Origin of the sequence: Burkholderia sp. AU16482, from assembly GCF_002223285.1 — a bacterium.
Lineage (GTDB): Bacteria > Pseudomonadota > Gammaproteobacteria > Burkholderiales > Burkholderiaceae > Burkholderia > Burkholderia semiarida.
The window spans coordinates 110,386-210,706 of the sequence record NZ_NKEY01000002.1; the positions used below are offsets into that span (position 1 = coordinate 110,386).

General features: G+C 65.8%; 89 protein-coding genes (1 of these 89 cut by a window edge). 48 read left to right on the forward strand and 41 right to left on the reverse strand.

Translation table 11 applies throughout. The features are described 5' to 3' along the window. Positions 1–625, reverse strand: partial view of a cystine ABC transporter substrate-binding protein gene (locus tag CFB35_RS01880; protein WP_089464496.1) — the 5' portion only. The gene continues 176 nt to the left of window position 1, outside the view; the window shows 625 of its 801 coding nt (coding positions 1–625); the start codon lies at positions 623–625; its stop codon lies off the left edge, out of view. Positions 626–992: 367 nt separating this feature from the next. Here CFB35_RS01880 and tssI point away from each other — a divergent pair, with 367 nt between their 5' ends. The 3 genes from tssI to CFB35_RS01895 are packed head-to-tail and all read left to right on the forward strand — an operon-like array spanning position 993 to position 9,193. Further along, the gene (gene tssI / locus CFB35_RS01885; protein ID WP_089464497.1) at positions 993–4,172 is read left to right on the forward strand and encodes a type VI secretion system Vgr family protein; all 3,180 of its coding nucleotides are present in this window, start codon (positions 993–995) and stop codon (positions 4,170–4,172) included. Positions 4,173–4,226: 54 nt separating this feature from the next. Beyond that, the gene (locus tag CFB35_RS01890; protein ID WP_226094290.1) at positions 4,227–8,834 is read left to right on the forward strand and encodes an RHS repeat-associated core domain-containing protein; all 4,608 of its coding nucleotides are present in this window, start codon (positions 4,227–4,229) and stop codon (positions 8,832–8,834) included. Further along, the gene (locus CFB35_RS01895) at positions 8,825–9,193 is read left to right on the forward strand and encodes a hypothetical protein (protein WP_143328684.1); all 369 of its coding nucleotides are present in this window, start codon (positions 8,825–8,827) and stop codon (positions 9,191–9,193) included. The genes CFB35_RS01890 and CFB35_RS01895 overlap by 10 nt, the downstream gene beginning before the upstream one ends. A gap of 66 nt (positions 9,194–9,259) precedes the next feature. On the opposite strand, the gene CFB35_RS34050 is transcribed toward CFB35_RS01895, so the two are convergent. Further along, the gene (locus CFB35_RS34050) at positions 9,260–9,613 is read right to left on the reverse strand and encodes a hypothetical protein (RefSeq protein WP_143328685.1); all 354 of its coding nucleotides are present in this window, start codon (positions 9,611–9,613) and stop codon (positions 9,260–9,262) included. Between the two features lie 198 nt (positions 9,614–9,811). On the opposite strand from CFB35_RS34050, the gene CFB35_RS34055 reads away from it, so the two are divergent. The 5 genes from CFB35_RS34055 (at position 9,812) to CFB35_RS01915 (ending at position 12,166) form a co-directional block, all read left to right on the forward strand. Next, complete coding sequence (locus CFB35_RS34055) at positions 9,812–10,291, forward strand: hypothetical protein (RefSeq protein WP_143328686.1); 480 nt, start codon at positions 9,812–9,814, stop codon at positions 10,289–10,291. Between the two features lie 228 nt (positions 10,292–10,519). After that, entirely contained in the window at positions 10,520–10,828 is a 309-nt protein-coding gene (locus CFB35_RS01900) for a hypothetical protein (RefSeq protein ID WP_089464499.1), read from the forward strand. Positions 10,829–11,064: 236 nt separating this feature from the next. Then, the gene (locus CFB35_RS01905) at positions 11,065–11,382 is read left to right on the forward strand and encodes a hypothetical protein (RefSeq protein WP_089464500.1); all 318 of its coding nucleotides are present in this window, start codon (positions 11,065–11,067) and stop codon (positions 11,380–11,382) included. 15 nt (positions 11,383–11,397) lie between these two features. After that, positions 11,398–11,802, forward strand: coding sequence for an Imm1 family immunity protein (locus tag CFB35_RS01910; RefSeq protein WP_089464501.1), 405 nt, complete (start codon positions 11,398–11,400; stop codon positions 11,800–11,802). Beyond that, on the forward strand, positions 11,753–12,166 hold the full coding sequence (locus tag CFB35_RS01915; RefSeq protein ID WP_226094288.1) for a hypothetical protein: 414 nt from the start codon (positions 11,753–11,755) through the stop codon (positions 12,164–12,166). Before CFB35_RS01910 ends, CFB35_RS01915 begins: the two co-directional genes overlap by 50 nt. A gap of 112 nt (positions 12,167–12,278) precedes the next feature. Here CFB35_RS01915 and icmH read toward each other — a convergent pair whose 3' ends face one another. The 3 genes from icmH to tssJ form a co-directional block, all read right to left on the reverse strand. Continuing rightward, complete coding sequence (gene icmH, locus CFB35_RS01920; RefSeq protein ID WP_059577187.1) at positions 12,279–13,061, reverse strand: type IVB secretion system protein IcmH/DotU; 783 nt, start codon at positions 13,059–13,061, stop codon at positions 12,279–12,281. Then, positions 13,058–14,404: a type VI secretion system baseplate subunit TssK gene (gene tssK, locus CFB35_RS01925; protein WP_059577185.1), complete on the reverse strand. Its 1,347-nt coding sequence runs from the start codon at positions 14,402–14,404 to the stop codon at positions 13,058–13,060. The genes icmH and tssK overlap by 4 nt, the downstream gene beginning before the upstream one ends. 102 nt (positions 14,405–14,506) lie before the next feature. Beyond that, positions 14,507–15,118, reverse strand: a complete 612-nt coding sequence (gene tssJ / locus CFB35_RS01930; protein WP_059577183.1) for a type VI secretion system lipoprotein TssJ — start codon at positions 15,116–15,118, stop codon at positions 14,507–14,509. Between the two features lie 373 nt (positions 15,119–15,491). Here tssJ and CFB35_RS01935 point away from each other — a divergent pair, with 373 nt between their 5' ends. From CFB35_RS01935 to CFB35_RS02005, 15 genes are all read left to right on the forward strand, one after another. Continuing rightward, positions 15,492–16,127 (forward strand): M48 family metallopeptidase, encoded by a 636-nt coding sequence (locus tag CFB35_RS01935; protein ID WP_059577181.1) that lies wholly within the window; start codon positions 15,492–15,494, stop codon positions 16,125–16,127. Between the two features lie 46 nt (positions 16,128–16,173). Beyond that, entirely contained in the window at positions 16,174–16,689 is a 516-nt protein-coding gene (gene tssB, locus CFB35_RS01940; protein ID WP_027783377.1) for a type VI secretion system contractile sheath small subunit, read from the forward strand. 15 nt (positions 16,690–16,704) lie between these two features. Next, the gene (gene tssC, locus CFB35_RS01945) at positions 16,705–18,195 is read left to right on the forward strand and encodes a type VI secretion system contractile sheath large subunit (RefSeq protein WP_006484397.1); all 1,491 of its coding nucleotides are present in this window, start codon (positions 16,705–16,707) and stop codon (positions 18,193–18,195) included. A 70-nt stretch (positions 18,196–18,265) separates the two neighbouring features. Further along, a complete protein-coding gene (locus CFB35_RS01950) occupies positions 18,266–18,769 on the forward strand; it encodes a type VI secretion system tube protein Hcp (RefSeq protein ID WP_059449787.1) in 504 nt (167 codons plus the stop codon). A 61-nt stretch (positions 18,770–18,830) separates the two neighbouring features. Further along, positions 18,831–19,316 (forward strand): type VI secretion system baseplate subunit TssE, encoded by a 486-nt coding sequence (gene tssE / locus CFB35_RS01955; protein WP_034183677.1) that lies wholly within the window; start codon positions 18,831–18,833, stop codon positions 19,314–19,316. 76 nt (positions 19,317–19,392) lie between these two features. Further along, the gene (gene tssF, locus CFB35_RS01960) at positions 19,393–21,228 is read left to right on the forward strand and encodes a type VI secretion system baseplate subunit TssF (protein WP_089464502.1); all 1,836 of its coding nucleotides are present in this window, start codon (positions 19,393–19,395) and stop codon (positions 21,226–21,228) included. Beyond that, on the forward strand, positions 21,192–22,292 hold the full coding sequence (gene tssG / locus CFB35_RS01965) for a type VI secretion system baseplate subunit TssG (RefSeq protein WP_089464503.1): 1,101 nt from the start codon (positions 21,192–21,194) through the stop codon (positions 22,290–22,292). Before tssF ends, tssG begins: the two co-directional genes overlap by 37 nt. Positions 22,293–22,336: 44 nt before the next feature. Then, positions 22,337–25,006 carry a type VI secretion system ATPase TssH gene (tssH, locus tag CFB35_RS01970; RefSeq protein ID WP_089464504.1) on the forward strand — a complete coding sequence of 890 codons (2,670 nt, stop codon included), beginning with the start codon at positions 22,337–22,339 and terminating at the stop codon, positions 25,004–25,006. A gap of 42 nt (positions 25,007–25,048) precedes the next feature. Further along, on the forward strand, positions 25,049–26,170 hold the full coding sequence (gene tssA / locus CFB35_RS01975) for a type VI secretion system protein TssA (protein WP_059577172.1): 1,122 nt from the start codon (positions 25,049–25,051) through the stop codon (positions 26,168–26,170). A 67-nt stretch (positions 26,171–26,237) separates the two neighbouring features. Next, positions 26,238–28,799 (forward strand): type VI secretion system Vgr family protein, encoded by a 2,562-nt coding sequence (locus CFB35_RS01980; protein WP_089464505.1) that lies wholly within the window; start codon positions 26,238–26,240, stop codon positions 28,797–28,799. Further along, entirely contained in the window at positions 28,799–29,839 is a 1,041-nt protein-coding gene (locus CFB35_RS01985) for a DUF4123 domain-containing protein (protein ID WP_059577166.1), read from the forward strand. The genes CFB35_RS01980 and CFB35_RS01985 overlap by 1 nt, the downstream gene beginning before the upstream one ends. Before the next feature lie 19 nt (positions 29,840–29,858). Next, a complete protein-coding gene (locus CFB35_RS01990) occupies positions 29,859–30,656 on the forward strand; it encodes a hypothetical protein (RefSeq protein ID WP_167351602.1) in 798 nt (265 codons plus the stop codon). Positions 30,657–30,815: 159 nt separating this feature from the next. Further along, entirely contained in the window at positions 30,816–31,613 is a 798-nt protein-coding gene (locus tag CFB35_RS01995; RefSeq protein WP_059577160.1) for a DUF3304 domain-containing protein, read from the forward strand. A gap of 213 nt (positions 31,614–31,826) precedes the next feature. After that, the gene (locus tag CFB35_RS02000) at positions 31,827–32,663 is read left to right on the forward strand and encodes a DUF3304 domain-containing protein (protein WP_059577157.1); all 837 of its coding nucleotides are present in this window, start codon (positions 31,827–31,829) and stop codon (positions 32,661–32,663) included. Then, positions 32,656–34,938, forward strand: coding sequence for a DUF2235 domain-containing protein (locus CFB35_RS02005; RefSeq protein ID WP_059577154.1), 2,283 nt, complete (start codon positions 32,656–32,658; stop codon positions 34,936–34,938). Before CFB35_RS02000 ends, CFB35_RS02005 begins: the two co-directional genes overlap by 8 nt. A gap of 98 nt (positions 34,939–35,036) precedes the next feature. Here CFB35_RS02005 and CFB35_RS02010 read toward each other — a convergent pair whose 3' ends face one another. The 4 genes from CFB35_RS02010 to CFB35_RS02025 all read right to left on the reverse strand — a co-directional run bounded on the left by CFB35_RS02010 (position 35,037) and on the right by CFB35_RS02025 (position 42,069). Continuing rightward, positions 35,037–35,987 (reverse strand): OmpA family protein, encoded by a 951-nt coding sequence (locus CFB35_RS02010; RefSeq protein ID WP_089464506.1) that lies wholly within the window; start codon positions 35,985–35,987, stop codon positions 35,037–35,039. 4 nt (positions 35,988–35,991) lie between these two features. Further along, positions 35,992–36,981: a type VI secretion system-associated protein TagF gene (gene tagF, locus CFB35_RS02015; RefSeq protein WP_059577148.1), complete on the reverse strand. Its 990-nt coding sequence runs from the start codon at positions 36,979–36,981 to the stop codon at positions 35,992–35,994. Next, the gene (gene tssM / locus CFB35_RS02020) at positions 36,978–40,922 is read right to left on the reverse strand and encodes a type VI secretion system membrane subunit TssM (protein ID WP_059577145.1); all 3,945 of its coding nucleotides are present in this window, start codon (positions 40,920–40,922) and stop codon (positions 36,978–36,980) included. Before tssM ends, tagF begins: the two co-directional genes overlap by 4 nt. Positions 40,923–41,223: 301 nt before the next feature. Next, the gene (locus CFB35_RS02025) at positions 41,224–42,069 is read right to left on the reverse strand and encodes a M15 family metallopeptidase (RefSeq protein WP_059577142.1); all 846 of its coding nucleotides are present in this window, start codon (positions 42,067–42,069) and stop codon (positions 41,224–41,226) included. Positions 42,070–42,190: 121 nt separating this feature from the next. Between CFB35_RS02025 and CFB35_RS02030 the strand changes: the two genes are divergently transcribed. Further along, positions 42,191–43,153, forward strand: coding sequence for a hypothetical protein (locus CFB35_RS02030; RefSeq protein WP_059577139.1), 963 nt, complete (start codon positions 42,191–42,193; stop codon positions 43,151–43,153). A 213-nt stretch (positions 43,154–43,366) separates the two neighbouring features. Then, complete coding sequence (locus CFB35_RS02035; protein WP_059577395.1) at positions 43,367–44,395, forward strand: transporter; 1,029 nt, start codon at positions 43,367–43,369, stop codon at positions 44,393–44,395. Between the two features lie 27 nt (positions 44,396–44,422). Here CFB35_RS02035 and CFB35_RS02040 read toward each other — a convergent pair whose 3' ends face one another. Further along, positions 44,423–44,575: a DUF1427 family protein gene (locus CFB35_RS02040; protein WP_081059172.1), complete on the reverse strand. Its 153-nt coding sequence runs from the start codon at positions 44,573–44,575 to the stop codon at positions 44,423–44,425. A 24-nt stretch (positions 44,576–44,599) separates the two neighbouring features. Then, complete coding sequence (locus CFB35_RS02045; protein WP_059577136.1) at positions 44,600–45,577, reverse strand: zinc-binding alcohol dehydrogenase family protein; 978 nt, start codon at positions 45,575–45,577, stop codon at positions 44,600–44,602. Between the two features lie 159 nt (positions 45,578–45,736). Here CFB35_RS02045 and CFB35_RS02050 point away from each other — a divergent pair, with 159 nt between their 5' ends. After that, positions 45,737–46,657 carry a LysR family transcriptional regulator gene (locus CFB35_RS02050; protein ID WP_059577134.1) on the forward strand — a complete coding sequence of 307 codons (921 nt, stop codon included), beginning with the start codon at positions 45,737–45,739 and terminating at the stop codon, positions 46,655–46,657. 123 nt (positions 46,658–46,780) lie between these two features. Here CFB35_RS02050 and CFB35_RS02055 read toward each other — a convergent pair whose 3' ends face one another. Further along, complete coding sequence (locus CFB35_RS02055; protein ID WP_059577131.1) at positions 46,781–48,949, reverse strand: M1 family metallopeptidase; 2,169 nt, start codon at positions 48,947–48,949, stop codon at positions 46,781–46,783. 642 nt (positions 48,950–49,591) lie between these two features. Between CFB35_RS02055 and CFB35_RS02065 the strand changes: the two genes are divergently transcribed. The 4 genes from CFB35_RS02065 (at position 49,592) to CFB35_RS02080 (ending at position 52,823) form a co-directional block, all read left to right on the forward strand. Next, positions 49,592–50,086 carry an LEA type 2 family protein gene (locus CFB35_RS02065; protein ID WP_059577128.1) on the forward strand — a complete coding sequence of 165 codons (495 nt, stop codon included), beginning with the start codon at positions 49,592–49,594 and terminating at the stop codon, positions 50,084–50,086. A 154-nt stretch (positions 50,087–50,240) separates the two neighbouring features. Next, positions 50,241–50,573 carry a YegP family protein gene (locus tag CFB35_RS02070; protein WP_059577125.1) on the forward strand — a complete coding sequence of 111 codons (333 nt, stop codon included), beginning with the start codon at positions 50,241–50,243 and terminating at the stop codon, positions 50,571–50,573. Between the two features lie 136 nt (positions 50,574–50,709). Further along, positions 50,710–51,843, forward strand: coding sequence for a class I SAM-dependent methyltransferase (locus tag CFB35_RS02075; RefSeq protein WP_089464507.1), 1,134 nt, complete (start codon positions 50,710–50,712; stop codon positions 51,841–51,843). 89 nt (positions 51,844–51,932) lie between these two features. Beyond that, complete coding sequence (locus CFB35_RS02080) at positions 51,933–52,823, forward strand: SAM-dependent methyltransferase (protein ID WP_089464516.1); 891 nt, start codon at positions 51,933–51,935, stop codon at positions 52,821–52,823. Between the two features lie 94 nt (positions 52,824–52,917). Here the strand turns inward: CFB35_RS02080 and CFB35_RS02085 are convergent, their stop codons facing one another. Both CFB35_RS02085 and CFB35_RS02090 read right to left on the reverse strand, forming a co-directional pair. Further along, entirely contained in the window at positions 52,918–53,490 is a 573-nt protein-coding gene (locus tag CFB35_RS02085) for a DUF1415 domain-containing protein (protein ID WP_089464508.1), read from the reverse strand. Positions 53,491–53,566: 76 nt separating this feature from the next. Then, positions 53,567–54,187, reverse strand: coding sequence for a TetR/AcrR family transcriptional regulator (locus CFB35_RS02090; protein WP_059640109.1), 621 nt, complete (start codon positions 54,185–54,187; stop codon positions 53,567–53,569). Between the two features lie 217 nt (positions 54,188–54,404). On the opposite strand from CFB35_RS02090, the gene CFB35_RS02095 reads away from it, so the two are divergent. From CFB35_RS02095 to CFB35_RS02105, 3 genes are all read left to right on the forward strand, one after another. After that, a complete protein-coding gene (locus CFB35_RS02095; protein ID WP_059577114.1) occupies positions 54,405–55,688 on the forward strand; it encodes an MFS transporter in 1,284 nt (427 codons plus the stop codon). 157 nt (positions 55,689–55,845) lie between these two features. Next, complete coding sequence (locus CFB35_RS02100) at positions 55,846–56,451, forward strand: nitroreductase family protein (RefSeq protein ID WP_089464509.1); 606 nt, start codon at positions 55,846–55,848, stop codon at positions 56,449–56,451. A gap of 194 nt (positions 56,452–56,645) precedes the next feature. After that, the gene (locus tag CFB35_RS02105) at positions 56,646–57,896 is read left to right on the forward strand and encodes an Hsp70 family protein (RefSeq protein WP_089464510.1); all 1,251 of its coding nucleotides are present in this window, start codon (positions 56,646–56,648) and stop codon (positions 57,894–57,896) included. Between the two features lie 104 nt (positions 57,897–58,000). Here CFB35_RS02105 and CFB35_RS02110 read toward each other — a convergent pair whose 3' ends face one another. Continuing rightward, entirely contained in the window at positions 58,001–58,204 is a 204-nt protein-coding gene (locus CFB35_RS02110; protein WP_006477070.1) for a cold-shock protein, read from the reverse strand. 419 nt (positions 58,205–58,623) lie between these two features. Here CFB35_RS02110 and CFB35_RS02115 point away from each other — a divergent pair, with 419 nt between their 5' ends. Continuing rightward, positions 58,624–60,222 (forward strand): APC family permease, encoded by a 1,599-nt coding sequence (locus CFB35_RS02115; protein WP_059577105.1) that lies wholly within the window; start codon positions 58,624–58,626, stop codon positions 60,220–60,222. Between the two features lie 110 nt (positions 60,223–60,332). On the opposite strand, the gene CFB35_RS02120 is transcribed toward CFB35_RS02115, so the two are convergent. The 7 genes from CFB35_RS02120 to CFB35_RS02150 all read right to left on the reverse strand — a co-directional run bounded on the left by CFB35_RS02120 (position 60,333) and on the right by CFB35_RS02150 (position 66,441). After that, entirely contained in the window at positions 60,333–61,124 is a 792-nt protein-coding gene (locus tag CFB35_RS02120; RefSeq protein WP_059577102.1) for a class III extradiol ring-cleavage dioxygenase, read from the reverse strand. Between the two features lie 202 nt (positions 61,125–61,326). Next, the gene (locus CFB35_RS02125) at positions 61,327–61,923 is read right to left on the reverse strand and encodes a UbiX family flavin prenyltransferase (protein WP_059577100.1); all 597 of its coding nucleotides are present in this window, start codon (positions 61,921–61,923) and stop codon (positions 61,327–61,329) included. Positions 61,924–61,947: 24 nt separating this feature from the next. Further along, on the reverse strand, positions 61,948–62,259 hold the full coding sequence (gene grxD, locus CFB35_RS02130; protein WP_006477066.1) for a Grx4 family monothiol glutaredoxin: 312 nt from the start codon (positions 62,257–62,259) through the stop codon (positions 61,948–61,950). A gap of 67 nt (positions 62,260–62,326) precedes the next feature. Continuing rightward, positions 62,327–63,169 (reverse strand): peptide chain release factor N(5)-glutamine methyltransferase, encoded by an 843-nt coding sequence (gene prmC, locus CFB35_RS02135; protein ID WP_059577097.1) that lies wholly within the window; start codon positions 63,167–63,169, stop codon positions 62,327–62,329. A gap of 7 nt (positions 63,170–63,176) precedes the next feature. After that, a complete protein-coding gene (gene prfA / locus CFB35_RS02140) occupies positions 63,177–64,259 on the reverse strand; it encodes a peptide chain release factor 1 (protein WP_059577095.1) in 1,083 nt (360 codons plus the stop codon). A gap of 92 nt (positions 64,260–64,351) precedes the next feature. Then, positions 64,352–65,650 carry a glutamyl-tRNA reductase gene (gene hemA / locus CFB35_RS02145; RefSeq protein WP_059577092.1) on the reverse strand — a complete coding sequence of 433 codons (1,299 nt, stop codon included), beginning with the start codon at positions 65,648–65,650 and terminating at the stop codon, positions 64,352–64,354. A gap of 26 nt (positions 65,651–65,676) precedes the next feature. Further along, the gene (locus tag CFB35_RS02150; RefSeq protein WP_059577089.1) at positions 65,677–66,441 is read right to left on the reverse strand and encodes a response regulator transcription factor; all 765 of its coding nucleotides are present in this window, start codon (positions 66,439–66,441) and stop codon (positions 65,677–65,679) included. A gap of 171 nt (positions 66,442–66,612) precedes the next feature. Between CFB35_RS02150 and CFB35_RS02155 the strand changes: the two genes are divergently transcribed. From CFB35_RS02155 to CFB35_RS02170, 4 genes are all read left to right on the forward strand, one after another. Beyond that, complete coding sequence (locus tag CFB35_RS02155) at positions 66,613–66,867, forward strand: hypothetical protein (RefSeq protein WP_059577086.1); 255 nt, start codon at positions 66,613–66,615, stop codon at positions 66,865–66,867. Positions 66,868–66,885: 18 nt separating this feature from the next. After that, on the forward strand, positions 66,886–68,700 hold the full coding sequence (locus tag CFB35_RS02160; protein WP_059577083.1) for an aminopeptidase P family protein: 1,815 nt from the start codon (positions 66,886–66,888) through the stop codon (positions 68,698–68,700). Between the two features lie 77 nt (positions 68,701–68,777). Then, positions 68,778–69,329, forward strand: coding sequence for a cysteine hydrolase family protein (locus CFB35_RS02165; protein WP_059577080.1), 552 nt, complete (start codon positions 68,778–68,780; stop codon positions 69,327–69,329). Continuing rightward, the gene (locus CFB35_RS02170; protein ID WP_059577077.1) at positions 69,326–69,949 is read left to right on the forward strand and encodes an HAD family hydrolase; all 624 of its coding nucleotides are present in this window, start codon (positions 69,326–69,328) and stop codon (positions 69,947–69,949) included. The genes CFB35_RS02165 and CFB35_RS02170 overlap by 4 nt, the downstream gene beginning before the upstream one ends. A 133-nt stretch (positions 69,950–70,082) precedes the next feature. Here CFB35_RS02170 and ettA read toward each other — a convergent pair whose 3' ends face one another. The 3 genes from ettA to gcvA all read right to left on the reverse strand — a co-directional run bounded on the left by ettA (position 70,083) and on the right by gcvA (position 73,247). Further along, positions 70,083–71,750 carry an energy-dependent translational throttle protein EttA gene (ettA, locus tag CFB35_RS02175; protein WP_006494122.1) on the reverse strand — a complete coding sequence of 556 codons (1,668 nt, stop codon included), beginning with the start codon at positions 71,748–71,750 and terminating at the stop codon, positions 70,083–70,085. A gap of 171 nt (positions 71,751–71,921) precedes the next feature. After that, positions 71,922–72,230: a DUF3761 domain-containing protein gene (locus CFB35_RS02180; RefSeq protein ID WP_059577075.1), complete on the reverse strand. Its 309-nt coding sequence runs from the start codon at positions 72,228–72,230 to the stop codon at positions 71,922–71,924. 99 nt (positions 72,231–72,329) lie between these two features. After that, complete coding sequence (gene gcvA, locus CFB35_RS02185; protein ID WP_089464511.1) at positions 72,330–73,247, reverse strand: transcriptional regulator GcvA; 918 nt, start codon at positions 73,245–73,247, stop codon at positions 72,330–72,332. Positions 73,248–73,439: 192 nt separating this feature from the next. Between gcvA and CFB35_RS02190 the strand changes: the two genes are divergently transcribed. From CFB35_RS02190 to gabP, 3 genes are all read left to right on the forward strand, one after another. Beyond that, positions 73,440–74,705 carry an MFS transporter gene (locus tag CFB35_RS02190; protein WP_059577069.1) on the forward strand — a complete coding sequence of 422 codons (1,266 nt, stop codon included), beginning with the start codon at positions 73,440–73,442 and terminating at the stop codon, positions 74,703–74,705. An 81-nt stretch (positions 74,706–74,786) separates the two neighbouring features. Next, positions 74,787–75,131: an MmcQ/YjbR family DNA-binding protein gene (locus CFB35_RS02195; RefSeq protein WP_059577066.1), complete on the forward strand. Its 345-nt coding sequence runs from the start codon at positions 74,787–74,789 to the stop codon at positions 75,129–75,131. A gap of 375 nt (positions 75,132–75,506) precedes the next feature. After that, a complete protein-coding gene (gene gabP / locus CFB35_RS02200) occupies positions 75,507–76,898 on the forward strand; it encodes a GABA permease (protein WP_059577062.1) in 1,392 nt (463 codons plus the stop codon). Positions 76,899–77,178: 280 nt separating this feature from the next. Here the strand turns inward: gabP and CFB35_RS02205 are convergent, their stop codons facing one another. Both CFB35_RS02205 and ychF read right to left on the reverse strand, forming a co-directional pair. After that, positions 77,179–77,604: a lysozyme inhibitor LprI family protein gene (locus CFB35_RS02205; protein WP_059577060.1), complete on the reverse strand. Its 426-nt coding sequence runs from the start codon at positions 77,602–77,604 to the stop codon at positions 77,179–77,181. 107 nt (positions 77,605–77,711) lie between these two features. Next, positions 77,712–78,806, reverse strand: a complete 1,095-nt coding sequence (gene ychF, locus CFB35_RS02210) for a redox-regulated ATPase YchF (protein WP_006482062.1) — start codon at positions 78,804–78,806, stop codon at positions 77,712–77,714. Positions 78,807–79,053: 247 nt separating this feature from the next. Here ychF and CFB35_RS02215 point away from each other — a divergent pair, with 247 nt between their 5' ends. From CFB35_RS02215 to CFB35_RS02230, 4 genes are all read left to right on the forward strand, one after another. Further along, the gene (locus tag CFB35_RS02215; RefSeq protein ID WP_059577057.1) at positions 79,054–80,232 is read left to right on the forward strand and encodes a UbiH/UbiF family hydroxylase; all 1,179 of its coding nucleotides are present in this window, start codon (positions 79,054–79,056) and stop codon (positions 80,230–80,232) included. A 90-nt stretch (positions 80,233–80,322) separates the two neighbouring features. Further along, positions 80,323–81,051 (forward strand): DsbC family protein, encoded by a 729-nt coding sequence (locus CFB35_RS02220; protein WP_059577055.1) that lies wholly within the window; start codon positions 80,323–80,325, stop codon positions 81,049–81,051. A gap of 105 nt (positions 81,052–81,156) precedes the next feature. After that, the gene (locus CFB35_RS02225; protein WP_059577052.1) at positions 81,157–82,956 is read left to right on the forward strand and encodes a M61 family metallopeptidase; all 1,800 of its coding nucleotides are present in this window, start codon (positions 81,157–81,159) and stop codon (positions 82,954–82,956) included. Positions 82,957–83,103: 147 nt separating this feature from the next. Beyond that, positions 83,104–83,700 (forward strand): FMN-dependent NADH-azoreductase, encoded by a 597-nt coding sequence (locus CFB35_RS02230; RefSeq protein ID WP_089464512.1) that lies wholly within the window; start codon positions 83,104–83,106, stop codon positions 83,698–83,700. Positions 83,701–83,816: 116 nt separating this feature from the next. On the opposite strand, the gene CFB35_RS02235 is transcribed toward CFB35_RS02230, so the two are convergent. The 8 genes from CFB35_RS02235 to rpe all read right to left on the reverse strand — a co-directional run bounded on the left by CFB35_RS02235 (position 83,817) and on the right by rpe (position 91,164). Further along, on the reverse strand, positions 83,817–84,746 hold the full coding sequence (locus CFB35_RS02235; RefSeq protein ID WP_089464513.1) for a uracil-DNA glycosylase: 930 nt from the start codon (positions 84,744–84,746) through the stop codon (positions 83,817–83,819). A gap of 13 nt (positions 84,747–84,759) precedes the next feature. Continuing rightward, a complete protein-coding gene (locus CFB35_RS02240) occupies positions 84,760–85,386 on the reverse strand; it encodes a CYTH domain-containing protein (RefSeq protein WP_089464514.1) in 627 nt (208 codons plus the stop codon). Then, complete coding sequence (gene trpC / locus CFB35_RS02245; protein ID WP_054928329.1) at positions 85,386–86,171, reverse strand: indole-3-glycerol phosphate synthase TrpC; 786 nt, start codon at positions 86,169–86,171, stop codon at positions 85,386–85,388. Before trpC ends, CFB35_RS02240 begins: the two co-directional genes overlap by 1 nt. Positions 86,172–86,199: 28 nt before the next feature. Then, a complete protein-coding gene (gene trpD, locus CFB35_RS02250; RefSeq protein ID WP_059577389.1) occupies positions 86,200–87,231 on the reverse strand; it encodes an anthranilate phosphoribosyltransferase in 1,032 nt (343 codons plus the stop codon). A 13-nt stretch (positions 87,232–87,244) separates the two neighbouring features. Beyond that, a complete protein-coding gene (locus tag CFB35_RS02255) occupies positions 87,245–87,844 on the reverse strand; it encodes an aminodeoxychorismate/anthranilate synthase component II (protein ID WP_059640152.1) in 600 nt (199 codons plus the stop codon). Between the two features lie 13 nt (positions 87,845–87,857). Beyond that, positions 87,858–89,351, reverse strand: a complete 1,494-nt coding sequence (gene trpE / locus CFB35_RS02260; protein ID WP_089464515.1) for an anthranilate synthase component I — start codon at positions 89,349–89,351, stop codon at positions 87,858–87,860. Positions 89,352–89,708: 357 nt separating this feature from the next. Next, positions 89,709–90,473, reverse strand: coding sequence for a phosphoglycolate phosphatase (locus tag CFB35_RS02265; protein WP_059576948.1), 765 nt, complete (start codon positions 90,471–90,473; stop codon positions 89,709–89,711). A 4-nt stretch (positions 90,474–90,477) separates the two neighbouring features. Continuing rightward, on the reverse strand, positions 90,478–91,164 hold the full coding sequence (gene rpe / locus CFB35_RS02270; protein ID WP_059576943.1) for a ribulose-phosphate 3-epimerase: 687 nt from the start codon (positions 91,162–91,164) through the stop codon (positions 90,478–90,480). A 177-nt stretch (positions 91,165–91,341) separates the two neighbouring features. On the opposite strand from rpe, the gene apaG reads away from it, so the two are divergent. Continuing rightward, the gene (gene apaG, locus CFB35_RS02275) at positions 91,342–91,716 is read left to right on the forward strand and encodes a Co2+/Mg2+ efflux protein ApaG (protein ID WP_034187476.1); all 375 of its coding nucleotides are present in this window, start codon (positions 91,342–91,344) and stop codon (positions 91,714–91,716) included. Between the two features lie 14 nt (positions 91,717–91,730). Here apaG and CFB35_RS35240 read toward each other — a convergent pair whose 3' ends face one another. After that, complete coding sequence (locus CFB35_RS35240) at positions 91,731–91,874, reverse strand: hypothetical protein (protein WP_226094281.1); 144 nt, start codon at positions 91,872–91,874, stop codon at positions 91,731–91,733. 28 nt (positions 91,875–91,902) lie between these two features. Between CFB35_RS35240 and CFB35_RS02280 the strand changes: the two genes are divergently transcribed. Further along, entirely contained in the window at positions 91,903–93,027 is a 1,125-nt protein-coding gene (locus tag CFB35_RS02280) for a murein transglycosylase A (RefSeq protein WP_226094280.1), read from the forward strand. Positions 93,028–93,275: 248 nt separating this feature from the next. Here the strand turns inward: CFB35_RS02280 and paaK are convergent, their stop codons facing one another. From paaK to paaN, 5 genes are all read right to left on the reverse strand, one after another. Further along, positions 93,276–94,574: a phenylacetate--CoA ligase PaaK gene (paaK, locus tag CFB35_RS02285; RefSeq protein ID WP_059576941.1), complete on the reverse strand. Its 1,299-nt coding sequence runs from the start codon at positions 94,572–94,574 to the stop codon at positions 93,276–93,278. Between the two features lie 38 nt (positions 94,575–94,612). Then, a complete protein-coding gene (gene paaI / locus CFB35_RS02290) occupies positions 94,613–95,065 on the reverse strand; it encodes a hydroxyphenylacetyl-CoA thioesterase PaaI (RefSeq protein WP_059576938.1) in 453 nt (150 codons plus the stop codon). A 1-nt stretch (position 95,066) separates the two neighbouring features. After that, complete coding sequence (gene paaG, locus CFB35_RS02295) at positions 95,067–95,858, reverse strand: 2-(1,2-epoxy-1,2-dihydrophenyl)acetyl-CoA isomerase PaaG (RefSeq protein ID WP_059576935.1); 792 nt, start codon at positions 95,856–95,858, stop codon at positions 95,067–95,069. A 45-nt stretch (positions 95,859–95,903) separates the two neighbouring features. Continuing rightward, entirely contained in the window at positions 95,904–97,106 is a 1,203-nt protein-coding gene (gene pcaF / locus CFB35_RS02300) for a 3-oxoadipyl-CoA thiolase (protein ID WP_059576932.1), read from the reverse strand. An 87-nt stretch (positions 97,107–97,193) separates the two neighbouring features. Next, a complete protein-coding gene (gene paaN, locus CFB35_RS02305) occupies positions 97,194–98,900 on the reverse strand; it encodes a phenylacetic acid degradation protein PaaN (RefSeq protein ID WP_059576929.1) in 1,707 nt (568 codons plus the stop codon). Positions 98,901–99,029: 129 nt separating this feature from the next. Between paaN and CFB35_RS02310 the strand changes: the two genes are divergently transcribed. Next, positions 99,030–99,806: an enoyl-CoA hydratase gene (locus tag CFB35_RS02310; protein ID WP_059576928.1), complete on the forward strand. Its 777-nt coding sequence runs from the start codon at positions 99,030–99,032 to the stop codon at positions 99,804–99,806. The last annotated feature ends 515 nt before the right edge of the window (positions 99,807–100,321 follow it).

The following is a 100,321-nucleotide window of genomic DNA, read 5'->3' on the forward strand; positions in this document are numbered from 1 at the left end:
AGCGCAGCGGCAGGTTCGACGTCTTGATCATGTACGGCAGCATCAATCGGTCGTCGAGCGTCGCCTCGATCCGCCCCGCGGCGAGGTCGCGCAGTTTCTCCGGCGCGCCCGGATACGTCTGCACCTCGATGCCCGGCACGCTGCGCGCCATCTGGTCGTAGTTGGTGCCGAGCGTTACGCCGAGCTTCTTGCCCTTGAAATCCTCGAGCGACTTGAAGTTGCGCGTATCGTCCTTGCGCTGGATCAACTGCGCGGCCGAGTACGTGTACGGCTCGCTGAAGTCGAGCGCTTCCTTGCGCTGCGGCGTGATCGTGACCTGGTTGACGATCACGTCGAACTTGCCGGCCTGCAGGCCCGCGATGATGCCGCTCCATTCGGTCGGAATGAATTGCGTCTTCACGCCGAGCTTGCCGGCGACCGCGTTCGCGACGTCGACGTCGAAACCCTCGAGCTGGCCGGACGTGCCGCGCGAGTTGAACGGCGGATACGTGCCTTCGAGGCCGACGCGCAGCACGCCGGCTTTCTTCACGGAATCGAGCAGGTCTTCCGCGTGCGCGGCGACGGTCGTGAAGCCGAGGGCCGACGCGAGCAGCAGGCCCGACAGCAGGAACTTCGAACGTTTCATCGCGGATCTCCAGTGGTCAGTAGGGTGTTGTGGTGAGCGACGGGCACCGGGCGCTGGGTGGCCTCGATGGGCCGCGATACGGGCACGTAGACACTACTCGCAACCGCGCCGCACCGGAAGTCGAATTGGCCCTGATTGCAATCGATTTCAGCGGATTGAAGGCGGCAATCCAGCGCGACGGCATGGGCTGTGCACGGCGACTGCCTGGTCGAACCGTTCGCCGCGGGCATTCTGGATCCACTTAAAAATACTCTTTTAAATCAGGTCATTTTTCCGATTCGGGCCGTAATTTGTCTGTAAAATCGCGCGAGCGAAACCGCTCAGCGCGCCATCCGAGGGCGCGTCAAAAGAAGAAAAGGCCGTAGCCATGAACATGCAGAACACGATCGCCGCATTGCGCGGCGGGTTGCTTCAGCAGGACCGGTTGCTGAAGCTCGAGACGCCATTGGGAAGCAACGTCCTGACCGTGCAGCGGGCAGTCGGCCGCTCACGCGTCGGGCGCGCGTACGAATTCACGCTGGACGTGTTGTCGACCGACAGCGATCTGGAACTCAAAAAACTGATCGCGCAGCCGGTCACGTTGTGGATCCAGCAAGGCGATCGCAGCTACCGGCCGGTGAATGGCTACGTGCACACCGCGCGTCGCCTGGGCGCCGACGGCGGGCTCACGACCTATCAGCTCACGTTCGCCGATTTCACCCATTTCCTGAAGTTCCGTCGCGACCAGCGGATCTGGACCGATACGACCGTCGACCAGATCATCAGCGACGTGCTGGACCAGCATCCGCAGGCGAAGGGCCATTTCCGCTTTGCGCTGTCGAAGCCGCTGCCGAGCCGTTCGTACACGCGTCAGCACGATACCGACTGGCATTTCGTGCACCGGCTGATGGAGAGCGAAGGCCTTTACACCACGTGGCAGCAGGCCGACGACGGCAAGTCGCATACGCTCGTGATCACCGACAACCTGCAGGCGTTCGCGCCGCTGTCGCCGCAGGCCGTGCGCTTCTATCACGGCGGCGCGGCGAGCGAAACTGACGCGCTCACGCAATGGTCCGGCACGCGCACGCTGCAGAGCGTGACCCGAACGACACGCACGTTCGACTACAAGAATCCGTCGCAACCGTCGAATCCGAAAGGCACGTCGCTGCCGACGATGGCCGGCCAGGGCGAATTGCCCGACCAGCTCGAAGTGTACGAATACACCGGTGCGTACACGTATCTGGATCAGACGCGCGGCGATCATCTGACGAAGATCCGGATGGAGCAGTGGGAGTCGGAGGCGAAGCGCTTCCACGGCGCGGGCGGCGTGCGTGCAATGGATGCTGGCCGGCGCTTCACGCTGGCGGACCATCCCGAACACGATCGCGATCCGGCCGACCAGCGCGAATTCGCGGCGATCGGCGTCGAATGGTGGATCGAGAACAACCTGCCCGTTGCCAGCAGCAGCGCCGATTTCCCGTACAGCCTGCGCGAAGCATTGACGCAGGCGCAGGACGGCTATGGCGCCGACTCCGCGTTTCGCGTGCCGCATGACGACGGCTCGGTCGGCTTCTATCTCGTCGAGGTCGAAGCACAGCGCGTGAGCGTGCCGTATCGCAGCCCGTTCGAACACGAGAAGCCGAAGATGCATCTCGAGACGGCGATCGTCGTCGGGCCGCAGGGCGAGGAAGTCTATACCGACGAGCTGAACCGGATCCGCGTGCAGTTCGTGTGGGACCGCCTGAACCCGGGTAACGAGAACGCGTCGTGCTGGGTGCGCGTCGTGCAATCGGATACCGGCGGCGGCTACGGCGGCGTGCACGTGCCGCGCATCGGCGAGGAAGTGCTGATCGACCATGTGGGCGGCGACTGCGACCGGCCGCTCGCCGTCGGGCGCGTGTACAACGGCGCGAACCAGCCGCAGTGGCATAGCGACGGGATCCTGTCCGGGTATCGGTCGAAGGAGTATTCGGGCGGCGGCTACAACCAGCTCGTGATGGACGACGCGACGGGGCAGAACCGCGTGCAACTGATGAGCAGCAGCGCGAACAGCCTGCTGCATCTCGGCTACATCATCGACCAGAGCGGCAATGCGCGCGGGTCGTATCTCGGTAGCGGCTTCGACCTGCGCTCGGATGCGTACGGCGCGGTGCGGGCGAGCCAGGGCTTGTACGTGACGACCCATCCGAAGGCGGCGAACAGCCAGCCGCTCGACGTGAAGGAAGCGCAGCAGCAGCTCGTGACGGGCGAGAGCCTGGTCGAAGCGATGTCGGGCGTGAGCGAGCAGCATCAGGCGGAAAGCCTGAAGGAGGCGCACGAAACGATGCGCGCGTTCACCGACGCGACGCAGGACAGCAAGTCGGGCAACGCGTCCGGTGGACGTACGGCGGGCGGCGGCACGGGCAGTGCGAATGCGTTCAAGGAGCCGGTGATGCTGTTCGGCAGCCCGTCGGGGATCGGGATGTCGACGCAGCAGTCGCTGCACGTTGTCGCGAACGATCACGTGAACGTGGCGAGCGGACAGAGCGTGCACGTGGCCGCGGGCAAGTCGCTGATCGGGAGCATCGGGCAGAAGCTGAGCCTGTTCGTGCAGAACGCAGGGATGAAGCTGTTCGCGGGCAAGGGCAAGGTCGAGATCCAGGCGCAGTCGGACAACGTCGAGGTGACCGCGCAGAAGGCGGTGAAGGTTGTGTCCGCCACCGACCGGATCGAGATCGCGGCCGATCAGGGGATTCTGCTGACGAGCGGCGGCGGGTATATCCGCATCAAGGACGGCAACATCGAGATTCATGCGCCGGGCGCCGTCGATGTGAAGGGGGCGTCGCACACGTTCGCCGGGCCGGCGAGCATGGGGTATCCGTTGCCGAGCCCCCGGCCGGATCAGCCGGGGCAGCTCGAACTGTTTCACAAGTACGTGAACGGCGAGGCGGTGAAAGGCGGACTGTTCACGGTGAAGGACGTGAACGGAGCCGTGCTGAAGAAAGGCGCGCTCGACGACAGCGGTCATACGGTTGTGAGCGGGTTGCCGCCGGGCGCGGTGCGTGTCGAGTTCGGGAAGGATCCGCGCGAGTCGGATCAGCCAGCGAACTATTTCAAGCAGGCGAAGTGGCCGGCGGAGCCCGTGCAACCGTCGCCGGAAGCCGCGCAGGCCGCGGCGAGCGGACAGCTCGCGAGCCAGCTGCAGGGGATGGCGCCGGCCGCGACGACGGCGGCGATGGGGCTGGTGAGTGGCGGCAGCGCGGGCGCGGCCCTCGGCGGGCTCGCGAGCGCCGCATTGCCGGCCGCTGCGACCGCGTTGGGCGGAGCCGGCGTTGCGTCGGCGTTGCAGACCGCCTCGAGCTTGAGCGGTGCGGCGAAGCAGGTGGCCGGGATGGTTCAGGCCGCACGTCAGGGCGGGCTTGCCGCGCTGGCCGCGCCGGCGGCGAATGCGGCGTCCGGCGCGTTGCAGAGCGCATTGCCGGGCGTCGCCGGTATCGCGGGCAAGGGCGCCACGACCGTGGCGTCGGCCACGGGCGCGACGGGCATGAAGCTGCCGACGAGCGGGTTTGGCGGGCCGTTGAAATCCTGAGAGAGCGCGGCTTGTCAGCCGTCTTGAAAAAAAACGAATTGAACGAAGAACGACATGGCACAACAACTTCCACCGGGCGCTGAGAAGGAACAGGCTGTTACCTGGCTCAGCGATGTTTCCGCCAAGGATGTCGCCGCGGTCGGCAACCGCTTCGATGCGTGGTTGCGACGGATCAGCGGCAACCACATCACGTTCGAGGACGTGAAGACGTTTGCCGGTGCGGTGCCGATCATCGGCAACATCATGGCGATGGTCGACGCGCTCGGGGATATTGCCGAGATCATCGAGAAGCGCGGCGGCCAGGTACTCGATTACATGAGCCTCGCGATCAACCTGCTCGGCATCATTCCGATTCCGCCGACACTCGCGCCGTTCCGGATGTCGGCGCGCCCGCTGCTCGCGCTCGTCCGGCACGAATTGCTGGCGACCCGCAACAATCTCGGCGCGGCGATCATCTCCGTGCTGGTCACGCATATCAACGCGACGTGTGCGACCGAGATCGAGGATTTTCTGAACAAGCTGAAGGCTGGCCTCGTCGAGCTGCTCGACGGATGTGCATCGACATGCCAGGAAATCATGCTCGCGCTGGCGACGGGCATGGACAAGGCGCTGCACGGTCAGCTCTTCGACGCCAACGCGAATCTGAAGCGACAGCAGCAGCTCGCAGAGAAGATGGCCGACGACCGGCCGTGGTACAGCCCGAGCCGCGTCGGTGACGGCATTCAATTCGCGTACGAAGGAACCAAGGCGCTCGGAAAGAAGGTCATCAACAAGACTGCGGGCACCGTGGCGACGCTCGCGCCGGATGCATGGCTCGAGCCGTTTCGAAGCACGGTGACGTTCCTTCGGACCGAAGCGCCGAAGATTGCGTCGTCGATTCGGTCGCTTGCAGGCAGTGAAGAAGGCAAGATGATGTGGCTCGTCTTGCAACTGATCGAGGCCGTTGGACGCGTCAAGGCACGCGCAAAGCTTCATGAGCAGACTGCAGACGTCAAGGCAAGCGGGAAGAGCCAGGCGAAGAAGACGCGCGGGCAGGAGGGGCTCGAAAAAACCGACGGGCAAGCGCCGGCCGAAGGACCGGGGAAGAGCGCGTGCAAGGCATGCGGGCTCGGGGCATCACCGGCATCCATCGATTTCGCGTTCGGCGACGAAACGTTTTCGCACGTGGATTTCGACCTGCCGGGCGCCATGCCTGTCGTATGGGAGCGTACCTATCGTTCCCGGCTGTCAGCCTATGACAACGGTGAACTCGGTGCACGATGGATCACGCCGTATACGACGCGAATCGACGTCAAGGACGATCAGTGGATCTATCGCGATGCGGAAGGGCGCAGCATCGAGTACCCGGTGCTGGCGGCCGGTGCGGTGCACGACGATCTGTCCGAGAACCTGACGCTGTCGCGGCTCGACGATACCTGGGTGACGATCGCATACGGCCATGACGTGCTGCATGTGTACGAGCGCCGCGGCGACGCGTTCCGGCTTGCGATGCAGAAGGACCGCGCCGGCAACACGATCACGCTCGACTACGATGCGCTCGATCGCGTTGCGCGCCTGATCGATGCGAGTGGCAATGTGCTCGCGTTCGAACACGACAGGCACGGCCGTATCGTGCAGATCGAGCACGTGCTCAAGGACGGTGCGCGTCGCACACTGGCGAGCTACGAATACGATGCGGACGGGGACCTCGTGCGCGCGGTCGATCGTCATGGCAATGCGCGGACGTATCAATATCACCGCCACCTCGTGACGCGTTACACGGACCGAACCGGCCGCGGAATGACGCTCGAATGGGACGGCGCGGATGCTGAAGACAATGCCGACGCGAAATGCATTCGCGAATACGCCGACGACGGCAGTCTGGATCTCCGGCTCGCGTGGAATCCGAACATCCGTCTGACCTACGTGACCGACGCGCTCGGTCAGATGACGCGGTACTACTTCAACATCCACGGCTACGTGTATCGGATCGTGTATCCGGATGGTAACCAGGAGTGGTTCCGGCGCGACGCCCATCACAATCTGGTGCTGCATATCCGGCAGGACGGCAGCATCGAGCGTCGCGAATACGACACGCGCGGCAACCTGATTCGGCACGAGCGGGCGGACGGCAGCGTTGTCGAGATGGCGTATGACGACAAGGATCAGATGATCCGGCTCGTCGATCCGAATGGTCATGTATGGCAGCGCAAGTACGACGACGCGGGCAACGTCGTCGAGGAAATCGATCCGCTCGAACATTCCACGAAGTACGAATACAACGACAAGGGTTTGCCGACGCAGATCACCGATGCGAAGGGCGGCTCGAAGACGCTCGAGTACAACGATGCCGGGCAGATGACGAGGTATACGGACTGCTCCGGAAAGACGACGGAGTGGCGGTACGACGATATCGGGCGTGTGATCGAGACGAAAGATGCGGCCGGAGGCGTGGTTGCCTATCGTTACGGCCCGAACGGACAACCGACGGAAGTGCGTTCGCCTGCCGGTGTCGAGCAAGTCCAATACGACGCGGAAGGCCGTTTGCTGCGGCATACCGATCAACTCGATCGTTCGACGCGATATGGCTACGATGCGGCCGGCCGCATTGCGAGTCGCGCCGATGCGCTCGGGCAGACGGTTGCGTATCGCTATGACCGTCTCGGCCGCTTGTCCGCGCTGACCGATGCGAACTTTGCGACGTACCAGTTTCACTACGATCCTGCGGGACGGCTGATCGAGGAAGTGGGCTTCGACGGCAAGTCGACGCGCTATCAGTACGACAGCGTGAGCGGCAGTCTCGTTTCGATCGATGAAGCGGGTTGCGTGACTTCGGTCGAAGTCGATGCAAACGGCCGGCTGCTGAAGCGCGCCGCGGGGGAAAGCGAAGAGCGGTTTGCCTACGATCGGAGCGGCAGGTTGATCGACGCGGTGAATCGGTACAGCCGCGTGCAATTCTTCTTCGATCCGGTTGGCAATCTGGTGCGTGAACATCACGCCTACGATCTGTTCGGCGACCGGCGCAGCTACGTTTGGCATCACGAATACGACGAGCTCGGCAACCGGCGGCGTACCGTTCGGCCGGACGGGCATGTGGTCGACTGGTTGATGTATGGCTCCGGGCACGTGCACGGGATGCTGCTCGATGGCGAGGAGCGCGTGCAGTTCGAGCGTGACGATCTTCATCGCGAGACGGTGCGCGTGTTGTCGAGCAAGGTTGGGCAGCGCACGCACTATGATCCGGCCGGACGTGTGTTGCAGCAGACGATCCAGCGGTCGACGTCACCTGCGCCGCTTGCCGAGCGGCGGTATCGCTATGACGCGGCGGGGCAGTTGTCGCGAATCGAGGACAGCCGCAAGGGCGGGACCGACTATCGGTACGATCCGGTCGGACGGCTGATCGAGGCGATCAGTCCGGTCGCGAAGGAACGGTTTGCGTTCGATCCGGCAAGCAACATCATCGATCCGGTGCGGACTGCGGAGACGCCGGCATCGCGTCCGAGCCCGGTGCGGCCGGAAAGCACGTTGCCTGTCGAGGTGCCGAAGGTGCTCGGGAACCTGCTGAAGGCGTATGCGGGGATGCACTTCGAGTACGACGCGCGCGGGAATCTGGTGCGCAAGCGTACGCCGGCGGGTGAGCAGGAATACGAGTGGGATGAGTTCAATCGCTTGCTGTCTGCGCGGGTTGCCGAGACGTCGCGGCAGAGTCAGGCGCGGTATTTCTATGATGCGTTCGGGCGCCGTATTGCGAAGGAGGTGAACGGCGAGCGGACGGTGTTCGGGTGGGATGGTGACACGCTGGCGTATGAGAGTGACGGCGAGCGCGGCACGCACTATCTCTACGAGCCGGGGACGTTCGTGCCGCTGGCGCAGTATGTGGCTGAGCCCGTCGATGGGATCGTGACACCGGAGTGGAAGAGCACCGACCGCTATGTGCCGGAGGAGGATCCGCTGCAGAAGGTGCCGCAGCGGCGGAGTGACGCGGCGGTGTTCTATTACCACTGCGATCAGATCGGTACGCCGCAGTTGCTGACGGACGACGACGGCGACGTTGTGTGGGAAGCGTCGTACAAGGCGTGGGGCGAAGCGCGGGAGGTGATTGCGCGGGCGTCGAAGGCGGCGGGGATTGTGGCGAAGAATCCGCTGCGGTTTCAGGGGCAGCAAGTTGATGCGGAAACGGGGTTGTACTATACCCGGAATAGATACTACGACCAGAGAATCGGGCGGTTCATATCTCAAGATCCGATAGGGTTGGCAGGCGGAGAGAATTTACAGATTTATGCCCCCAATCCGATCGATTGGATTGATCCACTCGGACTCAAATACGTATCTGGTAGCCGGGCCGTCGATCTACTCGGAAAGGATAAGTCGAATAAGTCGACGCAAAATTTGTCCGAGTGGCGGCGCACTATTTGCAGGGGAGGACTAAAGGAAGAGCGTACGAAGTTTTTGGGCGATGATTTTGTGAAAGTTGGACCGGGAAAATGGCGGAGTTTGGATGGAAAGCGTCAGATGCGAGTGACGCCCTCAGACTATAGCGGCGGTCATGGAATGGGTAGTCCCACCGTGCCGGATACTCCCCATGTCCACTTTGAGTTCCTGCGGCCGACGGGTAATGGAAATCATGTTGTTACAAAGAACGTGCACGTTCCGCTTGATATTGGGAATAAGGGGTGTCAATGATGCTGGAGGTGTTGCGAGAATTTGGTGGGATCTCATTCATCTTCGATTTGAAAGAGGGTGAAGTGTTTCTCAGTGCTATCGGTGACCTTGGGGGCGGTAAAAAAGTTGAAATCGTCGCCAATGATAGGTTGACCGGCGAGGTTGTGCACTATACGTTTATGGAGGGGGAGGGTGATGGTTTTAAAAAGAAAAAATATGGGGCGGAGATCATTTTGTCGGCAGATTCGTGTGAATACGCCGGGCATAAATTGGAAGAATTGAGGTCGAGAGGGGGATTTTCGACTCCTGAATTCGTGCAATTAAGTAACCTGAAATCGACTGGGAAGGTGATGGATACCTTCTTTGTTCTGAGGAAGTAGGCTTGCAAGCATGCGATGTGAAGTAAGTCGGTTTATGCAGCCATCAATGCTTGTTGACATACTTGCTTAGTAAAGATGGTGCGTCTTTTGTGCTGAAAGATGGTATGCCACGGCAGATTCAATTGCACCGCTCTCGTCAGTAATCTGCTGCCCCGCTGTTTGAAGTAAAAACCAATACATATAGAGTTGCAAGTGGTGCGGGTCGCGAGGCGTTACGTCCGTACGGTAATCAAGAGAATGCCGATTACCGTTTATCGCGATGCCTTTTGTATTGACCGGAGACAATACTGGCAAGATTGGGGTGGAGGAGCCTTCAGCAGCCGGTTGTTGGCTATAACGGGAATGCTGGCGGAGGCGGAATACAGCATCCGGTTGTCCAAGATCTTTACGACGCCGTTCCTGAGGACCAGCGTTCTCCATTTACTCATGGCTATTGTGGGGAACCCGATGCACTTAGTAAAATTGCTGCAAGCAATAATGTCAAATCAGTTGATGAGTTGAGAGGCATTACCCAAGGTGCAACATCAACAACTATTCGGAATGACGGAAAGCATTTGAAGTTCTGTCCCTCTTGTGCTCAAGTGATGAGGAAATGGGAGTGTGTGACGGAGTGAAGGAATGATTGATCATCGGGAAGTGAGCGAAGTCGAATCGCTTGAGGCAAAGCTGCTCGAAAAGAATGCTTCATTCAGCGAAATCACGAATCATTATGCAAAATTTCTGATTGATCTTGTTCAAGGAGAGGCGCTGAGAAATTTAATTCGTGATCGTGAAAGACGGATTGCTGCGGCGTATTTAAAAATGATTTCAACCATTGATGATGTAAAGTCGCCGCGGTTAACAAGAAGGCAGGTGCTTGCGAGGCTATGGCGCCTGGAAAAGGTGGTGCGGAAATCAAATGCCACATTTTCTGCCCTGGTTCGATGTGTAATTTGCTGCTTTGGAAGTGAGGAGCAATGGTTGCAAGATGATATCGGCGATGAGACACCGCTCTATGTCTATTTGCTCTTTTTGAAAAAAGTTGAGCCGGGGTTGGCAAAATATTTTATTGAATATTTTGACCGAGTGGGAGGGCATCTGGATGGCATGCCAGTGTGACACTTGAGCGGGTGTGCCGATTTGCGACCAGATCGATACACCGCGATGACTGACGAACAATTGCGATGATGTGGTGTGGGATACGTCGTACAAAGTTTGGGTGAAGCGCGAACGGTGATTTCGCAGGCGTCGAAGGCGGCCGGGCTTGTGCCGAAGAATGTGTTCGGTTTCAGGGGCAACAAGTCGACGAGAAGACGTTACGAATGGGAAACGTCAATGAGACGAAACATGGGCACGATACTGTGTAAATCGCATGGCGCGACCGATCTGATACACGTTTCAAGCGATATCGCGGCCGACATGAAAACGGATGCGGGGCGCCTGGAAATGCTCCGTTATGACATCGACTGGCTGGGAGACGGACGCCCCGACATTTCGTACTTCGTCTCGACGGAGGTGGCGAAACAGTTCAGTCTGCCAGAGCCTGGTGATGCGTCATTTGGGCCGGATTTCGAGGAGCGGCATGCGGCTGTCTTCGGCAAGCTTGCCGCTGTTTGCGCCAAGTGTTTTGGCGAGTATCAGAGCAGAATTGCCTGACCGGTTTGGGAAATAGGTATTGCGATATTGTGAATCTCCGGCAGCCAGATATAGCTGGCATGGGCTCGTCAGACGGTTGACCCGACCGTATTTTCGATCCACATGCAGCACACACCCCCACCCGCCTGCAACGGAAGCCTGCCGATCGCGCTCGCTTGAAATTGGCATAATCACGGCCTGCCGTGAGGTTCTCGCGGCCGATGCAACGCAATCATCCGGATACCACCGCAATACCCATGTCGATCGACTCCCCGACCGAAGTGTCGCTACAACATATTCTCGAACGCCCCGGCGATTTCTCCGGGTGGCTTTACCTGCCGCCGATGCCGTGGGCGCTCGATACCGAGGGGGCGTTTTTCGAAGACGTCGATTACGCGAAAGCAGAGGTTGCGCCTGCCATGGCGGCCCAGCCCGGCTGGAAAGTCACGCTGGACAGCGCGACGATCGAGGACATCGTGATCAACGCACACGATCAGGTCGACGAGCCGAGCGTCGCGCAATTGCTCGACGCGTTTGTCTTCTACGTCGAGAACGACGCATTTATCCTGTTTTGACGCCACGCATAGCGAATGCGAACGACGACAGCGATCGAGGAAACAACCATCGGCAACCGTTCACACGTGACGGAAGCGCCGTGCGACGACCCTGCGCAAGCGATCGCGGCCGTCGAACGACTGAACGGCCGCGATCGCTCGACCGTCGCCTTCGACGCGAGCGATGCAACGGTGATGACGATTGGCGGCGGCCACGACGGCCGATACGTCGTCTTCATCGCATCGGAGATCGATGCCGCATTACTGAACCTGACGACGCCCGGAGTGCCGGCGGACGAAACGGTCGAACTCGTGGCGGGCGGCCAGCGAGGCCGCTATCCGGCGCGACAGTGCGTCGACCTCGCGACTGCGACGCAGGCGGCAGCCTATTTTGTATCGACTGGCGGCGCCGATCCGCGGTTATGCTGGCAAGCCGGCTGACCCTCCGCGCGAGGGGAAGGACATGAACATGGCGGACGATTTGGCAGCGCTGCGCGCACAACAGGACGCCGTTTGCGCACGCTACGGCCTGCATGCCGTCGAACCTGAAGACATGGTTGCCGTCGCGATGTCGACGCTCGGGCGCATGCCCGTCTACGGCACGCGCGTCGCACTGTCCGAAGGCGACAACGTCGGATGGTTCTTTCATTGCGGCGAATATTCCGACGCCGCCGACTTCTATCAGCCGTTGCATGCGGCGCACCTGTCGACCTATCTGCCATCGGTTCTACCATATCTATGGTTGCCGGCCGGCGCACGCTTCATCATCGACGATGCCGGCTATGAAGACGTGTGGATGGAGTGAGGCACCGACACGCCGCCGATCTTTTTCAGTTGTTTGGACAAAGCGGGCAGAAGCGAAAAAGGACCGCAAGCGGTCCTTTCACCATGAAGCGTTGCTGAAAAACGCGCGCCTGTTACGGCAACGAAATCGTCAAATTAGCCGATTCCGGCCCAACCTTGATGACTTGCGAATAAGGCGCCAACGCCTGCAGCGTCTTGTCCTTGAGATAAGTATTGAGCCCGAGATACCCGAGTAGCGCCACGAGCGCGAACACGGCCCCGATCGCCCAGACCGGCACCTCGCGCTTGAGTCGATGCGCGATCTGGTCGGGCAGCGGCCAATGCGGCGCGAACGGCGCGCGTTTGCCCTTCATGTGCGCGATCTCGTCGCCGAGCCGCGCGGTGAGATAAGCCAGCTTCTCCGGCCCTTCGAGCAGATACTTGCCCTGGAACCCGAGCAGCAGGCACATATGGAACACCTCGAGCGACTGCAGCCGCGCCGCGCCCTGCGCGCGACATTCCTCGAGATACTGGAAGAATTTCTCGCCGGCGAGCTGTTCGCCGAACAGCACGAGCTGCAGCGGCCGGCGCTCCCAATCCGCGCGGATCTTGAACTGCGACGACAGCACCATTTCGTCGATCGCCGCGCAGAACGCGAACTTCGCGCCGTACACGTCCTCGGCGGCGATGTTCAGCTTCTTCGCGCCGCGCTCGAAATCGGACAGGAATTCCTGGATCCGCGTGCTGAACTCGCTGGCGCTGTCCGGCTCCCGCCCGTTCTTGAGCAGGAACAGCATGAAGAACCCGTCGTACAGCAAATCGAGCAGCGAGCGGGCCTGGAACGCGGAATCCGTCGACGCCGGGCTGTGCAGGGGCGGCGGCACGTTGTCGCCGAACAGGGAAGGCGCGTAGCTCATGATGTGACCGCGATCAGTTCGAATTTCAGGTCATTGATGCCAGTCGGCGCGTAGATCATCGCGGACTGGGCCTGCAGCATGCGCTCGTACAGCGGGCTGCGCGAATCGAGCGCGAAGTAGCACGCGCCGGGGCGCACCGGAATCGCGGGCGGCACCTGCGGCGTGTACGACAGCCGCACGCCGGGCATCGCCGACAGCACGAGCTTGTCGACGTCGTCGGGCGCGCCGACCTTGAAGCGGGCCGGCACCGCATCGACGAGCTCGACGCTCGGCATGTCCGCGGACACCGCCAGATAGAACTCGGTCTTGTCGTCGATCTTGCCGGAATCGAGGCGGCCGAGGTGGAACGACGGGCGCACCTCGTCGAGCGTGATCGCGAAATAGCGCGTCGAGATCACGGTGTCGAGCAGTTCGCGCAGCATCAGGTCGAGACGCGCGAAGCTCGGGCCCGGATCGTCGTGGCGGTACACGGGCAGGTCGGCGAGCGTGTAGCCCTTCGAGAATGTCATCAGCTGGCCCGCGAGGCGCAGCAGTTCCTGGAACAGCCGCTCCGGATGCAGCGCCGCGTGCTGGTGCAGGTGCGCGAGCGTCGCGAACGCGGCATTCGCGGTGTGCAGCAGCCAGAACGATGCGATGTCGCCCGAGCGGAACTCGATGATGTTCTTCGACGGCTCGCGGTGGAAGCCGTACAGCGCGTTCACCTTCGCCTGCAGCGCGTCGACGAGCTGGCGCAGCCGCTGGTGCAGGATCGGCGACGCCTCGATCGCGAGGCACGGCGGCACGAAGCTGTCGTCGATCTCGAAGCCGGACGTCGCGGTGCGGCGCACGCGCACGAGCGGCACGGACAGCAGCTGGTCGCGCGGCTCGCTGTGCGCGATCAGCTTGACCTGCGTCTTCAGGAACGTGATGTCGGCTTCGGCGGCGTCGGTGAAATTGTCGGCGACGCTCGTCTGCTCGCTGACGAACCGCGTCATGAAGCCGGCGGCCGGATCGTCGCTGTAGTTGGTGCCGTTCTCGCGCAGCGGATGCAGCGCGAGATAGAACACGAATTCGTTGATGCCGTCGGGCAACGTATCCAGCGCGATCGGCGGCGGCAGGTCGTCGGCCTGCGGCGCGGCATACAGCGCGCCGTCCGGAAACACGAGCGCGAGGTCGGCTACCCGCAGCACGTTGCTGCCGAGCGCGTCGCGGTCGATGCGCACCGAGCGCACGCCCCAGTTGTACGGCTGGATCGCCTGGATGGACTCGAACAGGCGCGCCTCGTGGTACGCGTCCTGCCGCTGAAAGTGTTGAGGCCGGAGGAACAGCCCTTCCCCCCACAGCACCTTGGCCGAATAACTCATGTCAAATCCGGTTAATGTGGCGTTGCGATGTAATCGATTTGTTCGTGCCCGAATTAAATCGCCAATTGTTAACTCTTGTTAATTGACATTCGTGCGTCATGTTTAACCGCAGGACACCGAAGACAGCATATTCAGCGGCTGCGAAGGCGCACCCTGTTGCGGTGCGATGACCGTGCCGCCGGTGACCGTCATCGCGCAGTTATGCAGGCCGATGATTATGCCGGATTTCTCCGACTTCGCCGGATCGAACGTCAGTTTCCATCGTTGCAGCGCGGGATCGCGGAACAGCGCGACGATACCGAATGCCTGCGCTTCGCGCGACACCTTCTCGGTCGCCGTATAGCGCTGGCCCGGAATCAGCGTGATTTCGCGCACGTTCAGCAGGTCGGCGCCGAGTGCGGCTTTTTCCTTGGTCGGATCGGTAAATGCGTCGAACGGCGCTTGCTGGAACGAGGTCGGGTCTTTCAGCGCATAGAGCCGGACGACGAGCGCGAGCGGCTTGTTGTCGGTCGCGGCGTTCAGGTTCGGCGCGGCGGCCAGCGTCAGCCCGATGTTGCGCGGCGGCTTCTGCGCATCGGGCACCTCGGGCTTGCCGATGCCGGCCGCGGACATCACGGCGCTCGCGGCCGAGCCGAGCAGCGGGGCGGCCGCGCATCCGGCCAGAAGGGCGCAGGCGACCAGCGGCAGCGCGTAGCGAATCATGGACGATCTCATCGTGTTTCCGGCGTGCCGCCTTTATCCCTGTCAAAACTGCCGGGTATTACCACGTTCGCTGCGGGTCCCCGACACTGCACCGTTCAACTATTAAGCACGCTCGCGTCAAGGCGAGCGCTCGGAAATTTTTTCCGCCGCTGGGGCGGCGCGCCGTGCGACCAGTAAAACTTGCGCTTCCCGGCCCGACGAAAAACCGCCGCGAGCCCGCCGCGAGCGGTCATTCGAGGGGGTAGCGCCCGGTTTTAAAAGGAATTACTCTTCACACGACGATTGAATTATGAAAAATTGATCGGTACTATACCCGCGCGCTTCTTGCAAAGCAAAAGAACCAGATTCTCAACGATTTAAAACTCACGCGCCGGTGGATATAACGATGAAAGACCGTCTGTTCGCAAAACTGTCTGGGGTAGTGGTGGCTTGCGGCGTGATCGCCGGCTGTGCGAGCCAGCCTCCCGCGCCGCCGACTGCGGAAGTGTTCAACAAGTCGCTGGCCGATGCGGACGCCGTCGCGAAGGCGGGGGACCAGGACAAGGCGCTCGGCCTGTACCAGCAGCTCGCGAAGTCGGATCCGACGCGCGAGGAGCCGTGGTCGCGCATCGCCCAAATCCAGTTCGCGCAAAACCATTACGGCCAGGCGATCGTCGCCGCGCAGGAAGCGCTGCAGCGCGACGCGACCGATCGCCAGGCGAAGAGCGTGCTGGCCGTCGCCGGCCTGCGGATCGCCACGCAGTCGCTCGGCGAGCTGCGTCAGGATGCGTCGCTCGCGGGCGACGCGAAGTCCGACGCGCAGGCGCTCGCGAAGCAGCTGCGCGACACGCTCGGCGAGTCGGCGCTGTTCCCGCCGGAGCAGCGGGCGCAGACGAGGAAGTACAGCGGCCGCCGTACGGTGCATCGTGCGAAGGCCGGAGCCGCACCGGCCGCGGACACGGCCGCGAGCGCCGCCCCGACTCCGACGCCCCCCGCGGCGCAAAAGGGCAGCGCGGATCCGTTCGGCGCACTGCGCAACTGAAACCGCAACTGACGCGATAACCACAACTAACCTGGGAGCCGTCGAGATGGCCAAGAAAGAAAGCATTCAGAAAAGCTTGCAGAAAATACGGCCGCCGCGCGTCCAGCTGACCTACGAGGTCGAGAAGGGCGATGCGATCGAGGTGAAGGAACTGCCGTTCGTCGTCGGGGTCGTCGGCGATCTGGCGGGCCAGTCCGAAATCGAGCAGCCGAAGCTGCGCGACCGCAAGTTCGTCAATATCGACCGCGACAATTTCGACGACGTGATGAAGGCGATCGAGCCGCGCGCCGCGTTCCAGGTGGAAAACCGCCTGAGCCCGGAAGGCGGCAAGTTCGCGGTCGACCTGAAGTTCCGCTCGCTGTCGGATTTCAGCCCGGACGAAGTCGTCGAACAGGTCGAGCCGCTGCGCCGCCTGCTCGAGGCGCGCTCGAAGCTCGCCGACCTGCGCAACAAGCTCGCCGGCAACGACAAGCTCGAGGATCTGCTGTCCGAGGTGCTGAAGAACACGCAGCAGCTGCAGGAGCTCGCGAAGGGCACCGGCAGCGACAAAGACGGCGAATGACGACGGAGTGTTGAGATGAACCAGCAAACGGCTGCGGCCCAAGCGAGCGGCGCGGAATACGCCGCCGGGACTTCGCTGCTCGACGACATCGTCGAGAAGAGCAAGGTCGCGAAATCCGATTCCGAGCATGCGCGTGCGAAGGACCTGATCGGCGAACTCGTGCACCAGGTGCTCGACGGCACGGTGATCGTGTCGGACAACCTGTCGGCCACGATCGACGCGCGCGTCGCGGAACTCGACCGCCTGATTTCCACGCAGCTTTCCGCCGTGATGCACGCGCCGGAATTCCAGCGCCTCGAAAGCACGTGGCGCGGGCTGGACTATCTGGTCAAGGAAAGCAACACGGGCCAGACGATCAAGATCAAGGCGCTGCACGCGCCGAAGCGCGACCTCGTGCGCGACTTCAAGGGCGCGAGCGAGTTCGACCAGAGCGCGCTGTTCAAGAAGGTCTACGAAGAGGAATTCGGCACGTTCGGCGGCTCGCCGTTCGGTGCGCTGATCGGCGATTACGAGATCTCGCGCCAGCCGGAAGACATGTACTTCATCGAGCAGATGTCGCACGTCGCGGCGGCCGCGCATGCGCCGTTCATCGCGTCGGCGTCGCCGGAGCTGCTCGGCCTGGAGTCGTTCTCCGATCTCGGCAAGCCGCGCGACCTCGGCAAGGTGTTCGACACGGTCGAGTACGCGAAGTGGAAGTCGTTCCGCGACGCCGAGGATTCGCGCTACGTCGGCCTGACGCTGCCGCGCTTTCTCGGCCGGCTGCCGTTCAATCCGAAGGACGGCCAGACCGCGGAGAATTTCAACTTCGTCGAGGACGTCGACGGCACCGATCACGACAAGTACCTGTGGTGCAACGCGGCATGGGCCTTCGCGGCCCGCCTGACGGCCGCGTTCGACGACTTCGGCTGGTGCGCGGCGATCCGCGGCGTCGAAGGCGGCGGCCTCGTCGAGGATCTGCCGACCCACACGTTCAAGACCGACGACGGTGAAGTCGCGCTGAAGTGCCCGACAGAAATCGCGATCACCGATCGCCGCGAGAAGGAGCTGAGCGACCTCGGCTTCATCCCGCTCGTCCATTGCAAGAACTCAGATTACGCCGCGTTCTTCGCCGCGCAGTCGGTGCAAAAGCCGAAAAAGTACAGCACCGACAGCGCGAATGCGAACGCCGTCCTGTCCGCCCAGCTTCAGTACATCTTCTCGGTATCGCGCGTCGCGCATTACCTGAAGGCGATGATGCGGGACAAGATCGGCAGCTTCGCATCGGCGCAGAACGTGGAGACTTTCCTCAACCGGTGGATTTCGCAGTACGTCCTGCTCGACGACAACGCCTCGCAGGAACAGAAAGCGCAATTTCCGCTGCGCGAGGCATCCATACAAGTGTCGGAGATTCCGGGCAAGCCGGGCTCGTATCGTTCGGTCGCGTTCCTGCGCCCGCACTTTCAGCTCGACGAACTCTCGATTTCTCTGCGACTTGTCGCTGATCTGCCCAAACCGGCAAATTCATAAGCGAGTAAATCGCCCGGGCGGGCCGCCTGGGTAGGACGTTAAAACCACCTCTTTGGGGAGTCGAAGGGCCATGTTACATATGCACTTGCAGTTTGGTAGTCCCGCGGTGAAGGGCGAGTCCGCGGACAAGGACCATCAGGGCTGGATCGAACTGAAATCGTGGGATCACTCGATCGTTCAGCCGCGTTCGGCAACCGCATCGACCGCTGGCGGTCACACGATGACGCGTTGCGAGCACGGCGACATGATCTTCACGAAGGAAATCGATTCGTCGAGCCCGCTGCTGTACCAGCACGCTTCGGGCGGTACCACGTTCGACGAAGTGACGGTCCATTTCTCGCGCGCGGACGGTGAAGGCAAGCGCGTGCAGTATCTGGAAGTCAAGCTCAAGTACGTGATCATCTCGAGCATCGCCCCGAGCGTTCGCGAGGAAGGTCTGCCGATCGAGACGTTCTCGCTGAAGTACGCAGCCGTGCAGTGGAAGCAAACCCAGCAGAAGATCGGCGGCAACCAGGGCGGCAACACGCAGGGCGCCTGGAGCCTGACGAAGAACGACAAGACCTACGCGGTCTAAGGTCGGTTGCGGCAACGGGGCGCTCGCGTCCCGTTGCCGTTTTCGCTGTCAACACCGGCCGATGAAACGATTCGAACCCAGTTTTCTCGACAAGCTGTTCGACGACGAACCGCATCTGCCGGCCTCGGCCGCGATGCGGCAATTGTCGCTGGACGAGCTCAAGACCACGGTCGCCCGCGACGTCGAGGCGATCCTCAACACCCGTATCGCGCACACCGAGAACGAGCTGGCCGCGCTGCCGGAATGCCAGAAATCGGTGCTGACCTACGGGCTGAACGATTTCGCGGGGCTGAGCCTCGCGAGCCACTACGATCGCGCGTTCATCTGCAAGTCGATCCAGCAGGCGATCGCGCGCCACGAGCCGCGCCTGCAGCAGGTGCAGGTGACGTTCGAGCTGAACGAGCAGGCCACCAACGCGCTCTATTTCGCGATCCAGGCGTTGCTCGTGGTGCACCCGGCCGAGGAGCCGGTGAATTTCGACGCGATGCTGCAACCGTCGACGCTGCAGTATTCGGTCACGCGCGCACGCGCGGCACGCATGCAGTAAATCAAGCCGCCGAGCGGGCCGGACCGCCCGGTGGTGAATCAGGTCCGGCAGGAAATATTGAGGTTCGGGGTCGTCGATGGAAGAATTGCTGCCGTATTACGAACGCGAATTATCGTTTTTGCGGCGCTATTCGCGAGATTTCGCCGAACGCTATCCGAAGATCGCCGCGCGCCTCGCGCTGTCCGGCGAGCATTGCGAGGATCCGCACGTCGAGCGGATGATCGAGTCGTTCGCGCTGCTCGGCGCGCGCATCAACAAGAAGCTCGACGACGACTACCCGGAATTCACCGAAGCGCTGCTGGAAGTGCTGTATCCGCACTACCTGCGGCCGTTTCCGTCGTGCTCGATCGCGCAGTTCACGCCGGCTTCGCCCGGCCAGCAGACCGAACCGGTCGTGATCGATCGCGGCACCGAGCTGAAGAGCCGCCCGATTCGCGGCGTGCAATGTCGGTTCCGCACCGCCTACGACGTGACGCTTGCGCCGATCCGCATCTCGGAGGCGCGCTATACCCCGGTCGCGCTCGCGCCGAGCGCGACGGTGCTGCCGTCGAATGCGACGGGCGTGATCTCGATCACGTTCGAATCGCTCGCCGCGCAGCTCGATCTCGGTGCGCTGAAGCTGCCGACGCTGCGCGCGCACCTGCACGGCGAGCAGTCGTTCGTCGCCGCGCTGACCGACTGCCTGTTCATCAACGTGCTCGGTGCGTATGTCGAGCCCGAACGCAACGGCCGCTGGACCGCGCTGCGCAAACTGCCGATCGCGCAGGCCGGCTTCGCCGAGGACGACGCGCTGATCGACTATCCGGCGAAGTCGCATCCCGCGTACCGCCTGCTCACCGAGTACTTCGCATTCCCCGACAAGTTCGATTTCGTCGATTTCGACCTCGCGGCGATCGCGCGCGCGTCGGGCCGCTGCCAGCGCGCGACGCTGCATCTCGTGCTGCAGGACGTGCGCGGCGATTCGCACGTCGCGCGCCTGCTCGAGCTGCTGACGGCGAGCCATTTCCGGCTGTTCTGCACGCCGATCGTCAACCTGTTCCGCCAGCATGGCGAGCCGATCCGCATCACGCACCGCGCGGTGTCGTATCCGGTGATCGCCGAGGCGCGGCGCGCGTTCGCGTACGAGGTGTATTCGATCGACTCGGTGAAGCTCGTCCGGCAGCAGGCGCACGAGGAATCGGTGATCGAGTTCCGGCCGTTCTATTCGCTGCATCACGGCGAATCGGCGCGGATCGGCCACTACTGGTTCGCGCGCCGCAACGACTGGGTCGCGCAGAAGAGCCCCGGCTACGAAACCGAGATCTCGATCGTCGACATCGACTTCGAGCCGACGTCGCCGCAGACCGACACGCTGAGCCTCGACCTCACCTGCACGAACCGCGACCTGCCTTCGATGCTCGCGTTCGGCCTCGAAGGCGGCGATCTGTTCCAGGAGGGCGGCGCGCAGACGAGCGGCATCTCGCTGCTGCGCCGGCCGACGCAGAGCGTGCGCTTCGAGCGCGGCCGCGCCGCGCACTGGCGGCTCGTGTCGCATCTCGCGCTCAACCACGTGTCGCTCGTCGCGCACGGCCTCGCGCCGCTGAAGGAAATGCTGACGCTGTACGACCTGCGGCGCACGGCCGTGTCGATGCGCCAGATCGACGGCCTGGCCGGCGTCGAACAGCGCGGCGCGGTGCAGTGGCTGCCCGGCAAGCCGTTCACGACCTTCGTGCGCGGCATCGAGATCCGGCTGACGATCGACGAGGAGCACTTCGTCGGCGCGAGCCTCGCGTCGTTCGTGCGAGTGCTCGACAGCTTCTTCGGGCTGTACGTCCACCTCAACAGTTTCGTTCAATTGGTCGTCGTGTCGAAGCGCACCGGCGAGGAGATCATCCGATGCAAGCCCCGAACCGGCGAATCGATCCTGGCGTAGTCGACGCGCTGCTCGACGAGCCGCACCGCTTCGAGTTCTTCCAGGCGGTGCGCGTGCTCGAAGGGCTGTTCGCGCGGCAGGCGTCGGATGCCCCCGGCGCGTGGCGGCAGGGCGACGTGGTCGCGCAGCGCATCGAATTCCGCAACACGCTGTCGCTCGGCTTCCCGCCGAGCGAGATCGAAGGCGCGCGCTCGTTCGACGACGGCGGCGCGCCGCTGAACTCGGGCGAGCAGCGCGGCGCCGCGCTGGCCGCCGGCGAGCTCGGCCGCGTCGAGCTGACGCCCGCGTTCTTCGGGCTGCTCGGCGGGCAGGGCGCGCTGCCGCTGCACTACACCGAGCAGATCGTCGCGCGCGAGCATCTGCGGCGCGACCACGCGGCGCGCGCGTTCTTCGACGTGTTCTCGAACCGCGCGGCCGCGCTGTTCTACGCGGCGTGGAAGAAATACCGGCTGCCGTTCCATTACGAACTCGACCGCGACGAGCGCTATCTGCCGCTGTTGCTCGCGATCGCGGGCGTGCCGAGCGACGAGGTGCGCGACAGCCTCGCGGCCGGCCCGGGCGGCGTGCTCGACGAGGCCGTGGCCGGCTACGCGCTCGCCGCGCGGCACCGGCCGATGTCGGCCGCCTATCTGCAGCGCACGCTGTCCGACTACTTCCGCGTGCCGGTGAAGATCGACCAGTTCGTCGGCAAGTGGTACGACGTGCCGCCCGATCAGCTGAGCGTGCTCGGCGAAGTCAACGCGGTGCTCGGCGCGACGGCGCTCGTCGGCGAGCGCGTGTGGCAGCGCGACATGCGCGCGCGGATCGTCGTCGGCCCGCTGTCCAAGCGCGACTACGAGGCGTTCCTGCCCGGCGGCGCGCACGCCGTCGCGCTCGAGCGAATGCTGACGCTGCTCGCCGGCGTCACGCTCGAGTACGAGGTGAAGCTCGTGCTGAAACGCACGGAAGTCGGCGCGAGCGTGCTCGGCGCGGGCTCGCGGCTCGGCTGGGACGCGTTCCTCTGCACGCGCGACGCGGCCGAGGACCGGTCCGATGCCCGCTACGAACTGCACGTGATTCACTGATCCCGAACGACAACAAACACGCAAACGAACCTGAGACCGACGCCATGAGCACGCCTCTGAAGACCCTGATCACGAAACTGAACCCGCTGTGCCGGCACGCGACCGAGCGCGCGGCGAGCGCGTGCCTGGCACGCGGCCACTACGAGGTCGATCTGGAGCACCTGTTCCTCGCGCTGCTCGACGAGGCGACGGGCGATCTGCCGCTCGCGCTGCGCGCGAGCCGCGTCGATCCGCACGCGCTGCACGCCGATCTCGAACGCGAACTCACGCGCCTGAAGACGGGCAACACGCGCACGCCGGTGTTCTCCGTCCATCTGATCGCGCTGTTCGAGCAGGCATGGCTGATCGCGTCGCTCGATTCGCAGCTCGGCCGCATCCGCTCGGGGCACCTGTTGCTCGCGCTGCTGACCGCGCCAGATCTCGCGCAGTTCGCGCAACGGATGTCGTCGCGGTTCGCGGAAATGAACGTGACGGACCTGAAGCACAAGTTCGACGAAATCATGGCCGGCTCGAGCGAAGCCGAGCCGCGCCAGGCGGACGACGACGGCAGCGACGTCGCGCCGGCCGCCGACGGCATGGCGCCCGCGGCCGGCCCGTCGAAGACGCCCGCGCTCGACACGTACACGACCAACCTCACGCAGCGCGCGCGCGACGGCAAGATCGATCCGGTGATCGGCCGCGAAGCGGAGATCCGCCAGGCGATCGACATCCTGATGCGCCGCCGCCAGAACAACCCGATCATGACCGGCGAGGCTGGCGTCGGCAAAACGGCGGTCGTCGAAGGGCTCGCGCTGCGCATCGCGGCCGACGACGTGCCGCCGCCGTTGCGCGGCGTCGCGCTGCACGTGCTCGACATGGGGCTGCTGCAGGCCGGCGCGAGCGTGAAGGGCGAGTTCGAGAACCGGCTGAAGAGCGTGATCGACGAGGTGAAGAAGAGCGCGCACCCGATCATCCTGTTCATCGACGAGGCGCACACGATCATCGGCGCGGGCGGCCAGGCCGGCCAGAACGATGCGGCGAACCTGCTGAAACCGGCGCTCGCGCGCGGCGAGCTGCGCACGATCGCCGCGACGACGTGGAGCGAATACAAGAAGTACTTCGAGAAGGATGCGGCGCTCGCGCGGCGATTCCAGGTGGTGAAGGTCGAGGAGCCGAGCGAGCCGCTCGCGGCCGCGATGCTGCGCGGGATGTCGGGCCTGATGGAGAAGCATTTCAACGTGCGGATCCTCGACGATGCGATCACCGAGGCCGTGCGCCTGTCGCACCGCTACATCAGCGGCCGCCAATTGCCGGACAAGGCGATCAGCGTGCTCGACACCGCATGCGCGAAGGTCGCGCTCGCGCACAGCGCGACGCCGGCCGCGATCGACGACACGAAGAAGCGCATCGAGCGCATCGATGCGGAAATCGCGTCGCTGGCGCGCGAGGCGGCGGGCGGCGCGGCGCACGACGAGCGGCTCGGCGAGTTGCGCGCCGCGCGCGACGCGGCCCTCGAACAACTGGCGAAGGATGAAGAACGCTACGAAGCCGAGCGCGTGATCGTCGCCGAGATCACCGAGCTGCGCGACACGCTCGACAAGGCGCGCGGCCCGTCGGAAGACGGCGAACCGGTCGATGTGCACGCCACGCGCGAGAAGCTGGCCGAACGCGTCGCCGCGCTGCACGCGCTGCAGGGCGGCGAGCCGATGGTGCCGCTGCAGGTGGACGGCCATGTCGTCGCCGAGATCGTCGCCGCGTGGACGGGCATCCCGCTCGGCCGGATGGTGAAGGACGAGATCGACACCGTGCTGAACCTGCAGCCGCTGCTCGCCGCGCGCGTGATCGGGCAGGACCATGCATTGGAGGCGATCGCGCAGCGCGTGCGCACCGCGACCGCGAACCTCGAGGATCCGAACAAGCCGCGCGGCGTGTTCATGTTCGTCGGGCCGTCGGGCGTCGGCAAGACCGAGACGGCGCTGGCGCTGGCAGACATCCTGTACGGCGGCGAGCGCAAGATGGTCACGATCAACATGAGCGAGTACCAGGAAGCGCACAGCGTGTCGGGCCTGAAGGGCTCGCCGCCGGGCTACGTCGGTTACGGCGAGGGCGGCGTGCTGACCGAGGCCGTGCGCCGCAACCCGTATTCCGTCGTGCTGCTCGACGAGGTCGAGAAGGCGCACCCCGACGTGCTCGAGATGTTCTTCCAGGTGTTCGACAAGGGCACGATGGACGACGCGGAAGGGCGCGAGATCGACTTCCGCAACACGCTGATCATCCTGACGTCGAACGTCGGCTCGGCCGCGGTGATGCAGGCGTGCCTGAACAAGCCGGCCGAGGAGCTGCCCGATCCGGACGCGCTCGCCGAGACGCTCCGTCCGCAGCTGTACAAGACCTTCAAGCCGGCGTTCCTCGGCCGGATGAAGGTCGTGCCGTACTATCCGATCTCCGACGACGTGCTGGCCGAGATCATCGAGCTGAAGCTCGAACGCATCCGGCGCCGGATCGACGCGAACCACAAGGCCGCGTTCGAATGGGACGAGTCGCTCGTCGACGCGGTGCTCGCGCGCTGCACCGAGGTCGATTCGGGCGCCCGCAACGTCGACCACATCCTGAACGGCACGCTGCTGCCGGAGATCGCGGGCCACGTGCTCGGCCGGATCGCCGACGGCGCGGCCATCGCGCGCATCGCGGTGCGCGCGGACGAGGCCGGCGAATTCGCGTACACCGTCGAATGAGCGCGGCCGCGCCCAGTCAAGCATTGATGAACTGACCGAACCATGCCGATCAATCTCCCCGAGCTGCTGACGCCGATCAGCGATGCGTCGCCCAGCGGCGACGACCTGCTGTTTTCGAACGAATTCGACGCGATCCAGGACGCGCGGCGCTACGACGACCCGACGCTCGACCAGGGCGAATGGGTGACCGAGATCAAGGAGGCCGACTGGGGCTTCGTCGTCGACCATGCGGGCGAACTGCTGCGCACGCGCACGAAGGACCTGCGGCTCGCCGTATGGCTGACCGAGGCGCTCGCGCTCGAGGACGGCATCACGGGCCTCACCGAAGGCTATGCGCTGCTCGAGGGCCTGTGCCGCGACTTCTGGGACACCTTCCACCCGCTGCCCGAGGACGACGACATCGAGCACCGGCTCGGCAACGTCGCGTGGCTGTCCGGCCGCACGGCCGAGCTGCTGCGCGCGGTGCCGCTGACGGACGGCGCGTCGAACGCGTTCAGCACGCTCGACTGGGAAGTCGCGCAGCACGTCGCGCAGGCGATCAGGCGCGACCCCGAACACGCGGACGACATCGCGCGCGGCAAACCGTCGATCGAGCAGATCGATGCGTCGCGGCGCGTGACGTCGATCGCGTTCTACACGGCGCTGCTGGCGAACCTGAAGGCGTTCGAATTCGCGCTCGATGCATTCGAGGAGCGGCTCGTCGAGCGTGCGGGCGATTCGGCGCCGAGCTTCCGGCAGGCGCGCGATGCGTTCGAGACCGTGTACCGGCTCGCCGAGCGCTTCGCGCGCGAACAGGGTTATACGGGCAGCGCGCCGCACACGCAGGCGGCGCCGCAGGCGCAGCCCGAACGCATCGAGCCGGTGTTCGGCCAGCCGATCCAGACCGAGGAGACTCACGTGCAGCAGCAGACCGCTTCGCGTCCTCCGGTGACGCAGACGATCGCCGGCATCCAGAACCGCGCGCAGGCCGTCGACCAGTTGCGCGCGGTGGCGCGCTATTTCCGCCAGACCGAGCCGCACAGCCCGGTCGCGTATCTCGCCGACAAGGCGGCCGAATGGGCCGACATGCCGCTGCACAAGTGGCTCGAGAGCGTCGTGAAGGACGACGGCTCGCTGTCGCATATTCGTGAGCTGCTGGGGGTGCGGCCCGACGAGCAGTCGTGAAGGACCGTTGTTTGACCTGAGAGCGCGGGCCCGGCGGGCTCGTGATGAACGAGAAGAAGGGTGACGCATGAACGTGACCGAACTGGCACAGGCGATTCGTGGTGGCCTGATCCAGCAGGATCGGCTGCTGAAGACGGACATCCCGTCGCTGCCGAACAATGCGCTCGTGCCGCGCCGGGCCGTAACCCGTTCGAAACTCGGCCGTGATTTCAGCGTAACGCTCGATTTGGTGTCCACCGCGAGCGACGTCGAGCTCAAGACGCTGATCGCGCAGCCGATCACGCTGTGGATCCAGCGGGCGGACAAGTCGTATCTGCCGATCAACGGTTATATCCACACGGCGCGGCGGCTCGGCGCCGACGGCAGCCTGTCGAGTTACCAGCTGAGCTTCGCGTCGTGGATGCACTTCCTCAAGTTCCGCAGCGACATGCGGTACTGGCAGGACCAGCCGGTCGACGCGATTCTCGCCGACGTGTTCGACATGCATCCGCAGGCCAGGGGGCGATACCAGTTCGCGTTGTCGAAACCGTTGCCGTCCCGTTCGTACTGCCGCCAGAGCGAAACCGACTGGAACTTCGTGCATCGGCTGATGGAGGACGAAGGGCTGTTTGGCTTCTGGCGGCACAGTGAAGACGGGAAGGCGCATACGTTCGTCATCACCGACGATTTGCATACGGTCGACGCGCTGTCGCCGAATACCGTCAGGTTCGATCGTTCTGGCAGCGGCACCGAGACTGCCGGTTTCACGCAATGGACCGCGTCGCGGACGTTGCAAAGCACGTTGCACACGACGCGCACGTTCGACTACAAATCGCCGTCGGCGGCGGGCAATCCGAACGGCACGTCGCTGCCGACGAAGGCTGATCAGGGCGACCTGCCGGGTCAGGCGGAAATCTACGAATACACCGGCGCGTACACGTATTCGGGCCAGGACCGCGGCGAACACTTGTCGAAGATTCGCCTCGAGGAATGGGAATCACGTGCGAAGCGTTTCTTCGGCGTGGGCGGCGTGCGTTCGATTGACGCCGGCCGGCGTTTCACCCTCGTCGATCATCCGGAGCACGACCGCGATGCGGCGAGCGACCGCGAGTTCGCGGCCATCGGCGTCACGCGTTACATCGAGAACAATCTGCCGGTCTCGGATCACGAAGCGAGCTTCCCTCATAGCTTGCAGGCCGAGCTGGCCCAGGTGAAGGCTGGTCGCGGGGAAGTGGCGGCGTTCGAGGTCGGGCATGACGACGGCTCGGCCGGTTTCTATCTCGTCGAGGTCGAGGCGCAGCGCGCGAGCGTGCCGTATCGGAGCCCGTTCGAGCATCGGAAGCCCGAGATGCAACTCGAGACGGCGATCGTCGTGGGCCCGAAGGGCGAAGAGGTCTATACGGATGAACTGAACCGGATCAAGGTCATGTTCGTGTGGGACCGGCAGAGCGAAGGCCGAGAGACGGCATCGTGCTGGATGCGCGTCGTGCAGTCGGATACCGGTGGCGGTTACGGCGGTGTGCATATTCCACGCGTCGGCGAGGAAGTGCTGATCGGCTATATCGGTGGCGACTGCGACCGGCCGATCGTCATGCATCGTGTCTACAACGGTGTTGCCAAGCCGCAATGGCATAGCGACGGGATCCTGTCGGGCTTCCGGTCGAAGGAATATGCGGGATCGGGGCACAACGAGATGGTGCTCGACGACGCGACCGGGCAGAACCGCGCGCGCCTGTTCAGCAGCAGCGGGAATTCGCTGCTTCATCTCGGCTATCTGATCGAGCAAAACGGGAATACGCGCGGTGCGTATCTTGGCTCCGGTTTCGATCTGCGCACGGATGCGTACGGTGCGATGCGTGCCGGGCAAGGCCTGTACGTGACGACGCATCCGAAGCGGGCGAACAGTCAGCCGCTGGACGTGAGTGAAGCGAAGCAGCAGCTTGCCAATGCGGAAGGATTGATCGAGTCGATGTCGCAGGTCAGCGAAATGCATCAGGCGGAGAGTCTCGGCGCGGGGCACGACGCGCTGAAGCAATTTACTGACGCGACACAGAACAGCGTGGCGGGCGCGACGACCGGCGGCGGCAGGACCGCAGGCGGCGGGACGGGCAACGCGAATGCGTTCAAGGAGCCGGTGATGCTGTTCGCGAGCCCGGCGGGGATCGGGGTGGCGTCGCAGCAGTCGGTGCATGTGGCCAGCGACCGGCAGACCAATATCGTCAGTGGGCAGAGCACGTTCATCACCAGCGGGAAATCGCTGATCGCCGGCATCCGGGATCGCATCAGCCTGTTCGCGCAGAATGCCGGGATGAAGCTGCTCGCCGGGAAGGGCAAGGTCGAAGTCCAGGCGCACATGGACAACGTCGAACTCACGGCGCAGAAGACCGTGAAGGTGATGGCGGCGACAGAGGCTGTCGACGTGGCTGCGAAGCGGGAGATATTGCTGACGTCGGGTGGCGCTTACATCCGGATCAAGGGCGGCAAAATCGAGCTTCACGCGCCAGGGAAAGTCGATTTCAAGGGGGCGCAGCACCAGTTCAGCGGACCGACGAGCATGCAGTATCCGTTGCCCGCGATGCCGGGCGGCACGTGCAAGCAATGCGTGCTGAACGCGCACAGCGGTCGTGAGTCGATGGTCGAGGCGGATTGATGGACGAAGTCAACGATACGGGCGACCGGAACGACTCGGTCGGCGCGAGCGAAGCGGCTGACGCGGAACCGAATCCACGCGAGCTGGAGTGGCCGGCGTTTCTCGAGACGCTGAAGGCTTCGGTCGCGCGTACGGACGACGCTGGGAATTCGATGCGGCTTTACGTACTCGTCGATACGCGCGGTTATCAGGAGTTGGATGTGCAGCTCGCGGCAGTGCCCCGCCTGCGCTATGCGTCGCTTTGGACGGATACCGGGCTCGATGCTTATACGGATATCGCGCCGTACCTGATCGCGTTCGATCGCGACGCGATCAACGACGAGAACGCCGAGCAGTATCGGCTGCTGCGCCAGCTGTGGTTGGAGGCGGTCGACCTGCATGCGGTGACGTGGCTGTGGTCGACGTGGTCGTTCGATGCGCTCGATCAGCATTTGCGCCAGTACGTGCAGTACAGGCTGCCCAACGGCCGCGCGTACTACCTCTTCTTTTTCGACAACCATGTACTGGGGCGACTTCGACAGGTGTGGCGCGATACGCAGGCGCAGCGGTTCGTCGCGCCGTTCGGCGAGATCCGGTATCGCGACAGGCGGCTGAGCGAAGTCGTGTGGCGCAATGACATGCACGCGAATGAAGGTGCGGTACCGGTCGGTGATGCGCCGGGTCTCGACGAGCAGCAGCATGCGCGACTGATCGAGCTCGGGTATCCGGACAAGCTCGTGCTGAAGTTCCGCGAGACGATGGGGGCGATGGTTGATCACATGTCCGATGCGGAACTGCATGATCGAGTAGCCGAGCAACTCGATCGCGCTGCCGCGCACGGGATTGCCGAAGAAGCGGGGTTGCAGTGCTACGTGATGTCGGGCGTGCTGGTTGCGCCGCGGTTCGACGAGCATCCGGTCGTGAAGTCGTGTCTCGAGGCCGCTTCGCGCGGAGAAACGAGCGTGGATGCGGCACTGGCCTCGATCGACGATGCGACGTGGGACGCGATTCGCGATGCGCACGAGCGGGGATTGCTGGAGGCGCGTAGTGACGTGGCGTAGGTTCGGGCTCGTGGCGGGTATGCTGGCAGTCGTTTGGTGCTTGAGCGCGTGCGGCAAGTCGGAGCCGGTGTATAGCGGAGTCTCGGTTATTGCCCACAACTATCTGCCGTACAACCTCGACGGATTCTCGATCACTGATGCGTATGGAAATAAGGCACTTGGGGGAAACAGCCTGCCGGGCGGCGGGGGCGGGGTGACCTGTTGCTACAAACTCGAAGGCACAGAATTCGTCGTCAAATGGAGTTATGTCGACGTCGACCAGTGGCACAAAGGTAACGAGGAAACCCTGCACGCCGAGGCAACGGTTGCGATGTTGCCGACTCGGGTTCCGGAAAAGATCGGCGATCGAATTATCGAGGTGCACTTTTACCCGGATCGTCACGTCGAGCTGCAATTTCCCGGTGCGCTGGTGGGCACGTCGCGCATTCCGATGATCGATGTGTCGCGCTGGATGTCCAGCCGCTACCAGAACGAATTGAACCGGAGGTACGACGAACGCGAAGATCAGCAGTTTCGACGCATCGTTCGTGTCGTAGCGATGGCATGGTTGAAATACCGACTCACGGATCTCGATGATCTCAAGCAGTACGCTTACTACGACTTGCTTGTGAACAGCCGGTTCGATTCGCATCCGGCGGTCCAGCACGTACTGCAGACTGCTGCCGGCAAGCCGGGGATGTTCGCGAAATCGATGCGGTCATTGCCGAAGGGGGTGTGGTCAGCGCTGGTAAGCGATAGCTTCGCGCCAGTGGCTGTTCCGGTCGTTCCGGACGGATTGTTACCGCCGCCGCGTGTGCCAGAGGTGCTGCATGGCTGAGTCGGGTGCGCTCGCTCGGGATTAAGGGTAGGCACCTACCGCGCATCGCACGCCGGACTGCAGTTGAGTTGTGCGCGAAGGCGATCAGTCGCAGATGCACAACAGGCGCTTGCTCGCCATGGAACGGCGCACGAAGTGTCATTCACAAGGGAAACATCGATGCATAGAGCAACGAAGCTGGCGCGCATGACGGGCCGTGTTCTGGCGACTTGCCTATTGTTCGCAGCGGTGACAGCCTGTGGTAAATCCGAGCCGATCTACAGCGGGATTTCGGTCATGGGTCGGAACTATCTGCCGTACAACATGAACGGCTTCACCATCACCGATGCTTACGGCAACAAGGCAAGCGGCGGTGGAGACGACCCGCCCGGCGCGGGAGGGGGCAGCGTCGCGTGCTGCTACACGCTCAAGGGCACCGAATTCACGGTCAAATGGAAGTACTACGACGCAGATCGATGGACGATGGACGACTCGCACGCGCAGCAAGTCGAGACCAAGATCGTGATGCCGAAGTCGGCCGTTCCCGATAAAGTCGGCAGCCGTATTCTCGAAGTTCATTTCTATCCGGATCGTCACGTCGAGTTTCAGTTCCCCGGCGAGCTTCTGGATGAATCACGCATTCCGGTTGTGGACGTTTCGCGATGGATGGCGACGCACTATCAGGAGCAACTGGACAAGAAATTCGACGATACGGACGGGCAGTCGCATCGGCGCATCGCTTGCGTTGTTGCCGGTGCGTGGCTGAAATACCGTCTGACCGATCGGGATGATCTTGAGCAGTATACGTATTACGCGTTGCTCGTGAATAGCCGGTTCGATGCACATCCTGAGGTTCAGCGCATCCTGCAAACGGCAGCCGGTAAGCCGGGAATGTTCGCGAAATCAATGCAATCGCTGCCGAAGCCCGTGTTGTCCTTGCTGCCGCCGCCGCGTGCAGAGGATGCGCTGCACGGGTGATCGTATCGGGTACGTGTCGGATGCGATTTGCGGTGCACACGAGCGGGATTGAGGAAACGTGGACAGCTTCGGCAGCGGGATGCGCGATGAGGAAAATAGGCGCGGCGCACTCGGTGGGCATGTCGCCGAAGGCATTCGGATGATTGCGGTTGGCCGATGTTTGCACTGGTGTACCGGCCGCGATTCAGAAGGGAAACATCAATGAGTAGAGCAATGAGATTGTCGGGTCTGGTAAGTCGTGTTGTGGCAGGGTGCCTGCTCGTGGTGACCGTGACCGCATGTGGGAAGTCGGAGCCGACCTACAGCGGGATTTCGGTCATGGCCCAGAACTACCTGCCCTATAACCTGGATAAATTCACGATCGTCGACGCATACGGCAATAAGGCGAGTGGCGGTGGCGACAGTATGCCGGGCGGTGGCGGTGGCGTGACCTGCTGCTATCAGCTCAAGGGGACCGAGTTTACGGTCAAGTGGGACTATTACGACGTTGATCAGTGGCATAAAGGTGACGAGCAGACGTTTCATGCCGAAGCAAAGGTTACGTTGCCACCATCAAAGGTGCCCGAGAAAGTCGGGACTCGAATTGTCGCGGTTCATTTTTATCCGGATCGTCACGTCGAGCTTCAGTTTCCCGCTGCACCAGCGGACGACTCACGCATTCCGATGATTGACGTGTCTCGCTGGATATCGAGTCATTACCAGACGCAACTGAACAGACGCTACGATGAGCGTGAGGACCAGCAATATCGTCGCATCGCGCGCATTGTCGCTGCGGCCTGGCTCAAATACCGGCTCAACGACCTCGACGATCTCGAACAATACGCGTATTTCGTTCTGCTCGTTAATAACAGGTTCGACGCTCATCCGGCCGTACAGCAGATCCTGAAAGCGGCCAGCGGCAAGCCCGGCGCGTTCGCGAAGTCGATGCAATCACTGCCGAACGGTGTTCTGTCCGAGCTGAAACGCAATAAATTCGAAGCAGTGGCGGTACCCGCCATTCCCACCGGTCTGTTGCCGCCGCCGCGCGTAGAGGAGAAACAGCATGGCTGAGAGAATCAAGCTCGACCCGGACGACGCGACGCCGGCGTCGGTGTATGTTGCGCTTGCTCGTCAGAATGCGGACGCGTATCCGAAGGCTGATTGCATGCCGTGCGGGGCGACGATCCGCATTGGATTTTTCTTCGATGCCTTTGGTCGCAATCGCGACATCGATGATGCCTCAAGTTCTCAGTATTCGAACATCGCGCGACTCTGGGAAGCGCATCGTGAAATGAAGGACGAGAGGCGGCCCGCGAATCAGTTCTGGTATCGCTACTACTACTCGGGGCTGGGTACGCCGTTGAACGACGACAGCAATTCCGACGCGCTCAAGAACATGGGGAAGGCTGCCATCGTGGCAGGTGCCAAAAAGGCCGCGAGTGCTGCAATATCCGTCGGCGAGTCGTTCGCGCGCGTCAATGCGCCGATCAAACAGGCGGATATGAAAAAGCGCGTCGACAATGTGACGAAGCAGATCCTTGCGGGGGATTTTTCACTTCGGCCGGTCGAGAAGGCATTCGAGGACTTACGACGGGATATCGAGCGCATTCCCGCTCAGGCCCGGCGCATCACGAACGTGCTGAATGCATCGCCTGAGCGGATTTGGGAGCGAACCAAGGCGACTGGCAGGTTGCTGTGGCGCAATACCAAGAACGACGTCAAGACCAACATCAGGGGTAATCCGATGAAGACGGCGTGGGCGGTTGCACGTGGTCTTTTCGTTGGGCTGGTGATGGAGAATGTGCCAATTGCTCGAGACAACGCCGTGATGGCCGAGGCCTTCGGAACGGGTGTCGATACTCGACTGATCGCGGCGAAAGACCAGTTCGAGGCGGCTTACCATGAAGTGAAAGGCAAGATGCAGAAGATTCGCGTCATCGAGGTGTCGGTGTTCGGCGCGGATCGAGGCTGTGTATTGGCCCGGGCTTTCGTCAACGATCTGGCGGAGAAGTACAAGCGAAGAAACGATACTGATCTTGCAATCGACGGCGTTCCGATCCAGATCAAGTTCGTCGGCCTGCTTGACGCTGTTTCTTCGATCATGTCGGAAGAGGCCGGTGAACTGATCGGCATGGTGCCGTATTTGGGCCTGATCAAAACCAGTTACAAGGATCGCAAGCTTTCCATCCCCCCAAGCGTGCAGCATTGCGTCCACTTCGCGGCCGCCCACGAAATGCGCTTTTACCAGCGCCTTGATAGTCTTGAAAAGACTCGGGGGGCCCAGTTCCTCTACCCTGGAACGAGTTGCGACGTCGTGGGGGGCGCGCCAACCGGTTCGCTTGGCGTGAATGCGGAACTGATGAGGGTGCCGCTGCAAGACATGTTGCTGCAAGCGTTGAAGGCAGGGGCGGCCATGGATACGATGGAGGACATGTACCTCCATAAGCGGAAGACCTTCGACAAGTTTTCGATTGCCAAACCCATTATCGGAAATGGCAAGCAATACCGCATCCGGCAACTCGTCAATGCGTACACGGCACTCGTTCCCTATAGAGCCGGCCTCGACCTCGTCGCACATTCGAAAATCTTCCTGCGCTGGATCGCAGTCCGCTACCAGGACCCCGCGTTCCAGCGAACGATGTCCGACCCGGTCGCCGACTGGAAGCGCAACATGGCCGACGCCGACCTGCAGCGCAAGACGACGAAGTCCCAGCTCGATTGGGAACTGCAGCGGCAGGGCATCAACATGAGCATGCTGGCCAGTCGCAGTCCGGCCGATCAGGCGACGTTACGGGGGATGAAGGCGGCCAGCGATGCGGCACAGAAGCGCTACGAGAAGTTGATCGCGGAAGCGCCGAAGGATTACACGACTGTGTGGGAGCGCCTTCACAAGGAGTCGGAAAAGATGCTACGCAGAGCGTCCTACCAGGAAGGCCTGAAGAAATCCGCGGAGCAACTCCGCAACATGCCCGATTCATGGGATTCGAACAACAAGGCAAGCGCGGAGGCCGTCGAAGCAGCCATGCTGCCTGAACCGCAGATGGAACTCGTATCGGCCTGGAAAGAAGGGATCGAGGGCAAGCATCCGTTGCCGCCGGACGTGATGGCGCTGTTCGACATGCTCGTTCACGACACGTTGCTGACGAGCTGGCAAGACCATGTGCTCGCTCCGTCGCTGTACTTCCGGACACGGGACAAAGACGAGTTCGGCTCGTCCGATCTTGCCAAGGAGGCGGCCCAGCGCAAGAAAGACGATCGCGTCGCCGCACGCATCGACCAAGCTGCCAAGCAGAGCCAGGAATGGGCGAAAAGCTATAAGGGGGGCGCGACGCCTCCCGTTCACTGACAATCGGCCGCCGCTCATGCAAAACGGGCGGTGACATGCCTGCCACCGCCCGTCGTGTGCCGCGCCGCTTCGCAACGGAGCGGCCGGCCGATCCGCTGTTACTGCCCCACCCGGAACTCGATCCGCCGATTCCTTGCCCGGCCATCCGCCGTATCGTTCGGCGCGATCGGCTGATCCGGGCCCACCCCCGTCGTCGTCATCTGCTGCGGCGGAATGCTCTTCGTGATCAGATAACCCTTCACCGCATCCGCGCGTGCCTGGCTCAGCGCGATGTTCGACGTCCGGTTCCCCGAGTTGTCGGTGTGGCCGATGATGTCGACCGTGCGGTTCTGCATCTTCGCGAGCGCGGCCGCCATCTGGTCGAGGATCAGCTTGCCCTGCGGCGTCAGCGTCGCGCTGCCGGTCTCGAACTCGATCGTCCGGTTCGCGAGCGTCTGGTCGAGCACGCCCTGTTCGGACGCCGACACGCGCAGCCCGTTCTTGATCGTGTACGTGGGGTTCAGCGTGTTCGCCATGTCGCTCGCGAGTTGCTGGCGCTGCGCCTCGTTGTGCACCTCGCCCTTCATCTCGATCTGCGTGCCGTTGATCTTCAACTGGCCCTTGCTGATCTGCTTGAGCTGCGCGCCGAGCAGCTTCTGCACGTTCGCGCTCCAGTTCGGCGGCGTCGCGACGTCGCCCACCTCGATCTGGTCGACGACGTTCGTCGCGCCGTAGGTGTCGCGCAGCTTCTGCAGCACGGCCGCCTTGGTCGCCTCGTCGGGCACCTTGCCGCCCACCACCACCTGGCCGGGCGTCGCGTTCGCGGGCGGCGGCGCGATCGTGGCGGCGGTGCCGTGCACCACCGTGCCGGACGCGCCGCCGGCGTTCGGATTGGCCTGCGGCAGCGCGGTCGTCGCGACCGTGCCGTTGCCGACCGGCGTGACGGTCGCGCCGGTGTTCTGCGCGAAGGCCGCGCCGCTCGCGACGAGGCCGGCGGCGAACAGTGCGGCGAGGGCGGGCGAGACGGCGGCTGAAAGACGCGCGCGCCGGGCCTGAATCGTGCGATGCATGCCGTCAGCCTCCGATGAACGCTTCCCGGAACGCGTCGATGGCGACGCGCAGCGAGAGTTGCGGTTGGTCGAGGTAGCTGACGAGCTTGCTGATCTGGTGATCGTTTTGCGCATGGGCGTCGATCCACTCGGGATCGTCGATGTCGATGTTGTGGGCGGCGTAGGTCTGCGGGTCGACGACGCTCAGCAGCGTCTTCGCCGACGCGCCGTTGAAGCCGATGATCAGCCGTTCGCGTTCGGCGATCGTGCCGATGAAGATCGCGAGCTCGAAGTCGGCCTGCGCGACGAACGGCGCGATCAGCTCGAGCCAGAACGCGGCGACGAGGCTGCGGTAGAACGGATCGACCGGCAGCGGCAGCGTGAGGCCGCGTTCGATGTGCGACGAGCCGCTCTGCATCACCGGCCGCAGCAGCGAGCCGAGCGCGAGCATCGCGCCGCGCAGCCGCACCGGGTGACCGCTTTCGAGCAGCATCTGCTGCAGGCCGTACAGCGACTGGTGTTCGACGAAATCGTTGAAGGTGCCGTCATGCGACGTGCCGGGCCCGCCGATGTCGATCGGCACCTGCGTGTCGCCGAGCGCCTGCAGCGCGCCGGGCGGCTCGTCCTTGCCGAGCAGCGGCGGGATCTGCGCGGCGACGCGCGACCACAGCCGCGCGAACGCGAGCGGGCTGCGCGCGAGGAACGCGAGCGGCCGGTCGACCTCCAGCGCGGTGGCGCCGAGGAACGGGAAGCGGCGCATCGACACGTCGTGGCTCGCGACCATGTGGCCCGCGATCGCGAGCTTGCTGCGCGAGCCGAGGAACGCGAAATGCATCGGCTTCGCGTCCTCGTAGACGATCTTCCAGCGCGGATCTTCCGCGAGCAGCTCCAGCGCCTGCGCGATCCAGCGATCGAGCGTCTGCAGCAACTGCGGATTGTGCGCGCTCTTCACGAAGTCGCCGCGCGACGGAATCTTGCCGAAGTAGGCGATTTGCGCCTGTACGGTTTGCGTCATTGCGCCCTCTGTGCATTCGTTGCGTTGGCGGCCGCGACGGCCGGCGCGGCGCCCGGCGTGCCGGTGCCGGCTTGCGTCGCGTTCTGCGCGGCGCCCGCGCTCGCGTCGGCGACCGACGACGGCAGCTGCAGGCCGCGCAGGCTCTGCTGCTGCGGCTGGTCGCCGCCGCCGGCCGACGGCTGCGACGTGCTGATGATGCGCATCGTCACCGACACGTTCACGCTGCCCTGCGCCCACGTCAGGTCGAACGTGCCGTCCGGACGGCGCTTGCGCTGCGCCGAGTTGATCAGCTTCTCGAGACCGTAGCGGCCCGGCTCGTTGACGAGCTGCACCGTGCGGCCGTCGAAGGTCGTCGCGGACAGCGTCGCGCCCGGCGAGCCCTGCGGGTTCGGCCACACGAAGTTGGTCCACTGCGGCGGCGTGTTGCGGTAGCGCAGTTGCTGGCCGTCGATCGCGATCGTGTATTCCGTCGTGCCCGTGCTCGGCTGCGGCAGGATCTGGAACACGGTCTGCGGCTCGGACGACGCGGCCGCGCTGCCGGCGGCGCCGCCCGCGAGCGGCGCGACCCAGCGTGCGAAGCCGTTCGTGAAGTCCGGCGTGAGCCCGATGCCCATGTCGCCCCACGTGCGGGCGGCGAGCGTGTCGCCGCGGCGCACCGCGAGCGGCCCGAGCGTCGTGCCGACGAACTTCGCGATCGAGCCGTCCGGGCCGAACACCTGCGCGATCTCGCCGGCGCCGGCCTCGACCTTCGCGTTCGCCGCGAACGGGTACTTGGTCGCGAGCGAGTTCTGGAACGGCTGGTAGACCTGTGCGTTCCACACCTTGTTGACTTCGGCGCTGGCCGGCTGGATCACCACCGCGAACGCCTGCATCAGCGGCCGCACCAGCAGCGGGCGCAGCGACTTGCGTTGCGAATCGGTCAGGCCCGTCAGCATCTGCTCGTCGACGAGCTTCAGCGAATCGGCGAGTTCCGAACCGCTGCCGTCGAGCGTCTGCTGCATCAGCTGACGCGCGCCCGGCCCCGGGTCACCCTGGTTCTTGATCACGTTGAAGCGCGTGCGGACCTTCGACAGCGACTCCATGTAGCCCTTCAGCATCGACGTGCCGTCATGCGTCGCGACGATCCGCGCGAGCCCGACGAACTCCTGGCCGATCGGGCCCATCGGCACCTCGGCCGGATTGCCGTTGATGTCGATGTTGGCCGCCGCCATCTGGCCGGCCTGCGAGCGCGTGAACAGTTGCTTGACCCAGTTCACGACGCCCGTCTGCGCCTTCTTGATCGCGACGTTCGCGAGCGACGGGTTGTCCCACGACGTCTGGTCGTACGCGGTCTCGAGGATCTTGCGGATCGGCGAATCCTGCGGGTCGCCCAGGCGGTTCATCCCGTCGACGGCCTGGCCGAAGCTGGTGAAGCCCTGGACCGCGATGCCCTGCATGAACTTCTGCCAGTGCTGCGCGTACTCGGTCTTGTACATGCCGACGAGCGTCTTCTGGATCTGTTCGGGGCTGCCCTCGAGCGTCAGGTCGTCCTGCGTCGACGTGTTGAGCACCCAGTCCTTCGCCTGCAGTTCCTTGGTCGCCGCATCGCGGATCGCCGGCTGCACGTAGTCGAACCACGCTTCGCGCGTGAACGTGCCCGGAATCGCGTAGCTGCCTGCCACGAGCCCCTGGTTGCCGTCGCCGACGATGCGCGCGATGGTCATCGGCGCGAAGCGGGTCGACGCGCGCGCCTTGATTTCCTCGTACACGCGCTGGCGGGCCGGCATGCCGCGCACGACGCGGCGCAGGTTCTCGCGGGTCTGGTCGACGAGCGCGAGGTTCGCGTCGATCATCGGCCAGTCGTTGTCGTTCACGCGCGACAGGTAGAACGAGATCATGCGCTCGGCGCTCCGGATCATCTCGTCGCGGGGCATGTTGCCGCGATTCGTCTCGAGCCAGCCGCGCCAGAAGCGGGCGAGCTGGTCGGTCAGGTGTGCCTGTTCGACGTGGCGCTTGTCGGACAGCATCAGGTACGTCTTGAGCGCGTTGTACGCGTCCTGCACGTTGGTCGGCGACGCGTCGCTGTAGAGGCCGCCCTGCGGCGCGGCCGCCTGTTGCGGGGTGGCGGCCGGCGCGGTGCCGGACGCGGCCAGCGCGGCGCCCGCCTGCGGCGCGGCACCTGCCGCATTCGTCGAGACCGGCATCGTACCGCCCTGCACGGCGCCCGATTCGGGCGGGCGCGTCATCGGCACCAGCTGCTCGGGGTGCGCGTTCACGTCCTTCATGAACGACGCGAGGTTCTGCGACACGGGGGCCAGCAGGATCTGGCGCACGCCGCCGTAGTACTCGGTCAGCAGATGCTGTTCCAGACGGTCGCCCTGGTACAGGCCGAGCGACACCGACAGCGGCTTGTCGCGGCGGAACTGTTCGAGCTGCTCGATCCGGTCCTCGAGGATGTCCATCGCCTGCAGGCGCGACTGCAGGTCGTTGCGGCCCTGCTGCAGGCGCGTGACGTTGTCGAGGTCGGCCTGCACGTTCGCGACGAGCTGCTGGTTGCCGATCGTCGACCAGGTCCAGCCGCCCAGCGCGAGCGCGAGCGCCGCGACGAAGCCGAAGAAGGTCGCGTAGCGCAGCCGCGTCTTGGTCGGGCTCGCGAACTGGCGCACCGTCTGGCGGTCGGCGAAGATCACCTTCGAGAACAGGTCGCGCAGGAAGAAGCCGTTCTTCGAGAACGCGCTGTGCGGTTTCGGCAGCGCGCTCGCGTCGAGGCCGAAGCGGTGCGCGATGCGCTGCGCGGCCGCGCTGTTGGTTTCGCCTTCCTGCAGCGCGCTGGTGAAGTAGAAGCCGCGGAAGATCGGCTTGTACTGGAACGGGTTGTTCTCGAACAGCGTCGCGAGGAACGCGCGCAGCGACGGCTTGATCGTCGAGAATTCGAGCGGGAAGCTCAACTGGCCCGGCGACAGCTGGTTGCCGCGCGACAGCGACAGCTGCGCGACGCTGATTTCCTTCAGCCCTTCGTAGAGTTCCTCGAAGTGCGTGTCGAACTGCGCGACGACGTCGCGCTTGTCGTCGGGCTCGTAGGGCAGGGTGGCGCCCCACACGCGGTCATACTCGTGCTTGTCGCTGCTGCTGAAGAATTCGGTGAAGCCGGTGATCAGGTCGGCCTTCGTGAACATCACGTAGACCGGCGCGAACACTTCCAGTTTTTCCGTCAGCTCCTGAACGCGCTGGCGGAGATTCTTCGCGAGGTTGATCGCGAATTCGGGGCGGTTGCCGGTGAGCTCGGCGATGCTGGCCGTGACGATGATGCCGTTGATCGGCGCCTTCGGGCGGTAGCGCTTGAGCAGTCCGAGGAAGCCGAGCCACTCGCTGCGGTCTTCCTCGTGCACCGAATAGCGGCCGGCCGTGTCGAGCAGGATCCCTTCGGTCGTGAAGAACCAGTCGCAGTTGCGCGTGCCGCCGATGCCGTGGATCACGGCGCTGTTCTTGTCCGCGAACGGGAATTGCAGGCCGGAATTGAGCACGGCGCTGCTCTTGCCGGCGGCCGGGTTGCCGATCACGATGTACCACGGCAGTTCGTACAGCGCGGAGCCGCCCGACACCTGGCCGATCTTCGACGTCTTGATCGTCTTCACCGCATCCGACAGGCGCGTGCGCAGCACGTCGAGGTCGGCCGTCTTCGCGTCCGGCGCGAGCGCGGCGGCGGCCGGCGCGGCGATCTTGCCGGTTTCCGCCTGCTCTTCCAGCACCTGGCCCAGCTGCTGGTTCGCGCGCTTCACGCGCCAGCGGCGCCACAGCGCGACGGCGAGCCACAGCGCGAGAACCGCCGCGAACGCGATCGCCGCCCACAGGAGCGGCAACTGCAGCATGTCGGCGACGATGAACAGGATGGCCGCTAGCGCGACGATCCCGACGATCGAGAGCGTACGCGGATGAGTCAGCACGTTGAGGATGCGTTGCATAGGACGTTCAGGTTCCGGTGCGATTCGGTGAGGCGACGCAGGCGCGTCGAGCGGCAAGGGTGGCGCCGCGATGTGTCGCCATGCTGTCAAACGGGATGAAGGAGGCTGGCATCAATACGCTCGCGGCATCGGAGAAGGCGCGCGCATTAACGAAAGGACGCTGTGAGATTTAAAACGGAAGCGGCGGCCGGAAAAAATCGCGCACCGGAATGCCCGATTGTTTGCGCCGCCCAAATCGTTTCCTGCCGGGTGATTAAAAAGCCCCATGCCGCCCTCATTATTTCTTGTCCGGCAGCCCTGACTAGCTGCCGCGTCCCAGTTTAAAACCGGGTTTATGGTATTCCACGTGCCCGAGATCCATCATTTTCCATCGGCCGCCCCAGGTCAGGCCGACTTGTTCGGCGACCTGGCCGTACAACTGGTAGCCGCGCATCGCCCACGGGTCTTTCTCGGAAATGACCAGCTTGCCGTCGCGCAGGAATGCGTTGTCCGCCGCCAGCCCGAACTGGTGATAACTCTGGAAGGCTGCCGCGTTGGTCACGTTGCTGCCCATCTGCGCCAGCCGGTTCTGCCGTTCCGGGCTCCGGTAACCTTCCAGCAGCGCCATTTCATAACCGTGCTGTTCGTGCATGATCTTGTAGACCAGCAGCAAACGCGTGCGGAAATCCGGGTCCAGCAGGTTCCAGTCGCGGCTCGCATCCTTCAGCGCCGGGCGGACCTGCTCGACTTCCTTCGTGGCGAAGACTTCCGGCGGCAGCGGCGGCGGCGGCACGAGCTGCTCGCCCTGCAGCAGCGCGGCGATTTTCTCGTCGGGCACGCGCGCCGTGTCGTCGTACTGGAACAATTGCCGGCCGCGTAACGCAATGGCGACCAATGGCGGCGTCGCAAGAATACCTGCCGATACCATAATCATCAAGCGCCGTCGAACCAGTAAATTTTGCACATCGCTTAATGCGCCGCGCGTCACGCTTGCCGATTTAACAATCTGACTGCGCGCGCGCGCGGCGCGATCGTTGGCCCGGCGCGTGAGACGGCCGTGAAACTGGGCAACGGATTCGAAAACGGTCGCCCGGATACCCGGTAAAAGCAACAGTGCCGCAACGGCGACGGCAAGGGCGAAATAGGCGACGAGTGCGACGGCAATCAAAGAAATCCCCGGAAATTGGAATTGATTGTGTTTTGCAATGCTTGCTCTTAGAATCAGGCTGCTTCGAGAGGCCAGGCTATATTATCGCGGTGAATTAAACCAGGATTCAATGAGACGCTGAATGAGTGCGCCGGAAAATTCAAATTCGAAAACTCCGCCCAGCCTGCTGTCCGATACCAAACCGGCAGGCGAGGGAGGACCTCGGCAGTCGCGCATTCTCGCGGATCTGGAAGGGCGTGTCACGCCGCCCGCCGAGCCGCCGCGCCGTTCGCTGAAGGGGCCGATCGCCGCCGTCGTGGCGCTGGTCGTGGCCGTCGGCGGCTGGGGCGCGTGGCGCATGCAGCAGTCGTCGGGCGAACAGCCCGCGGCGGTGGTGGCCGCCACGGCACCCGCGGCGGCGCCAGGCAAGGCCGCCCCGGCCAGCGGCGCCGCCGCGCAGGTCGCGCAGAACGGCGCGTCCGCCGCGCCGGCCGCGCAACCGGCCACGATCGTCAACGACGATTCGGCGTCCCAGGCCGTTGCATCCGCGTCCGCCGCGGACAACAGCCGCCTGTCGCGCGCGCTCGCCAACGGCGCCGACGACGCATCGGGCGCGGCCACGGCCGGCGCAGCCGCAACCGCCGCGGCCGCCACGGCGGCGACGGCCAGGTCCGCGAAGGCCGACGCGTCGAAGAGCGCGAAGGTCGCGGCCCACGGCAAGACCGACACGAAGGCGGACACGAAGGCCGACGCCCGCAAGCATCGCAAGGAACAGCAGGCCGAACTCGCGCAGGCGAAGAAGCGCCGCGACGCGACGGCGGCCCGTACCGCGAAGGCCGGCGCGAAGGACGATCCGGATGCCGATCTGCTCGCCGCGCTCGTCGCGCGTACGAAGCCGGCCGACAAGACGCTCGCCGCGCAGAAGGCGCAGGCCGTGTCGACCAAGACGGCGGCGGCGACCGGCGGCTCGCTGGCGTCGCGCGTGAAGGCGTGTTCGGAGCGCGGTTTCTTCGAGGATCAGCTGTGCCGCTGGCGCGTGTGCGACGGCCACTGGGGCAAGGACCCGGCGTGCCCGAGCGCCGCGCAGTCGGAGACGCGCCAGTAGCGCGCGCCGCGCCCGCCGCGACGTGTTGCGTGTCCGCGCCGCCCCGATGGGCGGCGCGTTTGTTTTCGGGGAACGGAAAGCTGCCGGCATGATGCCGCGTGACACTGTCACGCGCGTGTCATGGCCGTCGGGCATACGTCTTCTTTCTTTTCCCGGCGCGGGCCCGCGACCCGCGATGTGCGGCGCGCCGCGCGCCGCACGACCTTCGACACGATGGACCTGATCGTACAGACTTACGGCGCCGATACGTCCGGCATGGTGTGCGGATTCCGCTTCGTTCCGGGCGGCGCCGGCGCGACGCTCGATGCCGACGCGGCCGCCGCATGGCTGCGCACGTGCCGCGAACAGGGCGCGGCCGCACCGGGCGATTTCGTCTGGCTGCACTTCAATCTCGCGCACGGCGCGAGCGAGCGCTGGATGCGCACGCATCTCGGATTGTCGGACAGCTTCTTCGAATTCCTGCACGAAGGCTCGCGCTCGACGCGCATCGAGCAGGAGGACGGCGCGTTGCGCGCGATCGTCAACGACGTGATGTTCAACCTCGAACTGACGCCGTCGGAGATCGCGACGCTGTTCGTCCACGTCGAGCGGCGCATCATGGTGACCGCGCGGCTCAAGCCGCTGCGCTCGGTCGACACGCTGCGCGCGTGCGTGCGCGACGGCGAGTCGTTCCGGTCGCCCGCGGAGCTGCTCGTGCATCTGCTGCGCGACCAGGCCGACCTGCTGATCCAGATCATGCGGCGCACGAGCGTCGACGTCGACCGCATCGAGGATCGCTTCCTGTCGCAGCGGCTCACGTCGAGCCGCATCGAGCTCGGCGCGATGCGCCGTACGCTGACGCGCCTGCAGCGCATGCTCGCGCCGGAGCCCGGCTCGATCTTCCGGCTGCTCGCGAAGCCGCCCGCGTGGCTGCATACGGAAGACGTGCAGGAACTGCGCGAGTCGACCGAGGAATTCTCGCTGGTGCTCGCCGATCTGGCGGGGCTCAACGAGCGCATCAAGCTGCTGCAGGAAGAGATCGGCTCGCGCCTGGACGAGCAGAACAACCGGACGCTGTTCACGCTGACGCTCGTCACCGTGATCGCGCTGCCGATCAACATCGTCGCCGGGTTCTTCGGGATGAACGTCGGCGGCGTGCCGTTCGCGGAGAACAAGCACGGCTTCTGGCTGATGGTGCTGCTCGTCGCGGGCTTCACCGCGCTGGCCGCGTGGTGGGCGTTCCGGCGCCGCGACGATCGCTAGCGCGGCACCGGGCGTCGCATCGACGCGTCACCGCAGCAGCGCGATCGCGCGTTCGCCGATCACCATCCCGAGCAGGCCGACGAGCGCAACGAGCGGCGGGGCCGGCGAGCGCACGTGCAGTAGTGCGTACAACACGCCGACACCGACGCCCACCGCGAGCGAAATCACGTAGTCCATCATGGCGGTCTCCCGTGTGGTCCGGTATCAGGGTTTGAGGATCACGCGTTCGCGCGCACCGGCCAGCACCGCGCGATACGCATCGTGCGCACGCTCGAGCGGGTACACGTAGCCGTCGCCGATCGGAAACGGGCGCAGCGTGCCGTTGCCGAAGCCGGGCGCGAGCGTGTCGAGGATCCGCGCGACCGCGGCCGCGCCGAGCTGCAGCGAATCGATGCCCACGAACGTGTGTTGGCCGCGATAGAACGCGAAGATGTCGAACGGCACGCTGCGCTCGATCGTCGAGATGAAGATCTGCCGCGCGCCGATTGCCATCGATGCGTTCGCGGCTTCGAAATACGGGCTGCCGACCGTGTTGTAGACGAGGTCCGCGCCGTGGCCGCCGGTCATCTCGCGCACCGCGTCGGCCACCGTCCGGCTCGATGCGTCGATCATGCGGACCTCGCCCGATGCGTGGCCGCGATAGCCGCCCGGGCCGCGCTCGACGCCGATCACGGTCGCGCCGCGCGCGGTGGCGAGCTGGATCGCGGCCTGGCCGACCTTGCCGTTCGCGCCGAACACGAGCACGACGTCGTCGGCCGTCGGCATGCCGGCGCGGCGCAAGCCTTCGTACGCGGTGACGAACGGCACGCCCACGCCGGCCGCTTCGTCGAGCGTCAGCACGGCCGGCTTGCGGCGCACGTGCGCGGCATCCAGCACGAGCCATTGCGCATGCGAGCCGTCGCGGCCGACGCCGAGATCGCCGCCCGATCCCCACACCGGCGCACCGACCCAGTCGTCCGGGCCGCCGCGTACGATGCCGGCCCAGTCGCGCCCCGGCGTGCGCGGCCACACCGCATGCGGCATGCGGCCGAGCGCGGCCTTCACGTCGCTCGGGTTCACGCCGGCCGCGCGCACCTCGATCAGCATCTGGCCGTCGGCCGGCACGGGCGGCGGAATGTCCCGGACCCGCGCGTCGAGCGACTCGATGTCGGCGGCGGGGGTGTCGAAGCGGATGCTGCGCATGAGATTCTCCATGAACGAGGGCCGCCGCGGCCCGGCGGGCCGGCGCGTGCGGCGGATGAAAGCGATGAAGGCAGTCTAGTGGGCCCGATTTGACGCGGAAACGTGCAAAGGCGGATGATTGCTTTGCGTTTTTCGCACAGCCAGACCCCAGGCCCCTGAATGGACGACTTCCTTTCCCCGCACCTCGCGCTGTTCGTCGACGTGGTCGATCAGCAGAGCTTCTCGGCAGCCGCGCGCCGGCTCGGCGTCGCCGCGTCGTCGGTCACGCGGCGCATCGACCGGCTCGAGACGCAGCTCGGTATCCGCCTCCTGCATCGCACCACGCACGCGCTCCGGCCGACCGAGGCCGGGCAGTTGCTGTACGGTCGCGCGACACGGATGCTGGCCGAGTTGCGCGGACTGCAGGAAGACCTGCACAGCCAGCACGACGAACCGGGCGGGCTGCTGCGCATCGACTGTCCGGCGCCGTTCGGCCGGCGGCATCTGATGGGCGCGCTGGCCGCGTTCATGCAGCATCATCCGGCGTTGCAGGTCGATCTCGTGCTGACCGACAGCATGGTCGATCTGCAGGGTGCGCGACTCGGTTCCGACGTCGATCTCGCGGTGCGCATCGGGCCGCTGGAGGACACGCGTTTCGTCGCGACCGTGCTGGCGCCGCAACGGCGCGTGCTGTGCGCGAGCGCGGCCTACCTCGCACGGCGCGGCGAGCCTGAATCGCCCGACGCGCTGGCCGGCCACGACTGTCTCGCGTGGCATGGCGCGCCGCCGCCGGGCGCATGGCGTTTCGGCGAGCGCCGTCACGCGCCCGCGCAGCCGCGGTTTCGCAGCAATCATTCGGAAGCGTTGCGCGAGGCGGCCATCGACGGGCTCGGTCTCGCGCACCTGCCGACCTGGCTCGTGGCGGACGCGCTGCGCGACGGACGGTTGCGCGCGGTGCTGCCGCAGTACGCGGCGGCGCCCGAGCCGGCGACGATCCACGTGTTGCGCCAGCAGGCGCGCGGCAGTGCGCGCACGTCGCGGCTCGTGGCGTTCCTCGCCTCATGGTTCGCGCAGCCGGCGTGGGATGCCGCGTGGGCGTGATCGCGAACGGGCGCCGCGCGGCATGAAAAAAAGGGCCTCGCATGCGAGGCCCGTCAACAGGTCGGAGAAACCGGTACGCCGGCCGGCGCCGCGGGTCGCGCGGCACCGGCCGGGTGCGCACCGTTACTGCGTTACTACCTTGCGCGGCTTGAAGATGCCCTGGTAATGCAGCGCCGGGCGTTCCTTCGTCACCGCTTCGATGCCGCCGAAGCTCGGCGTCTGGCGCAGCTTCATCGCGGCCGGCGAAGCGACCGAGCCGATCGACGTCGAGCGCGAGGCCGGCGCCAGGTTGTTCGCGACGAGCAGCGCCGCTTCGCTCTTCAGGTTCGCCAGCAGCACCGGATCGGTCGAGCCGTTGACCTGCGTGAGCACGCCGCTCCAGGCCGCGTCGCTGTAGTTCACGACGTAGTAGTCGAGACCGCTCGGGTCGGCCACCACGCCCGTGCAGCCGTCGATCCGCGTCTGCGCCTGCGTATCCTTCAGCGCGAGCGTCGTGCGTTTCGCGAGACCCTGGCCGTACGCGAGCGTGATCGGCACCGTCCACTGCAGGCCCGGATACGCGTTCTTGTTCGGGAACGGCTGCTGTTTCAGCGTGACGACGGTCTGGTTCTTCGTCAGGTCGCACTGCGTGTCGAGCGAGATCAGCGGCACGCCGGTCTGACGCACGTAGCTGTCGCCGATCGGGCCGACCGCCTGGCCGCTTTCCTTCGACAGCGCATCCCACAGACGCTTCGGCGTCCCGTTGCCGAACGAGTAGTCGACCAGGTACTGCTGCAGCCCCTTGCGAAGCGTCTGCTCGCCGAGATAGTTCTCGAGCGTCTTCAGCACGTGGCCGCCCTTGTCGTACGTGAACGCGCTGGCGCTCAGCACGAAGTCGTTCGACGCCCAGTCGTTGAAGTTCGGCGCGACCGGGAACGCGTTCGGGCCGATGTCACGATTGATCACGCGGTACTTGTTCTTCACCTGGTCGAGCCAGCTGAACTCGTCGGGGAAGAACTGGATCGTCGTCTTGTTCTCGAAGAACGTCGCGAACGACTCGTTGAGCCACACGTTGTCCCACCAGTCGGTCGTCACGAGATCGCCGAACCACTGGTGCGCCACTTCGTGCGTCAGCACTTCATTGCCGTAGCGCGACATCGGCTGGCCCGGCTGCGGCAGGATGTCGTCGGCGAACTCGAGGATCGAGCCCCAGTTCTCCATCCCGCCGAAGTTCAAGTCCTTCTGCTCCTTGAACGCGTCGTTCGCGGCGACCGTGTCGAACTTCGTCAGCGGCAGCGGGATACCCGTGTAGCGGTAGTAGTAGTCGAGCGCCTGCTTGGTGCGGTCCATCGCCGGCTTCGCCCACTCGCTCATGCCCGGCGGCGTGAACACGCGCAGGTGCAGGCTGCCCTTGGCGCCCGGCAGCGGGCTCGTGAAGTCGTCCTCGTAGGTGTCGAACATGCCGCCGCCGAAGAACAGCAGGTACGACGGCATCGGCGGGGTCTTCTCGAACTGCACGAGCTTGTAGCCGCCGCCGACGTTGGTCGACGGCTTCTCGGCCGCGTTCGACACGACGCGCCAGCTTTGCGGCACTTCGGCCGTCACTTCATAGGTCGGGCGGAACGCCGGCTCGTCCCAGCCGGGGAACCACTGGCGCGACAGGTTGGTTTCGCCCTGCGTCAGGATCGCGCCGCTCGTCTTGCCGTCGGTGCCCTTCAGGTCGACGCGGAACACGCCTTCCGCGGCCGAGCAGCCCGGATACGGATCGTCGCCGCAACTGCCGCCGGTCTGGTTGACCGGATCGTCATACGACTTGAAGTTGATGATGCCCGACCACTCCATGTGCAGCGAATAGTTGCCCGGTGCGATCGTGCCGGCGACGGGGCGCAACTGGTAGAAGTCGCCCTTGTCCTGCGGCGTCGCGATCAGCTGGATGTTGCCCGGCTGCAGTGTGATGCGGCCGTTCGTGAACTTGATCCGGTGGCCGGCGACCACGATGTTGTTGACCGGCTTGAGCACCTTGATCTCGACGTCGGCGCGGCCGTCGAACGCGTTCAGCGCGTCGTTCGGGCGGAACCACAGCCGGTAGTTCACGGGCACCACGGTGTCCGGCAATTCGACAGGCGAGACGCTCTTGTCGACGTTGGATGCGCTCGGGGGCGCGGTGACGGCGGGCGACGAGCCCGTGTGCGGCGCGCCGGCGGAGCTCAGCGCGGAAGCGGAGCCCGCACCGCCGTCGTCGCCGCCGCAACCGGCGAGCGCGAGTGCGGCGACGAGCGGCAGATAACGCATCTTGCGAATATGAATCGACATGACTGAAACCTCGATCGTTGAAAGAATCGTTCAGTGCTGCGAAAACGCCGGCAAAAGCAATCCCCTCGCCGTTTAATCAACGGCGAAAAAATGGCAATGACGGATTATTCGAAAAGACGGCGGCCGACTACGTGAAGGTAATCATGGTTTACTGCCCCCTCTGAATTTCCGGATGTCGGTTAACTGGCCGGTTCAAAATGGCCGTGCGCGTGTTGTACTGAATTGATTTCGCGCGCACGACACGGGGCCGCACGCCCGGCGCGGGCGCGCAATCCCTTTGAACCGACGACCTACGGGGCTGGCCGGGCCAGGCCGCAGGACGGAAGGACAGCGTGTCGCCGTCCCGGAAATACGCCGTCATGCGGCTTCAAGGTGTGTCGGCTTGCTCCAAGGATGCGTAAATATACTTGATGGTTTTGGGTAAAGGAAACGAAAAATTTAGAAAGAACGTCTATTGAATTTCCGGCGCTTCATTGAACGCTGGAAGTCATTAATGCGCTATCCGTTTGTCTGGCGATTTCGTAGTTTTAATCTATTAACGATCTGGTGGCGCTCCCGAAACTACGAAATCCGGTGAAGGATGGCGCGGTCGGTACAATGCATTGACGACCCGTTCACCGATCACCGCGAGGAGGCCCTTCCATGTCACGCGCCCTGTTCCGTATCGCGCCGCTGCGCGCCGTGCTGCTGCTGTTCGCGGCCGTGTTCCTGCTGGGCGGTTGCGCGGGGTTCACGCGCGAGCCCGTGCGCGTGTCGGTCGCCGGGCTCGACCCGCTCGTCGGGCAGGGCCTCGAGATGCGCTTCAGCCTGAAGTTGCGCGTGCAGAATCCGAACGATGCGCCGATCGACTACGACGGGATCTCGGTCGCGCTCGACCTGAACGGTGCGCCGTTCGCGAGCGGCGTCAGCGATCGGGCGGGCACCGTGCCGCGGTTCGGCGAGGCCGTGCTCGACGTGCCCGTATCGGTATCGGCCTTCGCCGCCGCGCGGCAGGCGTGGAACCTGCCGGGCGCGGCCGCGAACGGCGAGTTGCCGTATGCGCTGCGCGGCCGGCTCGCCGGCAGCGGGCTGGGCGCCGTGCACTTCAACGACGCGGGCACGCTCCGTCTGCCCGCCATGCCGGGGTGGGGCGGCTAGGTCGCCGGGATGCATTCAACGTCGGCTAAATGTGTCGAAAAATTCACCATTTGACAGTCTTTAATGCTTATCCGCGCGAGATCTCGATTTTTGTCGACGCGACCCCTTACACTTGCCGATGTCCGAGGGTCGGACATTCTTTTAGGGGAAATTCATGGCGGCAAAATTCGAGCTCAAGAAGGCCACGAACGGCCAGTACTACTTCCACCTGAAGTCGGCGAACGGCGAGATCATCCTCGCGAGCGAGCGGTACGAGGAGAAAGGCGGCGCGAAAAACGGGATCGCGTCCGTGCGGGAAAATGCGCCGCTGGACGAGCGCTACGAGCGCAAGCTGGCCCACAACGGCGAGCCGATGTTCAATCTGAAAGCAGCGAACCACCAGGTCATCGGTACGAGCGAAACGTACAGCAGCGTGCAGGCACGCGAGAACGGCATCGCGGCCGTCAAGCGCGATGCGCCCGGTGCGGAAACCCACGATCTCGCCTGATCGACGGTTGCGCCGCGACGAATGCCTTCGGGCGGCCGTCGCGGCGCCTGTTTTGCCGGGTCGGGCAAAGCGCGGTATGGTGTGGTCCGCGCGGTGAATTCTCGCCGCCGTTGAAGCCAACCGTAACCGAGTTCGCGTGACCGATTCCCCCGTTTTCCACTGGACCGACGCCGACGGCGTCGATCATGCCGTGCGCTGGCGCTCCGAGGCCGGCGTGCAACCGCCGAAGCGCGCGGTGCCCGCCGACGACCGCCTCACCGCCGACGCGGCCTACCGCCTCGCATGCGAGGGCACCGCGCTCGTCTGGCAGGGCGACTTCCAGAATGCGCGCCAGCTCGTGCAGGCGATGGCGCGCCGCGTCGAACGCAAGCCGAAGAAGGCGAAAGCCGCGGCCGGCGTCGACGCCTTCAATCTGCATCGCCTCGCGCAATCGCAGCGTGCCCGCACGCTCGGCATGTTGCTGATCCCGCTCGACGCCGATTACACGATCCCGCTGCGCCGCGCGCCCGACGTGCGTGCCGCCTGCGAGGAAGCGTACGGCCCCGGCGGCGCGCCGTCGGTCGTGTCGCTGCGCGAACTGCTCGGCCTCGTCGGCGCGCACGAGTGGCGCAAGAAGGGCGTGCCGATTCCGGCGCTCGGCGGCGCGCCGATCCATCCGCACTACGGCGTGTTCTCGCCGGTGCGCGGCGAATACGTCGAGCTCGTCGCGCGCGCGCCGCTGCCGGCGACGTCGCTCGCGTTCGATATCGGCACGGGCACCGGCGTGCTGGCGGCGGTGCTTGCGTCACGCGGTGTCGAGCGCGTCGTCGCGACCGACCAGGATCCGCGCGCGCTCGCCTGCGCGCGCGAGAACGTCGCGCGGCTCGGTCATGCGGGCCACGTCGAGATCGTCGAGGCCGATCTGTTTCCGGCCGGCCGGGCGCCGCTCGTGGTCTGCAATCCGCCGTGGGTGCCGGCCCGGCCGAGCGCGCCGATCGAATACGCGGTCTACGATCCTGACAGCCGCATGCTGCGCGGTTTCCTCGCGGGGCTGGCCGCGCATCTGGAGCGGGGCGGCGAGGGTTGGCTGATCCTGTCCGATTTCGCCGAGCATCTCGGCCTGCGGCCGCGCGAAACCTTGCTGCAATGGATCGACGAGGCCGGCCTCGTCGTGCTCGGCCGCGACGACATCCGCCCCGCGCACCCGAAGTCGACGGACGCCGACGATCCGCTGCACGCGGCGCGCCGCGCCGAGGTCACGTCGCTCTGGCGCCTCGGCGCGCGGGCCTGACCGCGTATTTTCGGTAAACTGTCGCCATTCCTCACGAATTTTCGCCGCCGGGCCGTGGTCGACCGACCGTGGCCCGGCGCCGCTTCACGATGTCGAACAAGACCCACGAAATCCGCCCGGAGCAGTCCGTCGAGCTGCTGAAGGAGCTGCACATCCTCACCCGCGACGGGAAGCTGAACCAGGACAGCCGCCGCAAGCTGAAGCAGGTCTATCACCTGTTCCAGTTCATCGAGCCGCTGCTCGCCGGCGTGCAGGCCGACAAGGGCCACGTGACGCTCGTCGATCACGGCGCCGGCAAGTCGTATCTCGGCTTCATCCTGTACGACCTGTTCTTCAAGCAGCAGCCCGGGCACGGCACGCCGGCGTTCGCGTCGCACGTGTACGGCATCGAGACGCGCGAGGAACTCGTCACGCGTTCGACCGAGCTCGCCGCGCGGCTCGGGTTCGGCGGCATGTCGTTCCTGAACCTGTCGGTTGCCGATTCCATCACGTCGCCGCAACTGCCCGATATGGTCGACGTCGTCACCGCGCTGCACGCGTGCGACACCGCGACCGACGACGCGATCCGCTTCGCGCTCGCGAAGCGCGCGCAGCACATCGTGCTGGTGCCGTGCTGCCAGGCGGAAGTCGCGGGCGTACTGCGCAAGAACAAGGGCAAGTCGCTCGCGAATGCGCTGACCGAGGTGTGGCGCCATCCGCTCCATACGCGAGAATTCGGCAGCCAGATCACCAACGTGCTGCGCTGCCTGCAGCTCGAAGCGCACGGCTACCAGGTCAGCGTGACCGAGCTGGTCGGCTGGGAGCATTCGATGAAGAACGAGCTGATCATCGCGCAGTACAAGAACCTGCCGCGCCGCAGGCCCGGCGAGCGGCTGAACGAGATCCTCGGGATGTTCGGGCTCGCCGAACTGAACGAGCGTTTCTTCGTCGCGCAGGCCGCGGCGGCGGGCGACGCCGCGGCCGAGCCGGCCGAAGGCTGACGGGCGAACGCGCGGCCGGGCGGCCGGGCGGGCATGGCGCCCGCGCCGCGCGCGTTGCACGCCGCACGTTGCACGCCGCGCGTTGCACGCCGCGTCACACGTCATCGCCCGGGCGGCGCATCCATTCGCGCCAGCCTTCGTGGCCGAGGCGGCGCAGCGTTTCCTGATTCTTTTCGTAGATCGCGGACGCGTCCGGGAACGCATCGACCGCGCGCGCGATGCTGTCCTCGCGCAGCAGGTGCAGGATCGGGTAGGGCGCGCGGTTCGTGTAGTTCTCGATGTCGTCGGGTTCGGTGCCGTCGAACCGGTATTGCGGATGGAAGCTCGCGATCTGCAGCACGCCGTCGAGTCGCAACTGCTGCACGAGCCGCTCGGCGAAGAACAACGCATCGTTGTAGTCGACGAAATCGGCGAACGCGTGCGGGTAGATCACGAGCGTCGTGTCGACCTGCTGCGGATCCGCCGCTTCCAGCGCGCGCAGCTCGGTTTCGAGTTCGGCGAGCGCGTCTTCCAGCGTCGTCGCTTCGCTGATCGCGTAGCGCACCTGTTCCTTCACGTAGACGCTTTTCGCGAACGGGCACAGGTTGAGCCCGATCACCGCGCGTGCGAGCCAGTGCCGCGTGGCGGCGAGGATGTCGTCGTGCGAGTCGGGGCGGGTGTCGGTCATCGTGATACCGGTCGGGCGCAAGGGCGAAGAGGGCCGCATTGTAGCGGGCGCGCCGGCGACGAATGCATGCGATCCGTCACGCGCAGGCCGCTTCGATCAACTGCGTGACGAGCGCGGGCGCGGTGCCGATCGGCGTTTCGCCGTGCCGGTAGGTCTGGCTCGCCGCGTAGATGCCTTCGACCACCAGCGCGAGCGCATCGGCCAGCGCCTTCGGTTGCCGCGCGCCGGCGCCTTCGCACAGCGCGACGAGCCGTTTCATCAGCTGCTCCTTGTTCTGCGCGACGCGTTCGCGCGCCGGGTGCGATGCATCCGGGAATTCGGCGGCCACGTTGACGAACGGGCAGCCGCGATAGTCCTTTTGCGTCGCCCGCTCGGCGAGGTCGACGAAATACTGGATCAACTGCGCCTTCGGTTGCCCCGGATGCTTCGCGGCGCTCGTATCGAGCCGCTCGAAGAAGCACGCGTCCATCCGTTCCAGATACGCGAGGATCAGCTCGTCCTTCGACGCGAACTGGCGGTACAGGCTCATCTTGTTGACCCCGGCGCGCTCCACCACCGCCTCGACGCCGACCGTCCGCACGCCTTCCTTGTAAAACAATTCCTCGGCGGCACGCAGCAGGTGTTCCTGCGCGGTGGCGCCGTCGATCGGCCGGCGCGTGCGCCGCGCCGGCGGTTTGGCGACCTCGATGCCCGACATGATGACCCTCGACGACATAATGGATTGCTTGACATGTTACCGACTGGTAACTACGATCGCAACACAGTTGTGACCGGTCGGTAACAATCGCATCCGGATCAACAGACGAATGCCGAGCGTCGGCCTGGGTCAGCCGATGTTGGAATGCGTGGCGGAGGTGGCCTGGTCGGGCGGCGCGGGTGCGATGGCGCCGGCGCCCGCCAACTGGAGAGCGAAGATGAATTGGGCAGTGACACGAATCGGCGGGCGCTTCCATTACGGATGGCTCGCGGCGGCGGTGGTATTCCTGATCCTGCTGGCGGCGGCCGGCACACGCGCGACGCCGAGCGTGCTGATGGTACCGCTCGAACGCGAGCTCGGCTGGAGCCGCGCGGCGATTTCGCTGGCGATCTCGGTGAACATCGCGCTGTATGGCCTGACGGGCCCGTTCGCGGCCGCCGCGATGCAGCGCTTCGGGCTGCGCCCGACGATCCTCACCGCGCTCGTGACGATGGGCGCGGGCGTCGCGCTGTCGTCGATGATGACGCAGAGCTGGCAGATGGTCGTGATCTGGGGGCTGATGGTCGGCTGCTCGACGGGCGTCGTCGCGCTGACGCTGTCCGCGACCTTCGTCACGCGCTGGTTTCATGCGCGGCGTGGCCTCGTGATGGGGATCCTGACCGCGAGCACGGCCACCGGCCAGCTCGTATTCCTGCCGATGCTCGCGGCGATCGCGCAGCGCCATGGCTGGCGGCCGGTCGTGCTGGTCGTCGCGGTGGCGGCCGCGATCGTGATTCCGCTCGTCGCGTTCCTGCTCCCCGAGCGGCCTGCCGACGTGCAACTGCGCCCGTACGGCGAGCCCGCCGATGCGCCGCCCGCGGCCGACACGACGAAGGAGAACCCGCTCGCGGTCGCGTTCCGCACGCTGCTGACGGCGAGCCGCTCGCGCGACTTCTGGCTGCTGTTCTTCAGTTTCTTCATCTGCGGCGCGAGCACCAACGGCTACGTCGGCACGCACCTGATCGCGATGTGCAGCGACTACGGGATGACCGAAGTACAGGGCGCGTCGCTGCTCGCGGCGATGGGCATATTCGACCTGTTCGGCACGACGCTGTCGGGCTGGCTGTCCGACCGTTACGACAACCGCGTGCTGCTGTTCTGGTACTACGGGCTGCGCGGGCTGTCGCTGATCTATCTGCCGCACGCGTTCGGGATCGATTTCTTCGGGCTGCCGCTGTTCGCGATGTTCTACGGGCTCGACTGGATCGCGACCGTGCCGCCTACCGTGCGACTCGCGACCGACGTGTTCGGCAAGGCGGCGGCACCGGTCGTGTTCGGCTGGATCGTCGCCGGCCACCAGCTCGGCGCGGCATTCGCGGCGCTCGGCGCCGGGCTGCTGCGCGCGAGCCTCGGCACCTACACGATCGCGTCGATGATCTCGGGCGGGCTGTGCATCGTCGGGGCGCTGATCGTGTTGCGGATCAACCGCGGTCCGTCGCGCGCGGCCGCGCAGGCAGCCTGATCGCGGTGGATCGACCGGCCGCCTGCACCGCGGCCGGCCATTGCACGCAAGGAGATTTGCATAGCGCGGCAGGATCGGGCGCGCAACCGTTCAAGCAGGTATGCTTGCTGTTCGCCGGGGCGTTCGCGCCCCTTCATCGATGTCAGCGAGGAACCGCATGTCCGTCAAACCTGCTCCCACCACTGTTTCGATTCACGATCTGATCGCGGGCCGCTGGAGCCCGCGCGCGTATTCGGATGAACCCGTCAGCGCCGGCGATCTCCACGCGGTGCTCGAAGCGGCACGCTGGGCCCCGTCCGCGTACAACGCGCAACCGTGGCGTTTCATCGTATTCGATCGCACCCAGGACGAAGACGCGTTCAAGCGCGCGTTCGCGACGCTGGTGCCGTTCAACCAGGGCTGGAATGCGCCGGCGCCAGTGCTCATCGCCGTGACCGCGCACACGCTCACGCCGAAGGGCGAGCCGGCGCCGACCGCGCTGTACGACGCCGGCGCCGCCGCGATGTCGCTGGTGCTGCAGGCGCACGCGCTCGGCCTCGCCGCGCATCAGATGAGCGGTTTCGACGCGAAGGCATTCCGCGACGCGTTCGCGATTCCGGCGGACGTCGCGATCGCGTCGATCATCTCGCTCGGCCACTACGGCAACGTCGACAAGCTCGATCCCGTGCTGCGCGATCGCGAGAAGGCGCCGCGCACGCGCCATGCGATCGGCGAAGTCGTCTACGCGGGTGCTTGGAAGAAGAGCTTCGACGCGGCAGCCTGACCGCGCGGGCGGGCAGGGTGCGTCGCCGCGCATCCTGCCCCGCGCAGGTTCCCCCGGCGCGCCACGCGGCGCGCCGTGGCCGCCGGCGACCGTTGCGCGGCGCCGGCGGCCGGCCCCGGTTGTGATCCCGCGGGCTTCATGTTAAAAAGCCCGTCCTTTCCGTTTTCGCGCCGGCCCTGCTGCGGCAATTTCCCATGACTTACTGCGCGATCGATTTCGGCACGTCCAATTCCGCCGTGGCGCTGCCCGACGGCGATGGCATGCGCCTCGCGCCCGTCGAGGGCGACCACCTGACGCTGCCCACCGCGATCTTCTTCAACAACGACGAAGAGACGGTCGAATACGGCCGGGCGGCGCTGGCCTCCTATATCGACGGTTTCGACGGCCGGCTGATGCGCTCGATGAAGAGCATCCTCGGCTCCCCGCTCGCGGAAACGACGACCGATCTCGGCGACGGCAGCGCGATCGCGTACACCGAAATCATCGCGCGCTTCCTGATGCACCTGAAGCGCAAGGCCGAAGCGTGCGCGGGCGCGCCGGTCGGCCGCGCGGTGCTCGGCCGACCGGTGTTCTTCGTCGACGACGATCCGCGCGCCGACCGCCTCGCCCAGGATCAGCTCGAGGCGGCCGCGCGATCGGTCGGCTTCGCGCACGTTCACTTCCAGTACGAACCGATCGCCGCCGCGTTCGACTACGAGTCGCGCCAGTCGGCGGAGCGCCTCGTGCTCGTGGCCGACATCGGCGGCGGCACGTCCGACTTCTCGCTCGTGCGTGTCGGTCCGGAGCGGATGGCGCGGCTGGAGCGCAAGGACGACGTGCTGGCGCACCACGGCGTGCACGTCGCGGGCACCGACTACGACCGGCGCGTCGAGCTCGCGGCGATCCTGCCCGCATTCGGCTATCGTTCGCTCGACCCGGAAGGGCGCGAGCTGCCGAACAAGATCTACTTCGATCTCGCGACCTGGCACCTGATCAACACCGTCTACACGCCGAAGCGAATCGGCGAGCTGAAGCTGATGAAGCACCTGTATCAGGACGTGCGGCAGTACGACCGGCTCACGAGCGTGGTCGAGCAGCGGCTCGGGCACGCGCTGATGGCGCGGGCGGAAGAAGCAAAGATCGGCGTCGCGGCGGGCGGGGAGACGATGATCGACCTGAACGACGTGGAAGAGGATCTGCAGATCGCGTTCGACGCCGATCGCCTCGTCGAGGCGAGCCGCGACGACACCGCGCGCATCGTCGACGCCGCGCGCGAGACGGTGCGGCTCGCGGGCGTGGCGCCGCGCGATGTCGGTGCGCTGTATTTCACCGGCGGTTCGACGGGGCTCGCGTTCCTGTCGGGCGCGCTCGCCGGCGCGTTCCCGGATGCGCAGCCGGTGTTCGGCGATCGCCTCGCGAGTGTCGCGACGGGCCTCGGCATTCACGCGCAGCGATTGTTCGGCTGAAGGGCGGGCGGCCAAAAGGTCGCCACGCCGGCCGGACGATCGGCGCCCAAAAACAAAAAGCCCCGCCGAAGCGGGGCTTTTTTACACGAATGATCGCGCCAAGCTTAGACCGGACGGATGTTCGCAGCTTGCAGACCCTTCGGGCCCGTCTTCACTTCGAATTCAACCTTCTGGTTTTCTTGCAGCGTCTTGAAGCCTTCGACGCGGATTTCCGAGAAGTGCGCGAACAGATCGTCGCCGCCGCCTTCCGGGGTGATGAAGCCGAAGCCCTTTGCGTCATTGAACCACTTGACGGTACCGGTTGCCATGTTACTTGTTCCTAAAAAGATAAAACGGGGCCGAAGCCCATGGGGTGCGGAAAATCAAGGAAGGGGTAATAGGACCAACCGGAGTACCGTTGATGGGCGAACTACGAAAGAACCAATTCACTCGCCACTTGAAATCCTGCGAAGTCCTTTATACGGCTAATCCGTCTGACGGTCAACCGTATTCCCATGCTATCAGGGTTATTGCGGAGATCAGGTTTACAAAGCTTGCAAGCGATGCGAATTTTTTGTAGGGGCCGATCGATTTTGGCGCCACGTTTAAGGTGCAACCGTTAAACTACGCGCCGCGTGGACGGGTTGCCCCGATCGGGCAACCGTCCCCCCAAGAATGCGTGCGCGGTGCAGTCCGAGCCGATCCCGGACAGCAGGCCGACCATGCTTTTTGAGACACAGGAGAGGATGTGAAGAGTTCTATTCAACGGAACATCGGCCCGTTTGCATTGATGCTGACGGGGCTGGGTTCGATTATCGGCTCGGGCTGGCTGTTCGGTGCCTGGAAAGCCGCGAAGATCGCCGGTCCGGCGGCGATCTGCGCCTGGATCATCGGCGCTGTCGTCATTCTCGCGATTGCGCTGACGTATGCGGAACTGGGCGCGATGTTCCCCGAGTCGGGCGGCATGGTGCGTTACGCGCGCTACTCGCACGGTTCGCTGGTGGGTTTCATCAGTGCATGGGCCAACTGGATCGCGATCGTATCCGTGATCCCGATCGAGGCCGAAGCGTCGATCCAGTACATGAGCACGTGGCCGTATCCATGGGCGCACGCGCTGTTCGTGAACGGCGAGTTGACGACCCCAGGCCTGCTGCTGTCGGCCGTGCTGGTCGTCATCTACTTCATGCTCAACTATTGGGGCGTCAAGGCGTTCGCGCGGGCGAACACCGCGATCACGATCTTCAAGTTCCTGATCCCCGGCCTCACGATCCTCGGCCTGATGCTGACGAGCTTCCATTCGGAGAACCTCGGTACCGCCTCCAACGCGAGCTTCGCGCCGTACGGCTGGTCGGCCGTGCTGACCGCGGTCGCGACGAGCGGCATCGTGTTCGCGTTCAACGGCTTCCAGAGCCCGGTGAACCTGGCAGGTGAAGCGCGCAATCCGTCGCGCAGCGTGCCGTTCGCGGTGATCACGTCGATCCTGCTCGCGCTCGTGATCTACGTGCTGCTGCAGATGGCCTACATCGGCTCGGTGAACCCGGCCGACGTCGCGAAGGGCTGGGCGCACTTCGACTTCTCGTCGCCGTTCGCGGAACTCGCGATCGCGCTGAACCTGAACTGGCTCGCGATCCTGCTGTACGTCGACGCGTTCATCAGCCCGAGCGGCACCGGTACGACCTACATGGCGACGACGACCCGCATGATCTACGCGATGGAGCGCAACAACACGATGCCGAAGATGTTCGGCAACGTGCACCCGATCTACGGCGTGCCGCGTCAGGCGATGTGGTTCAACCTGCTCGTGTCGTTCATCTTCCTGTTCTTCTTCCGCGGCTGGAGTTCGCTCGCGGCGGTGATCTCGGTCGCGACGGTGATCTCGTACCTGACGGGCCCGATCAGCCTGATGGCGCTGCGCCGCGCGGCGACCGACATCGAGCGTCCGCTGTCGATTCCGCTGATGAAGCTGATCGCCCCGTTCGCGTTCGTGTGCGCGTCGCTGATCCTGTACTGGGCGAAGTGGCCGCTGACGGGCGAAATCATTCTGCTGATGATCGTCGCGCTGCCGGTGTACTTCTACTTCCAGGCGAAGTCGGGCTGGACCGGCTGGGGTGCCGACCTGAAGGCCGCGTGGTGGCTGGTCGCGTACCTGCCGACGATGGCCGTGCTGTCGCTGATCGGCAGCAAGGAATTCGGCGGCTACGGCTACCTGCCGTACGGTTGGGACATGCTGATCGTCGCGGCGATCTCGCTGGTGTTCTACTTCTGGGGCGTGAATACCGGTTACCGGACCCAGTATCTCGACGAGCGCGAGTCGCACGACGAGATTCTCGAAGGCGTCGGTGTCTGACGCCCGGCCTGCCGCCGGATTCGGCGGCGGCAGGACGCAGTGAAAAAAGCCCGTCCGAGCGATGCTCGGACGGGCTTTTTGCTGGCCGGCGGTCGCGCCGCCGTCCAGGTTCAGGCGCCGGCGTTCGCGAACACGTAGTTCGTCATCGCGAGCACGCGCTGGTAGGTGCCGAGCGACTGGATGCCGAGCCGGTAGTCGTCGTCCGCCGCACCGAGTGCCGTGAAGACCGGCAGCAGGTGCTCGTCGGTCGGATGCATCAGCGCCGCGTGCGGTGCCTGCCGGCGGTAGTCGAGCAGCGCGTCGACGTCGCGCGACGCAAGTTTCGCCTCGAACCAGTCGGTGAATTCCGCGACGCGCGGGTCCGCGTCCTCGGGCGCCGCGCCGAAGTCGGCGGCGCGCAGGTTGTGCGTGATCTGGCCCGAGCCGATCACCATCACGCCTTCGTCGCGCAGCGGCCGCAGCGCGCGGCCGAGCGCGAAGTGATGCGCGGCGTTCGCGCGCGGCTGGATCGACAACTGCGCGACCGGCACGTCGGCTTCCGGAAACATCAACAGCATCGGCACCCACGCGCCGTGATCGAGGCCGTGCTCGGTCGTCGCGGTCGCGATGCCGGCCGCGTTCAGCAGGGCGGCCGCGTGCTCGGCGACGTCGGGGGCGCCCGGCGCCGGATAGCGGATGTCGTACAGCGCCTGCGGGAATCCGTAGAAGTCGTGAATCGTGTCGGGACGCGCGGCGACGCTCGCGACCGGCTGTTGCGTGCCCCAGTGCGCGGACAGCATCAGCACCGCACGCGGGCGCGGCAATTCGGCGCCGAGGTGCGTGAACGCGCCGGACGGCAGCGTCGGGTCGATCGGCAGCGTCGGGGCGCCGTGAGACAGGTACAGCGAAGGCAAGCGGTTCATGATGGTAACCTGCAAAAGGGTTTGCCGCTGACTATAGGCGCGTACCGTGCATTGATAAATTGGTGTTCCGGAATTTGATTGACGCCTGAGCGTTGATAATTGCGTCGAGGTCCGGCTTTCGGGTGCCAGTTCGCATCGGATCGCGTGAAATAGAAGGCGTTGCGGTGTGGATCGGCGGAAATGCGCGCTGAAGAGGCGTAACTTACTGCGCGTGCCGGATGCCGGCCCACGGCGTCGTTTGCGGAGCGCTGAGCGCGAACAGGTCGAGGACACGCGTGACGGTCTGGTCGACGAGTTCCTCGATCGTCTTGGGCATCGCGTAGAACGCGGGCAGCGGGGGAAACACGATGCCGCCCATTTCGGTGACGGCGGTCATGTTGCGCAGATGGGCGAGGTTGAACGGCGTTTCGCGCACCATCAGCACGAGACGGCGGCGCTCCTTCAGCGTGACGTCCGCCGCGCGCGTGATCAGGTTGTCGGACAGCCCGTGCGCGACGCTCGCGAGCGTCTTCATCGAACAGGGCGCGATTACCATGCCGTCGGTCGCGAACGAGCCCGACGCGATCGTCGCGCCGACGTCGCGCACCGAATGCACGACGTCCGCACGGCCTTCGACGTCGGCCTTCGGCAGCTTCAGTTCATGCTGGATGTTGAGCCAGCCGGCGTTCGAAATCAGCAGGTGCGTTTCGACGCCGCCGGCGGCGCGCAGCAGGTCGAGCAGCCGCACACCGTAGATCGCGCCGGTGGCGCCGGTGATCGCGATGATCAGCCGGCGTGGCGGCGCGCTGGGAGATGCCATCGAAAAGGGGGCGGGTGCCGCGCGTCAGGCGGCGGCGAACAGTTGCTGCAGTTCGCCCGACTGGTACATCTCCATCATGATGTCCGAGCCGCCGATGAATTCGCCCTTCACGTAGAGCTGCGGGATGGTCGGCCAGTTCGAGAATGCCTTGATGCCCTGGCGGATTTCGTCGTCCTCGAGCACGTTGACCGTCTTGAACTGGTCGACGCCGCAGGCCTTCAGCACCTGCACGGCGCGGCCCGAGAAGCCGCACATCGGGAATTGCGCGTTGCCCTTCATGAAGAGCACGACCTGGTTTTCGTCGACGATTTGCTTGATACGTTGTTGGGTGTCCATGACTGACCTTGCGTTTGCGGGGCGTTAGATCGAAATGATAGCGGATTTCAACCGGGCGGGCCGGCCATCAGCCCGGCCGGCGGCCGCCGGTCGTGCGTTCGATGGCGGCGAGATCGGCGCGCGATTCCACCGCGACGAAGCCGTGCGACGCCAGGATCGCGCGGACGGCTTCGGCCTGGTCGTAGCCGTGCTCGATCCACAGCGTGCCGCCCGGTTTCAGACAGGCGCCGGCGCCCGCGACGATCGTGCGGATCGCGCTGAGGCCGTCGGCATCGTCGGTGAGCGCGCCGCGCGGCTCGAAACGCAGGTCGCCCTGCGCGAGGTGCGGATCGTGCTGCGCGATGTACGGCGGGTTGCTGACGATCGTATCGAACGCGAGCGCCGGATCGAGCGCCGCGTACCAGTCGCTCTGCAGCCAGTGCAGCGGGCCGCCGGGGCGGTGCGCGCCGAGCAGCTTGTCGGCGTTGCGTTGCGCGACCGCGAGCGCGGCCGGCGAACGGTCGAGCGCCCACACGCGCGCGTCGGGGCGCTCGGCCGCGATCGACACGGCGATCGCGCCGCTGCCGGTACCGAGATCGAGCACGGCCGCATGCGGCAGCCCGTCGATCGCATCGAGCGCCGCTTCGACGAGCAGCTCGGTCTCGGGGCGCGGGATCAGCACGTCGGGCGTCACGTCGAACGCGCGGCCGAAGAACTCGCGCATCCCGACCAGTTGCGCGACGGGCTCGCCGGCGACGCGGCGCGCTTCGAGCGCGCGGTAGCGTTCGACCGCGGCCGCGTCGAGCGGCGCGTCGCCGCGCGTGATCAGTTGCGTGCGGGTCCAGCCGAGCGCGTGCGCGAGCAGCACGCGTGCATCGACCGGGTCGAGCGGCGAGGCGCGCAGCAGGGCGTCGGCGGTGGCGTCGGACATCGCGGCCTCAGTCGGCGTCGCCGAGCGACGCGAGCAGCTCGGCCTGATGCTCGGTGACGAGCGCGCCGATCAGTTCGTCGAGATCGCCGTCCATGATCGCCTCGAGCCGGTACAGCGTCAGGTTGATCCGGTGGTCGGTCATCCGGCCCTGCGGGAAGTTGTACGTGCGGATTCGCTCCGAGCGGTCGCCGGAGCCGATCAGGCTCTTGCGCGTCGCGGCTTCCTTCGCGTGCTGCTCGTGATACTGCTTGTCCTTGATGCGCGCGGCGAGGACCTTCAGCGCGCGATCCTTGTTCTTGTGCTGCGACCGGTCGTCCTGGCACTCGACGACGATCCCGGTCGGGATGTGCGTGACGCGCACCGCCGAATCGGTCTTGTTGATGTGCTGGCCGCCCGCGCCGGACGCGCGGAACGTGTCGATGCGCAGGTCGGCCGGATTGATCTCGACCTCGCCGATCTCGTCGGCTTCCGGCATCACGGCGACCGTGCACGCGGATGTATGGATGCGCCCCTGCGTCTCGGTGGCCGGCACGCGCTGCACGCGATGGCCGCCCGATTCGAACTTCAGACGCGAATACGCGCCCTGGCCGGCAATGCGTACGATCACTTCCTTGTAGCCGCCGAGATCCGACGGGCTTTCCGACATCATCTCGACCTGCCAGCGCTGGCGTTCCGCGAAGCGCAGGTACATGCGCAGCAGGTCGCCCGCGAACAGCGCCGATTCGTCGCCGCCCGTGCCCGCGCGGATTTCGAGGAAGATGTTGCGGTCGTCGTTCGGATCCTTCGGCAGCAGCATCTTCTGCAGCTCGGTCTCGAGGCGCGCCATGCCCTCGCGCGCGCTGCGGATTTCGTCTTCCGCGAAATCGCGCATCGACGGATCGGCGAGCAGTTCCTGCGCGGCCGTTTCGTCGCTGCGCGACTGGCGCCATAACGCGTATTGCTCGACGACCGGGCCGAGTTCCGCATGTTCGCGCGTCAGCTTGCGGTACTGGTCGAGGTCGGCCGTGACGTTCTCGCGGCTCAGCAGGTCGTTGAGTTCGGCCAGCCTGGTGGAAAGCTGGTCGAGCTTGCGTTGCATGCTCGTCTTCATGGTGTGGAGCGGCGCTCCCGGGCAAGGGGTATTCGGAAAGGATAGGCCGGCGGCGGGACAACGGCCGACGGCGGCAGGGCGACCGGGCGGCGCTAGTGGCCGGACTGGTCGTTCGAGCGCGGCGCGTGCTGGTAGAAGCCGCGCATCAGGTCGATCAGCGAATCGCGATCGGCGCCGTTGACGCGGTTGAGCGCGCTCGTCGGACCGTGGATCAGCTTGTTGGTCAGCGCCTGCGACAGTGCTTCGAGCACGGCGGCCGGATCGTCCCCGCGCGCGAGCAGCTTCTGTGCCTTCTCGACTTCGGCCCGGCGCAGCGCGTCGGCCTGCGTATGCATGTGACGGATCACCGGCACGACGCTGCGCGTGTCGAGCCATTGCATGAAATTCTGCACGCGCGTCTCGATGATCGCCTCGGCTTGAGCGACCGCGGCCTGGCGCGACGCGTTGCCTTCGCGCACGATCGCGCCGAGATCGTCGACGGTGTAAAGGAACACGTCCTTCAGCTTGCCGACTTCGGGCTCGATGTCGCGCGGCACCGCGAGGTCGACCATGAAGATCGGCCGGTGGCGGCGCGCCTTCACCGCGCGCTCGACCGCGCCGAGGCCGATGATCGGCAGCGTCGATGCGGTGCACGACACGATGATGTCGAATTCGTGCATGCGGGTAGGCAGATCCGCCAGCGGCATCGCGCGGCCGTTGAAGCGTTCGGCGAGCCGCTGGCCGCGTTCGGCCGTGCGGTTCGCGACGACGAGCTCGCGCGGACCCTGCGCGGCGAAGTGCGTCGCGCACAGCTCGATCATCTCGCCGGCGCCGATGAACAGCACGCGCTGATCCGACACCTTTTCGAAGATCCGTTGCGCGAGGCGAACCGCGGCGGCGGCCATCGACACCGACTGCGTGCCGATTTCGGTCGTGCCGCGCACTTCCTTGGCCACCGCGAACGTGCGCTGGAACAGCTGGTTCAGATAGGTGCCGAGCGCGCCGGCTTCCGTCGCGGTGCGAACGGCGTCCTTCATCTGGCCCAGAATCTGGGTTTCGCCCAGCACCATCGAGTCCAGGCCGGACGCGACGCGGAACGCGTGCCGGACCGCTTCCGACTGCGGCAGCGCATAGACGTGCGGCGCGAGCTCGTCGACCGGGATCCGGTGATACTCCGACAGCCAGCGGACCGCGCCTTCGCGGGCCGCGCGATCGTCGGTCGCGCAATACAGTTCGGTGCGGTTGCAGGTGGAGAGGATCGCCGCTTCGGGCGTATTGGGCGCCTGCGGGCCGAGAAACACGTTCTTGAACGTGGCGAGAGCCGGCTTGATTTGCTCGAGCGGAAACGCCACGCGTTCGCGCAGGGCGACAGGCGCAGTGTGGTGGTTGATTCCGATCGTGAGGAGTTGCATATCGAGGGCTATCGTTTAGCCCCATATTATAGCGTTTCGGTGATTTCCTCACTCGCTGCGTACCGGCCATCGGCGTGGCGGGGCCGTGAATTTGGGGGTTCGATCGGCACGCGGTCGAGCTGATAGCCGAAGCCGTAGAGCGGCAACAGCCGGTAGCCGCGCTCCGGAAGCAGTTGCAATTTGCTGCGCAGCCGGGACGCGTGCGTGTCGAGCGTGCGCGACTTCATGTCGCGGCGGCGCCCCCACACCGTTTCGAGGATATGGGCGCGCGACACGGGCCGCGACACGTTCGTGAGCAGCAACTGCGCGAAACGGAACTCCTTCGGCGTCAGTGAAACGATTGCGTCGCCGAAACGCACGAGGCAATGCGTGGCGTCGAATGCGTATTCGCCATACATTTCGCGCGAGCGGGCGGGTGCGCGGCGTACGCCGGCGCGCCGGCTCAGCGCGTTGACGCGCGCGAGCAACTCGGGCCCGCTCACGGGGCGCACGAGACAATCGTCGGCGCCCGCGTGCAGGCACGAGACGATTTCGCTCTCGCGCGCCGACGGCATCACGGCGATGGCCGGCAACCCGGGCAGGACCGCTTGCGCGCGCGGAATGACTTCCTGCGCCGGCTGGTCGCCGGCCCAGTGGCCCGTGACCAGCATGTCGCAGGTGTTGTCGGCGGCGAGCCACGCGAAGAATGTGGCGCTGGACGCAAATGCGTGACACACGTGACCGCCCGCGAAGAGCAGGCGGTTCAGGAGTGCGGCATGGCGCGACTCGGGATCGATCAGAGCGATTCGCATGAGAATTTCTTCAATACGGCAGCAGGCGCGCGCTTGCCATAACGTCGAGTCGGCCCCTACACTCGAACGTTCGCGGCGCCCGGTTGGTCTCGGGTTCGATGAATGAATCGATGCTAGCCGCTGGCAACGTTCACGCCTATGGGACGAATCTGAATTTATAGAAGGCGTCGAATGAACTGGTTTGGAATCCTTGTCCTGGGAGCGGCCGTCGGGCTGTTCGGCCGCTGGCTGCACCCGATGCGGCGCACGGCCCGGCCGGCGTGGTGGATCGCGGTGCTCGTCGGCATCGTGGGCGCGGCCGCCGCCCGCATGGTCGGCAATCTCTCGGGACTGTTTTACGATGGCGAGACGCTCGAATGGCCGGTCTGCACCGGCGTCGCGTTCGTCGCCGTAGCCGTGACGGTCGCGTTGTCGGCCCGTCGCTGAATGCTCTCAGGTGAAATCATGAATGCCCGTCTCCCCGAAGTCTCGCCGGTGCCGGCCCGCCTCGCGCTGCTGCGCGGCGCCATGGCCCGCGAGAATCTGGCCGCCTATCTCGTGCCGTCCGCCGATCCCCATCTGTCCGAATACCTGCCCGAACGCTGGCAGGCGCGCCGCTGGCTGTCCGGCTTCACGGGTTCGGTCGGCACGCTGGTCGTGACCGCGGATTTCGCGGGGTTGTGGGTCGACAGCCGCTACTGGGTGCAGGCCGACGCCGAGCTGGCGGGCACCGGCGTGCAGCTGATGAAGATGACGGGCGGGCAGCAGAGCGCGCCGCACGTCGACTGGCTCGCGCAGAACGTGGCGGCGGGCGCGACGGTCGGCGTCGACGGCGCCGTGCTCGGCGTCGCGGCCGCGCGCGCGCTGACGGCCGCGCTGAGCGCGCGCGGCATCGCGCTGCGTACCGACGTCGACCTGCTCGACGCGATCTGGCCCGAGCGGCCCGGGCTGCCCGGCGATGCGGTTTTCGAGCACGTGGCGCCGCAGGCGGACACGACGCGCGCGAGCAAGCTTGCCGAAGTGCGCCGCGCGATGCACGCGCAGGGCGCGCAATGGCACTTCGTGTCGACGCTCGACGATCTCGCGTGGCTGTTCAACCTGCGCGGCGCCGACGTCAACTTCAATCCGGTGTTCGTTGCGCACGCAATGATCGGCGCCGATCGCGCGACGCTGTTCGTCGCCGACGGCAAGGTGTCGCCGGCGCTGGCCGCGTCGCTCGCGCAGGATGGCGTCGACGTCCGCGCCTACGACGCCGCGCGCGCGGCGCTCGCGGCGCTGCCCGACGGCGCGACGCTGCTGATCGATCCGCGCCGCGTGACGTTCGGCACGCTCCAGGCCGTGCCGGCCGGCGTGAAGCTCGTCGAGGCCGTGAATCCGTCGACGTTCGCGAAGTCGCGCAAGACGTCCGCCGAGATCGAGCACGTACGCGTGACGATGGAGCACGACGGCGCCGCGCTTGCCGAATTCTTCGCGTGGTTCGAACAGGCGGTCAATCGCGAGACGATCACCGAGCTGACGATCGAGGAGAAGCTCACGGCCGCGCGCGCCCGGCGCCCCGGCTATGTGTCGGCGAGCTTCGCGACGATCGCCGGCTTCAACGCGAACGGCGCGATGCCGCACTACCATGCGACGCGCGAGTCGCACGCGACGATCGCCGGCGACGGCCTGCTGCTGATCGATTCGGGCGGCCAGTACGTGACGGGCACGACCGACATCACGCGCGTCGTGCCGGTCGGCACCGTCAGCGACCTGCAGCGGCGCGATTTCACGATCGTGCTGAAATCGATGATGGCGCTGTCGCGCGCCCGCTTCCCGCGCGGCATCCGCTCGCCGATGCTCGACGCGATCGCGCGCGCGCCGATGTGGGCGGCCGGCCTCGACTACGGCCACGGCACCGGGCATGGCGTCGGTTACTTCCTGAACGTGCACGAGGGCCCGCAGGTCATTTCGCACTATGCGCCCGCCGAGCCGTACACGGCGATGGAAGAGGGGATGATCACGTCGATCGAGCCGGGCGTGTACCGTCCGGGCCAGTGGGGCATCCGGATCGAGAACCTGGTCGTGAACCGGGCGGCCGGGCAGACGGAATTCGGCGATTTCCTCGCGTTCGAGACGTTGACGCTGTGCCCGATCGACACGCGCTGCGTGCTGATCGAGATGCTGCACGACGAAGAGCGCGCGTGGCTGAACACGTATCACGCGACGGTGCGCGAGCGCGTCGGCCGGCACCTGAGCGGCGACGCGAAGGCGTGGCTCGACGCGCGCACGCAGCCGATCTGACGCAACGTGCGGCAACGGCCGGATCGCGATTCGGCAACGATCGAACGACGGCCGGACGATAACAGCGAGGGAAGGCAATGACGGACACCGCGGTGATCGTAATCGACATGCAGCGCGGGCTGGTGGAGCGGGCGCAGCCCGCGTACCGGCTCGACGACGTGGTGTCGGGCATCAACCGGTTGACGGCGGCGGCGCGCGCGGCGAACGCGCCGGTGTGCTTCGTGCAGCACGACGGCGACGCGGACGACGACATCGTGCCCGGCACGCCGGGCTGGGAACTGCATGCGGGGCTGGTCGTCGGTCGAGCCGACTGGCGCGTGCGCAAGCAGGCAAGCGATGCGTTTCACGATACGCCGCTCGCGGCGCAGCTCGATCGCCACGGCATCCGTTCGGTGCTGATCTGCGGCTATGCGACCGAGTTCTGCGTCGATTCCGCCGCGCGCCGTGCCGCGCTGCTCGGCTACCGGACGACCGTCGTGTCCGACCTGCACACGACGAACGAGCGCGCCCATCTGTCGGCGGCGCAGATCGTCGCGCACCACCACTTCATCTGGAACAACAATTCGCTGTCCGGCAGCGCGGTGACGCCGCGGCCGCTCGCGGACGTGCTCGCCACGGAGTTCGCATGACGATCAAGGCAGTGGTGTTCGATTTCGGTGGCGTGCTGATCGACTGGAGCCCCGAGTACCTTTACCGTGAGCTGATTCCCGACGATGCCGAGCGCCGCTGGTTCCTCACGCACGTGTGCGCGATGGACTGGGTGGTCCGCCAGGACGGCGGGCAGACGATCGAGGAAGGCACGGCCGAACTCGTCGCGAAGTTTCCGGAGCACGAGGCGCTGATCCGCGCGTTCTACGCGCGCTGGCACGAGATGATCGGCGGCGTGCTGGAGGAGGGCGCGGCGCTCGTCGACCGGCTGGACGCGCAGCGGATGCCGCTGTTCGGGCTGACCAACTGGTCCGCGCAGACGTTTCCGTATGCCTGGGACAACTTCCCGGTGCTGCGCCGGTTCAAGGACATCGTCGTGTCGGGCCGCGTGAAGCTCGTGAAACCCGATCCGGCGATCTACCGCGAGATGCAGGCACGGATCGAACCGCACCTGCCCGGCATCGCACCGCACGAGCTCGTGTTCATCGACGACAACGCGCACAACGCGGCGGCCGCGACGGCGCTCGGCTGGCATGGCATTCATCACACGAGCGCGGCGGCGACCGAGGCGCGGCTGCGCGAACTGGGCGCGCTCGCGTAAGCGTCGGGGCGAGCGCCGGGCGGGATAAAGAAAGCGGGCCATGAGCCCGCTTCTTCGTTGTGCCGTGCCGGTTGCGGCCCGCTTCGGCGCCGGCCCCGCGTGAGCGCGGCGCCGGTTGCCTGGGCCGCGCCGCTCAGCGGCTGATCGGCTTGTAGCGCAGACGCTTCGGCTTCGCGGCTTCCTCGCCGAGGCGCGCACGCTTGTCGGCTTCGTACTCCTGGTAGTTGCCGTCGAAGAACGTGACCTGCGAATCGCCTTCGAACGCGAGGATGTGCGTCGCGATCCGGTCGAGGAACCAGCGATCGTGCGAGATCACCATCACCGAACCCGCGAATTCGAGCAGCGCGTCTTCCAGCGCGCGCAGCGTTTCGACGTCGAGGTCGTTCGACGGTTCGTCCAGCAGCAGCACGTTGCCGCCCGAGATCAGCGTCTTCGCGAGATGCAGGCGGCCGCGCTCGCCGCCGGACAGGTTGCCGACGATCTTCTGCTGGTCGCCGCCCTTGAAGTTGAAGCGGCCGATGTACGCACGCGACGGCGTTTCGTACTTGCCGACCGTCAGCACGTCGGCGCCGCCCGAGATTTCCTCGAACACCGTCTTCGACCCGTCGAGCGCGTCGCGGCTCTGGTCGACGTACGCGAGCTTCACCGTCGGGCCCATCACGACTTCGCCCGAATCCGGCTGTTCCTTGCCGGTCAGCATCTTGAACAGCGTCGACTTGCCGGCGCCGTTCGGCCCGATGATGCCGACGATCGCGCCGGCCGGAATCTTGAAGCTCAGGTTGTCGATCAGCAGGCGGTCGCCGAACGACTTGCTGACGTTCTTGAACTCGATCACTTCATTGCCGAGGCGTTCGCCGGCCGGAATGAAGATTTCCTGCGTTTCGTTGCGCTTCTGGTATTCCTGGCTGCTCAGTTCCTCGAAGCGGGCGATACGCGCCTTCGACTTCGCCTGACGGCCCTTCGGGTTCTGGCGCACCCACTCCAGTTCCTTCTTGATCGCCTTCTGGCGTGCCGATTCCGACGCTTCTTCCTGCTTCAGGCGCTCTTCCTTCTGGTCGAGCCAGCTGCTGTAGTTGCCCTTCCACGGAATGCCGTGGCCGCGGTCGAGTTCGAGAATCCATTCGGCCGCGTTGTCGAGGAAGTAGCGATCGTGCGTGACCGCGACGACGGTGCCCGGGAAGCGCACCAGGAACTGCTCGAGCCAGTCGACCGATTCGGCGTCGAGGTGGTTGGTCGGTTCGTCGAGCAGCAGCATGTCGGGCTTTTCGAGCAGCAGCTTGCACAGCGCGACGCGGCGCTTTTCACCGCCGGACAGGTGCTCGATCTTCGCGTCCCACGGCGGCAGGCGCAGCGCGTCGGCCGCCACTTCGAGCTGCTGCTCGGGGCTGCCGCCGTCGCTCGACGCGAGGATCGCCTCGTACTTCGCCTGCTCGGCCGCGAGCGCGTCGAAGTCGGCGTCCGGTTCGGCGTAGGCCGCGTAGATTTCTTCCAGCTTCTTGTTGGCCTGGAACAGGTCGCCGAGGCCTTCCTCGACGGCTTCGCGCACGGTCTTCGTCGGATCGAGCTGCGGTTCCTGCGGCAGGTAGCCGATGTTCAGGTTCGGCATCGGCGTGGCTTCGCCCTCGATGTCCTTGTCGACGCCCGCCATGATGCGGATCAGCGTCGACTTGCCCGAGCCGTTCAGGCCGAGCACGCCGATCTTCGCGCCGGGAAAGAACGACAGCGAGATGTCCTTCAGGATCTGGCGCTTGGGCGGCACGATCTTGCCGACCCGGTTCATCGTGAAAACGTATTGGGCCATTTCGGTGTGAAAGTCAGAAGTGGTTGAGACGGCCGCGCAGCGCGCGCGGGCGTGGCGGCGTCGGGTGATTCGGTACGGAGCGTGCCGCGCGGGGCGCGGCGGTGCGAGCGCGTATTGTACTTCGCTGCGGGCTGCCGCTGGCACGGCGCAGGCCATTCGGCCGACCCGCGCTCACAGCCACGCGGCGACGCCGCCGTGCCCCGAGCACGTGCCGCGCCGGTGGCGGCTGAAGCTGTACGTGCCGTCGCGGCAGCGTGCGCTCGCGCCGTCCGGCACGCGGCCCGATTTCGAATGCGCGGGCGCATGCACGGTTTCGCCGTCGCGGTTGCGATACGTGTCGTGACGGTCGAGATCGGCTTCGTTGCCGTGGCCGGGCGACGCGCGATAGGCATGTGCCGGCGTGGGTAACGCGGCGCCCGCGGCGAAGAGCGCGGCGGACAGGGTCGCGACGTGTGTCGCGCGGCGGAGCAGGGCACGCATGGTCTCTCTCGTTCCGTTCGTTGTTATCGATACCGGGCGATGTCGAGCCGACCGCCCGCGCCGCATGTTAGCGGATCGGCGCCGTGGCGCCGCGCGACGCTACGCCGCGCCGGACATCGACGCCGCGCCGTCGGTCTGCGCGGCATCGAGAATCCACCGGCGGAACGCCGCAACCTTCGGCCGTTCCGCATGATGCGGCGGATAGACGAGGTAGTACGCGAAATCGTCGAGCCATGCGGTATCGGCAAGCTGCACGAGCCGGCCGCTCGCCAGCTCGCCGCGCACCATCGCGGCCGGCAGCAGCCCGGCGCCCTGGCCCGCGACGAGCGCCTGCAGCAGCAGGCCCGAATCGTCGAACGCGGGGCCGCGCGGCGGGCCGAAATCGTCGATCCGCTGCGCGCCGAACCAGATGTGCCAACCCTTGCGTTCGGCGTCGTGCAACTGCGGCCAGCCGACGAGCGCGGCCGGTGTCGCCGGCATGCCGAGCCGCGCGACGAGTTCGGGCGACGCGAGCGCGACGATTTCCACCGTCAGCAGGCGTTCGCTGCACAGCCCGATGTAACGCCCGAGGCCGTGGCGGATCGCGACGTCGACGCCGTCGCGCGCGAAATCCGCGAGCGCGTGGCTCGTGACGACCTGAAGGTCGACGTCCGGGCAAGCCTGCCGGAACTGCGCGAGGCGCGGGACGAGCCACGCGGACGCGAAGAACGGCGTGACGCTCACCGTCAGCACGCCGCTGTCGGCGGCGCCCGACACGCGCTGCGACGCATCGGCGATCTGCCGGAACGCGTTGCGCACGGGCGGCAGGTAGTCGCGGCCGGCGGCCGTCAGCAGGATGCCGCGGTTCACGCGCTCGAACAGTTGCACGCCGAGATGCGTCTCGAGCACGCGGATCATCTGGCTCACCGCGCCCGGCGTGACCGACAGCTCCTCGGCCGCCGACTTCACCGACAGGTGGCGGGCCGCGGCTTCGAAGGCGCGCAGTGCGTTGAGCGGCGGCAGGCGGGAACGATTCATTCAGTTTTTCTAAAGCGAAAGGTCGACGAAATATCGTTTGAGGCGGCGCGTGCGCGCGAGTACCGTTGATGCATCGGATCGCTGTTTTGCGGCTGCCTGTCGACAGTCGATGCGGTCAACATAGTTCAACTATATCCATGGGGCAACCCGGCTGCCGCGCGGCGGCCGGTCGAATCTCAGAGGAGCATCGTCATGAACCGCCCGGGCGCGTCGCGCCTTTTCTACGGCTGGTACGTGGTGGCGGCCGCGTTCGCCGTCACGTTCGTCGGATTCGGCAGCGCGTATACGTTCAGTGCGTTCGTCGAGTCGTTGCAGCGGGATTTCGCCGCGTCGCGCGGCCAGATCTCGCTCGTGTTCTCGCTCGCCGGCTTCCTGTACTTCGGCTTCGGCATCGTCAGCGGGCCGCTGGCCGATCGTTTCGGCTCGCGACGGCTCGCCGTCGCCGGGATGCTGCTGACCGGCGCGGGGCTCGCGGCCGCCGGCGCGGCGCATACGCTGCTGCAAGTCTATGTCGCGTACGGGCTCGGTGTCGGGTTCGGCGTGGGCAGCGCGTACGTGCCGGCCGTCGGTGCGGTGCAGCGCTGGTTCGTGCGCCGGCGCGGGTTCGCGTCGGGGCTCGCGGTCGCCGGGATCGGCGTCGGCACGCTGGTGATGCCGCCGCTCGCGTCCGCGCTGATCGCGCAGGTCGGCTGGCGCGGCGCGTACTTCACGCTGGCCGCGCTCGTGATCGTCCTGGGAGCCGGCATGTCGCTGCTGATCGAGAACGATCCGCGCAGGCGGGGATTGCTGCCGGACGGCGACGCACCCGGCGGCGGCAGTCGGGATGCCGCTGCTGCGTCGACCGGTGCGAACGTGCATGCCGGCGCGACGGTCCGCGAAGCCGTCACGTCGCGGCCGTTCGCGAGCCTGTACGCGGCCTGCCTCGTCTGCTCGTTCGGCGTGTTCGTCCCGTTCGTTCACCTCGTGCCGTACGCGCTCGATCATGGCGTCGCGCCGTCGACGGCCGTGCTGCTGCTCGGCGCGATCGGCGTGGGCAGCACGGCCGGCCGCTTCTTCCTCGGCGGCCTCGCCGATCGCTTCGGCCGCCGCGCATCGCTGCTCGCGATGTTCGCCGGCATGGCCGTCGCGCTCGTCGCATGGGCGGGCGCCGGCACCGTCGCGACGCTGGCCGCGTTCGCACTCGTGTTCGGCGTGTTCTACGGCGGCTGGGTCGCCGTGCTGCCGGCCGTCGTGATGGACTATTTCGGCGGGCGCAACGTGAGCGCGATCATCGGCATTCTGTACACGAGCGTCGCGTTCGGCACGCTGATCGGGCCGGCCGCCGCCGGCTTCATCTACGACGCGGGCGGCGGCTATCTCGTGCCGATCCTCGCGAGCGCCGCCGCGAATGCGATTGCGTTCGCGATCGTCGCAACCACTGGGCGTGCGCCGGCCGCCGCGCGTGCGACCGGCGCATAGCGCCGCGCGGCTGGGCGTGTCGCGCGGTTTCCGGTAGGGTAGCCGGACCGTCAACCATCGGCGTACGGTCGGGGAGGCATCGTGACATTCGACGAAGTCCGGCAGATCGCACTGGCATGGCGCGGCGTCGAGGAAGGCACGTCGTACGGCACGCCCGCGCTCAAGGTGAAGGGCAAGCTGCTCGCGCGGCTGCGCGAGGACGGCGACACGCTCGTCGTGAAGGGCGTCGGCCCCGACGAGCGTGCATGGCTGATCGAGTCGGCGCCCGACGTGTACTACGTGACCGATCACTATGTCGGCTGGCCGATCGTGCTGGTGCGCCTGTCGGCCGCGCGCCCCGACGCCGTGAAAAAACTGCTTCTGCGCGAATGGCTCGCGATCGTGCCGGCGAAGTGGCGGGACGAAGCTGCCCGCGACGCGAACTGAATGGCGCGCCCCGCGCTCGAGCCGGCGCCGGAACCAATCAAACCTTGCATCGGTGCGTATCGATGCAATGAGTGGTTCCATCGAAATTCCTCAATTGGTTCTTAGTGAAGAACCGTTTGGTGCTTACACTCCTTCGCTTCGAAGGCGGCTGACGACAGCCGACGGAACGGGCGTACGCGATGCGCCGGCGCTTGGCGCGCCGCATCGCACCCGCAGCTTCGCAGACTGCGCGGACGACCCCACCGGAGCGGCCCCATCCGGCCCATGCCCACGTGCGACGCACGCGCGGCCGCGGCCGGACCCAAGAACGACAACTCCCCGCGCCGCCTTCACGCGACACCGGTCGTACCGGAACCGTTTTTTGGAGAGAGACAGATGAGTGGAAGCAACACGGGCCTCGGCACGGGCCTGAAGCAGCGTCACGTAACGATGATGTCGATTGCCGGCGTGATCGGCGCGGGCTTGTTCGTCGGCTCCGGGCACGCGATCGCGGAAGCCGGGCCGGCATCGATACTCGCGTATGCGATCGCGGGCGTGCTGGTCGTGCTGGTGATGCGCATGCTCGGCGAGATGGCCGTCGCGCATCCGGACAGCGGGTCGTTCTCGACCTATGCCGATCGCGCGATCGGCCACTGGGCCGGCTTCACGATCGGCTGGCTGTACTGGTGGTTCTGGGTGCTGGTGATCCCGATCGAGGCGACCGCCGCCGCGACCATCCTCAATGCGTGGTTCCCGGACATCGCGACGTGGATTTTCGCGCTCGGCATCACGCTGCTGCTCACCGTCACCAATCTCTTTTCCGTCAAGAACTACGGCGAATTCGAATTCTGGTTCGCGCTGATCAAGGTCGTCGCGATCATCGTGTTCCTGTGCATCGGCGGCGCGGCGATCGTCGGCATCATTCCGGCACCGGCCGTGTCGGGCGTGTCGAACCTGTTCGTGCATGACGGCTTCATGCCGCACGGCGCGAGCGCGGTGCTGGCGGCGATGCTGACGACGATGTTCTCGTTCCTCGGCACCGAGATCGTGACGATCGCGGCCGCCGAATCGGACAACCCGCAACGCCAGATCGTGCGCGCGACGAATTCCGTCATCTGGCGTATCACGCTGTTCTATCTTGGCTCGATCCTCGTCGTCGCGGCCATCGTGCCGTGGAACGACCCGCTGCTGCCGAAGCACGGTTCGTATCAGCGCGCGATGGAACTGATCGGCGTCCCGAACGCGAAGGCGATCATCGACGTGATCGTGCTCGTATCGGTCGCGAGCTGCCTGAATTCGGCGCTGTACACGGCGTCGCGGATGCTGTTCTCGCTGTCCCGGCGCAAGGACGCGCCCGCGTTCCTGCATCGCACCGATTCGACCGGCACGCCGCGTGCGGCCGTGCTCGCGTCGACCGCGTTCGGTTTCCTGACCGTGATCGCGAACTACCTGATGCCGGAGCAGGTGTTCGGGTTCCTGCTCGCGACGTCGGGCGCGATCGCGCTACTCGTGTATCTCGTGATCGCGGTCTCGCAACTGCGGATGCGCAAGACGCTCGAATCGGGCGGCGCCGACCTGACGCTGCGGATGTGGCTGTTCCCGTGGCTCACGTGGGCCGTGATCCTGTTCATCTGCGGCACGCTGACCGTGATGTTCGTCAGCGAGGATCATCGGATGGAAGTGGGCGCGACGGCCGTGCTGGCGTTGCTCGTGCTGCTTGCGTCGTGGTTGAACAAGCGGGGGCGCGATGCGCGGGCGGGTGAAGGGCGGCGCGTGTCGGCGACGTGATGGCGTGACGTGATGGCGGGCGGAAAGCCCGCGCCGTGAAACTTGGCCCGATCGGTGTTTGCCGGTCGGGCCGTTTTTATTCCGCGATTGGCAGGATGTCGTTGCGGGATCAACGATCGGGCAACGCTACTGAAGCGCGCCGGATCAAATCCGATTCGTCGCGCCCGTCGCGGTAATTGAAGCGGCCGACGGGCTATGCTCTGCGTCGGCCGGTATCGAAGCGCGGCTGCTGTGCCGGTGCGCAGTAGCGACCACGTTCGCGTGTGTTCGCATCTTTACATCAGGATGGGGCCTGATCCCGCGTCGAGGACAGTGTCTTCGTCATCTTCTTCGTCGATGCCGTCGCACAGATCGCTACCGCCGCAGGAAGCATGGATCCTCCACCCCATTCCTTGCGTGCGGACCTTTCGCATGAGGCGTCTCGCGCCTTCTTCCATTTTGAGATCCGCGCCTCGAGCGACGTTTTGCGCTCCGGGTGCGCGCGGACCTCTTCGTCGATAACGTGCTGCAATTCGCGTTCGGCAACGATCTGATCGCGCCAGGCGCAGAAATTCATGCCGGTTTGGCTCGAGTCGCAGTGGTTCAACAGCGCGGTGACTTCACTGGCCGGCAAACCGCTGCGCGCGGATATCTCGTCGGCCGGTGTCGGGTCGGCGAGTGCGGCAGCCGAAACCGCCATGAACAGCCATAGGCAGTGCTTCGTCATCGTGGCCTGCTAGCGGAATGATGCTGGGAGCATTAAGCGGAAAACCCCTTGCGGCACTATGGCCGCAAGGGGTTTTCCGTGAATTGCCTTACGCCTGGGAGATTCGCTCAAACGTTGAACAGGAAGTTCATCACATCCCCGTCGTGCACGACATATTCCTTCCCTTCCGCGCGCATCTTGCCGGCTTCCTTCGCGCCTTGCTCGCCCTTGTACGTGACGAAGTCGTCGAACGCGATCGTCTGCGCGCGGATGAAGCCGCGCTCGAAGTCGGTGTGGATCACGCCGGCCGCCTGCGGAGCGGTATCGCCGATGTGGATCGTCCACGCGCGCACTTCCTTCACGCCCGCCGTGAAGTAGGTCTGCAGGCCGAGCAGCTTGAAGCCCGCGCGGATCACACGGTCGAGGCCCGGCTCTTCCATGCCCATGTCGGCGAGGAATGCCTCCTTGTCCGCGTCGTCGAGATCGGCGATTTCCGCCTCGATCGCCGCGCACACGGCGACCACCGGCGCATTTTCGCTTTCCGCGTACTTGCGCACCGCCTCGAGGTGCGGATTGTTCTCGAAGCCGTCGTCCTTCACGTTCGCGACATACATCGCCGGCTTCGCGGTGATCAGGCAGAACGGCTTGATCAGCGCCTGTTCGTCGTCCGACAGCGCGAGGCCGCGCACGGCCTTGCCCTGGTCGAGTTGCGCGCGCACCTTCTCGAGCACCGCGACGAGCTTCGCCGCTTCCTTGTCGTTGCCCGACTTCGCCGCCTTCGAATAACGCGTGAGCGCCTTCTCGATGGTGCCGAGGTCGGCGAGCGCGAGTTCGGTGTTGATCACTTCGATGTCGTCGATCGGGCTGACCTTGCCGGCGACGTGAATGACGTTCTCGTCCTCGAAGCAGCGCACGACGTGCGTGATCGCGTCGGTTTCGCGGATGTTCGCGAGGAACTGGTTGCCGAGGCCTTCACCCTTGCTCGCGCCCGCGACGAGGCCCGCGATGTCGACGAACTCGACGACGGCCGGCACGACACGCTCCGGCTTGACGATTTCGGAGAGCGCCTTCAGGCGCGTATCCGGCACTTCGACGATGCCGACGTTCGGCTCGATCGTGCAGAACGGGTAGTTCTCGGCGGCGATGCCGGCCTTGGTCAGCGCGTTGAACAGGGTGGACTTGCCGACGTTGGGCAAGCCGACGATGCCGCATTTGAGACTCATGGAATCCTTCGGACGGGTGAGGCGGCGCGGCCGGACAGGGCACGGCGGCGCGGGAAAAAAGGGCGGCCGGCGCGTGGAGCGCGGCGGGCCGACGGTCAAAGACGCTATTGTACCGTGCCGGCGCCCCGGATTCCGGGCTGGCGCCGAACGGCCGATGCGGCGCGCCGCCGCGCCCGCGCACCGCGCCTGCGATTCTGCTGATTTCCCGCAAAGTCCGGCCGCGTAAGGGTTTGGCCCCGCGGCTATAATGCCCGCCATGACTGCCCACCACACCTTCGACGTCGCCGTGGTCGGCGGCGGGCTCGTCGGCAAGACGGCCGCGCTCGCGCTGACCCAGTCCGGCTACAAGACAGCCTTGCTCGCCCAGCCGGCCACGCCGCGCCCCGCCGATCTCGCGTTCGACACGCGCGTCTACGCGCTGTCGTCCAGTTCACAGGCGTTGCTCGAGCGGCTGCGGGTGTGGCAGGCGCTCGACCACGGCCGGCTCGCGCCGGTCTACGACATGCGCGTGTATGGCGACGCGCATGCCGAGCTGCATTTCTCCGCCTACCAGGCGTCCGTGCCGCAGCTCGCATGGATCGCCGAGTCGTCGCTGGTCGAGGCGTCGCTCGACGCCGCGCTGCGGTTCCAGCCGAACCTCACGTGGTTCGAGGCGCGCGCGCAGGGTTTCGACGTGCGCGACGACGCGGCCGTGCTCACGCTGTCGTCGGGGCAGGTGCTCGAGGCCGATCTCGTCGTCGGCGCCGACGGCGCGCATTCGTGGGTGCGCTCCCAAATGGGGGCCAGGGTGGAGCGGCGCGACTACCGGCAGACGGGCGTCGTCGCGAACTTCAAGGCGTCGTGGCCGCACCGCGAGACGGCTTGGCAGTGGTTCCACGAAGGCGAGATCGTCGCGCTGCTGCCGCTGCCGGACGGCCACGTGTCGCTCGTGTGGTCCGCGCACACCGCGCATGCGGATGAATTGCTGGCGCTCGATCCGGCGCAGCTCGCGGCCGAGGTCGAGCGCGTGTCGCACGGCCAGCTCGGCACGCTCGAATGCGTGACGCCGGCCGCCGGCTTCCCGCTGGCGCTGCAGACGGTCGACAAGCTGATCGCGCCGCGCGTCGCGCTGGTCGGCGATGCCGCGCACCTGATCCACCCGCTCGCGGGGCAGGGGATGAACCTCGGCCTGCGCGACGTCGCCGCGCTCGCCGACGCGATCGCGGGCAAGGAAAGCTTCCGGAATCTCGGCGATACGGTGCTGCTGCGCCGCTACGAGCGTTCGCGCCGCGAGGACATCCGCGCGCTGATGGTCGCCACCGACGGCCTGCAGCGGCTGTTCGCGGTGCCCGGCTCGCTCGCGAAGGCGGTGCGCAATGCGGGCATGGCGTTCGTCGGCGCGCAGCCGCTCGTCAAGCGCTGGCTCGTGTCGGCCGCGCTCGGCTGATCGAACCTTCTGCCGCTGCACGGGTCGGAGACGGTTCCATAACGGCGTACACTGTGCCGAGCACTCCGATTGAGCTGAAGGAAGATTTCGATGAAAAAAACGATCCGCATCGCATCGCTGGCGCTGGCCGTCGCGATGGCGACGCTGGGCTGCACCGCGCAGGCCGACCAGACCACCGACAAGCTGAAGGCCACGCTGCAAGCCCGTCTCGGCAACGACGCGCCGATCAAGAGCGTGTCGAAATCGCCGGTTGCAGGGCTTTACGAAGTGAACCTCGGCTCGCAGATCATCTATAGCGACGCGGCGGGTGACTACGTGCTGCTCGGCGATCTCGTCGACGCCAAGACGCACAAGAACCTGACCGACGCCCGCCTGTCCGAAATCAACAAGATCGATTTCGCGAGCCTGCCGTTCGCGAATGCGATCAAGGTCGTCAAGGGCAACGGCGCCCGCAAGATCGCGGTGTTCTCCGATCCGAACTGCCCGTACTGCAAGAAGCTCGAGACGACGCTGCAGTCGGTCGACAACGTGACCGTCTACACGTTCCTGTACCCGGTGCTGTCGCCGGATTCGACCGCGAAGTCGAAGGCTATCTGGTGCGCGACCGACCGTGCGAAGACGTGGGCGAGCTGGATGCTCGACCACCGCGCGCCGTCCGGCCCCGGTACCTGCGATACCAGCGCGCTCGACAAGAACCTCGCGCTGGGCCGCGGGATGAACGTCACGGGCACGCCGACGATCTTCCTGCCGGACGGCCGCCGCCTGCCGGGCGCGGTATCGGCCGACCAGCTCAACCAGGCGCTCGCCTCGAGCAAGTAACCGACTGCACGCCGGGCGCATGGCCCGGCCAGCGAGGGGCGCCCGCACGATCTGCCGGCGCCTCTCTTCGTTTTCGCCGCCGTATTCGACCGACCGATTGCCACGATGACCCAGCCGATCCGCTATTCGATTGTCCCGAAAGATCTTGCCGCGCACCTGTTCGAAGTGACGGTGACGGTTGCCGATCCCGATCCCGAAGGCCAGCGTTTCTCGCTGCCGGTATGGATTCCGGGCAGCTATCTCGTGCGCGAGTTCGCGCGCAACATCGTGACGCTCGGCGCGTTCAACGACGCGGGCCGCAAGGTGCGCATCGCGAAGACCGACAAGCATACGTGGCAGGCCGCGCCCGTCACCGGCACGCTGACGCTGCGTTACGACGTGTATGCGTGGGACCTGTCGGTGCGCTCCGCGTATCTCGACGAATCGGGCGGCTTCTTCAACGCGACGGCCGTGTTCCTGAGCGTCGCGGGCCGCGAGGAGGCGCCCTGCGAAGTCGACATCGCGAAACCGGCCGGCGCGGCGTTCCGCACATGGCGTGTCGGCACCGCGCTGCCCGAGGCGCGCGGCACGAAGCGCTACGGTTTCGGCGCGTATCGCGCGGCGAACTACGACGAACTGTCCGACCATCCGGTGACGATCGGCGAATTCGCGCTCGCGACGTTCGACGCGCACTGCGTGCCGCATGACATCGTGATCGCCGGACGCGTGACCCAGCTCGACCTGGAGCGGCTGCGTACCGATCTGAAGCGCGTGTGCGAAGCGCAGATCGCGCTGTTCGAGCCGAAATCGAAGAAGGCGCCGATGGACCGCTACGTGTTCATGACGCTTGCAGTCAGCGACGGCTACGGCGGCCTCGAGCATCGCGCGTCGACCGCGCTGATCTGCAACCGGACCGACCTGCCGGTGAAAGGGCGCCCCGAAACGACGGAAGGCTATCGCACGTATCTCGGGCTTTGCAGCCACGAGTATTTCCACACGTGGAACGTGAAGCGCATCAAGCCGGCGGCGTTCGTGCCGTACGACCTCACGCGCGAGAACTACACGTCGCTGTTGTGGCTGTTCGAGGGCTTCACGTCGTATTACGACGACCTGATGCTGGTCCGCAGCGGGCTGATGTCGCAGGACGAATATTTCGCGGCGCTGGGCCGCACCATCGGCGGCGTGCTGCGCGGCACGGGCCGGCTCAAGCAGAGCGTCGCGGAAAGCTCGTTCGACGCGTGGATCAAGTACTACCGCCAGGACGAGAACGCGACCAACGCGATCGTCAGCTATTACACGAAGGGCTCGCTCGTTGCGCTGGCATTCGATCTCGCGATCCGTGCGCGGACGCGCAACCGGAAGTCGCTCGACGACGTGATGCGCCTGCTGTGGCAACGCTACGGCCGCGATTTCTATCGCGGCAAGCAGGCGGGCGTCGAGGAAAACGAAGTCGAGGTGCTGATCGAGGAAGCGACGGGCGTCGCGCTCGGCCGCCTGTTCGCCGACGCCGTGCACGGCACGCGCGATCTGCCGCTTGCCGAACTGCTTGCGCCGTTCGGCGTAACGCTGGCGCCCGACGTCGCGACCGGCGCGGCCGCGAAGCCGACGATCGGCGCGCGTTTGCGCGGCGGCGCGGACTGCACGCTCGCGGCGGTCTACGAAGGCGGCGCCGCGCATCGCGCGGGGTTGTCGGCCGGCGACACGCTGATCGCGGTCGACGGGCTGCGCGTGACGGGCACGAACCTCGATGCGCTGCTCGCGCGCTACCGGCCGGGCGACAAGGTCGAGGTTCACGCGTTTCGCCGCGACGAGCTGCGCACCGCGAAACTGAAGCTCGACGGCCCGGACGTCACGCGCTACCGGCTGACGGCGGCCGCGAAGCCGGCTGCGGCCACGAAGGCCCGCGAAGCCTGGCTGAAGGGGTAATCGTCCGAAAGCGGGTATCGGGGCGCGATCAAGGATTGTTCTGCTGCTGCAACAATCCGTCGCCCTGGGCCCGCTTTTTCGCGGTCATGCGGCCACGCACAATGGCGTCACTCGCGCTACCGAAGCGCAACCCTACCGGAGCCTGACATGACGACCATTCTGCAAATCAATTCCGCTGCGCGTTCGCAAGGCGCGCAATCCACGCTGCTGGCCAACGAACTGACGGCAAAGCTGCAACAATCGAACCCCGGCGCGAACGTCGTGGTTCGCGATCTGCTGGCCGACGCGCTGCCGCACCTCGACGAATCGGTGCTCGGCGCATTCTTCACGCCGGCCGACAAGCGCACCGCGGAACAGAATGCGATCGTCGCGAAGAGCGATGCGCTGATCGCCGAGTTGCAGGCTGCCGACATCATCGTGATCGGCGCACCGATGTACAACTTCGGCATCTCGTCGCAATTGAAGACGTATTTCGACTGGATCGCCCGCGCGGGCGTCACGTTCCGCTACACCGAGAACGGTCCGGAAGGCCTGATCAAGGGCAAGAAGGTTCACATGGTGACGGCCCGCGGCGGCAAGTACGCCGGCACGCCGAACGACAGCCAGACGCCGTACCTGCGCACGTTCCTCGGCTTCATCGGCCTGACCGACGTGAGCTTCATCTTCGCGGAAGGCCTGAACCTCGGCCCGGATGCGCAAAGCGCCGCGCTCGCCAGCGCGCGCGAGGCGATCGCCGCCGCGTAACGCGTGAGGTCGACGCGGGTGCGACGCACCGGCTGCGTCACCCGATAAAAAACGCCGCGCCCCGAAAGGGGCGCGGCGTTGTTGCATTCGGGCCGGCGAACCCGCCGCCTGGGCCGTTACGCGAGCGTTTCGGCCACGTCCGGCAGGCGCCAGTCGATCGGTTCGCGGCCTGCTTCGACCAGATAGTCGTTCGCGAGCGCGAAATGGCGGCAGCCGAGGAAGCCGCGATGCGCGGACAGCGGCGACGGATGCGGCGCCTCGAGTACGCAATGCGCGTTCGCGTCGAACAGTGCGCGCTTGGCCTGCGCGTGCGCGCCCCACAGCATGAACACGAGCCCGCGATGACGGCCGGCGAGCTCGCGGATCAGCGTGTCCGTGCATTGCTCCCAGCCGCGCTTAGCATGGCTCGCGGCCGCGCCGCGCTCGACTGTCAGCACGGTGTTGAGCAGCAGCACGCCCTGGCGTGCCCACGTGTCGAGGCAGCCGTGCCGCGGCGTGTCGTGACCGAAGTTCGCGGCGATTTCCTTGAAGATGTTGCGCAGCGACGGCGGCGTGCGGACGGCCGGCGGCACCGAGAACGCGAGGCCGTGCGCCTGCGGCGTGCCGCGATCGTCGCCGTGGTACGGATCCTGGCCGAGGATCACGACCTTCACGTCGTCCGGGCTCGTCAGGCGCAGCGCGCGGAACACGTCGGTCGGGTAGACCGTCTTGCCGGCCGCACGCTCCTCATCGACGAAGCGGCACAGCGGCGCGTACGCGTCGCTGTCGGTGAACGGTTTCAGCACGTCGCGCCAGACAGCCGGCAGCGCGTCGAATTGCGCGGCGAGATGCGGTACGTCGGCGGCGGCGGGTCGCGGCGCCGCGGCGGCCGAGGCCGGCTCGGGCATGGGCGCGGGTGCGGGTGCTGCGGTTTTCTTCGCTGCTTTGCGCCGAGCGGCAGGCGGCTCGGAAGCCGGGGACGGAATATCGTCCGGTGCCGTTTCCGGCACGGGATCGTCGAACAGCGACGCCTGTTGCGGCGCGCGGGAAGTCTTGCGGGTTGCCATGCGTGATGCGGGTTTATTGCGCGCGCAGCCGGTAGCCGCGCTGCGCCTTGCTGATGTTTTCGGGGGCGAGGCCCGGCAGCGCCTGCTGCAATTCGGCGGCGAGCGTCGCGAGCGCCGTTTCCGGGCCGTCGATCAGTTCGAGTTCGATTTCGCTGATCGGTTCGCGGCGCGTTTCGTGTTCCGCCTGGACGACGATCTCGCCGAGGTCCACCGCGGCCTCGACCGTCGCGCCGCCGATGGCGATGCGCCACAGCGTACGCGAAAAATCCGTGCGGAACAGCGCATGCAGCGCGCCGGCCGCGTCATTCAGCGCGGCGGCGGCTTCAGGCACGTCGCAGGCCGCGACGAGCGCGTCGATTTCGAGCGCGTCGCCCGCGACCGGCAGCTCCCATTCGTGGCGGCTATGCAGGCCGCCTTCCGCGCTGCCGACCGTCTTGAACGTCTGCAGCCAGCCGTCCGGCGTGCGGCGCACGCGCACCGCGCTCTTCGAGCGCGCCAGCGCGAGGTCGGGCGTGTCGTAATAGACGTTCGCGAGCGTGATCGCGTGACCGGGTTCGCCGGTCAGCGTCTCGAAGAAGCGGCGCGCGGCATCGGCCTGGCCGGCCGGCAGCGCGAGCTTGATTTCCTTTTCGATCGCCATCAGAAGAACATCCGTGCGAGTTCCTCGCCCGGCTGATCGGCGCGCATGAACGCCTCGCCGACGAGGAACGTGTTCACGTTCGCCGCGCGCATCGTGTCGACGTCGGTGCGCGACAGGATGCCCGATTCGGTCACGACGATGCGGTCCGCCGGAATCATGTCCAGCATGTCGAGCGTGGTCTGGATCGACGTCTCGAACGTGCGCAGGTTGCGGTTGTTGATGCCGAGCAGCGGCGTCTTGAGCGTCAGCGCCTGTTCCATCTCGTGGCGGTCGTGCACTTCGACGAGCACCGCGAGGCCGAGCGAATGCGCATAGGCCTCGAGATCCTGCATCAGCGGCGTGTCGAGCGCGGCGGCGATCAGCAGGATCGCGTCGGCGCCCATCGCGCGGGCTTCGACGATCTGGTACGCGTCGACGATGAAGTCCTTGCGCAGCACCGGCAGCGTGCAGGCCGCGCGCGCTTCCTCGAGGTAGCGGACGCCGCCCTGGAAGAACTGCTCGTCGGTCAGCACCGACAGGCACGCGGCGCCGTGCGCCGCATACGAGCGCGCGATGTCGGCCGGCACGAAATGCTCGCGCAGCACGCCTTTCGACGGGCTCGCCTTCTTGATTTCGGCGATCACGGCAGCGTTGCCGGCCGCGTGCTTCGCGCGCAGCGCGCCGACGAAGTCGCGCAGGTCGCGCGCGGATGCTTCGAGTTTCAGTGCCTCGAGCGGCGTGCTGCGCAGGGCCGCCGCGATTTCTTCGCGCTTGACGGCGATGATTCGGTCGAGAATGTCGCTCATGTGGGTTCCTGCTGGATTCGTAAGAGGGTCAGCGCTTGAACTGCTGCGTGAAGCGCACGAGTTCGTCGACTTTCGCGCGGGCCTTGCCGCTTGCGATCGCTTCGCGGGCGAGCTGGATGCCGTCCGCGATCGACTCGGCGATATTGGCCGCATAGAGCGCGGTGCCCGCGTTCAGCGTGACGATCTCGCGCGCGACGCCCGGCTGGTTGTCCAGCGCGCCGAGCAGCATCGTGCGCGATTCGTCCGCATTTTCCACCTTCAGCGTGCGGTTCGACACCATCTGCAGGCCGAAATCCTCCGGATGGATCTCGTACTCGTGCACCTTGCCGTCGCGCAACTCGCCGACGAGCGTCGCGGCGCCGAGCGACACCTCGTCCATCCCGTCCTTGCCGTACACGACGAGCACGTGCTGCGCGCCGAGGCGCTGCATCACGCGCACCTGGATGCCGACGAGGTCGGGGTGAAACACGCCCATCAGCTGGTTCGGCGCGCCGGCCGGATTGGTCAGCGGGCCGAGGATGTTGAAGATCGTGCGCACGCCGAGCTCGCGGCGCACGGCCGCGATGTTCTTCATCGCCGGATGATGGTTCGGCGCGAACATGAAGCCCATGCCGGTTTCGGCGATCGACGCGGCGACCTGGTCCGATTGCAGATCGATGTTCACGCCGAGCGCTTCGAGCACGTCGGCGCTGCCGGATTTGCTCGACACGCCGCGGTTGCCGTGCTTCGCGACCTTCGCGCCCGCAGCCGCCGTGACGAACATCGACGCGGTCGAGATGTTGAACGTGTGCGAGCCGTCGCCGCCGGTGCCGACGATGTCGACGAAATTCGAGTTGTCCTGCACCTCGACGTGGTTCGCGAATTCGCGCATCACGGTCGCGGCGGCGGCGATCTCGCCGATCGTCTCCTTCTTCACGCGCAGCCCGGTGATGATCGCGGCCGCCATCACGGGCGACATGTCGCCGCGCATGATCAGCCGCATCAGGTGCAGCATCTCGTCGTGGAAGATTTCGCGGTGCTCGATCGTGCGCTGCAGCGCTTCCTGCGGGGTAATCGTCATCGTGCGTCTCCCGTCAAGCAGTCGGTGCGGCGGCATGCGCCGCTGCGCGATGCTGCTTCAGGAAATTCTCGAGCAGCGCGTGGCCATGCTCCGAGAGAATCGATTCCGGGTGGAACTGCACGCCTTCGACCGGTAGCGTCTTGTGGCGCACGCCCATGATCTCGCCGTCGTCGGTCCACGCGGACACCTCGAGGCAGTCGGGCAGCGATTCGCGCTCGATCGCGAGGGAGTGATAGCGCGTGACGTCGAAATGCTTCGGCAGATCGGCGAATACGCCGCGGCAATCGGTTTCGATCCGGCTCACCTTGCCGTGCATGATGGTCTTCGCGCGCACGACGCGGCCGCCGAATGCTTCGCCGATCGCCTGGTGGCCGAGGCAGACGCCGAGGATCGGCTTCCTGCCCGCGAATTCGCGCAGCACGTCGAGCGTGATGCCCGCGTGCTGCGGATTGCTCGGGCCGGGCGACAGGCAGATGGTGTCGGGGTTCAGGCGCGCGATGTCGTCGAGCGTGATTTCGTCGTTGCGGCAGGTACGCACGTCCTCGCCGAGTTCGCCGAAGTACTGGACCAGGTTGTAGGTAAACGAGTCGTAGTTGTCGATCATGAGCAGCATGGTCAGTCTCCGGTCAGAAGTCGCTATCGAGGCCGTCCTGGACCTGTTCGGCCGCGCGCAGCACCGCGCGCGCCTTGTTCTCGGTCTCTTGCCATTCGGATTCGGGCACCGAATCCGCGACGACGCCGGCCGCCGCTTGCACGTACAGGTTGCCGTTGTGGATCAGGCCCGTGCGGATCGCGATCGCGAGATCCATCTCGCCCGAGAACGACAGGTAGCCGACCGCACCGCCGTACAGCCCGCGCTTGACTGGCTCGAGCTCGTCGATCAGTTCCATCGCGCGCACCTTCGGCGCGCCGGACAGCGTGCCGGCCGGGAACGTCGCGCGCAGCACGTCGTAGTTCGTCATGCCGGGTTTCAGCTTGCCCTCGACCGAGCTGACGATGTGCTGGACGTGCGAGTACTTCTCGATCACCATCTTGTCGGTCACCTGCACCGAGCCGATTTCCGCGATGCGGCCCACGTCGTTGCGCGCGAGGTCGATCAGCATCACGTGCTCGGCGATCTCCTTCGGATCGTTGAGCAGCTCGGTCGCGAGTTCCGCGTCCCGCTCGGGCGTGTTGCCGCGCGGGCGCGTGCCGGCCAGCGGCCGGATCGTGACGATCTGGTCGTCGCCGCGCTTTTCCTGGCGCACCAGGATTTCCGGCGACGCGCCGACCACGTGGGAATCGCCGAAGTTGTAGTAATACATGTACGGCGACGGGTTCAGCGAGCGCAGCGCGCGGTACAGCGACAGCGGATTGTCGCGGTACGGCTTCGTCAGCCGCTGGCCGACCTGGATCTGCATCAGCTCGCCGGCCGCGATGTATTCCTTCGCCTGGCGCACGGCGGCCAGATAGTCGTCCTTCTTGAATTCGCGGAACGTCTCGGTGCGCACGCTCGCCGACGTGACGGGCGGCTGCACGGTCGTGCGCAGGCGCTGCTTCAGTTCGCGCAGGCGCTGTTTCGCCTTCGCGTACGCTTCGGGCTGGCCAGGATCCGCGTAGATGATCAGGTAGAGCTTGCCGGCGAGGTTGTCGATCACCGCGACTTCCTCGGTCAGCAGCAACTGGATGTCGGGCAGGCCGAGATCGTCGCGCGGCGCGGTGTTCGCGAGCTTCTTCTCGATGTAGCGCACCGCGTCGTAGCCGAAGTAACCGGCGAGGCCGCCGCAGAAACGCGGCAGGCCCGGGCGCTGCGCGACCTTGAAGCGGGCCTGGAACGATTCGATGAACTGGAACGGGTCGCCGTCGTGCGTCTCGACGACCTGGCCGTCGCGCACGACCTCCGACACGCCGTTGCGGGTGCGTACGAGCGTGCGGGCGGGCAGGCCGATGAACGAGTAGCGGCCGAAGCGTTCGCCGCCGACCACCGATTCGAGCAGGAACGAGTTGGCGCCCGCGCGTTCGGGCTGGGCCAGCTTCAGGTAGAGGGACAGCGGCGTTTCGAGATCGGCAAGGGCTTCCGCGATCAGCGGGATGCGGTTGTAGCCTTCGTTCGCGAGCGATTGGAATTCGAGTTCGGTCATGTTCCGGTCCTGTTCGGGACGAGCGGCGCGTGCGCCAGGGATCACTTGACGCTGCGCGGGTGGCCGTCGGCGAAAGGGCGGTCGATCGAGAAGTGCCTGTTGCCGGCCGGCACTCCGGGCGTGAACGTCGCGAGCCTGCGGCCGATCCTGAACGCGAGCGTTCGGACGCGGTGGAACTCGAGGTAGTGCGACGGTCGGCGCGCGGATGCGCAGCGAGATAAAAAACGGCGCTGAAGACGTGCTTCAGCGTACCTCATCGAAGAGGTTAGCGCGACCAGCGACGCCAGGGCCAGGCTCCCCGGTCGATGCTGCTCAGACTCCGTTTTTTATTCAGAAACATGCGGATGGAAGAAATAATCAGACGGTTGGCCGGCCGGCATTGTGCGCGGAAATTGCGCGAGCCGCGACCAGCAACGAATCGACTATACCATCCGAATTTATCGTTTGTATAGCTTTGCCGTGGTTGTAGCCGTACGGCACCGTCAGCGTCGCCATCCCGGCCGCGCGGCCTGCCAGCGCGTCGTTTTCCGAGTCGCCGATCGCGACCGCGGCGCCTGGCGCGACGCCGAGCGCGTCGCAGGCTGTCAGCATCGGCAGCGGATCGGGCTTCTTGCGCGCGACGCTGTCGCCGCCCAGCACGATGCCGAAGCAGCCGGCCAGCCCGTATTGTTCGAGCAGCTCGACCGCGAAGCGGTGCGGCTTGTTCGTCACGCACGCGAGCCGGATGCCGGCCGCGCGCAATGCGTCGAGGCCGGCTGCCACGTCCGGATAGAGACGCGTGTGGCGGCCGTTGATCTTCGCGTATTCGGTCTGGTAGATCGCCAGTGCGTCGTCGAAGCGCGCGTGCGCTTCGTCGGCCGGCAAGCGCGGCTTCAGCACGCTCTGGATCAGGTGTTCGGAGCCCTTGCCGACGTAGCCGATGACTTCGTCGCGCGACGTGGCCGGCGCGCCAAGCTGCGCGAGCATCCCGTTCAGGCCGGCCGTGAAATCGTCGGCCGTGTCGACCATCGTGCCGTCGAGGTCGATCAGCGCGGCATCGATGCGCGGTGCGGCAAAGCGGATCGGGGCCGCGTCCGTGGCGGCCCCGGCCGGCGCGTGGCCGGCGAACGACGAGTCGGCCACGGTGTCAGCTCCGCTCGACGGTGGCGAGCGCCGCGCGCATCTCGTCGATCACCTTGCGGTAGTCGGGCTTGCCGAAGATCGCCGAACCGGCGACGAACGTGTCGGCGCCGGCCGCCGCGATTTCCGCGATGTTGTCGGCCTTCACGCCGCCGTCGACCTCGAGCAGAATCTCGCGGCCGGTGCGCTCCGTGTACGCGTCGAGGCGCGCGCGCGCTTCGCGCAGCTTGTTCAGCGTTTCCGGAATGAACGACTGACCGCCGAAGCCGGGGTTCACCGACATCAGCAGCACGAAGTCGAGGCGGTCCATCACGTGGTCGAGGTAGTTCAGCGGCGTGGCCGGATTGAACACGAGACCGGCCTTGCAGCCGTGGTCGCGGATCAGCGACAGCGTGCGGTCGATGTGGTCGGAGCCTTCCGGGTGGAAACTGATCAGGTTCGCGCCGGCCTTCGCGAAATCGGGCACGATCCGGTCGACCGGGCGCACCATCAGGTGCACGTCGATCGGCACCTGCACGTGCGGGCGGATCGCCTCGCAGACGAGCGGGCCGATCGTGAGGTTCGGCACATAATGGTTGTCCATCACGTCGAAGTGGATCCAGTCGGCGCCGGCGGCGACCACGTTGCGGACTTCTTCGCCGAGCCGGGCAAAGTCGGCCGAGAGGATGCTGGGAGCGATGCGGAATTGAGTCATGGCAGGGGAGCGGGGACGTTGCGGCGCAAAACCGTCATTCTACCGTCCGGCGACCCGGTGCGCGGCGGCAGGCTGTGCGGTTGCCGCCCGATTGCGCATAGAATGCCGAACCAATGCGGCGCGCCCGCGGCCCGGCCGCTCGAATCGGCGCGCGCGGTTACCTACAGCGGACACACCATGAGTCAGTATCAGTTCACCGTTTCGGTGAAAACCAGCTACTTGCCGGAACAATCCGACCCCGATCACCGTCAATACGCATTCGCGTACACGCTGACGATCCGCAACACCGGACAGGTCGCGGCGCAGCTGATCGCCCGTCACTGGATCATCACGGACAGCGAGAACCACGTGCAGGAAGTGAAGGGGCTCGGCGTCGTCGGGCACCAGCCGCTGCTGCAGCCGGGCGAGCATTTCGAATACACGAGCTGGGCCGTGATCGCGACGCCGGTCGGGACGATGCGCGGCGCGTACTTCTGCGTGGCCGAGGACGGCGAGCGTTTTGAGGCGCCGGTCGACGAGTTTGCCCTGCACATGCCGCGCACGCTGCATTGAGCGTGCGGCGCGCGTCAGCGCGGCTGGCGGTCGTTGTGGCGGGCCGGCTTCTTTCTGCCCGACGACGTCCAGACGACGATGAAGATCAGCAGGGCAAGCGCTACGAAGGCTTCGAGCGCGAAGATGAGCATCGGATATTGGTCGAGAAAATCTGACATGGCGGTTTCCATCAAGAACGGACATTGTATGTGGTTTGGGCCCCGGCTGGCCGGGTGGATGGCCGCAGCCGCGGCGGCGGCGCTGCTCGCCGCGTGCGGCGGCGCGCCGACGCGGACCTCCGCGCTGAAGCCGCCGACCGGCGCGGCGATCGTGCCGGGGCAGGTCGCCGCGAAGCGGCTCACGCCGGTCGCGTGGCAGCAGGTGCCGGGCTGGCAGGACGATTCGCTGATCGGCGCGACGGCCGCGTTGCGGCAGAACTGCGCGCGGCTCGCACGCCAGCCGGCCTGGACGCGCGCTTGCGCGGCCGCCGACCGGCTAGACGAACTCGACGTCAGCAGCGCACGCGCCTTCTTCGAAACGTATTTCACGCCGTTCCAGTTCGCGAATACCGACGGTACGCTCGACGGGCTCGTGACTGGCTATTACGAGCCGCTGCTGCACGGTTCGCGCGTGCGCCGCGGCCCGTATCAGTACGCGCTCTATCGCTGGCCGGCCGGCTATCGCGCGGGCGCCGCGCTGCCCGCACGCGCGCAGCTCGAGCGCGCCGGCATCCTGAACGGCAACGAACTCGTATGGGTCGACGATCCGATCGAGGCGTTCTTCCTGCAGGTGCAGGGCTCGGGGCGCGTGCTGCTCGACGACGGTTCGGTGATGCGGGTCGGCTTTGCCGGTACCAACAACCAGCCGTACCGTTCGATCGGCAAGTGGCTGCTCGATCGCGGCGAGCTGACGCCCGCACAGGCGACGATGCAGGGCATCAAGGCCTGGGCGAAGGCGAACCCCACGCGCGTCGACGCGCTGCTCGACACGAATCCGCGCTTCGTGTTCTTCCGCGACATGCCGACCAAGGAGGATGCGCCGCACGGCGGCGCGGACGGTCCGATCGGCGCGCTCGGCGTGCCGCTGACGCCGGAGCGCTCGATCGCGGTCGATCCGTCGTCGATTCCGCTCGGCACGCCGGTGTTCCTGCAGACCACGCGTCCGCTGACGAATACGCCGATGAACCGGCTCGTGTTCGCGCAGGATACGGGCTCGGCGATCAAGGGCGGCGTGCGGGCAGACTATTTCTGGGGGCTCGGCGACGACGCCGGTGACCAGGCTGGCCGGATGAAGCAGGTCGGCCGGATGTGGCTGCTGTTCCCGAATTCGTGATTTGGGGCAGGGCGGGCTGCCCGGATGGTGGCCCGCGCATGAGACGCGGCATTCGCGGTGCGTCTCCTGCGCGTGGCGCGTGCCGGCCTGATCGCCGGTGTGACCACGTGATTTCAGTTCGCGTGATCCGGTGAGTGTCACGTCGAACGACGCTTGGAGTAAAGCAGCCCGATCGGCGTTGGCCGACCGGGCTGTTTCGTTTGCAGGCACGCGCTCGCCGCCGCGCGCCGTACGTGCGTCGCGCGACTTTAGCCCTTGCGTTTGTCGACGACGCGGCGCGCCTTGCCGACCGAGCGCTCGATGCCGTTCACCGGCAGCACGTTGATCACGGCCGTCACGCCGATCAGCGACTTGATGTCGTACGCGAGCGCCTGTTTGGCCGCCTGGATCGCCGCGGTATCGGGCGCGGTTTCCGGGCACGGCTCGACGTTGAGCGTCAGCACGTCGAGCGGGCCTTCCTTCGTCAGCACGATCTGATAGTGCGGCGCGAGCGCGCGCTGCTTGAGCAACTGTTCCTCGATTTGCGTCGGGAACACGTTGACGCCGCGCACGATCATCATGTCGTCCGACCGGCCGGTGATCTTCTCCATCCGGCGCATCGTCCGGGCGGTGCCCGGCAACAGGCGCGTGAGATCGCGCGTGCGGTAGCGGATGATCGGCAGCGCTTCCTTCGTCAACGACGTGAACACGAGCTCGCCGAGCTCCCCATCGGGCAGCACTTCGCCGGTTTCCGGGTCGATGACTTCCGGATAGAAGTGGTCTTCCCAGATGGTCGGACCATCCTTGGTCTCGACGCATTCGGACGCCACGCCGGGGCCCATCACTTCGGACAGCCCGTAGATGTCGACCGCGTCGATGCCCATCCGCTGTTCGATTGCGACGCGCATGTCGTTGGTCCACGGCTCCGCGCCGAAGATGCCGATGCGCAGCGAACTCTTGACGGGATCGAGGCCCTGGCGCTCGATCTCGTCGGCGATCGACAGCATGTAGCTCGGCGTGACCATGATGATGTCGGGCCGGAAATCCTGGATCAGCTGTACCTGCTTTTCGGTCTGGCCGCCGCCGAACGGGATCACGGTGAGGCCTGCGCGCTCGGCGCCGTAGTGCGCGCCGAGCCCGCCCGTGAAGAGCCCATAGCCGTAGCTGACGTGCACCTTGTCGCCGCGGCGCGCACCGGCGGCGCGGATCGACCGGGCGACGAGGTTTGCCCACGTGTCGATGTCGGCGGCCGTATAGCCGACGACCGTCGGCTTGCCGGTCGTGCCGGACGACGCGTGGATGCGCGAGATCTGGTCTTGCGGCACCGCGAACATCCCGAACGGATAGCTGTCGCGCAGGTCGCCCTTGGTCGTAAACGGAAAGCGCGACAGGTCGGCGAGCGTCTTCAGGTCGTCCGGATGCACGCCCGCTTCGTCGAACTTGCGGCGATAGACGGGCGAGTTGTCATACGCATGCCGGAGCGACCACTTGAGGCGTTCCAGCTGCAGCGCGGTCAGCTCGTCGCGCGAGGCGGTCTCGATCGGCTCGAGCGGTAGCGGGGTAGTCATGCATGTCTCCAGTGTTTGTTATGGGCGAGCCGTCGACGTCAGCGGTCTTCCGGGATGACCGTGCCCTTGATCTGGGCGGATTTGCCGCGAAACATCGCAACCGTGTCGCCTGTCTGGTTCGTGACGCGGATGTCGTAGATGCCGTGGCGGCCGGCGCGCGCCTGTTCGACCGCCTCGGCCGTCAGCACGTCGCCGCCGTGCACGGGGCGCAGGAATTCGATCGAGCAGCCGGCCGCGACCGCATTCACGTTGTACGAGTTGCATGCAAACGCGAACGTCGAATCGGCGAGCGTGAAGATGATCCCGCCGTGGCAGGTCTGGTGACCGTTCAGGAATTCGGGCCGCACGCGCATCTGCAGACGGGCGTAGCCGGCGCGTACTTCGGCGATTTCCATGCCGAACGCGCGACTGCACGCATCGGCGTCGTACATGGCCCGCGCGGTGGCGCGGGCGAGCGAGTCGGGGTCGAGCGTGGCGGTCGCGTTCGTCATGTCAGCGCCCCTCGAAGCGCGGTGCACGCTTCTCGATGAAGGCCTTCACACCTTCCGCGTAGTCATGCGACTGGCCGAGCTTGCGCTGCAGGTCGCGTTCCAGATCGAGCTGCTGATCGAGCGTGTTCGTGATGCCGTCTCGCATCGACTGCTTGATCGATGCGATGGCGAGCGTCGGCTGCTGCGCGAGTTGGGTGGCGAGCTGGCGGGCCGTCGCGACGAGTGCGTCGTCGTCGACTGCGCGCCAGATCAGGCCCCATTGTTCGGCCTGTTCCGCGCCGAGCTTGTCGCCGGTCAGCGCGAGCCCCAGCGCGCGAGCCATGCCGATGCGTTGCGGCAGGAACCAGGTGCCGCCCGAATCGGGTACGAGCCCGATCTTGACGAAGGCTTGAATGAAACTGCTCGAGCGCGCGGCGAACACGAGATCGCACGCCAGTGCGAGATTCGCGCCGGCGCCGGCGGCCGTACCGTTGACGGCGGCGATCACCGGAATCGGCAGACGCTGCAGGCGGCGGATCAACGGATTGAAATGCTCGTCGATCAGTGTGCCCAGATCGCTGGACGCGCCCGGTGTGAAGTCGAGGTCGGCCAGGTCCTGGCCCGCGCAAAAGCCGCGCCCCGCACCCGTCAGAATCAGCGCGCGTGCACCGGCCGCCTCGACTTCATCGAGCGCCGACTGCAGTTCGCGATGCATCGCCCGCGTGAAGCTGTTTAGCTTGTCGGGGCGGTTGAGCGTGATCGTGGCCACGCGCGCGGCCTGATCGATATCCAGCTGGATCGCCTGATAGGACATGCAGTATCTCCGTCATGACTTCGTTATAGGCGCGCGGCGCGTCGGTTACACGCGTTCGATCGCGAGCGCGATGCCCTGGCCGACGCCGATGCACATCGTACAGAGCGCGAAGCGGCCGCCGGTGCGCTCGAGTTGATGGAGCGCCGTGGTGACGAGCCGGGCGCCCGATGCGCCGAGCGGGTGGCCGAGCGCGATCGCACCGCCGTTCGGGTTCACGCGTGGATCGTCGTCGGCGACGCCGAGCATGCGCAGCACGGCGAGACCTTGCGACGCGAACGCCTCGTTCAGTTCGATCACGTCGAACTGGTCGATACGCATGCCGAGCTGGTGCAGCAGTTTCTGCGTGGCCGGCGCGGGACCGATGCCCATCACGCGCGGCTCGACGCCGGCGGTCGCCATGCCGACGACGCGCGCGCGGCGACGCAGGCCATACTGGTCGGCTGCCTGCGCATTGGCGAGCAGCAGCGCGCAGGCGCCGTCGTTGACGCCCGATGCGTTGCCGGCCGTCACGGAGCCGTCGGGGCGTACCACGCCCTTCAGCTTCGCGAGCGCTTCGAGGGATGTTTCGCGCGGATGCTCGTCGCGCGACACGACGACGGGCTCGCCTTTCTTCTGTGGAATCGTGACCGCGACGATTTCCTCAGCGAGCGTGCCGTCCTGCTGGGCCCGTGCGGCCTTCTGCTGGCTGCGCAGCGCGAAGAGGTCCTGATCGGCGCGGCTGATGTGGTAGTCGACCGCGACGTTCTCGGCCGTCTCCGGCATCGAATCGACGCCATACAGCTGCTTCATCAGCGGATTGACGAAGCGCCAGCCGATCGTCGTATCGAAGATGTCGGCCTGGCGCGCGAACGCGCTCGCGGCCTTGCCCATCACGAACGGTGCGCGGGTCATGCTCTCGACGCCACCTGCGATCATGAGGCGCGCTTCACCCGCCTTGATCGCGCGCGCGGCCGTGCCGACCGCGTCCATCCCGGAGCCGCAGAGCCGGTTCAGCGTCGCGCCGGGCACGGCGGTGGGCAGGCCCGCCAGCAGCGCCGACATGCGTGCGACGTTGCGGTTGTCCTCGCCGGCCTGATTCGCGCAACCGTAGATCACATCGTCGATCGCCGCCCAGTCGACGTCGCGATTGCGCTCGATCAGCGCCTTGAGCGGCACCGCGCCGAGGTCGTCGGCACGAACATCTTTCAGTGCGCCGCCGTAGCGGCCGATGGGGGTGCGAATCGCGTCGCAGATGTAGGCGTCTGTCATGGGCGTATCGATGAGTGACGAACCCGCCGGGTGGCGGATTCGTTCATGGTAGAGAACATGGCGGCGTTTGCACGTCGGCCATTAGGGCTATGCCGTCTGGCCAGCTTCCGCAGGTACCGCCTTCGGGGCAACATGGACCCGGCTTTGCACCACGCGGAACCGGTTGGCGACGAACGCGGGGTCGGCCAGCGCCGCGTTGGCCGCCGGGTTCGCGCCCGTTCCGTGGAAGTCGGAGAACGCGGCCGACTGGTTCACGAATACGCCGCCCGTCAGGTTGATCGACAGCGCGACGCCGCCACGCACCGCCGCGTCGTGTGCGGCGTCGAGGATTGCGTCATCGGTGCTGTAGACGGAAAGGGTCAGCGCGCCGTGTTCGGCGGCGATTTCACCGGCCAGATCGAGCGATTGCGCGGTCGAGTCGGTCGCGATCACGAACGAGATCGGGCCGAACCATTCCTGCGTGAATTTTTCGCGGTCGGCCACGTCGAGCTGCAGCACGAGCGGCGTGCGCACACGCGCATCGGGGAAGGCGGGATGCTGGAGAGCCACGCTATCCGCAAGCACGCGGCCGAGCTTGCGCGCGTCGTCGATGCGCGCGGTCACGCCTTCGTTCTGGATTGCGCCGGTCAGTTCGACCGAGCGTGCCGGGTCGCCAGTGAGTTTTTGCACGGCAACCGCGATTGCTTGCGCGACTTCGTCGAAGCTCGCATGGCCGTCGTCGGTCCGGATGCCGTCGCGCGGCACGTAGATATTCTGCGGGGCCGTGCACATCTGGCCGGAGTACAGCGCCAGCGAGAACGCGATGTTTTTCGCGGCGGCTTTGAGGTCGTCGGTCGAGTCGATCACGATCTGGTTGACGCCCGCTTTCTCGGTATAGACCTGGGCCTGATGGGCATGGTGTTCGAGCCACGTGCCGTTTTGCGTGCTGCCGGTGAAGTCGATCAGCTTGATCTCGGGGCGCAGCGCGAGATCCTGGACGAGGGCGCCGTCGTTGGGCTCGGTCGCGAGGAGCGTGACGACGTTCGGATCGAATCCGGCTTCGCGCAGCACGTCGCGGGCGATTCGGACCGTGATGGCAAGCGGCAGGATCGCGCCAGGGTGCGGTTTGACGATCACGGTATTACCGGTTGCCAGATCGGCGAACAGGCCCGGGTAGCCGTTCCAGGTCGGGAACGTGCAGCAGCCGAGCACGAGGCCGGTGCCGCGCGGCACGATCGTATAGCGCTTGTGCATCGCAAGGGGAGGGTTCTTGCCTTGCGGCTTTTCCCAGTGTGCATCGGCCGGAATGCGGCGCAGTTCGTCCCATGCATAGGCGACGGCTTCGAGCGCGCGGTCCTGTGCGTGCGGGCCGCCGGCCTGAAACGCCATCATGAAGGCTTGCCCGGTGGTGTGCATCACGCTGTAGGCAATTTCGAAGCTTGCGCGGTTCAGGCGCGCAAGGATTTCGAGGCTAACGCCGATCCACGCGCTCGGGCCGGCTTCGCGCCACGTACGTTGAGCGGCGGCTGCGGCAGCGATCAGTGCGTCCGGCGTGGATTTCGGATACCGGATGCCCAGCGCGATGCCGTATGGCGAGCGCTCGGCGCCGACCGTTTCACCGGATGCGGGCTGGTCAAGCACGAAGGTCTTGTGGAGGTGCGACTTGAACGCCGCCTCGCCGTCTGCGCTTGCGCTTTCCCCGTACACTTTGGGGCTCGGCATTTCGGCGAACGGGCTCCAGTACCCGCGGCTCTCGATGGCGGCGAGTGCGTGTTTCAGCGTGTCTTCGTGCTTCGTGAGCAGGGCATGGGTCATGACGGCGGCCTGATGAACGTTGAGAGGGATCGGATCGATTAATTAACCGACCGGTTGGTCGGAGAATGGTAGCATCAAACTATTCGCATGTGCGAGGCGTTTCTCATTTCATTGATCGAGGAGAAATAGATGGCTTACGAAAACATCCTGGTGGAGACCCGGGGGCGCGTTGGTCTGGTGACGCTCAACCGCCCGAAGGCGCTGAATGCGCTGAACGATGCATTGATGGACGAGTTGGGTGCCGCGCTGAAGGCGTTCGATGCGGACGACGACATCGGCGCGATCGTCGTGACGGGCAGCGAGAAGGCGTTCGCGGCCGGCGCGGACATCGGCATGATGGCAACCTACTCCTATATGGATGTTTATCGGGGTGACTACATCACGCGCAACTGGGAGGCGGTCCGCGAGATCCGCAAACCGATCATTGCTGCGGTTTCGGGCTTTGCGCTGGGCGGCGGCTGCGAACTCGCGATGATGTGCGACATCATCTTCGCGGCGGACACGGCCAAGTTCGGCCAGCCGGAAATCAAGCTGGGCGTCATGCCGGGGGCGGGTGGCACGCAGCGCCTGCCGCGCGCGGTGTCGAAGGCGAAGGCAATGGACATGTGCCTGACCGCGCGGTTCATGGACGCCGTCGAGGCCGAACGTGCCGGGCTCGTCTCGCGCGTGCTGCCGGCCGACAAGTTGCTCGACGAGGCGATTGCCGCCGCGACGACGATCGCCGAGTTCTCGCTGCCGGCGGTCATGATGGTCAAGGAGTCGGTGAACCGCGCGTACGAGACGACGCTGGCTGAAGGCGTCCACTTCGAGCGCCGGTTGTTCCACTCGTTGTTCGCAACGGAAGACCAGAAGGAAGGGATGGCGGCATTCGTCGAGAAGCGGAAGCCTGTTTTCAAGCACCGCTGATCGGACTGCGTCGGGGCGGGTGTCCGATGGCTGGCCTGTATCGGTTGCGGGCGGGATCGCCTTGTCCGGTTCATCAAAAAAGGCCTCCGTGCGCGACAGCGCACGGAGGCCTTTTCAAACTTTCTTCACAAAGAGCTTGCCTGGATGGGGGCGGGTGCTTAGAATCACGCCTCTTTCGCGCTAACGGAAACGCGGCGCGGGAGGAAGGGAAGCGGTGCTGTTGAGGTTCGGTGGTAACGAGCCTCGGCGGCGCAGGAAGATGGGCCCCGCAGTCGCAACGAAGTCGTTCAGAAAGTTGTTGACGAGCTGCGAAACACGGTTCATAATCTCGCTTCTCTGCTGCTGAAAACGCAGCGCTGCTGGGAAACGCGGAGTTTCTCGCAGACATGCTCTTTAAAAATTAACAGCCGATAAGTGTGGGCGCTTGATGAAAGCGAGCTGATCCTCGGATCAGATAGCGAAAGTATCAAGAGTCTCACACTAAAGTAAGTCAGGTTTATGAAGTGATTCATATT

Excerpts from the sequence above, each read along its gene's own strand:
- tssI (WP_089464497.1), top strand. The coding sequence starts at position 993 with ATGAACATGCAGAACACGATCGCCGCATTGCGCGGCGGGTTGCTTCAG.
- CFB35_RS01890 (WP_226094290.1), top strand. The coding sequence starts at position 4,227 with ATGGCACAACAACTTCCACCGGGCGCTGAGAAGGAACAGGCTGTTACC.
- CFB35_RS34050 (WP_143328685.1), bottom strand. The coding sequence starts at position 9,613 with ATGGAGAACGCTGGTCCTCAGGAACGGCGTCGTAAAGATCTTGGACAA.
- CFB35_RS34055 (WP_143328686.1), top strand. The coding sequence starts at position 9,812 with ATGATTGATCATCGGGAAGTGAGCGAAGTCGAATCGCTTGAGGCAAAG.
- CFB35_RS01900 (WP_089464499.1), top strand. The coding sequence starts at position 10,520 with ATGGGCACGATACTGTGTAAATCGCATGGCGCGACCGATCTGATACAC.
- CFB35_RS01905 (WP_089464500.1), top strand. The coding sequence starts at position 11,065 with ATGTCGATCGACTCCCCGACCGAAGTGTCGCTACAACATATTCTCGAA.
- CFB35_RS01910 (WP_089464501.1), top strand. The coding sequence starts at position 11,398 with ATGCGAACGACGACAGCGATCGAGGAAACAACCATCGGCAACCGTTCA.
- icmH (WP_059577187.1), bottom strand. The coding sequence starts at position 13,061 with ATGAGCTACGCGCCTTCCCTGTTCGGCGACAACGTGCCGCCGCCCCTG.
- tssK (WP_059577185.1), bottom strand. The coding sequence starts at position 14,404 with ATGAGTTATTCGGCCAAGGTGCTGTGGGGGGAAGGGCTGTTCCTCCGG.
- tssJ (WP_059577183.1), bottom strand. The coding sequence starts at position 15,118 with ATGAGATCGTCCATGATTCGCTACGCGCTGCCGCTGGTCGCCTGCGCC.
- CFB35_RS01935 (WP_059577181.1), top strand. The coding sequence starts at position 15,492 with ATGAAAGACCGTCTGTTCGCAAAACTGTCTGGGGTAGTGGTGGCTTGC.
- tssB (WP_027783377.1), top strand. The coding sequence starts at position 16,174 with ATGGCCAAGAAAGAAAGCATTCAGAAAAGCTTGCAGAAAATACGGCCG.
- tssC (WP_006484397.1), top strand. The coding sequence starts at position 16,705 with ATGAACCAGCAAACGGCTGCGGCCCAAGCGAGCGGCGCGGAATACGCC.
- CFB35_RS01950 (WP_059449787.1), top strand. The coding sequence starts at position 18,266 with ATGTTACATATGCACTTGCAGTTTGGTAGTCCCGCGGTGAAGGGCGAG.
- tssE (WP_034183677.1), top strand. The coding sequence starts at position 18,831 with ATGAAACGATTCGAACCCAGTTTTCTCGACAAGCTGTTCGACGACGAA.
- tssF (WP_089464502.1), top strand. The coding sequence starts at position 19,393 with ATGGAAGAATTGCTGCCGTATTACGAACGCGAATTATCGTTTTTGCGG.
- tssG (WP_089464503.1), top strand. The coding sequence starts at position 21,192 with ATGCAAGCCCCGAACCGGCGAATCGATCCTGGCGTAGTCGACGCGCTG.
- tssH (WP_089464504.1), top strand. The coding sequence starts at position 22,337 with ATGAGCACGCCTCTGAAGACCCTGATCACGAAACTGAACCCGCTGTGC.
- tssA (WP_059577172.1), top strand. The coding sequence starts at position 25,049 with ATGCCGATCAATCTCCCCGAGCTGCTGACGCCGATCAGCGATGCGTCG.
- CFB35_RS01980 (WP_089464505.1), top strand. The coding sequence starts at position 26,238 with ATGAACGTGACCGAACTGGCACAGGCGATTCGTGGTGGCCTGATCCAG.
- CFB35_RS01985 (WP_059577166.1), top strand. The coding sequence starts at position 28,799 with ATGGACGAAGTCAACGATACGGGCGACCGGAACGACTCGGTCGGCGCG.
- CFB35_RS01990 (WP_167351602.1), top strand. The coding sequence starts at position 29,859 with ATGCTGGCAGTCGTTTGGTGCTTGAGCGCGTGCGGCAAGTCGGAGCCG.
- CFB35_RS01995 (WP_059577160.1), top strand. The coding sequence starts at position 30,816 with ATGCATAGAGCAACGAAGCTGGCGCGCATGACGGGCCGTGTTCTGGCG.
- CFB35_RS02000 (WP_059577157.1), top strand. The coding sequence starts at position 31,827 with ATGAGATTGTCGGGTCTGGTAAGTCGTGTTGTGGCAGGGTGCCTGCTC.
- CFB35_RS02005 (WP_059577154.1), top strand. The coding sequence starts at position 32,656 with ATGGCTGAGAGAATCAAGCTCGACCCGGACGACGCGACGCCGGCGTCG.
- CFB35_RS02010 (WP_089464506.1), bottom strand. The coding sequence starts at position 35,987 with ATGCATCGCACGATTCAGGCCCGGCGCGCGCGTCTTTCAGCCGCCGTC.
- tagF (WP_059577148.1), bottom strand. The coding sequence starts at position 36,981 with ATGACGCAAACCGTACAGGCGCAAATCGCCTACTTCGGCAAGATTCCG.
- tssM (WP_059577145.1), bottom strand. The coding sequence starts at position 40,922 with ATGCAACGCATCCTCAACGTGCTGACTCATCCGCGTACGCTCTCGATC.
- CFB35_RS02030 (WP_059577139.1), top strand. The coding sequence starts at position 42,191 with ATGAGTGCGCCGGAAAATTCAAATTCGAAAACTCCGCCCAGCCTGCTG.
- CFB35_RS02035 (WP_059577395.1), top strand. The coding sequence starts at position 43,367 with ATGGACCTGATCGTACAGACTTACGGCGCCGATACGTCCGGCATGGTG.
- CFB35_RS02040 (WP_081059172.1), bottom strand. The coding sequence starts at position 44,575 with ATGATGGACTACGTGATTTCGCTCGCGGTGGGCGTCGGTGTCGGCGTG.
- CFB35_RS02045 (WP_059577136.1), bottom strand. The coding sequence starts at position 45,577 with ATGCGCAGCATCCGCTTCGACACCCCCGCCGCCGACATCGAGTCGCTC.
- CFB35_RS02050 (WP_059577134.1), top strand. The coding sequence starts at position 45,737 with ATGGACGACTTCCTTTCCCCGCACCTCGCGCTGTTCGTCGACGTGGTC.
- CFB35_RS02055 (WP_059577131.1), bottom strand. The coding sequence starts at position 48,949 with ATGTCGATTCATATTCGCAAGATGCGTTATCTGCCGCTCGTCGCCGCA.
- CFB35_RS02065 (WP_059577128.1), top strand. The coding sequence starts at position 49,592 with ATGTCACGCGCCCTGTTCCGTATCGCGCCGCTGCGCGCCGTGCTGCTG.
- CFB35_RS02070 (WP_059577125.1), top strand. The coding sequence starts at position 50,241 with ATGGCGGCAAAATTCGAGCTCAAGAAGGCCACGAACGGCCAGTACTAC.
- CFB35_RS02080 (WP_089464516.1), top strand. The coding sequence starts at position 51,933 with ATGTCGAACAAGACCCACGAAATCCGCCCGGAGCAGTCCGTCGAGCTG.
- CFB35_RS02085 (WP_089464508.1), bottom strand. The coding sequence starts at position 53,490 with ATGACCGACACCCGCCCCGACTCGCACGACGACATCCTCGCCGCCACG.
- CFB35_RS02090 (WP_059640109.1), bottom strand. The coding sequence starts at position 54,187 with ATGTCGGGCATCGAGGTCGCCAAACCGCCGGCGCGGCGCACGCGCCGG.
- CFB35_RS02095 (WP_059577114.1), top strand. The coding sequence starts at position 54,405 with ATGAATTGGGCAGTGACACGAATCGGCGGGCGCTTCCATTACGGATGG.
- CFB35_RS02100 (WP_089464509.1), top strand. The coding sequence starts at position 55,846 with ATGTCCGTCAAACCTGCTCCCACCACTGTTTCGATTCACGATCTGATC.
- CFB35_RS02105 (WP_089464510.1), top strand. The coding sequence starts at position 56,646 with ATGACTTACTGCGCGATCGATTTCGGCACGTCCAATTCCGCCGTGGCG.
- CFB35_RS02110 (WP_006477070.1), bottom strand. The coding sequence starts at position 58,204 with ATGGCAACCGGTACCGTCAAGTGGTTCAATGACGCAAAGGGCTTCGGC.
- CFB35_RS02120 (WP_059577102.1), bottom strand. The coding sequence starts at position 61,124 with ATGAACCGCTTGCCTTCGCTGTACCTGTCTCACGGCGCCCCGACGCTG.
- CFB35_RS02125 (WP_059577100.1), bottom strand. The coding sequence starts at position 61,923 with ATGGCATCTCCCAGCGCGCCGCCACGCCGGCTGATCATCGCGATCACC.
- grxD (WP_006477066.1), bottom strand. The coding sequence starts at position 62,259 with ATGGACACCCAACAACGTATCAAGCAAATCGTCGACGAAAACCAGGTC.
- prmC (WP_059577097.1), bottom strand. The coding sequence starts at position 63,169 with ATGTCCGACGCCACCGCCGACGCCCTGCTGCGCGCCTCGCCGCTCGAC.
- prfA (WP_059577095.1), bottom strand. The coding sequence starts at position 64,259 with ATGAAGACGAGCATGCAACGCAAGCTCGACCAGCTTTCCACCAGGCTG.
- hemA (WP_059577092.1), bottom strand. The coding sequence starts at position 65,650 with ATGCAACTCCTCACGATCGGAATCAACCACCACACTGCGCCTGTCGCC.
- CFB35_RS02150 (WP_059577089.1), bottom strand. The coding sequence starts at position 66,441 with ATGCGAATCGCTCTGATCGATCCCGAGTCGCGCCATGCCGCACTCCTG.
- CFB35_RS02155 (WP_059577086.1), top strand. The coding sequence starts at position 66,613 with ATGAACTGGTTTGGAATCCTTGTCCTGGGAGCGGCCGTCGGGCTGTTC.
- CFB35_RS02160 (WP_059577083.1), top strand. The coding sequence starts at position 66,886 with ATGAATGCCCGTCTCCCCGAAGTCTCGCCGGTGCCGGCCCGCCTCGCG.
- CFB35_RS02165 (WP_059577080.1), top strand. The coding sequence starts at position 68,778 with ATGACGGACACCGCGGTGATCGTAATCGACATGCAGCGCGGGCTGGTG.
- CFB35_RS02170 (WP_059577077.1), top strand. The coding sequence starts at position 69,326 with ATGACGATCAAGGCAGTGGTGTTCGATTTCGGTGGCGTGCTGATCGAC.
- ettA (WP_006494122.1), bottom strand. The coding sequence starts at position 71,750 with ATGGCCCAATACGTTTTCACGATGAACCGGGTCGGCAAGATCGTGCCG.
- CFB35_RS02180 (WP_059577075.1), bottom strand. The coding sequence starts at position 72,230 with ATGCGTGCCCTGCTCCGCCGCGCGACACACGTCGCGACCCTGTCCGCC.
- gcvA (WP_089464511.1), bottom strand. The coding sequence starts at position 73,247 with ATGAATCGTTCCCGCCTGCCGCCGCTCAACGCACTGCGCGCCTTCGAA.
- CFB35_RS02190 (WP_059577069.1), top strand. The coding sequence starts at position 73,440 with ATGAACCGCCCGGGCGCGTCGCGCCTTTTCTACGGCTGGTACGTGGTG.
- gabP (WP_059577062.1), top strand. The coding sequence starts at position 75,507 with ATGAGTGGAAGCAACACGGGCCTCGGCACGGGCCTGAAGCAGCGTCAC.
- CFB35_RS02205 (WP_059577060.1), bottom strand. The coding sequence starts at position 77,604 with ATGACGAAGCACTGCCTATGGCTGTTCATGGCGGTTTCGGCTGCCGCA.
- ychF (WP_006482062.1), bottom strand. The coding sequence starts at position 78,806 with ATGAGTCTCAAATGCGGCATCGTCGGCTTGCCCAACGTCGGCAAGTCC.
- CFB35_RS02215 (WP_059577057.1), top strand. The coding sequence starts at position 79,054 with ATGCCCGCCATGACTGCCCACCACACCTTCGACGTCGCCGTGGTCGGC.
- CFB35_RS02220 (WP_059577055.1), top strand. The coding sequence starts at position 80,323 with ATGAAAAAAACGATCCGCATCGCATCGCTGGCGCTGGCCGTCGCGATG.
- CFB35_RS02225 (WP_059577052.1), top strand. The coding sequence starts at position 81,157 with ATGACCCAGCCGATCCGCTATTCGATTGTCCCGAAAGATCTTGCCGCG.
- CFB35_RS02230 (WP_089464512.1), top strand. The coding sequence starts at position 83,104 with ATGACGACCATTCTGCAAATCAATTCCGCTGCGCGTTCGCAAGGCGCG.
- CFB35_RS02235 (WP_089464513.1), bottom strand. The coding sequence starts at position 84,746 with ATGGCAACCCGCAAGACTTCCCGCGCGCCGCAACAGGCGTCGCTGTTC.
- CFB35_RS02240 (WP_089464514.1), bottom strand. The coding sequence starts at position 85,386 with ATGGCGATCGAAAAGGAAATCAAGCTCGCGCTGCCGGCCGGCCAGGCC.
- trpC (WP_054928329.1), bottom strand. The coding sequence starts at position 86,171 with ATGAGCGACATTCTCGACCGAATCATCGCCGTCAAGCGCGAAGAAATC.
- trpD (WP_059577389.1), bottom strand. The coding sequence starts at position 87,231 with ATGACGATTACCCCGCAGGAAGCGCTGCAGCGCACGATCGAGCACCGC.
- CFB35_RS02255 (WP_059640152.1), bottom strand. The coding sequence starts at position 87,844 with ATGCTGCTCATGATCGACAACTACGACTCGTTTACCTACAACCTGGTC.
- trpE (WP_089464515.1), bottom strand. The coding sequence starts at position 89,351 with ATGACCGAACTCGAATTCCAATCGCTCGCGAACGAAGGCTACAACCGC.
- rpe (WP_059576943.1), bottom strand. The coding sequence starts at position 91,164 with ATGACTCAATTCCGCATCGCTCCCAGCATCCTCTCGGCCGACTTTGCC.
- apaG (WP_034187476.1), top strand. The coding sequence starts at position 91,342 with ATGAGTCAGTATCAGTTCACCGTTTCGGTGAAAACCAGCTACTTGCCG.
- CFB35_RS35240 (WP_226094281.1), bottom strand. The coding sequence starts at position 91,874 with ATGTCAGATTTTCTCGACCAATATCCGATGCTCATCTTCGCGCTCGAA.
- CFB35_RS02280 (WP_226094280.1), top strand. The coding sequence starts at position 91,903 with ATGTGGTTTGGGCCCCGGCTGGCCGGGTGGATGGCCGCAGCCGCGGCG.
- paaK (WP_059576941.1), bottom strand. The coding sequence starts at position 94,574 with ATGACTACCCCGCTACCGCTCGAGCCGATCGAGACCGCCTCGCGCGAC.
- paaI (WP_059576938.1), bottom strand. The coding sequence starts at position 95,065 with ATGACGAACGCGACCGCCACGCTCGACCCCGACTCGCTCGCCCGCGCC.
- paaG (WP_059576935.1), bottom strand. The coding sequence starts at position 95,858 with ATGTCCTATCAGGCGATCCAGCTGGATATCGATCAGGCCGCGCGCGTG.
- pcaF (WP_059576932.1), bottom strand. The coding sequence starts at position 97,106 with ATGACAGACGCCTACATCTGCGACGCGATTCGCACCCCCATCGGCCGC.
- paaN (WP_059576929.1), bottom strand. The coding sequence starts at position 98,900 with ATGACCCATGCCCTGCTCACGAAGCACGAAGACACGCTGAAACACGCA.
- CFB35_RS02310 (WP_059576928.1), top strand. The coding sequence starts at position 99,030 with ATGGCTTACGAAAACATCCTGGTGGAGACCCGGGGGCGCGTTGGTCTG.